We start from the raw sequence: 112,275 nt of genomic DNA on the forward strand, positions 1-112,275 counted from the left end.
GCGGCGGCGCGGTTGACGAGCGCCTTCCCCCACTCCGTCGCTGCTGCGCAGCGCCACCTCTCCCCCCTCCGGAGGGAGAGGAAGGGCGCCTGGTTTGGCGAACCCGAGCTGAAAAACGTTCACCCCGACGCCACATCATGCTACCCACCCACCATGGCGCAGAAGAAAGCATACGAGGTCGATTCCTGGCTCGCGAAGCCTGATCCGCGCATTTCTATCGTCCTGCTCTATGGCCCTGACCGCGGCCTCGTCGCCGAGCGCGCCAAGGCCTTTGCCGTCGCGACCGGCCTGCCGCTCGACGATCCCTTCTCGGTGGTCCGGCTGGACGGCTCGGAGGTCGACCGCGACGAGGGCCGGCTGCTCGACGAGGCCCGCACCGTGCCGATGTTTTCCGACCGGCGCCTTTTGTGGGTGCGCAATGCCAGTGGCCAGAAGGCGTTGGCCGACGATGTCAAGGCACTGACAGCGGAGCCCGCGCGGGATGCGATCATTCTCATCGAGGCCGGGGACCTGAAGAAGGGCGTCGGGCTGCGCGCCGTGGTCGAGGCGGCCGGAACTGCCATGGCGCTGCCTTGCTACGCCGATGAAGCCCGCGATATCGACACCGTCATCGACGACGAGCTGCGCAAGGCCGGCATGTCGATGACACTGGAGGCACGGCAGGCGCTGCGCCGCAATCTCGGCGGCGACCGGCTGGCCTCGCGCGGCGAGATCGAAAAGCTCGTCCTCTACGCGCACGGCCAGAAGGAGATCGGCCTGGAGGAGGTCAAGGCGATGTCGGGCGACGTGTCCGGCGCCTCTTTCGAAGACGCCGTCGACGCGCTTCTCGAAGGCAAGATCGGCGATTTCGACGCCGCCTTTACCCGCCACTGCCAGTCCGGCGGTCCGCCTTTCCTGGTGCTGTCTTCGGCGATGCGCCAATTGCAGCAGATCCAGATCATGCGCGGCCAGATGGAGTCGGGCGGCCGCAACGCCGCCTCCGCGGTTGCCGGCGCCCGTCCGCCGGTTTTTTTCTCGCGGCGTAAACTGGTGGAGAGGGCGCTGGAGCGCTGGAGCGTCGAGGCGCTGGGACGAGCGCTGACGCGCTTGCAGACTGCCGTGCTGCAGACGCGGCGGCGACCGGATCTTTCAGTCGCCCTGGCGCGACAAGCGCTGCTTGGGATCGCGGTCGAGAGCAGCCGGCTGGCGCAAAGGTGAAGCGCGTGATCTCCCCCCTCGTGGGGGAGATCGGCAGCTCCGACGCCGTCGCCAAACATCAGCGCCGCAGAAAGAAAGGGCCGGCAACCGCCAGCCCTTTTATCGTCCTCAATCTTAAACCGTAATTTAATTAGCCGGCTAAATACAAAATTGCCTCAACCGACTAGCGTTCCTGCCTCAGCCGCCGGCACAGTTCGTCGAGCTGCTCCAGCGACCGATAGGCGACGCGCAGCGTGCCGCCCTTGCCCTTGTGGTCGACCGACACGAGCATGCCCAGCGTATCGGTCATCATCTTTTCCAGCGCCAGCGTGTCGGCGTCTTTTTCTTCCGGGCTTGCGGCTGGCCGGGGTACCTTCGCACTGCCATTGGCCGGCATTTGCGCCAGCGCTTCGGCCTGGCGCACGGAAAGCCCTTCTTCGACGATGCGCTTGGCAAGGCCGGCCGGGTCCTCCGCCGTCACCAGCGAGCGGGCATGGCCGGCCGACAGCGCCCCGTCGACCAGCATGTCGCGGATCACGTCAGGCAGCTTCAACAGCCTCAAAGTGTTGGCTACATGACTGCGGCTCTTGCCGATCACCTGCCCGAGATCGGCCTGCGTGTAGCCGTGCTCGTCGATGAGCTGCTGGTAGCCAAGCGCTTCCTCCACGGCATTGAGGTCGGTACGCTGGACGTTTTCGATGATCGCCAGCTCGAGCGCGGTGCGATCGTTGACCTCGCGGACTATGACCGGAATCTCGGTCAACCCGGCGCGCTGCGCCGCGCGCCAGCGCCGCTCGCCGGCAATGATCTCGTAGCGGCCGGCCTGTCCCGGCGAAGGCCGCGCCACCACCGGCTGGACCACGCCGTGCTCGCGGATCGACTGCGCCAGATCGGTCAGCTCGGCGTCGCCGAAATGCCGGCGCGGATTTTTCGGATTGGGGCTGAGGAACTCGATCGGCACCTTGCCGTCGGCGCTCATGCCAGGCTTTTCCGGTGCCGCCGGACGGTCGATCTCACCGATCAGCGCTGCCAATCCGCGGCCCAGTCTCTTTCTTGAAAGGTCTTCGCTCATAACGATTCCAGTTAACTGACTTCAGGTCGTTTCGGTATCGAATCGGATTTCCGGTCTATGCAGCGCGGCCTAATCAAGCGGCGCGCAATTTTCGCTCGCGGCGGATCACTTCCGAAGCCAGCTGCAAATAGGCCTGGCTGCCCGAACATTTGAGGTCGTAGAGGATCGCCGGCTTGCCGTAGGACGGCGCTTCGGACACCCGAACATTGCGCGGGATGATGGTCTCGTAGACCTTGTCGCCCATATGCGCCCGCACGTCCTGCACCACCTGGTTGGCGAGGTTGTTGCGGCCGTCATACATGGTCAGCACGATGCCCTGGATGGTGAGATCCGGGTTGATCGAGCGGCGCACCTGCTCGACGGTTTCCAGCAACTGGCTGAGGCCTTCCAATGCGAAGAACTCGCATTGCAGCGGTACCAGCACCGAATCGGCGGCCGCCATCGAATTCAGCGTCAGGAGGTTGAGCGACGGCGGGCAGTCGATCAGCACATAGCCGAAACCAGCCGAACGCGCCGACGCGGCGCGCAAGGCGTTGCGCAGCCGCAGCACCCGGTCCGGCGCCGAGGCGATTTCCATCTCGATGCCAAGCAGGTCGAGGGTCGAGGGCACGATCGACAGGCCGGGCACAGCCGTCGGAATGGCCGCGGCTTCGAGTTCGAGCTCGCCGGTCAACACGTCATAGGAGGAGACAGTCCTGTCCTTGCGGTCGATGCCGAGACCCGTACTGGCATTGCCTTGCGGATCGAGATCGACGATCAGCACCTTCTCGCCGATGGCCGCCAGGGCTGTGGCCAGGTTGATGGCGGTGGTTGTCTTGCCGACGCCGCCCTTCTGGTTGGCTACGGTGATGATGCGGGGGCCATTCTTCATCATAGGTCTATGCCAGAAATTCATTTTGGGTCGCCAAACGCAAATCAGACGGGTCGCAGGTTAGACAGTTCGAGGATGACGCCGCTGGCGTCGGTCACACTTGGATGTTCTACCAGATCGAAAGACCATCGGTGAACGCTTTCTTGCACTTCGGCGCGGTAATCCCGGCCTTTATGGAACAGACCGCGCGCACCCGACGTCAGCCAGGGCGCCGCCAGATCCAGCAAGGTCGAAAGCGGCGCCAGTGCCCGTGCCGTGACGATTTGCGGTGTCGAAACAAGCGCATGGCTGTCTTCGATGCGACGCGCCACGACCCGCGCCGGCAAGCCGAATTGACCAATGACGGCCTGCAGAAACGACGCTTTCTTGCGGTTGCTTTCAACCAGATCGATGGCGGCGCCGGCGCGTTCGGCAAGCAGGAAGGCCATGACCAGGCCCGGAAATCCGCCACCCGAGCCGATATCGACCCAAATTGTAGCGGTCGGCTCGATGCGCGCGAGCTGCGCGCTGTCCAAGATATGCCGCTGCCAGACATCCCCCGCTGTCGATTGCGCAACGAGATTGATGCTGCGATTCCATTTCTGGAACATCTCTTCGAACGCCACCAAGCGATCGAATGTTTCACGTGAAACCGGGCCGGCCGCGTTCTGCAGGTTCTTCCAAGAGACAGAGCTCACGCAACGTCCCTCTGCTCACCGGCACTACGCGCACTTTCGGCATGGCGGACATGCGCGACGATGATCGCCAGCGCTGCCGGTGTCATGCCCTCCATGCGCTGCGCATCGGCGATGGAGCGCGGCCGCCGCGCCTGCATCTTCTGCTTCAATTCGTTGGACAGGCCGGGCACGCCTGAGAAATCGACCGTCTCCGGAACTAGGCGGCTCTCTTCATGCCGGATCTGCGCCACATCAGTCTTCTGGCGATCGAGATAGACCGAATATTTCGCTTCCGTTTCGAGTCGCTCTGCCGTCTTGGAGTCGATCCCGGCGAATTTCGGCTCGATGCCCGCCAGCCAGACCACGTCGACGTTTGGGTAGGCCAGCAGCTCATAGCCGGTCCGGCGCACGCCGTCCTTATTGATCTCCAGTCCGTGCCGCGCTGCTTCATTGGGGGTCATGGCGAGTGATTTCACCAACTCGCGTGCTTCGTCGAGGCGCTGCATCGCGCCATCGTAGCGCTGCATGCGCTGCACCGACGCAATCCCCAGCCTGGCCGCCACTGGCGTCAGCCGCTCATCCGCATTGTCGGCTCGCAGCGACAGCCGGAACTCGGCCCGCGAGGTGAACATCCGGTAAGGTTCGCTGATGCCGCGGCTGGTCAAATCGTCGACCATCACGCCGATATAGGCTTCGGTGCGGCTGAGCACGATCTGTTCGCTTCCCGCCGCCCGCCGCGCCGCATTGAGACCGGCAAGCAGGCCCTGCCCGGCCGCTTCTTCGTAGCCGGTCGTGCCGTTGATCTGTCCCGCAAGGAACAGCCCGCCGAGACGCTTCGCCTCCAGCGTCGGGTGCAGCTCGCGCGGATCGACATGATCATATTCGATGGCGTAGCCGGGCTGCAGCATGACAGCGCGCCCAAGCCCGGGAATGGTTTTCAGAATGTCGAGCTGAACCTCCTCAGGCAAGGAGGTCGAAATGCCGTTAGGATAGACGGTATCTTCGTCGAGCCCTTCCGGCTCGAGAAAGATCTGGTGCCCGTCCCTCTCGCCGAACTTGACGATCTTGTCCTCGATCGACGGACAATAGCGCGGTCCCACCCCTTCAATCGAACCCGAATACATTGCCGACCGGCCGAGATTGAGACGAATCAACTCATGCGTGGCCGCGGTCGTGCGCGTAATGCCGCAATCGATCTGTGGCGTCTCGATGCGGTCGGTCATCAGCGAGAACGGCACGGGATCCTTATCCGCCGCCTGTTTCTCCAGCGATGCCCAATCGATGGTTCGGCCATCGAGCCGCGGCGGCGTACCGGTTTTCAGTCGGCCGAGCTTGAAGCCGACGCGGCCCATCGTCGCCGATAGCCCATTGCTTGCCTGCTCGTTCATACGGCCGGCGACGATCTTCTTCTCGCCGATATGGATGAGCCCGCGCAAGAAAGTTCCGGTCGTCAGAACCACGGCACCGCAGGCGAGCCGGCGACCATCGGCCAGGAGAACAGCCGCGATCTGCCCGTCGTCGATCTCGAAGTCCAGGACCTCGCCCTCGATGACGTCGAGATCGTTCTGCTGCCGAATCGCTTGCTGCATGGCGAGGCGATAGAGCTTTCTGTCGGCCTGCGTGCGCGGGCCGCGCACCGCCGGGCCTTTGCGTCGGTTGAGCAGGCGGAACTGAATGCCGGCCGCGTCGGCCACACGGCCCATCAAGCCATCCAAGGCGTCGATCTCGCGAACCAGATGGCCTTTGCCGAGCCCGCCGATCGCGGGGTTGCACGACATCACGCCGATTGTGTCGAAGCGCAGCGTCACCAACGCGGTCCGGGCACCGGCGCGCGCGGCAGCGCTGGCCGCCTCACACCCCGCATGGCCGCCGCCCACCACAACCACATCATAGTGATCGGTCATTTTCGAAACTTCCTGGACTCAAAAGAATGAGCGACACATGTGCCCGCAAGGCGGCGCTGTCAAGAAAACTCCGCCGCTCGTTTCACGTGAAACAACGCCGGCACGCCCTGCCGCCATGTTTCACGTGAGTCAATGCGCCGAACCGCACAGAGGCAACCATCCTGGCTGGCGCCGCCCCTCACCTGCCTGCCGGCATCCTCTCCCCGTATAGTGACGGGGAGAGGGCGCTTTCATTGCCGACGTCGCCAATGACCGGCATCGTAAAGTGCGTAGAGGCTGCGACCGGCTTCTTTCTCCCCGTCACTATACGGGGAGAAATGCCCGGCAGGGCAATGAGGAGCGGCGCCACAGTCCGGGATTGTGTTTCACGTGAGTCACAGGATCCCTTCCCGGCGCACCGCGACTGTTTCACGTGAGTCATTTCCCAATACAGAACTGCGCGAAAATCACGTCCAGCAGATCCTCGACGTCGACGGCGCCAACGATCCGGCCGAGCCTGTCGGCGGCCAGCCGCAACTCCTCGGCGCGCAATTCCTGTCCAACAGCCTGATCGCCTGCAGCACGATGGAGATGGCGGTTCGTCTCGCCAAGCAGTTCGACATGCCGAAGTCGCGACGGCAGGACATCGCCGACGCTCCCTGCGGCACGCGCCGCCCGCTGCCCAATATCCGCCAGCAGCTGCTCCACACCGCTGCCGTCCCTGACGGAAATCACGAGGTCGTAGCGTTCTGCCGCGGCCTGCGCCGCTCGCCCGCCCAACAAATCGAGCTTGGTGCCGACACGCAAAGCCGGGGCTGCGACCGGCAGTGAACCAATGTCCCTGGGGTCCGCAGCGTCCTGGAGCAGCAGCAAGAGATCGGCGCCATGCGCCTTGGCCTTCGCCTTTTCGATGCCGATCGCCTCGACCTTGCCGGGCTCGTCACGCAGCCCGGCGGTATCCGTCAGCCGAACGCGCACGCCCTCGAGTTCAAGTACCACTTCAAGCAGATCACGGGTCGTTCCCGGTTCATCCGTTACTATAGCGGCATCGCGCCGAGCCAAGGCATTGAACAGACTCGACTTGCCTGCATTCGGAGCACCCAGAATGACGACCTCGAACCCGTCGCGGATGATTTCGGCTGCACGAAATCCAGCAATGTGCCGATCGATCTCGCCGATCATCGCCCTGACATCAAACCAGACCGCATCCGAAACGGAGCCGGGCACGTCGTCCTCGTCGGCAAAATCGATCTCGGCTTCGATCATGGCGCGGGCATGTATCAGCCGTCTTCGCCAGCCCAGGTAGAGTTCGCTCTGGGCGCCGTCGGCATTCTGAATGGCAAAGCGCCGCTGCGCTTCGGTCTCGGCATTGACGAGATCGGCCAGCGCCTCGGTTTCCACCAGGTCAAGCTTGCCGTTGAGAAAGGCGCGACGCGTGAATTCACCGGGTTCTGCATGCCTGACGCCGTCAAAACCCGCGACCGTCTCCAGCATCCTGGCCACCACGGCGCGCCCGCCATGGACGTGGAGTTCCCCCACATCCTCGCCGGTAAAACTGGCTGGGCCGGGGAAGAAAACAACCAAACCGTTGTCGAGCACGGTTCCATCCGGCGCGCGCAGCCTGCGCAGAACCGCGGTGCGGTCCTTAACCATCCCACCCGCAATCGTTTCGATAACGAATCGAGTCTGTGGGCCGGAGATGCGCAGGACGGCCACGCCCGCGGGAAGCCTGCCGCTCGAAAGCGCAACGATCGAATCGCCTGAAATCATTTGCCCGACCTACCGAACCGCCCTAGCTTTCCTCGTTCAACAGTGTGAAACCGAGTTTGCCTATTGTGACGCTGCCCGCGCAAAACCTGCTTGCCGAAGAAGCCAGCCCGTACCTGCAGCAGCACAGCGGCAATCCCGTCCACTGGCGGGCCTGGTCACCAGCCTCACTCGACGAGGCCAAGACCCTGGACCGGCCGATCCTGCTTTCCGTCGGATATGCCGCCTGCCACTGGTGCCATGTCATGGCGCACGAAAGCTTCGAGAACGACGACGTCGCCGCCGTCATGAACCGTCTGTTCGTCAATATCAAGGTCGACCGCGAGGAGCGTCCCGACATCGACCAGATCTATATGGCGGCACTGTCCTCCATGGGCGAGCAAGGGGGCTGGCCGTTGACCATGTTCCTGACGCCGGACGGCAAGCCATTCTGGGGCGGCACCTATTTCCCGCGCGAGCCACGCTACGGCCGCGCCGGCTTCATCCAGGTGATGGAAGCGGTGGACAAGGCCTGGCGGGAGAAGCGAGCGAGCCTCAACCAGAGCGCGGACGGCCTGGCCACCCATGTCGAGACCCGGCTTGCTGGTTCGCACGCAAGAGCGGTACTCGACCCCGGCACGCTGGCCGACCTTGCCAAGGGCATTGATGGCATGATCGATAGGGACCTCGGCGGCCTGCGCGGCGCGCCGAAATTCCCGAACGCGCCGTTCATGCAGACACTCTGGCTGTCCTGGCTGCGCGACGGCAACGCCACGCACCGCGATGCCGTGCTGCTTGGCCTCGAACGGATGCTGAGCGGCGGCATTTATGATCACGTTGGCGGTGGCCTCAGCCGCTACTCGACCGACGCCGAATGGCTGGTGCCGCATTTCGAGAAAATGCTCTACGACAACGCCCAGCTCATCCGCTTTTGCAACTGGGCCTATGCTGCAAGCGGCAATGATTTGTTCCGGAGGCGAATCGAAGACACTGTCGACTGGTTGCTACGCGAAATGCGTGTCGCCGGCGGCGTCTTTGCCGCCAGCCTCGATGCCGACAGCGACGGCGAGGAGGGGCTCTTCTACACCTGGAGCAGAGAAGAGGTCGACGCCGCTCTTGGCGACGAATCGTCTTTATTTTTCAAGTACTTCACGCTGTCCAGCCCGCATGGCTGGGAGGGCAAGCCGGTTCTCCATCAAACCCGCGCTCAGCAAGCCCAAAGTGTGGTCGATCACGAGCGGCTTGTCCCCCTGAAGGCAAGACTTCTGGCCGTCAGGGAGGAGCGGGCCAGGCCAGGCCTCGATGCAAAGGCCCTCACCGACTGGAACGGCCTGATGATCGCAGCCCTTGCCGAAGCTGGCCGGTCGCTTCGCCGGAAGGACTGGATCGACGCGGCTGCAAAGGCCTTTGCCCATATCAGCGCCGCCTGCCGCGATCACCGCTTGCCGCATTCGATGCTCGGCGCCAGGAAATTGTTTCCTGCCTTGTCGAGCGATTACGCCGCAATGACCAATGCGGCGATCTCGCTGTTCGAAGCGACCGGCGACTGGAATTATGTCGATCGGGCCGGCCAGTTCATCGGGCAACTCGACCGTTGGCACGCCGATCCCGAAAAGGCCGGCTATTATCTGACTGCCTCCGACGCCACCGACGTGCCTATCCGCATCAGGGGCGACGTCGACGAGGCCATTCCTTCGGCCAACGGCCAGATTGTCGAAGCACTCGTGCGGCTCGCGTCTGTCACCGGCGATCTTGAACTCCAGGAAAAGGCTTGGAAAGTCGCCGAACATGCCGCCGGTCGGGCGGCGCACCAGGCTTACGGCCAAGCCAGCATCGTCAATGCCTGCGCGATGGCGATCGAGCCGCTGAAGCTTGTGCTGGTGGACGATCCTGAAGATCCGCAGCTTGTTCCGATCGCGAATCGAAATCCGGATCCGCGAAGGGTGGATATTTCAGTGGCAATCGGTTCGGAAGCGAATCGATCCGTGTTGCCCGGCGGAATCCTGCCGCCGACCGACAGTCCGGGCGCCTGGCTCTGCACTGGGCAGGTGTGTTTGCCGGTGGTGACGGATTCTGAAGAGTTCGAGCAGCTCCTGCGCCGGTAATAGGCAAGCTCCAGATACTGGCAGACCGTCTCAGGTCTACGTCGCCAGACACTTCCAAGCGTTGGTGCTGCCCCTCACCTGCCTGCCGGCATCCTCTCCCGTATAGTGACGGGGAGAGGAGGGCGGACGCAGCCTCCCCGCCTTTTTCTGCAACGTTGGAATTGGCCAAATCATCGGTGCGGGCTTCTTTCTCCCCGTCACTATACGGGGAGAAATGCCCGGCAGGGCAATGAGGGGCAGCGCCAACGTCCGCGATCAGCCGACAGTCTTAACGAAGCCCCTTACGTATTCATCGAATCGAAGAAGTCCGCGTTGGTCTTGGTCTGCTTCAGCTTGTCGATGAGGAACTCGATCGCGTCGGTGGTTCCCATCGGCGCCAGGATGCGGCGCAGCACGAAGATCTTCTGCAGGTCCGCGCGCGGCACCAGCAGGTCCTCCTTGCGGGTGCCCGACTTCAGAATGTCCATGGCCGGATAGATGCGCTTGTCGGCGACCTTGCGGTCGAGCTGGATTTCGCAGTTGCCGGTGCCCTTGAACTCTTCGAAGATGACTTCGTCCATGCGGCTGCCGGTATCGATCAGCGCGGTGGCGATGATGGTCAGCGAACCGCCTTCCTCGATGTTGCGGGCGGCACCGAAGAAGCGCTTCGGCCGCTGCAGCGCATTGGCGTCGACGCCGCCGGTCAACACCTTGCCGGAGGACGGCACCACGGTGTTGTAGGCGCGACCGAGGCGGGTGATCGAATCGAGCAGGATGACGACGTCGCGGCCATGCTCGACCAGCCGCTTGGCCTTCTCGATGACCATCTCGGCGACCTGGACGTGGCGAACCGCCGGCTCGTCGAAGGTGGAGGAGATCACCTCGCCCTTCACCGAGCGCTGCATGTCGGTCACCTCCTCCGGCCGCTCGTCGATCAGAAGCACGATCAGATAGCATTCCGGATGGTTGGCGGTGATCGAGTGGGCGATGTTCTGCATCAGAACCGTCTTGCCGGTACGCGGCTGCGCGTTGATCAACGCGCGCTGTCCCTTGCCGATCGGCGCCACCAGGTCGATCACGCGCGGCGAGATATCCTTGGAGGTCGGATTGTCGATCTCCATCTTCAGCCGCTTGGTCGGATAGAGCGGCGTCAAATTGTCGAAGTGGATCTTGTGACGGATCTTTTCGGGATCGTCGAAATTGATTGTGTTGACCTTGAGCAGCGCGAAATAGCGCTCGCCCTCTTTCGGGCTGCGGATCGGCCCTTCGACCGTATCGCCGGTCTTCAGTGAAAAGCGCCTGATCTGCGACGGCGAGATGTAGATGTCGTCGGGACCTGGCAGATAGTTGGCATTGGCCGAGCGCAGAAAGCCGAAACCGTCCTGCAAGACTTCGACCACGCCGTCGCCGATGATCTCGATGTCCTGGGCGGCCAGTTTCTTCAGGATTGCGAACATCAACTCCTGCTTGCGCATGACGCTGGCATTCTCCACCTCGAGCGATTCGGCATAGGCGATCAGCTCTGGCGGTTTCTTGTTCTTGAACTCGGCGAGTTTCATTTCTTGCATAGACGGACCTTGAACAGATGGAGTCTGGGTAAGCTTTGGGAAAAATATCGGCGAATGCGACAAATGCCGGGCGCGGCCGATAGCAATGACGGGCGGCGCATGACGGGAAGGAAGACCCGTCTTTTATCGTCGGTCGGGTGAAAGAGCAAGCTGCGTTTTGTGAGACCACAAAAGCCTTAGAACGGCTTGACGACAACCAGGATGACGATGGCGATCATCAGCAATGTGGGGATCTCGTTGACGATTCGCCAGTGCTTCGCTGGCTTTTCGTTGCGGTCCTCGGCGAATTTGCGCACCGCACCGGCGAGATAGCCATGAACGGCGGACAACAAGAGCACAGCGCCGATCTTGGCGTGCAGCCAGCCGCCCTGGAACGCAAAGCCTTTCCAGGCGAGCCAGAGCCCGAACACCCAGGTCAAGATCATCGCCGGATTGATGATGCCGCGCAGCAAGCGCCGCTCCATCACCTTGAAGGTCTCCGACTGGACAGAGCCCTTCTCGGCGTCCGCGTGGTAGACCAGCAGCCGCGGCAGATAGAGCATGCCGGCCATCCACGAGATGACGGCAAGGATATGGATCGCCTTAGCCCAAGGATAGAAACTGTCGGGTGCTGCGAAATACAAAAGCGCCGCTAGAACGAGCAGCATGGCAATGCCCGATATCATGCGCACCATCGCCTGGCCGGCGCTGTTCGTAACGCTAGCGCGGCTTTTGTTTGACTGGGCCATCAGCGGGTCGCGCTCCTCACCAGTTTCACCATCGCCTCGACATGCTCGATCGGCGTCTCAGGCGTTATGCCGTGGCCGAGATTGAAGATCAGCGGTCCGTCGCCCAACGCCTTCAGTATCGCCTCGACACCATCGGACAGGGCCTTGCCGCCAGCCACCAGCCTCAACGGATCGAGATTGCCCTGAACCGCACCCGAGCGCTGCAAATCCTTCGCCGCCTCCAGGGGCACCGTCCAGTCGATCCCCAGCCCCGTCACTCCGGTCTTCTCACGATAGGTCCGGTAGCGGGCGCCGGCTCCCTTGGGAAACCCGATGATTGGAATATCAGGATGAACGACCCGAACCTGCCGCACGATTTCAGCCACCGGCTGGACGCAGAATAGGTCGAAAGACGCATCGTCGAGCACGCCGGACCAGGAATCGAATATCTGCACCACATCCGCACCCGCCTCGATCTGGCGGATCAGATAGGCGGCGGAATGATCGGCAAGCACCTTCAGCAACTGCCTGAACGCCACCGGCTCCCGGTAGGCAAACAGCCGTGCCGGGGCCTGGTCGGGCGTTCCATGACCGGCGATCATGTAGGTCGCCACCGTCCATGGCGCGCCGCAAAAGCCGATCAGTGTGGTCTCGTCGGGCAGTTTCGCCCGCAGCCGGCGAACCGTCTCGTAGACCGGTTCGAGATTCACGTGAAACGTTTTGCTTTCAAGAGCCGTGATCTCGGTGGGTGTGATCGGCGTCAGCAGCGGTCCTCGCCCCTCTTCGAAGCGCACGTCGCGGCCAAGCGCATGCGGCACGACAAGGATATCGGAGAACAGGATCGACGCATCGAAACCGAAGCGCTCGATCGGCTGCAGCGTCACTTCGACGGCGAGGTCGGGATCGTAGCAGAGGTCTAGGAACGAACCGGCGCGCCTTCGCGTCTCTCGATATTCCGGAAGGTAGCGCCCGGCCTGACGCATCATCCAGAGCGGAGGCGGAAAGACGGCTTCGCCCTTCAGGACGTCCAGCATGATCCGGTTTTTGTGCATCGAGCGCTCGCTTCTCCAAGCCTCTTTCTAATCAAATATTCTTATATCTAAGATTCTTCTGATTCTAAGAGTCTGTTGGTTATGGTGGTTGTCACCTGTCCCGCTTTGCCCCGAAAAAGACCAGCAAGCATATTGTCGCGCGCTTCTCAGGCCGGACTGTAGGGTTCTGGGGACAGTCTGGAATCCTCCACTGGAGTCAAAGCGTTAGGCTACGGCGGGGAAAACCGGCCCTGTGGACAGCCGAAGGCCAAGAGAACCGGTCCCCAGACTTGTCCCCAGTCGCCCGCCGAAGCCTACAGAGCATCGAATTGTGGACAAACAGCCATCTGATACAGTCGCCTCCGACGGCTCGGTCTTTCCGTCCGACCTTATCCACATCCGCCCACAGCCCCAGGTGATCCCTGTGAACAAACCCCAAAGCTTCTTCCATTTGCACCTGATTTCCGACGCGACCGGTGAAACGCTGCTTGCCGCCGGCCGGGCGGCCTCCGCGCAATACAAGGATGCACGCGCCATCGAGCATATCTATCCGCTCATCCGCACCGAGAAGCAGGTGGCGAAAGTGTTCGACGACATAGAGGAGGAGCCGGGCATCATCCTCTATACGGTGGTCGACCAGAAGCTCGCACGCGGCATCGACGAGCGCTGCGCCGCGATGGGTCTGCCCTGTGTCTCCGTGCTGGAGCCGGTGCTTACCGTTTTCCAGTCCTATCTCGGCACGCCGGCCGGCCGGCGCGTCGGCGCCCAGCATGTTCTCGACGCCGAATATTTCCGCCGCATCGATGCGCTGAACTTCACCATGGACCATGATGACGGCCAGCTGCCGGCCAATATGGACGATGCCGACGTTGTCCTGGTCGGCATTTCGCGCACTTCGAAGACACCGACCAGCATCTATCTCGCCAACAGAGGCATCAAGACCGCCAACATTCCGATCGTGCTCGGCGTGCCGGTACCGGAAAGCCTGCTCAGCGCCAGGACGCCGCTGATCGTCGGGCTGATCGCCACCGCCGAACGCATCTCGCATGTCCGCCAGAACCGCATCTTGGGCAACAGCAGCTCCTACGTGCCCACCGATTATGTCGACCGGGCCGCCATCAACGAGGAGCTCGCCTACGCCCGCCAGATCTGCACGCGGCATGGCTGGCCGATGATCGACGTCAGCCGCCGCTCGATCGAGGAAACGGCAGCGGCCATCGTTGCCCTGCGGGGGAAGACGCGGTAATTGGAACCGTGTGGCGCATCGCTATTACCCACCGCTGCAAAGGCCGAAAGGTCACGGCATGGATCCTAGGGTCTGCGTCGCGTCGCTTCGCTCCTTGCTCCGCCCTAGGATGACGAAGGGATGATTGTCTCGGCCAGTCTCAGAGGTCGGCGATCTGCCGCCGGACGTTACTCGACAGCGCAGATGCCGAACTCCGACATTCGCGATTGGCCGAGAAGCCACCACGCCTTCGTCATCCTAGGGCGAAGCAGCCGCGAAGCGGCGTCGCGGAGACCCTAGGATCCATGCCGTGACGATGGCTCTGGAGTGCTACGGTTCTCTGCCAGGTCAGGAACTTAATGACGATCAGGTGCGGGAAAGAATCATGACCGAAAAAATCATCCTTGCCTCCGGGAGTCCGTTCCGCAAGGCGATGCTCGTCGATGCCGGCGTCGACGTGGAAGCAGTGCCGGCCAATGTCGACGAGCGCGCGCTCGAGGCGCCTTTGCAAGACAGCGGCGCCTCCCCCGAGGACGTCGCGCTGGTGCTGGCCGAAGCCAAGGCAACCGAAGTGAGCGAACGCCGAGCCGGCGCGCTGGTGCTCGGTTGCGACCAGACGCTGTCGCTCGGCGACGAGGTGTTCCACAAGCCGGCCGATATGGAAGGCGCCCGCCGCCATCTGCTGGCGTTGTCGGGCAAGACCCATCAGTTGAACAGCGCCGCCGTGCTGGTCCGTGACGGCGAGGTGCTGTGGCGGCATGTCGGTATCGCCAGCATGACCATGCGCGAGCTCGACCCAGCCTTCATCGGCCGGCATCTGGCCCGTGTCGGCGTCAAGGCGCTGGCCAGCGTCGGCGCCTACCAGGTCGAGGGCGAAGGCATCCAGTTGTTCGACAAGATCGAAGGCGACCATTTCACCATTGTCGGCCTGCCGCTGCTGCCGCTGCTCGTGGAACTTCGCGCGCTGGGGGCGATCGATGGCTGAGGCGACGAAAAAGGCCTTCGTCACAGGCCATCCAATCAAGCATTCGCGCTCGCCCAGGATTCATGGCTACTGGCTGGCCAAGCACGGCATAGACGGCAGCTATCAGGCGATCGATGTCGCGCCCCGGGACTTTGCCGTATTCCTGAAGACATTGCAGGCGAATGGCTACCGCGGCGGCAACGTCACCATTCCGCACAAGGAAGCCGCTTTCGCGCTGGTCGAGCGCCGCGACCAGGCAGCGCAGGAGATCGGCGCCGTAAACACGCTGTGGCTCGAGGACGGCACGCTGTGGGGTGGCAATACCGACGGCCACGGCTTTGCCGCCAATCTCGACGATCACGCGCCGGGCTGGGAAAGCAAGGGTCCGGCGGTGGTGCTTGGCGCAGGCGGCGCGTCCCGCGCCGTCATCCATGCGCTGAAGCAACGCGGCGTCGCCGATATCCGCATCGCCAACCGCACGCTGGCCCGGGCCCAGGAGTTGCGCGACCGCTTCGGCGCCGGCGTGTCCGCGCATGACATGGCCGCGACCGACGAATTGCTGGCGGACGCCGCCCTGCTGGTCAACACCACCGCGCTCGGCATGGTCGGCAATGAAGGTCTGCCCGCCGACCCGGCTCGGCTGCCGGATCATGCCATCGTCACCGACATCGTCTATGTGCCGCTGGAAACGCCGCTGCTTGCGGCGGCGCGCGAGCGGGGGCTGAAGACCGTCGACGGGCTCGGCATGCTGCTCAACCAGGCCGTGCCCGGCTTCGAACACTGGTACGGCATCAGGCCACAGGTCACGGCAGAGCTGCGTGCGCTGATCGAAGCCGACCTGGTGCCGAAACCATGATCGTGCTCGGCCTCACCGGCTCGATCGGCATGGGCAAGTCGACGACGGCAAAAATGTTCGCCGAGGCGGGCGTGCCGGTTCACGATTCCGACGAAACGGTGCATCGGCTTTATTCCGGCAAGGCGGCGCCGCTGGTCGAGGCTGCGTTTCCGGGCACCACCACGGATGGTGTGGTCGACCGCGCGAAACTCGGCGCGCGCGTGCTCGGCGACGCGGCGGCCCTGAAAAAACTCGAGGCGATCATCCATCCGCTGGTCCGCGCCGATGCCGACGCCTTCCTGGCCAGGCATCGTAACGCTGGCGAATCGATCGTGGTCCTCGATATTCCGCTGCTGTTCGAAACCGGCGGCCGCGGTCGGGTCGACAAGGTCGTCGTCGTCACCGCGCCCGCCGAGATCCAGCGCCGGCGCGTGCTGGCGCGGCCTGGAATGACGGAGGAAAGACTGGCGTCGATCCTGGCCAAACAGGTGCCGGACGCGGAAAAGCGCCGTCAGGCCGATTTTGTCATCGACACCGGCCAGGGGCTGGACGCCGCCCGCGCGCAGGTCGAGGCGATCATTGGGCAGATGACAGGGGTGGGCAAGCTAGGCCACTGATATTGTCGGCAGGCCATTGCTTCAGGCACCGCTAACCGATGAGAGGCAGCGCAAACCTGTAGTCATTGCGCTGGCCAGCTTCGTTTTCCATTGCCATTTTGTTCTGGTGTATGATTCTGCTCCTCAGGAGCGGACTGATTCGATGCGTGAGATCATTTTCGATACGGAAACCACCGGCCTTGATTCGCGCGACGACCGCGTGATCGAGCTTGGCGGCGTCGAACTGGTCAACCGCTTCCCGACCGGCAAGACCTTCCATCACTACATCAATCCACAGGGCCGGGCGATCCACGCCGAGGCGCAAGCGGTACACGGCATCAGCGCGGCGGACCTGGCGGGCAAGCCGACCTTTGCCGATATTGCACAGGAATGGCTGGCCTTCATCGACGGCGCCAAGCTGGTAGCGCACAACGCCACCTTCGACATCGGCTTCCTCAATGTCGAGTTCGGCCGGCTGGGTCACCCCGTCGTCGATCCCGGCCTTGTCGTCGATACGCTGGCACTGGCGCGCCGCAAGCACCCGATGGGGCCGAATTCGCTCGACGCGCTCTGCCGGCGCTACGGCATCGACAACACAAGGCGCACCAAGCACGGCGCCTTGCTCGATTCCGAACTGCTGGCCGAGGTCTATATCGAGCTGATCGGCGGCAAGCAGGCGGCGCTCATCCTCGACAGCGCCACCGCGCCGGCCGGCGGTGGCGAGAACGTCCGCCAGATCGAAATTGTGGTCAGCCAGCGCCCGGCGCCCTTGCCGCTACGTCTGACCGAGGCCGAGCGCGCCGCGCATGCCGGCATGGTTGCCACGCTCGGTGAAAAGGCGCTCTGGCGAAACGTTGCTTCAACCGAAGCAAGTATCGTGACGCCGCAGTAAGGCGAGGTATCAGTAGGGCCAATCCCCCCGGCCGAGCGCCGCAATCGCGGCGATGATGCGCGCAAACGCTTGCGCCGCGGCCGGCACCGTGGCGCGGGCGCGCAGGAAACTGTGGACCAGGCGTTTCTCCTCGTGCCACCACGCCTTGCCGCCGGCAGCCAGGATGCGATCGCGGTAGGCCTCGCCATCCGAGGACAGCGGGTCGCACTCCGCCGTGATGATCACCGTCGGGGGCAGGCCGGAGAAGTCGTCATCACGCAATGGCGAGAAGCTCGGATCGGCGGGCGATTGCCGCTTGGCCGAGCGGACGTCGCGATAGAAGCCGATGTCGGCCACGGACAGCAGCGGTGCGCCGGCATGCTCGACATAGGAGCCCGAGTTCTCGTCGCCGCCGAGTTCGGGATAGATCAGCACCTGTCCGATCGCCTCGCGCCGGCGCGTCGCTCGCGCTACGGCCGCCGCCAGATTGCCGCCGGCGCTCTCGCCGCACAGCACAAGCGGCCCGCCCGTCGTGGCCACTGCCCATTCGAAGGCGGCCAGCGCGTCGTCGAAAGCCGCTGGATGCACATGTTCGGGCGCCAGCCGGTAGTCCACCGACAGCACGTCGAAGCCGGTGCCGGCGCAGATCTCGGCACAGATGTCGTCATGACTGTCGAGCCCGCCGAGGATGAAGCCGCCGCCGTGGTGATAGAGCACCGTGGCCGGTGCGCCCTGACCGGCGCTCTGGTAGCGCCGGACCGGGATGTCGCGGCCAGCGGCGGCGATCAGGCCGTCGCTGGCCTTGACGCCTGGCGGACGGCCTTGATGGAAGGCCCGGCACATTCTGTCATAGACCGCGCGCTGCTTGTCGATCGGCAGGCCGGTGATCTCGGGCGGATACCAGGCGTTGACCGCGGCGATATAGGCCCACAGGGCCGGGTCGAGCCGTGTCTCGTATTTGCCGCGGCTCCCGGCAGTCATAGATCAGCGTAAAGCCCGGCCGCGTTGTCGAAGGTGAAGCGTAGCGGTACCGAGCCTTCGACCTGCCAGGCGGTGGCGGTCTCGCCGGCCAGCAGCCGGCACGCGCCGTCGGTGTCGGTGACGGCGCCGCCATAAAGCCGGTTGGCGAGGTTGAGGATGGCGGTCTGGTGCATGGCAGCACTGCCGCTGCCACAGGCATCCTTGACCAGCAGCACGCGAAAGCCGCGCGCCAGGGCGTCCTTCACGGTGGCGTCGATGCAGGCCTCGGTCCACACGCCGGCAACGACCAGCCATTCGATGCCGGAGGCCTTGAGCTGATCGGGCGCCAGCCCGGTGCGGAAGGCGCTGGCCTCGGCCTTGATCAGAAAGGTCTCGCCATCCGCCGGCGCTACCTCATGGCAGATCTCGGTCAGCGGGTCGCTCTTGTCGGAAAAGGCCGACTTGCCGTCGGGGCCGAGCGGGTGAAACGGCCGCTCCTGGCGGTCGAGATCGACGATATAGGCCCAGTGGTAGAGCGGCACATGGTTCTGCCGCGCCGTCGCCTGCAGGCGCTGCACGTTGGCGAGGATTTTTTCAAACCCCTCGACCAAGTAGCGCGGGTCCTGCCGGTGCTCTTCCTGCAGGTCGATGAAAACAGCGGCCACCGTGCCGCGCTTGATGGCAATGGGGCTTTTCATGCGGATGGGCCTGGGGTGCGGGCCAACGCGGCTCCGTTCAGTGGGCTGGCGCAGGCCCTGGCGATTGGCCGGTGCCTCCCCACCTTCGTCATCCACGGGCGGAGCAGGAGCGAAGCTCCGTCGCGGAGACCCGAGGATCCATGCCGGGAGGTTAGCCGAAGGGTGCAGCGGAGCAGAACTTGCACCGTTGCGGCGCGTTGAAGTCGCGGCATGGATCCTAGGGTCTGCGCCGCGTCGCTACGCTCCTTGCTCCGCCCTAGGATGACGAAGCGATGGGAGGCCGCGACAGTCGCCAAGGAGCGCGGATCCAGCATCAAACCTGTTTCTCCAGAAATTCATCCTCATAGGGGAAGCGCGACAGAAGTTCGGTGCCGGTTTCGGTAATCAGGATCTCGTCCTCCAGCTTGACGCCCTCGCGGCCGCCCTTCTCGCCGATATAGCTTTCGACGCTCACCACCATGCCTGGCACGATATGGCCGTCGCGGCCATAGGTCTCGTAGTCAATGGCATGGGCGATGAACGGCGTCTCGCCATGCATGCCGACCCCGTGCATCACCGAGGTGTAGCGCTGGTCGACGAAGCGGTCCGGGATCTTCCAGGCTTTTTCGGCGATTTCGCGGAACGCCATGCCGGGTTTGACGATCGAGATGTTGTGCTGAACCTGGTCATGCGCCATGCGGTAGAGCGACTTCTGGTAAGGAGTCGGCTTGCCTGGCCCACAGCGGAAGGTGCGCGAGAAATCCGAATAATAGCCGTAGCAGCCGATCGTATCGGTATCGAGCGCCAGAAGTTCGCCGGGCCGGATCTTGCGGCCGCTGGCCTCGTTGAACCACGGATTGGTGCGCTGGCCGGACGTCAACAGCCGCGTCTCGATGAACTCGCCGCCCTGGCGGATGACCTCGCCATACATGATGGCGAACAGATCGTTTTCGGAGACGCCGGGCTTGATCGCCTCGCGCACCGCATAGACCGCCGCCTCGGCACCGGCCATCGACACCTGCAGGCATTTGACTTCCTCCGGTGTCTTGACCGCCCGCACCGCCAGGATTTCGCCCTGGCAATCCCGGACCTCGCAGCCGCGCTTTTCCAGCGCCAGCGCCTGCAGATGGCTGCAGCGGTCGAGCCCTAGCTTCGTCGAGCCGCCACCATGCTGCTTCAAGAGTTCGGCGATCTCGTCGGCGAAGGGACCAGCGGTTTCGTCGTCGCGGCCCGAGACCGACGACCACACGAGCTTGGACGGACGCGCCTCGTCGATCGTATCGAGCACCATCGAGACATGGTAGCTCTGCGGATATTCGAACAGCACGATCGGCCCTTCGGTGGGGATGAAGAAATAGCGGGTCGAGTTGCGCAGGAAATAGCCGAACATGTTGCGCGACCCGGTGGCGTAGCGCTGGTTGTAGGGGTCGAACAGCACGACGCCGCCATAACCGGCCTCGCGCATCCAGCCGCGCAGTTTTGCCAGCCGGCCTTTGCGCAAGGCATCCGCATCGATGAAGGACGGCTCGGTGTCCGACAGCCACATGCCGCCCGCCGGATCGGCGGCCGCGGGATGGCGCATGCGATCCTTGAAGTCCACGTCTTCTGTGCTGTCTGGGTCGAATACGACGATGCTCATGGGGGGTACGGCCTTTGTGGTGTGCGAGCCCAGACCATGGCGCAGGAGGGGAGCGGCGGTTGTGCGAAAAACCGCGTGGGTTGTGCGGGATGCCGCTGGCCAGTCGGTTGCGTCGCGATTCTTCGCGCCCCCCTCTGCCCTGCCAGGCATCTCCCCCACGAGGAGGGAGATTGGCTGCTTCGCCGGCCGCGCTTCACTTTTCAACCTCGGAAATTGGCGAAAGCAGCGATGACAGCGATCTCCCCCCGTGTGGGGGAGATGCCCGGCAGGGCAGAGGGGGGCGCTGTCCCGCCAACGTCTCATCGCGGCTGCGGGCCTAATGCCTTCTCGCCAGCTTCGGCGGATGGCCATGCTCTTCCCGAAAAGCTCGGGCAAAGCTCGACATCGAGGCAAAGCCGCAGGCCAGCGCCACGTCGCGCACCGCCAGCGTCGAATGCGCCAGCAGGTCGGCGGCGCGTTTCAGCCTGAGCCTCCGGTAATAGCCATTGGGCGAGATGGCGAGTTCGGAGCGAAAGGAGCGTTCGAGCTTGTCGGAGGAGACGCCGAGCCGCGCGGTGAGCTCCGCCATGCCGAGCCGCTCCTCGACCGCATCCTCCATGATGGCGATGGCCGACAGCACCAGCTCGTTCTGGACGCCGGTTCGCAGGCGCAGCGGCATCAGCTTGCGGTCGACGCTGGAGCGCAACTGACTGTGCACGAACCATTCGGCGACGCCGGCGGCGAGCTCGGCGCCGTAGTCGTTGGCGATGATCTCGAGCATCATGTCGAGGCTGCCGACGCCGCCGGCGGATGTAAAGCGCTTGCGGTCGATGACGTAGAGATCGCGCCGGAGCTCGATGTTGGGGAACGCTTCGGTGAACGCCGCCTGGCTGGTCCAATGCAAGGTGCAGGCATGGCCGTCGAGCAGGCCGGCGCGAGCGAGAAAGAATGCCGCATCCGCCACCGCGCCGATATGGGCACCATTGCGCAGGCTCCTGCGAATCCAGCTTGCCGCGTCCTCGGCGACGAGATGATCGGCATCGCCGCCCGAGCAGACGACGATGCGATCGACCTTCGGCGCATTCTCGGCATAAAAGCCCGGCTGGATGACGACGCCGTTCGAAGCCTCGACCGGGCCTTTTGTGCCACCGACGATGATCCAGCGATAGCACTGCCGTTTTGCCAAGATATTGGCGGCGCGCAGCGGCTCGATAACCGAGCTGAACGCCATCATCGGAAAGCCGGGAAACACCAGCACCGCGAAGGTCAGGGGAGTTTCGGGAGGTGTTTCGCGCGTGGCCATGGGGCGCCACATTTCGGACAGTTGGGGCTTTGGGTCAACTGAGTGCGATGGCAGGCCTTCCGATAGCGCTATCCCCTCAGCGCCTGCTCCAGGTCCGCGATCAGATCGTCGCCATCCTCGATCCCCGCCGACAGCCGCACCAGCGAATCCGAAATGCCGATCTCGGCGCGCTTCTCCGCCGGGATAGAGCCATGCGTCATCAGCGCGGGGTGCTCGATCAGGCTCTCCACACCGCCGAGGCTTTCGGCCAGCGTGAACAATTGCGTGCGCTCGAGGAAGCGTTTTGTGCCGGCGAGGTCGCGGTCGAGCACGGCCGATATCATGCCGCCGAAGGCGTGCATTTGTTGGACGGCGACGGCATGTTGCGGATGGCTGGCGAGGCCGGGATAGATCACCCTGCGCACATCCTTGCGGCTTTCCAGCCATTGCGCGATTTTCAGACCGTTCGACGAGTGCCGCTCCATCCTCAGCGCCAGTGTCTTGAGGCCGCGCAGCGCCAGAAAACTATCGAACGGACCCGATATGGCGCCGATGGCGTTTTGCAGGAATTTCAGCCGGTCGGCCAAATCCTTGTTGTCGCCGACGACAGCCACGCCGCCGACCATGTCGGAATGGCCGTTGAGGTACTTCGTCGTCGAGTGGACCACGATGTCGATGCCGAGTTCCAGCGGCCGCTGCAGATAGGGGCTGCAGAAGGTGTTGTCGGCGACCGAGAGGATGCCCTTGCGCCTGGCAAGGGCCGCGACGCCTTCGAGGTCGACGATGCGCAGCAGCGGGTTGGTTGGCGTTTCGACCCACAGCAGTTTCGTCTCCGGGCGGATCGCCGCCTCGACGGCGGCAAGGTCGGTGAAATCGACGAAGCTGACCTTGAGATCGGCCGAGCGCTTGCGCACCCGCTCCATCAGGCGGAAGGAGCCGCCATAGATGTCGTCGGTGGCGACGATATGGGCGCCGGAATCGAGCAGCTCCAGCACAGTGGCGATCGACGCCAGCCCGGAAGCGAAGGCGAAGGCCGCCGAGCCGCTTTCGAGATCGGCCACGGCGCGTTCGAAGGCGAAGCGCGTCGGGTTCTGGCTGCGGGCATATTCGAACCCCTTGTGCACCCCCGGCGACTGCTGGCCGTAGGTCGAGGTGGCGTAGATCGGCACCATCACCGCGCCGGTCAACGGATCATGGTTCTGGCCGCCATGAATGGTGCGCGTCGAAAAAGCCAGTCGGTTCTTGCCGGATGAAGTCATCGTGCGCGCCTCAGATGGTTGATTAGGTCGATGCGGGTTATCAGGCCGATGAACTCGTCGCCGTCGAAGATGATGGCGACCTCGTTGCGGTCGAACACCGGCAGCAGCGCGTCCAGCGTCTGGCTCGCCTGCAAAGTGTGCAGATTGGAGGTCATGGCCGTGCGCACAGGGCCGTTGAAGCGCTCCCAGCGTCCGTCATACGGGCCGTCCACCTTGGCCAGTATATCGCTCTCGTCGACGATGCCGACGAGCTTGCCATTGTCGAGCACCGGCAGCTGCGAGACGTCGGAGCGGCGCATGCGGCCATAGGCGTTGAGCAGGCTTTCGTCCGGACCGACATAGACCGTGTCGCCGGTGCGATGCGAGCGCATCACTAGGTCGCGCAGATCGCCATGCTGCTCGTGCTCGGCCAAGCCCTGTTCGGCCAGCCAGAAATCGTCGAACACCTTCGACAGGTACTTGTTGCCGCTGTCGCAGACGAAGGTGACGACGCGCTTGGGCAGCGTCTGTTCGCGGCAATAGCGCAAGGCGGCCGACAGCAGCGTGCCCGACGACGAACCGGCGAGAATGCCTTCCTTGGACAGCAGGTCGCGCACCGCCAGCATGCTCTGCTTGTCTGATATGGAATAGGCCTTCTTGACCAGCGACAGGTCGGCATTGGGCGGCACGAAATCCTCGCCTATACCTTCCACCGTCCAGCTGCCGGCCTCAATCATCTTGCCGGTCTTGATCAGCGGCGCCAGCACCGAGCCGACCGGATCGGCGAGCACCATTTCCGTCTTCGGCGATGCCTTGGCGAAATAACGGCCAAGCCCGGTCAGCGTCCCGCCGGAGCCGACGCCGACAACCACCGCGTCCACATCGCCGCCGAGCTGCGAAAAGATTTCCGGGCCGGTCGTCGTCTCATGTGCCTGCGGATTGGCCGGATTGGCGAACTGGTTGGCATAGAAGGCGCCGGGCACTTCGGCGGCGATCTTCTCGGCCATGTCCTGGTAATATTCGGGATGGCCCTTGCCGACATCGGAGCGAGTCATGCGCACTTCGGCGCCGAGCGCGCGCAGATGCTGGATCTTTTCGCGCGACATCTTGTCGGGAACGACCAGCACGATGCGATAGCCCTTTGGGATGCCGACCTGGGCAAGGCCGAGCCCGGTATTACCCGCGGTCGCCTCGACGATTGTGCCGCCTTGCCTGAGCTTGCCCTCTTTCTCGGCGGCGGCGATCATCGACAGCGCGATGCGGTCCTTGATAGAGCCGCCGGGATTCTGGCTCTCGAGCTTGATGAACAGCCGGCACTTGCCGGTGTCGAATGTGGTCAACTCCACCACCGGCGTCTGGCCGATCAGGTCGAGAACCGACTTGTAGGGCGGACGCAGACGGGACGTTGCGCTTTCCGCAGGGGCGCTGTCCGACGCGGCGACCTTGTGCTTGCTCATATCCGTGCTCCATGATCAAGCGGCCGCCTTGGGGGCGGGCGGCAGCGTATCCTCTTTTCCAGCCCTTTGCAGTTGGAAAGAAGATAGATCGTGCCAATCAACCGGCCAGATGGAGAATGTCATTCCGGGTTGGGCGTCCCCGCGCAAGGCTCTGCAGGGCGCCGTAGAGCGACGATCTACCCCAGCAGCCGCTTGCTCAGCCTGGCGCATTGCACCCGGATGTCGGGAATGGCGTCGATCTCGAAGAAGGTGCCGCGCGTCAGTGGGCCGACGGCCAGGATCTTGGTCGACACGGTGCCGTCGCTGGCGATGATCTCGCAATTGGCGGTGACATCGAGGCCGATGCGCAGCGGGTCCGGCCGTGCCAGCCCGCGGTCGACCAGCGAGCGCACGACGCTGTTCGAAGACGTCGAGATGTCCCTGACGATGCCCGAGCAATCGTAGATGCGGGCAACGTCGAACGTCTCGAGGCGCTGGGTGTGGCGCGACTGGACCGCGACAATGAACTCGTCATTGGCCGTCACGTCGACGACGCGGCCCGCGACAAGGCGAATGCGGCCGGATTGCACCGCGCCGGTCACCTTGGCGTAGACTTCCGGCGCCATGCGATGGCGATGGATATCCCACCAGGCCTTGGTGTGCTCGACGAAGCGGCGCTTGGCTGAAGATGGCCAGTTCTGCCAGATATTCTGATTGAACGGGCGCAGGCCGTCGACCACGTCGCGCCAGTCGACGCCGGCTTTCTGGTTCTCGCGAATCAGGTCGCGGAACCAGCCGACGAAATAGGAAAGCTGGGTACCGAGCGGGATGTCGGCAATGTCGAGCTTGATCGGATTGCCCTTGCGGTGCGGCGACGGCAGCAGCCCGCGCCGGGAAATGGCGACGATCTCGCCCTTGTGGCCGCGCTGTTCCAGCGCCAGGAAAGCGTCGACCATGCTCAAGCCCGTACCCAGCACCATGACACGACTGCCCGGGTCGAGCGCGGTGTCGGCCTCCGAGCCCATTCTGATCGCATGGCCGTGCGCCGGCTGCTCGTCATGGCCGGTGGCCAGCACGGCAAGATGCGAGACGACGCTGGTGCCGTTGGCGAGCACCACCTCGACTCCGGAAGCGGTGGGCGAGATCGACCGGCTTTCCTCGCGGATCAGGCGCAATCGGCCCGTCGCTCGCTCGCCCGCTTCCAGATCGTCGAGCAATTCCTTGAGATAGCGAGCATAGAGGCTGCGCGGCGCGTAGACCGGCGCCTGTTCCGGGGTTGCAAGGCCGCGTTCCAGCAGCCAGCGCCAGAAATTGCCGGGATCATCGGCATAGGCGCTCATGCCGGCGGCGCTGACGTTCAGCACATGTGCCGACAGCAGCGTCGAATAGGCGATGCCCTGGCCGAAATGAGGGCGCTTCTCGATCAGCGTGACCCGCAGATCGGGATTGGGCGATTTCAACAGATGCGCGGCCAGCACGACGCCGCTGGCGCCGCCGCCGACAATGATGATCGAATTGGCGCGCCCGGTCATGCGCGTTCCAGCCCCGTGCGAAGCGCTGGCGTCAGGCCTGGATTTTCACCGCCGCGACCGCAAGGTCGTCGATATCTCTCGCGACCGTAAGCTCGTCGCTGGCGATATCGCGCATTTCGGCGAGGCTGCGCTGGTCGAGCACCTCGGCGATCGCTTGCCGGACCTCGAGCATCAGATGTCGGACTTGGCATGTCGCCTCGTTGCAGTCTTCACAGCGCTGATACTGGGTGCGGCTGGCACAGGGAATAGGTGCCAGCGGCCCGTCGAGGACGCGCACGACATGGCCGACCTTGATCTCGTCGGCAGGCCGCGCCAATCGGTAGCCGCCATCCTTGCCCTTGCGGCTCTGGACGAAGCCGGCATTGCGCAGTTCGCCCAGGATTGCGTCGAGGAATTTCTTCGGGATGTTGTTGCCCGTCGCGATGTCATTGACGAAAGCGAGCTGTCCGGCCGGTATCCGCGCGAGGTGTATGAGCGCCTTGAGGCCGTACTTGCCCTTCTTTGTGAGCATGAGCCGAACGTTTCTCTGTCATGCGGTGGGCCGAAGCCACCTGTTGCGAAACGCCTGGCGTGCCTCCTCGCCGCGTCCAAGCATCCATGACACATAAATTCTAGTGACATGATGTACAAGCCGAGAGCTGTTGATTTTGCTTCATTTTCAAGCTGCTACGGCTATATTTGCCGGTGTTTGTGCCTTTGAGAGCACAGAAATGCGCTTCGCCGGCAGCAAGACGGCAAATGGTTCGAGGGCAGCAGCGGTGGTTTGCGTCGACCCGCACGACGTTGAAAGCCAGCCGAGAGCGATCATGGATTGGTCGCGCATCGTCGCCTCCATTCCTCAATGTCGATAAGAATACTATACTTACCCCTCGACACGCGGAATGTGTTTTCAAATCCTTGGCTGTTTGAGGCATGAATTCGCCCGGCGAGCGTCAGCGCGGGAAATCTCGTTCGTAACCCGCGATGCCGGCGGTATCGCGGCAGAGACACGGGTCCATTCCGTTTTCTTCGAGCGTTGGTGAGGTGCAGAACCTTGCAGGACGTTGACGGGACCACCCTATGTCCTGTCGGCATCGGAAGACCTTGGAGGCAGCCGAACTCCAACATCACGGCTCGAATCAGGCCGTGAGATCGCTCGCAACCGCCCTATCCGCTTCAGCAACGCGCTATCGGCAGCTTTTTTCTAACAAGCCGGCTTTGGTTGGAAGGATTTAACTCTACAGGAATGATAGAATTAGCTGACTATGATGAGGCATTCCGATTTTCTCTTTTCAGGAGCCCTTCATGTCCACCATTTCGCGACGCATTCTTCTCCTGTCGTCGGCAGCACTTGCCGGTGCCGCCTTCCTCGGCCCGGTTTTTGCCGACGACCTCAAGATCACCATCGGCTACCAGACGGTGGTCGAACCCTCGAAAGTGCCGCAGGCCGACGGCACCTACGAAAAGGCAACGAAGGCGGCGATAGACTGGCGCAAATTCGACTCCGGTGCCGACGTCATTGCCGCGGTCGCTTCCGGCTCGGTCGATATAGGCTATGTCGGATCGAGCCCGCTGGGGGCGGCGGCAAGCCGCGACCTTCCCGTCCAGACCATTTTCATTGTCGGCCTGATCGGGCAATCCGAAGCGCTGGTCGCGCGCAACGGTGCCGGCATCGACAAGATCGCCGATCTCGCCGGCAAGAAGGTGGCGGTGCCCTTCGTCTCGACCACGCATTACAGCCTGCTCGCCGCCTTGAAGCACGAGGGCGTCGATCCGAAATCGGTCGAGATCCTCAATCTCAGGCCACCGGAAATCGCAGCCGCCTTCGCGCGGGGCGACATCGATGCGGCTTACGTCTGGGATCCGGCGCTTGGCCAGATCAAGACGACGGGCAAGACCGTGCTAGATTCCTCGCAGGTCGCCGCCTGGGGCGCGCCGACCTTCGACGCCTGGATCGTGCGCACCGACTTCGCCGACAAGAACCCGGAAGCGGTGCGCAATTTCGTCAAGGTGACGGGTGCCGCCTATGCCGCCTTCCTGGCCAAGCCGGACGCCTGGTCGGTGTCTTCGCCGCAGGCGGAAAAGATCGCCAAGCTCACCGGCGCCAAGCTGGAAGAAGTGCCGCAACTGCTCAAGGGCTATGTCTTCCCGACGCTGGAGGAGCAGGCCTCCGACGAATTCCTCGGCGGCGGCACCGTCAGGGCGATCGAGGCGACGTCCGCTTTCCTCAAGGAGCAAGGCAAGATCGGCGCCGTGCTGCCTGATTATACGAAATACGTGACATCGAAATACGCCACCGAAGCGCTGGCTTCGAACTGACAAGGATTGTTTCACGCAATTCCGGACGCGAACCGCTGCACATTTCCTGGAATTGCTCCGAACGCGCGCGCGCTCTCCTTCCCGGGCGCCGCGTGCTGTCTGCCCCGGAACTGCTGACGAGGCGCGGTTTCGGGGCAGTTCAACGAACCTCCCGTGAGGACCCATGCCGCATCTCGTGCTCGACAAGATCTCGATTCACTATCACGGCCAGCCGGCGCCCGCGGTCGAGCGCGTGTCGATCGATGTCGCCAAGGGCGATTTCGTCGTGCTTGTCGGCCGTTCCGGCTGCGGCAAGACCTCGCTGCTCAACGTCGCCGCCGGCCTTGTCAGGCCGTTGCGCGGCAGCGCCGCGATCAACGGCCGGCCAATCACCGCGCCAGGCTCGGACCGCGCGGTGGTATTCCAGAACGATGCCTTGTTTCCGTGGCTGACGGCCCGCGAGAACGTTGCCTTCGCATTGCGGTTGCGCGGCGTCAGACCGGGCGAACGGGCCCGGCGCGCCGACGAGCTTCTGGCGCTGGTCAAGCTCGACGGCGTCGGCGACAAGCACATTTGGGAGCTTTCCGGCGGCATGCGCCAGCGCGTCGGCCTCGCCCGGGCGCTCGCCGCCGAACCGGAATTCCTGCTGCTCGACGAACCGCTTGGCGCGCTCGATGCGCTGACGCGCGAACGCATGCAGACGACGCTGCTCGACCTGTGGACGGCCAGCGATGTCGGCGTGCTGATGGTTACGCACGGCATCGAGGAAGCGCTGGTGCTCGCCACCCGCGTCGTCGTGCTGGCTCCGGGTCCAGGCCGCGTTGTGCGGACTTTCGAGCCCGCCTTCTCCAGGCGCTACGCGTCGGGCGAGGCCATTCGCGCCATCAAGGCCGACCCGGCCTTTGCAGCGGCGCGCGGCGAATTGACCGACGCCATCTTCGAGGGAGAGACGGCATGACTCTCACCTCCTACACGGAACGGCCAGGCCACAAGATCGACGAGGCTGAAGGCCTGTCGGTGCCGTGGTCCAGGCCGCGGCCGAAGCGGGCCGGTGTCTCGGCGCGCATGGTTAGCGCCGTGACGATACTGGTTGTGCTGGCGGCGTGGGCGCTGTCGGCGCGCCTGCAGCTCGTATCGCCGGTTTTCTTGCCCTCGCCCGTCGCCGTGTGGAATAAATTCGTTGTGGTCGCCCGCGACGGCTTCGTCGATGCGACGCTGCTAGAGCATGTCGTGGCAAGCCTCGGCCGCGTGTTCGCCGCGCTCGTCGCGGCCATCCTCATTGGCGTACCGGTTGGGCTCGCCATCGGCATCAGCACGGTGGGACGCGGCATCTTCGATCCGCTATTGGAATTCCTGCGGCCGATCCCGCCGCTCGCCTACCTGCCGCTGGTCATCATCTGGTTCGGCATCGGCGAGCCGTCGAAGATACTGGTGATTGCCATTGCCATGCTGGCGCCGGTGGCGCTGTCGACCGCGTCGGGCGTTCGCGGCGTCTCGCAGGAGCGTATCAATGCGGCGCGCGCTCTCGGTGCGACACGCGCGCAAGTGGTCCGCCACGTGATCCTGCCCAGCGCGCTGCCCGCGATTCTGACCGGCCTGCGTATAGCGCTCGGCGCCGGCTGGTCGACGCTGGTCGCGGCCGAACTGGTGGCGGCGACGCGCGGGCTTGGCTTCATGATCCAGTCGGCCGCCCAGTTCCTCGTCACCGACGTGGTGGTGATGGGCATATTGGTGATCGCGGCCATCGCCTTCGTGCTCGAATTCACCATCCGCCGGATCGAACGCGTGCTCGTCCCCTGGGCGGGCCGCGAATGAAATCGAAAGGAGAGACACGATGATGGACCACTCCACCGCGACATTGTTTGCCTTTCTCGGTGAGCGGCTTCGTCCGTTCCAGAAAACGGACGGCCGGCCGTTTGAAGACGAAGCCAGATCGCCCACGCCGGTACGGCTCGACGCCGAGCGCGACCGCCTGCCGCCGCGCGACGAAAGTTTCTACTGGGCCTGGCAATATTGGTCGCAGTGAAGGGCCGCGGGGGGGCCCCGACAATCACGGAATGAACGCGGGCGATCCGTCTCGCCTCCTCCGTGCTACCGGTGGGTAGGCCGAGGAAGCGCTATCCCGCCAATCATGGAAAACAATTCCGCTTTTTCGCGTCAACTCGCCAAATCATTTCTCCACTAAATTTATAGACCTACCTAGCCTTACCTCTCTTCCAACCGGCGAGGATATTTTCCCGGCGCCGATCCGCATCGAAGGAGAGGGATCATGTTGAATCTGACGAGACGCGTTTTCGGCATCGGCTTGCTGGCAGCAAGCGCTGCCATGTCGTTCGGCGCCGCTGCGCAGGAACTGAAGCAGTTCAGCGTTGGCTATCAGAAGACCGGCCTGCCGGTGATCGCCCGGCAGCAACAGGTGATCGAAAAGGCGCTCGGCGACAAGGGCGTCACCGTCAAGTGGGTGGAATTCACCGCCGGGCCGCCGCTGGTCGAGGCGCTCAATGTCGGAGCCATCGATGTCGGCTGGACTGGCGACGCACCGCCGATCTTCGGCCAATCGGCCGGCGCCAACATCGTCTACGCCGCGGCGCTGCCCTCCAATGGCGAGGGCGAGGCGATCTTCGTCAAGCCGGCGTCGCCGATCCAGTCGGTCGCCGATCTCAAGGGCAAACGCATCGGCGTCGGCAAGGGCACCAGCGCACACAATCTGCTCGTCGCCGCGCTGGAAAAGGCAGGCGTCTCCCTCGATCAGGTCACGCCGGTCTATCTCAGTCCGGCCGATGCCGCCGCCGCCTTCGCCAGCGACCAGATCGATGCCTGGGCCGTCTGGGATCCGTTCTTCGCCATCGCCGAAACGCGCTACCAGCCGCGCGTGCTGGCCCGCTCCAGCGAGGTTCTCAAGGTCAACACCTACTTCCTCGCCAACAAGGATTTCGCCAAGGCGCATCCCGAGATCGTCACCACGACGATCGCGGCCCTCGGCGCGGCGGCGAAATGGGCGGACCAGAACCGCGACAAGGTGGCCGAGGCGCTGCATGAGGTTACCGGCGTGCCGCTCGACGCGCAGACGATCGCCGCCAACCGGACCAAGTTCGGCATCTTTCCGGTCACGGACGAGATCGTCGCCGGCCAGCAGGCGACCGCCGACCGTTTCTACAAGCTTGGCCTGATCCCGAAGGCGGTCCGGATTTCCGACGCCGTGTGGAGCGCTCCGGGCAATTGATCTTTTGCCGCGCGGCGCCGGGTAAGAACGCCCGGCGCCATTTTCTGTTTCCATCTCCAAGAGGTCCGTCATGACCACGCCAGCCGACACCGCGCCGCTCGATTTCTTCTGGTTCATCCCGACGCATGGCGATGGTTCCTATCTCGGTTCCGAGGAACAGCAGCGGCCGCCCGAGTTCGGCTACTTCAAGGAGATCGCGCAGGCGGTCGACCGGCTCGGTTTCCCCGGCGTACTGTTGCCGACCGGGCAGAACTGCGAGGATTCCTGGATCACCGCGACAGGTCTTGCGACGCTCACCGAGAAGCTCAAATTTCTTGTCGCGCTCCGGCCTGGCGTGACGCTGCCGACTTTCGCCGCACGCCAGACAGCGGCACTCGACCGGCTGAGCAATGGTCGTCTGCTCCTCAATGTCGTGGTCGGTGGCAATCCGACCGAGCTTGCCGGCGACGGCGTCTTCCTGCCGCATGACGAGCGCTATGCCCAGGCGCACGAATTCCTCACCATCTGGCGCGGCCTGGTCACCGGCGAACGCGTCAATTTCGATGGCAAATATTATCGCGTCGAGAACGGCCGCCTCGACCTCCTGCCGGTGCAGAAGCGGCCGCCGCTCTATTTCGGCGGATCCTCCGATGCCGGGCAGGACCTCGCCGCCGAGCTCGTCGACATGTATCTCACCTGGGGCGAGCCACCGGCACAGGTGGCCGAGAAGCTCGCCTCGGCCCGCCGCAAGGCGGCACTTCGCGGCCGCAAACTGCGCTTCGGCATCAGGCTGCATTTCATCGTCCGCGAGACCGAGGACGAAGCCTGGCGCGCCGCCGACCGGCTGATCAGCCACGTCACCGATGCCCAGATCGAGAACGCACAAGCGCGGTTTCTGAACCAGATGGACTCGGTCGGCCAGCGCCGCATGGCCGAACTGCATGGCGGCCGTCGCGACAAGCTGGTGGTGTCGCCCAACCTTTGGGCCGGCGTCGGGTTGGTACGCGGCGGAGCAGGCACGGCGCTGGTCGGCACGCCGGAGCAGATAGCCGAGCGCATCCGCGAGTATCAGGCGATCGGCATCGACACCATTATCGGCTCGGGTTACCCGCATCTCGAGGAAGCCTATCGCGTCGCCGAGCTTCTGTTCCCGCGTCTCGGGCCCGGCACAAGGCGGCTCAAGGCGCGCGAAGATATCGCCAACGAGTTCTCCGTCGGCTTCCATGGCGCGGCCCGCCTGCAGGCTTCGTCATGAGCTTTTCCGCGCGCCTCCACAGGAACGGCATCGGATGGCTGCTGCCGGTTTTGGTTATTGCCGGCTGGGAGATCGCCAGCCGTGCGGGCTTGATGCCGCCCAATGTCCTGCCGGCGCCCAGCGCCGTGGCCGAGGCGTTCTGGCGGCTGACCCTGTCGGGCGAACTCATCCGCAACATCGGCGTCTCGACGGCGCGCGCGCTTGCCGGCTTTGCCATTGGCGGCTCGATCGGCTTTGCGCTTGGCCTCGCCAATGGGCTGTCGCGGCTCAGCCGCGGCCTGACCGACACCACGCTGCAGATGATCCGCAACATTCCGCATCTGGCGCTGATTCCGCTCGTCATCCTGTGGTTCGGCATCGACGAGGAAGCAAAACTTTTCCTGGTGGCGCTCGGCGTGTTCTTTCCGATCTATGTCAACACGCTGCTCGGCATCCAGAGCGTCGACCCGCAACTTGTCGAGATGGGCCGTGTCTACGGCATGGACCGGCGCGCGCTGTTCTTCCGCGTGATCCTGCCCGGCGCGCTGCCGGCGATTTTCGTTGGACTGCGCTATGCGCTGGGCATCATGTGGCTGACGCTGATCGTCGCCGAAACCATCTCCGCCAGTTCCGGCCTCGGCTACATGGCCATGCAGGCGCGCGAGTTCCTGCTCATCGACGTCGTCGTGCTGTCGATCCTGATCTACGCGCTGCTCGGCAAGCTCGCCGACAGCCTCGCCCGCCTGCTCGAGCGGTTGTCGCTCGGCTGGCATCCCGCTTTCCAGAACGCCTGAGGGTTTTCGATGCCCAGCCTCGCCGCCGTCCGTTCCTTCGTCGTCACGCCGCAACCGCAGCCGGGCGAGATCGCCGAACGACCGCGCGCCTTCGCCTTCAACGGTGCCGGCAAGCGCTTTGGCGACAAGGTCGTCCTCGACGGCATCGATCTGGATGTGCCGGTCGGCCAGTTCGTCGCCGTCATCGGCAAAAGCGGTTGCGGCAAGAGCACGTTGCTGCGGCTGCTGGCCGGGCTCGACCGGCCGACCGCCGGGTCGCTGATATTTGGCGTGCCGGAAGAAGGCCACAGCCGCACGCGCTTCATGTTCCAGGAGCCGCGGCTTCTGCCCTGGGCCAGCGTGGTGAAAAACGTCGAGGTCGGGCTGACCGGCATCGCCTCGGGTACGGAAGCAAGGCGACGCGCGCTCGACATCCTTGGCGAGGTCGGTCTCGCCGATCGCGCCGACGAATGGCCCTCGGTGTTGTCCGGCGGCCAGAAACAACGCGTCGCGCTTGCCCGCGCTCTGATCGGTCACCCGCAAATCCTGGCGCTCGACGAGCCGTTGGGCGCGCTCGACGCTCTGACCCGTATCGAGATGCAGCAATTGCTGGAACGCATCTGGCTCGCCCAGAAGTTCACCGCCGTGTTGGTCACGCATGACGTTGCCGAGGCCGTTGCGCTCGCCGACCGGGTCGTCGTGATCAGCGGCGGCAAGATCGCGCTCGACCTCGATGTACCGGTGGCCCGGCCGCGCCGGCGCGGCTCGGTCGAACTTGCGCATCTCGAAGGCAGGATTCTGGACCGGCTGTTCAGGTAGAGCCTGTCTTGCGGCGGCGGCGCGATTGAGGACCGCCTTCCCTCACGCCGCCGCTGCTTCGCAGCGCCACCGCTCCCCCTCCGGAGTCCTCCGGAGGGAGAGGAAAGGCGCCAAGGCCGGCGAACGCACGTCCTTCCTCTACCCGTCGATGGGACACGCCTTTCCTCTCCCCCGTCGAGCGGGGGAGAGGTGGCCCGAAGGGCCGGAGTGGGGGTCGACCCTCATCGAAGTCCGCCCTATCGGTTCGCCCACACCAGTCCCGCCAGCCCGACCAGCATGGTGACGATGCCGACGTAGAGCCATTGCGACTGGCCGGTCATGAAGCTGCCGCCGACCACGCCGATGCCTTGCAGTGTCCACAGCGCGCCGATGGCAACCACAATCAAGCCCAGCAGATTTTTGGCAAATCGCATTGACGGACCTCGCTTTCCAAGTCGATCGATTGCGACGCCGTGGCCGCGATGAAAGAGCCGAAGGAAGAGGCCTGATCGTACCGGATTCTACTTGGATGTTGAAGCCGGATCTTGTCAAACAGTTCGCCGATATCGACGAGAAGATCATCAGCAATTGGTGCCGAGCCGTCGGAAAACTCACTGACAGACTGTTACCCGGCGACTCCAAACGTGTGCCATCGCCATGGAACCGCCAGATGCTTGCCGCATTTCGCGCCTTATTTGCTCCTTAACGGCTGGGGACTGTCAAAAACGGAGCCATTCCCCAAATATGAAGATTATAAACCAGACCGCGCTTGTCGCGGTGACGATCGCTGCTGGCCTGATGGTCGGCGCATCCGCCACTTCGGCAACCGCCGCCGCCGGCCAGTGCGGCCGCGCTTCCTGGTACGCGCTGCATTCGAAAACCGCATCGGGCGAGCGCATGAACCCCTCGGCCTTGACCGCCGCCCACCGCACCTTGCCTTTCGGCACCAAGTTGCGCGTCACCAATCAGAACAATGGCCGCAGCGTCGTCGTGCGCATCAACGATCGTGGCCCGTTCATCAGGGGACGCGTTCTCGACCTGTCGAAGGGCGCCGCCGGCCAGCTCGGCTTTATCGGCTCCGGCCACACCGCGGTCTGCATGGCCCGTGTTTGAACGGATATGTGGTCCGGTTTTCCGCCGGGCCACATCGGTGACCCCAGGCGTCTTCGCACCGCACACTGAGCCGGCTCGCCTCATTCAGGGCCGATTCTCAACGGCTTGGACGAAGAATGAGCATAGATCATGTCACCTGACGTATTGCATCGCAGCAATTAGTTGCTAACTTCCCCGCGAGGCATAGGGCTCGGCGCTGCTCGTCGTCCCTTCGGTCCCAGGCAGCAGCGGGGTTCTCGATGTTCTACCAGCTCTATGAAATGAACCACGCCGCCTTGCAGCCCGCGCGTCTCTATGCCGATGCGGTGCGGCTGTTCTATTCCAATCCGCTCAACCCATTCTCGCACACGCCCTGGGGCCGCTCGATCGCCGCCACCGCCGAACTGTTCGAGCGCACCACGCGCCGCTACGGCAAGCCGGCCTTCGGCCTCGACAAGACAGTGGTCGACTGGAAGAATGTCGAGGTCACCGAGAAAACCGTCTGGTCGAAGCCGTTCTGCAATCTCGTGCGCTTCCAGCGCGCCGTCCCTGCCGGGCGTAAGCCCGACCCGAAGCTTCTGATCGTGGCGCCGATGTCGGGCCACTATGCGACGCTGCTGCGCGGCACGGTCGAGGCGATGCTGCCCCACGCCGATGTGCACATCACCGACTGGGTCGATGCCCGCATGGTGCCGATGTCGGACGGCAGCTTCGATCTCGACGACTATATCGACTATGTCATCGACATGCTGCACGTGCTCGGCCCCGACACGCATGTGATGGCGGTGTGCCAGCCTTCGGTGCCGGTGCTGGCGGCCGTGGCGCTGATGGAAACGCGCGGCGATCCCTTCGTCCCCTCGACCATGACCTTGATGGGTGGGCCTATCGACACCCGCCGCAACCCGACCGCGGTCAACCTTCTGGCCGAAGAAAAGGGCATCGACTGGTTCCGCGACAATGTCGTCATGCGCGCGCCCTGGCCGGAGCCGGGCTTCGGCCGCGAGGTCTACCCAGGCTTCTTGCAGCTGTCCGGCTTCATGAGCATGAACCTCGACCGCCACATCATCGCCCACAAGGACTTCTTCATGCACCTGGTGAAGCATGATGGCGACAATGCCGAGAGGCACCGCGACTTCTATGATGAATATCTGGCGGTGATGGACCTGACGGCCGAGTTCTACTTGCAGACCGTCGACACCGTCTTCGTGCGCCAAGCCTTGCCCAAGGGCGAGATGACGCATCGCGGCACCCGGATCGATCCTTCCGTTATCCGCAACGTCGCTTTGTTCACGGTCGAGGGCGAGAACGACGACATATCGGGCCTCGGCCAGACCAAGGCAGCGCATGATCTCTGCGTCAACATCCCCGCCGACAGGAAGGCTCACTACATGCAGCCGGCGGTCGGCCACTACGGCGTGTTCAACGGTTCGCGCTTCCGCTCGGAAATCGTACCGCGCATCGTCGACTTCATCACCAGCTACGGCCGCCAGAACCGCGTCGCGGCGAAGCCGAAGCTGGTCCGCACCGCCAAGCGGTAAGCGACCGCCGAATGCAATCCGCGCCACCTGGCCGAAATCGGCCGGTGGATTTTCTTGCGCGGTACAAGTGCCGCGGCGGCGCCCGGCGGGTAACCATGCTGCAAATCAGATCATCGTAATAATTGACACGGACCGTCAATCGCCCTTAACGTTTCGTTAACAATAAGGGTGAGCGGGGACAATGAACTCCTCAACAATGGCGAGAAGGCTGCGTTTGTGCGCGGCGGCAGCCGGACTGGCAATGACGGGAGGCTGGATGGCACCGGCTTTGGCGGCCGGAGCAATGACGACCGGGAGCTTCACCTCGCAGCCGATCGGCCACTATGATTTCTGCAAGCTCCGTCCTGCTGAATGCTCGATCCGTCCGGGGAATCTCGCGCCGGCCAGAATGACCGACGGGCTGATGCGCAAGCTCAGCAACGTCACCGCCAGGGTCAACGCCGCCGTCAAGCCGATGAGCGACATGGACATTTACGGCAGGGACGAAGTCTGGGCCTATCCCGACAGGGGCGTTGGCGACTGCGAGGACTATGTGCTGGAAAAGCGCCGCCGGCTGTCCCACATGGGCATGTCGCTCGCCGATCTTCTCATCACGGTGGTGCGCAAGCCCGATGGCGAAGGGCATTCCGTGCTGACGGTGCGCACCGACAAGGGCGACTACGTGCTCGACAATCTGACCAACAAGGTCAGGTCCTGGGACCAGACCGGCTACCGCTTCCTCAAGCGCCAGGCCGTCGACAACACCGGCCGCTGGGTCTCGATCCGCGGCGGACAGCAGGTCCTGGTGGGGTCTGTGGAGTAGCGGCTGGGGCGGGCGTCTAGGAGCGCGGCCGCTTTCGCGGTCACGCGACCCGCTGTCAGTATTCTCAGCAAACCAGCAGAGGTCGGCGCCGCCCCTCATTGCCCTGCCCGTCCTCCGCAGCAGCTGCGCTGCAGCTGCGGAGGGTGGACCGGGCATTTCTCCCCGTATAGCGACGGGGAGAAAGACGCTGTCGTCGATGATTTCGCTAATGTCCAACGGTGAAGAAAAAAGCGTGTGCGTTGGAGCCGCCCTTCTCCCCGTCCTATACGGGGAGAAGGTGCCGGCAGGCGGATGAGGGGCGGCGCCGACGTTGCCAGTACCGTCGGACCGTGCTGCGCATTCCTATTTTCCGATCTTCCGTGAACCATTTCCGTCCCGCCCGCGACACAGGGCTGTAGACGGAACCCAATCACGGAGAACTCAAATGACTGCTTTTATCCGAAACATCCTTCTCGCCGCCGTCGCGGTGTCCTCGCTTGCCGGGACCGCTTCGGCCGACCAGACCATCCCAAGCTGCGCCAAGACGTCGACCAACGACCTGTGGAGCGGCCGCTGTTGCAGCAATGGCGACTCGAACTGCCTGGGCGGCGGAAACAATGGCCGCGACCATGGCAACAAGGGCGGCCGGGGCGATAATGGCCGTGGAAATAATGGCGGCGCCGCCGGCAAGAAATGAGCGCATCACAGCACGCCCGCTGGCTGCTCGCCGGCGGGCGCGCAAAACCAATTAGACCCGCCGGCCCAGCGCCGCGCGGATCGAGGCTGTGATGCGGCGCAATTCGGCCTCATCGAGCTTCTCGATGTTCTCGGCCAAGAGATTGGCAAGCTCGGTGGCGGCGGGACTGAGGCCCGACGTGTCGAGCCTGACGCGGGGGTGCGAGGCCTCGGCCAGCCGCGCCAGTTCCTCGGCGTCGTCCCAGATGATGTTGAAATAGCCGATAATCTTCTGGATCAGCGTCCAGGTCGGGGCGCCGCGCCGGCCATGCTCGAGCGCCGATAGATAAGCGGCGCTGACGCCGACCGCCGCCGCCATGTCCTTTTGGCTGACGCCGCGCTCGCTCCTGAGCGCCCGCAGCTTCTCGCCGAACGGGGTCATGCCGCTACCCTCATGAGCGTACCCGCCGCAGCCTGATATAGAGCGCGCCCGAACCGCCATGGTTGCGGGCGGCATGGTCGTGGCTGGAGACGAGCGGACGGAACGCTGGCGTCGACAGCCATGCCGGCACCGCGCGCCGCAAGACGCCGTCGCCGCCCGAAGAAGAACCCTTGCCGGTGATGACCAGCACATAGCGGATGCCCCCTGCATGCGCCCGGTGCAGGAACGAGAACAGCAGCGAATAAGCCTCGTCCTGCGTCATGCCGTGCAGGTCGACGCGCCCTTCGATCGGCAGCCGGCCCTTCGACAGCTTGTCCAGCGTCGGCTCGTCGAGGCGGTGCGTGACATGCTGAGCCTTCGGCTTTGCGGCACCTGCAGGGCTGACGGCGACTTGCGCCGGCTGCGATGGCGCCGGCTTGGTTTCAGTGGGAATTTCGGGAATATCGACGGCAAGCCTGCCTTTGAGCGGCTTGGCGGTGCGGGCCACCAGGTTCCACAGCACCCGGTCATCCTCGCTCAGTCTGTCCTGACGCTTGCTCATGGCGCGGCCCGAACCAGCGCGCGCGGCACCAATGCGTAGAAATCCGCCGCATGGCGCACCACGCCGGCGATCTCGCCGGCGGCGTCGCCGGAGCCGGCGAAGAGATCTCCCCGCGCGGGCCCGTTGATGGCCGAGCCGGTGTCCTGTGCGATCATCAGCCGCTGGAACGGTCTTGCCTCGAATGCGGTGAGCGTCGGCGCGTCGATGTAGAAGGGCGTGCCGAATGTGTGCAGCAGCCGGTCGACGGCGATGGAGCGGCCCGGCGTCAGCGGCACCTTGGCGGCGGCGATTGGCCCGAGGGAAGCGTCATCCACCGCCGCCTCGCGGAAGAAGATATAGGAGCGGTTCTGCCACAGGATCTCGTCGATGCGATCCGGATGCGCCTTGAACCAGGCGCGGATCGACTGCATCGTCACCTCGGCCAGCGGGATTTCGCCGAGATCGCTCAAGACCTTGCCTGGCCCGGTAAAACGCTGGCCGGATTTGGCGGCATAGGTGATGCGGCAAAGCCGGCCGTCGGTCATGGCGAGCCTTGCGGCACCTTGCACATGGATGAAAAAGGCGTCGACCTTGTCGGCGAGCCAGGCGATTTCCAGACCCTGGCCGGCCGAACCCTCGCCGGCAAGCGCGCCGCGCTCGATCTCGCCGCGGTCGAAATACTCGACCGGCCCGTTCGAAGTTTGCCGCGCGAAGGCGAGATAAGGATCCATCCCCGCCGGCCGGTTGCTGTCGTCGATGTCGACAAGGTCGGCCGGGCGCGACAGCAGCGGCACGATGAAACGGTCGGTCCGCACCGGCGACGCCTCGGCTTGCGGTTCGTAGAACCCGGTAACGAGCCCGGGACTGCCCGTCTCGATCCGCATCGGCACGAAATGGCGTTCGAAGAAGGCACGCGCCTCTGGCTGGCTTTTGGGCAAAATAGCGCGGGCCTCGTCATAGGCGCCGGCGAAGGCATCGAAGCCGATACCGAGCGCGCCCGTGCGATAGGGCTTGGTCAGGACATGAAAGGCGGAGCGGCGAAAGGCTGCGAAGGCCGCCAGATGGTCGTCATCGCCCCAGCCGGGGAGATCGTCGAAGGATGTTCCGACCAGGAGCGGCGACAGCGACACCGGAGCCAGCCTTTGACCGGGCTCAGTCTTCTTCTTCGGTGGCGACGAGCTTCCAGTTCGGATCGCGCGAGCGCGTGTCGCGGGCGAAGGTCCAGACATCCTTGACCTCTGCCACGGTTTCGGGATCGCCGTCGATGACCGCGCCGGCCTTGTCGCGCGTCGCCGAAATCAGCTCGCTGATGATGCGCAGCGTGACATGCGCCTCGCCGCCCTTCATCTCGGCCGAGACGATGTCGGCCCTGTTGATGCCGACGAAGGAGGACTGGATCTTTTCCGACTTGGCCTCGCGTTCGCCGATCGCCGCGACAAAGCCGTCATAGACCTCGCGCGACAACAGGTTCTTCAGCGTTTTGCGGTCGCCGTCGGCATAGGCCATGACGATCATCTCGTAGGCGATCTTGGCGCCGTCGACGAACCCCTTCGGATCGAAGGAAGGGTCGTTGTCCTTGATCGTGCGCAGGCCCTTGTTCAGGTCGCTGTCGGGCTTGGCGAAGGCATCGATCGCCGCGTAGGTGTCGGCCGCCGGTTCGCCCGGCTGCCGCTTGCGCGGCAGCGAAACCACATTCTCGGGTTTCTGGGCGGCGTCCTTGTCGCCGGTGCGGGCTGCCGTATAGGGATCGAAGGGCGGCCGCTCGCTTCCGGTCCGACGGCCCAGCACGTTGCGCAGCTGGAAAAAGATCACCACCGCCGCGATCAGGAAGAAAATCGTGCCGAAGTCGAAGAATCCCATATCTTCCGCCAATCAAACCCTGTCCCTGGCCGGACCGCAGGGCCGACAAGGCCGCGGTCGCATAGCGTTCCACATCCAAAGCATATAGAACGCAAGGCGCAATCATTCAAATCAAAGGCAGGCATACCTATCTAACGGCTTCAGAGCCAGCGGCGATTGGTCGCCGAACGGCAAAACATCGAAACGATCGGTCAAGACTTGCGCATTTCGCTGCTTCCTCTTTTTGTTCTCGCACTGCCACTGCTGGAAATTGCCGGTTTCGTCGTCGTCGGCCGTGAGGTCGGCGCCCTGGCGACGGTCGGGCTTGTGCTGGCCTCGAGCCTCGCCGGCGCGCTGCTGCTGAGGCACCAGGGTTTTTCCGTCATGGCCCGCATCCGTGCCGAGATGGACGCCGGCCGCGATCCGAGCCGCCAGCTCGCGCATGGCGCCATGATCGTGGTCGCCGCGATCCTTCTGATCATCCCCGGCTTCATTACCGATATCATCGGCCTGCTGCTCTTCCTGCCGCCGGTGCGCGACCTCGCCTGGCGCGCGCTGAAGAGCCGCATCGTCGTGGCAACCAATTTCAGCACAGCCGGCTTCCGCGGCCGCCGGCGCGACAGGGTCATCGACCTCGAAGACGGCGACTATTCGCGCGAGGACGACTTGAAACGCGGGCCGGACCACGATTCGCCGTGGCGGCGCCTGAAGGATGATTGACTGGCGGTGGAATAGCACTCTTCGTCGCAGAGTCTCCGCGCCGCCGCCCCTCGCTTCGCCCGGGATGACGAGGTGAGAAGCAAGGCGGCAAACCTTGTCTTGTCCTGCCGGCCATGGTAGCGAACGCCCGATTTCAATGCGGTCAGCAATGCTGCCCAGGCAAAAGGATACAGGCTCATGGCCAGCAAAGATGACGCGCCGGCCGGCGCGGCCAACGGAAACGGCAACACGGCGCAGCCGTCGCTAAACGTTCTGGCGCAGTATGTGAAGGACCTGTCCTTCGAAAGCCCCGGCGCGCCGAATTCGCTGCGCGGCCGCGACAAGGCGCCAGGCATCGCGATCAACGTCAACGTCAACGCCAATCCGCTCTCCGACAAGCAGTTCGACGTCAACCTGACGCTGAACGCCAAGGCCTCCTTCGACCAGGAAGTGCTGTTCAACGTCGAGCTGGTCTATGGCGGCGTCTTCGCCATATCGGGCTTCCCGCAGGAGCACATGCTGCCGGTCCTGTTCATCGAATGCCCGCGCCTGCTGTTCCCCTTCGCCCGGCAGATCATCGCCGAGGCGACGCGCAATGGCGGCTTCCCGCCGCTGATGCTCGACCCGATCGATTTCGCGCAGATGTTCCAGCAGAAGCTGGCCGAGGACCAGGCCGCCTCCAAGGTCCAGGTTAGCTGACGCTCAGCCGACAGGATTTTCCGAAAAACCCGCCCTGGTGGCGGGTTTTTTGTTGCGCGTCACCGCGCCTCTTCGCTCCTGCTCCGCCCGTGGATGACGAAGCGATGGGTGTTTCCCGCCAATCGCCGATAATGGCACCGGGCATCGGGTGACTGCGGAAGGATGGCACCCACGGGAGGATGGCCTTTGTGAAGGATGGCTTGTGGAAAGGACAGCGCCAGAAACAAAGGCCGCCTGGACGCAAAATTCGCGGCGGGGATCACTGCTGCTCGGCGAACATCAGCCTTGTCCTGGCATCGGCAACCGCCGGCGACAGGCTGCGCTGGATCAGCGCCTCGACATGGTCGTTGCGCTGGCGGGCACTGTCGGCGCCCATCACCACGACGATCAGCCGATGGCCGTCGGCATTGTAGGAGGTGACGATGTTGAAGCCGGAGGCCCTGATGTAGCCGGTCTTGATGCCGTCGACGCCGCGCACCCGGCCGAGCATGTCGTTGTGGCCGCGCACCAGCCGGCCGCGGAACATGAAGTCGCTTGCCGAAAAATAGTGGAAATGCTGCGGGAAGCGCTGATGCAGCGCCATGCCGAGCACCGCCATGTCGCGCGCCGTCGTGTGCTGGTCGTCGTCGGGCAGGCCCGAGGCGTTGCGGAAAACGGTGCTGGTCATGCCGAGCTGGCGCGCCTTGGCGGTCATCATGGCGGCGAACTGGTCCTCCGAGCCGCCGAGATATTCGCCGACCGCCACCGCCACGTCATTGGCCGATTTGATGACGATGGCGCGGATCGCCGAATCGACGTCGATGCTCTCGCCGCGCCGGAAGCGCATCTTGGTCGGCGGCTGCGAGGCGGCGTTGTCCGACACCGGGATCAGCGTTTCCTTGGTGATGCGGCCGGAGTCCAGCGCCTCGAACAGCAGATAGAGCGTCATCATCTTGGTCAGCGAGGCCGGATAGCGTTGCGCCGTCGAGTTGACTTCGAACAGCTGCTTGCCGGTCCCGGCATCGACCACGATCGCGGCATATTTCTGCGGCGGCGCGGGCACGGCCAGCACGGCGTCGGGCGGCGTCGTCGCGCAGCCGGCAAGCAGCGCCAGCACGCCGAGCACGCCGACAATTCTCTGAATGAGCGGAACGGGACGCAGGTTGGACAAGGGCGGGACTGCTCTTGGTAAGGCTGTTGCCGAGATGAGGCGAAGCTAACGTAACGCGATCGATGCGTCCATTTGGTTAATGGCACTCTCGCGCAATTCCCCCGGTTTTGAAGTGCCTGCAATGGAGCTGGCGTTCCGAATGTCGGCGCTGCCCCTCACCCTACCCTCTCCCCGTGCAGGACGGGGAGAGGGGATCGCCAACGCTGCGGCCAGCCCCTTCTCCCCGTTCGTCACGGGGAGAAGATGCCGGCAGGCAGATGAGGGGCGGCGCCAACGTCGGACATTCCGCGTCCCGGGCAGTAGAATGCAGGCTTTTCACCCGCCCCGAAATCGCCTGTTTCCTGTCTTCCCTTGCCAAGGCCGCATTCCCCGTGGGAAGGGATGTGGCATCTGGCGGCTTGGGGGGCTTGGCATGGCGGGCATCGGGGCGGGCGGCGCGGCGCCTTCGCTTATCAGGGCATCACTCAGCCGCACCGGCAAATGGGCCGGCAGCATCGCCTTCATCGGCGGCGCGGTTTCGGACATCCTCAATCCGCTGGCGCCTTTCGCCGCCTATATCGCGCTGGTCGCTTCGGTCGCGGCGGTCATCATCGCCATCGCTATTGTGCTCAGGCTGGTGCTGGCCGCCAAGGCGCTGCCGGCGCTGGTGTTCGCCACCAGCGCGGCGGCCGTCGCCGGCGGTGTCTATGCGATGCAGAAACAAACCAATTCGCAGAACGGGCTGATCGCCGGCCTAGTGCCGGCGGTGGCGTCGCTGCAGCAATCGATGGGCATCGTTTCCGAAAAGGTGGCGAAGATCGAGCAGACGGTCACGCAGACGCAGAAGACGGTCGAAGAAGTCAAGAAATCGACCGACACGGTGGCGCAAAAGACCGACCAGATCGCGTCCGCCCAGCAGCAGCAGACGCAGCAAGGCGCCGAGACGCAAAAGACAGTCGAGGCGGTCAAGCAGACGACCGATACGCTTGCCGCCGGCCAGCAACAGCAGCAGGCCCAGGCGGAGAAGCTGCAGGCGGCCACCGAGCAGATCGCCGCCTCGATCGACACCATCGCCAAGGGTTTTGCCGCCCTGGCCGCGCAAGGCGGGACGATCGCCAAGCCGAAGCGGCCGGACGAGTTCTATCACAATGCCCGCGTCTACGAGCTTTCCGGCGACATGCTCAACGCCAGGCGCTCCTATCTCGCCTTTGCCGGTTTCGATGTCGACGCCATCGACCCCTATACGCGCTTCGCGACGCTGCTGCGGGTGCAGGACGGCAAGGCCGGCGCCCGCGAGGTGTTCGGGGCATTGGCCGACAAGGGCAAGGCGCTGTCGATCAGGCTGGTGCACATCCTGCAATTCGACGACGCCCAGCGCCTCGACAAGCTCAACGCCTTCATCGCGGCCAATCCGGATTTCGCGCCGGCCTATTTCCTTTTGGCGCAGGAGTTTTCTGAAGACCGCCTCGGCGCCCAGACCCTGGCCGACAAGCGCGACGAGGCCAAGGCGCTGACCAAATTCATGTCCTACGAAAAGGATGGCGGGTTGCTCGGATATTTCGTCGACCAGACGCAGCTCGCCGACTGGCTGGACCGCGGCCGCAGCCGGATGGCGGCTCTTGGCGACGTGCTCGATCCCGCCCGTTTTGCGCCGACGCTGACGCCGATGCGCTCCAACCAGGGCTGGTCGATGACCATTTCGCTGCCGGAGCCGGCGATCACCATCTCCTGGCGCCTTGGCGACACCGCCTTCACCGACACCCCCTTCACCGAGACCGGCCTGCTGGCGATCAACGACCAGCGCACCGGCAAACCGATGCCCAATCCGAGCTTCGAATTGCCCGACAGCACGGCGGCAACCACGATCGGGATAAAGTATCTCGACATCAGGGGCCGCGAGACCGGCCCGTTCGACATCCGCTTCGACCCGGACGCCGCCCTTGAGCAAGGCAACAAGCAGATCCTCGACCAGTTCTGGACGTCGTGGATCGCCTTCGACGCCGGCGGCAATCACGGGCTGGTCTATTTCTCGCAGATGCTGTCCTACCGCTGCGCCATCAAGGCGGTGCATTACAGCCTGAACGATGCCGCGCTCGACAAGGAGATCAAGATGCCGCCTTGCGACAAGAAGGACCCCTACGCCATTCCCTACGACTACCAGCCCTATTTCAAGGTCGCCGACAGCGTGAAGTCGATGGCGGTGCAGGTCACCTATACCGATGATACCAAGTCGCCGGTGCGGGAATACAAGCGGCAGTAGGCGCCATTCCCCTTATGGGGAGGGTCGATTCGCGCAGCGGGTGGGGGGTCTTCCGGGGCTGCTCCACCCCGTCGAACGATCTCCGCTTCGCTCCGACCGCTCGCCGACCCTCCTCACAAGGGGGAAGGGTGAAACCAGCTTTGATGCAAAATGCCGTCCGTCACGCTTGCGCAACCGGCGCCGAACGGGTTCTGTTTGCGCCTTCAGAATCGGTGAGAGCGCGATGGATATGATCACGATCAAGGCCCGAGGTATTTCGGTTTCGCTCGACCTCACAGTCGGCCACATCGCCGACATGACCGTCGACAGCGGCGGACGCCAGTTGAGGCCGCTGCATCGCGCGCCCTGGGTCGATGCGGGCGAGACGCTGCCGAACGACCTTCCGCAAGGCACTGTCCGCCTGTCCGGCGATTTTCTCTGCGCGCCGTTTTCGCGCAGCGATGTCGAGGAGGCGCCACTGCACGGCTGGCCGGCAAACAGCGCCTGGGATGTCACCGAGAGCAGCGCGACGGACGATGGCTGGCGCGCGATTTTCCGGCTGCGGCACAAGGTTATGGGCGCCAGCGTCGAAAAGATTTTTACCCTGCGCGACGACCATCCCTTCCTCTATCAGGAGCATGTGTTTTCCGGCGGCCACGGCGCGATTTCGGTTGCCCACCACCCGATGACGGTGATGAAGGGCGGCGGCAAGCTGGCCTTTTCGCCAAAACGGTTTGCCGCGACGCCCGCCGATCCGCTGGAGCCGGACCCCGCCCGCGGCCGCTTCATGCTGGCCTATCCGGCGCGGTCGGCCGATCTCGGGCATTTCCCGGCCGCCGGCGGCGGCACGCTCGACCTGACCGAATACCGTATGGAGGACAGCCGGGAGGATTTCGTCACGCTGGTCGAGGCCGATCATGGCGGGCCGGGCTGGACGGCACTGGCGCGTCAGGCCGAGGACGACCTGTTGCTGGTGCTGAAGAACCCGGCCGAATTGCCGATCACCATGCTGTGGCTCAGCAATGGCGGGCGCGACTACGCCCCCTGGAGCAGCCGTCACCGCGGCGTGCTCGGCATAGAGGACGGCCGCACGGCCGTCGGCCATGCCGCCTCGATCGGCGACAACTGGCTGAAGCGCGAGGGCGTGGCGACGGCGTTTGCGCTCGGCGAAGGCCGCGGCGTGTCGTTCCGCCATGTCATCGGCGCACTGCCTCTGTCCGGCGGCGAGCCGCCGCATGAGGTCACCACGGTGAACGGCCGCATGCGGCTGGCAGTGGCGAGTTCGGCCCGGGAGGTTCCGTTCGACAGCGATTTCCTGCGGATTGGCGGGCCGGCGGCTGTCTGAACGCGATTGTTTCTGACGAACCTTGGCGGCGCCCACATCGGCAATCAGCCGCTCCCGATTGCGCAAATCGCGATTTGAAATTTCCACAATCTGCCGACAAGATGCGGCGGATACTACTCGCCATCCAGGCAAGCGAGGCTCTCATGTCCGAAATCGCCCATCTCGCCGCCACAATTTTCAAGCGCGCCGGCAAGGCGAACCGCTTCATCGTCGCCATTGCCGGTCCGCCGGGCTCCGGCAAGTCGACGCTGTCGGCGAGCCTGCATGACCTGCTGCCGGAAGGTGCCGCGGAAGTCGTGCCGATGGACGGCTTCCATTACGACGACATCGTGCTCGATGCGCGCGGCCTGCGGGCGCGAAAGGGCGCGCCGGAAACGTTCGATTTCGCCGGCTTCGAAGCTCTGTTGAAGCGCATCCGGGCCGGCGAACCCGACATCGCCATCCCGGTCTTCGACCGCAGCCTGGAACTGTCGCGCGCCGCCGCCGCGATCGTCGGCGCCGACACCAAGTTCATCCTGGTCGAGGGCAATTACCTGCTGCTCGACGAGGAGCCGTGGTCGCGGCTGGCGCCGCTATTCGACTTCTCGATTTTCGTCGACGTGCCGCGCAACGAACTCGAGCGTCGGCTGCTCGAACGCTGGCACGATCATGGCCGCTCCGACGAGGACGCGAAGGCCTGGATCGTGTCCAACGACATGCCCAATATCGAACGGGTGCTGGCGCGGCGCCGGACCGCCGACCTGGTCATTGGTTAACCTGTTTGATTTTCGATATTTCTTGACGGGAACCTTAAGACTTTCGCGCCGTTATGGCCGTGAACATGATGTCTGGCGTAAGGGGATTTCCCGATGGCAACCAAGGCACGAAAACCCGCAGCCGCCAAGACCCGGACGGCGAAAGCAACGCAAGCGAGAACCGGGGCCGGCCCGGCGGTCGCCCAGCGATCGAAAGACGGCAAGCCCGCTTTCGGCAAGGCCGCGCCGAAGAAAGTGGTGCCGACGGCCGCGAAGGCGGCCAGCCCGCGCAAGGCGGCCGCCACCAAATCCGGCGCAGTACGGACAGCGGCGAGCGTCGCTGCCGGAGCGGTCGTCGCAACCGCGCGCAGCGCGGCCTCGCTCGCGGCTTCGGTGATCGGCAAGGGCGGCTCGAAGGCCAAGGCGAAGTAGCAGGCTTGCATCGCTTGCGGACAACCGCGACCAGGCCCGCCGCAGGGGATGGCAAGGTCCGCTTCACCCCTTCGCCGGAATGGTGAGACCCTTCTGTACGGCCGGTCGCGCCAGGCCGCGCTCCAGCCATGCCACAACGTTCGCGAAGTCATCGAAGCCTACGAGTTCGCGCGCTTCGTAGAAGCCGATCAGGTTGCGCACCCAGCCGAGCAGCGAAATGTCGGCGATGGTGTAATCATTGCCCATGATCCACTTGCGGCCCTTCAGCCTGCCGTCGAGCACGCCGACCAGCCGCCGCGATTCATCGCGATAGCGCTCCAGCGGGCGCTTGTCGGCGATCTCGCGGCCGGCGAATTTGTGGAAGAAGCCGAGCTGGCCGAACATGGGCCCTATCGAAGCCATCTGGAAGAACACCCACTGGATCGTCTCGTAGCGCCGCGTCGCGTCCGCCGGGATCAGCAGGCCGGTCTTTTCGGCGAGGTAGAGCAGGATGGCGCCGGATTCGAACAAGCCGATCGGTTTGCCGTCGGGGCCGTTCGGATCGATGATCGCCGGGATCTTGCCGTTGGGATTGAGCGACAGGAATTCCGGTGTCCAGCTCTCGTCCTTGCCGATGTTGACCAGATGCGGCTCGTAGCGAAGGCCGAGCTCTTCCAGGGCGATGGAAACCTTCACCCCATTCGGCGTTGTTGCCGAATAGAGCTGGATCTGGTCAGGGTGTTTCGCCGGCCAGCGCGTTGCGATCGGAAAGGCGGACAGGTCGGCCATGAAAACTCCTGGATTGGGCGGCGCCGAATGGCGCGATTTGGCGGGGCAGCCCACAACTAGGTGCGCGATGCCGCATGATCAATATGGCGGCGACGGTTTCGCATGCACGGACGGTCACTGAACAGACGTGTGATCCGGCCGGGCGATTACGCCCCGCCGAGACGGTAGCCGCCGCTGAAATCAGATCGCCTTGAACGCCAGCACGGCATTGGTGCCGCCAAACGCGAAACTGTTGCTTATCGCGGCGCGCACCTTGCGCTCGCGCGCGACATTGGGCGTCACGTCGAGATCGCAATCGGGGTCGGGCTCGCGGAAATTGGCGGTCGGTGGCACGACGCCGTCGCGGATCGCCATGACGCAGGCGATCATCTCCAGCCCGCCCGACGCGCCGAGGCAATGAGCGTGCATCGATTTGGTCGACGAGATGGAAAGCGCGCGCGCATGCTCGCCGAAGACGCGCTTGATCGCGGCGGTCTCGATCTGGTCGTTGGCCCTGGTACCGGTGCCATGAGCGTTGACGTAATCGACATCCTCGAGGTTGAGACCGGCATCGACGAGGCAGAAGCGCATCGCCGCTTCCGGCCCCTCGATGGTCGGCGCGACGATGTCGGAGGCATCGGCCGACAGGCCGGCTCCGGCGATTTCGGCCAGAATGGTGGCGCCGCGCGCCATCGCATGCTCGTAGCTTTCCAGCACCGCCATGCCGGCGCCTTCGCCCAGCACCAGCCCCTGGCGATCGGCCGAGAATGGCCGGCAGGTTTCGGGCGACAGCACGCGCAGCGCTTCCCAACCCTTGAGCACGCCCCACACCAACGGCGCTTCGGCGCCGCCGGCGACCATGACGTCGGCGCGGCCGAGCCTGATCTGGTCGACCGCCGAGGCGATGGCGTGGTTGGCCGATGAGCAGGCCGAAGTGACGCCGAACACCGGGCCGCGCAGGCCGAGACTCATGCTGATCTGGCCGGCAGCGGCACCCGGCATGACCTTGGGCACGGTGAAAATGCCGGCGCGATTCTTGCCTTCGATCAGGATGGCGCGGTAATTCTCCTCGACCGTCTCGAAGCCGCAAACGCCGATGCCGATGACGGCGCCCATCCGATAGGTGTTGTCGGCATGCGCGGCCAGGCCAGACTGCTGCATGGCTTCCCGCGCGGCGATCACCGCCAGCAGGCTGAAACGGTCCATCGACACGAACTGCTTGCGATCGATCCCATGATCGGGCAACGCCTTGATTTCGCAGCCGATCTTTACCTTCAGGTCGTGCAGGGACGGATTGTCTATAGGCCCGATCGCCGAGCGGCCGGCCCGCATCTCGGCCCAGATCGCCTGCGCATTGGTGCCGAGACCGCACAGCCCGCCGATGCCGGTGATGACGACACGCTTGTGCATCCCGGTCAGGCTTTTTTCGCAATCAGCTCGCGAACGGCCTCGACCATGTCGCCAACATTCTTCAGATTGCTCCAGGCATCGACCGTGTTCATCTCGATCTCAATGCCATACTGCTCCTCGAGGTCGAAGATGATCTCGGTCAGTTCCAGCGAATGGATGCCCAGCGCGGTCAATTCGGTGCTGGTGGTGATTTCCTCACCGCCCGGCTCGGCATGGGCTTTGATCTTCTCGATGATGTCCGTTGCCAGTTGGTCAGCCATTCGGTTTCTTCCCCACTTTGTCGTTTCCCGACGCCAACTGAACAGCGCCTTTTTGTCCTCGATTGGGCCGCGATCGTCGCCTTATACCCCCGCCAAGCATCGCATGAGCGCACCAAGGTGGCTCCCTCTATAGAAACGGAAACGTCATCAAGCAACAAGCTATATATCGACAAAACCGCAGCAGTGCTTAACCTGTGGGCGTGGACATGATCGAACATGCAACGTTTTTGGCCCCGCTGGCCCAGCGTGCGGCGGGCCTGGCACAGTTGGGCTGCGCCAGCGCCGGCGGCCGCACACGGCTGCGGCGCCTCTATCAGGATGGCTCCGCCAAGATAAGGCTGCCGGCCGTCGCGGCCGATCCGCTGGAGGCAGTCCTGATCAACACCGCCGGCGGGCTGACCGGCGGTGACCGCCTCGGCTGGGAGGTGAATGTCGGTGCTGGTGCCTGCGCCACGATAACCAGTCAGGCCTGCGAGAAAATCTATCGCGCCGCATCCGGCCGCGCCGAAGTGCGGGTGAAACTGACGGTCGGCGAAAACGGCCGGGTCGCCTGGCTGCCGCAGGAAACGATCGTCTTCGACCGCGCGGCCTTTGCCCGCAGGCTCGACGTCGAGCTTGCCACCGGGGCCGAGGCGCTGGTGCTGGAGGCGGCCGTGTTTGGCCGCCTGGCCATGGGCGAACGGGCCGCGCACGGCAATTTCCATGATCGCTGGCGCGTCCGGCAGGATGGTTTGCTCATCCACGCCGAGGACTTCCGCATCGGACCCGAAATCGCCGCTGCCCTCGCCCGTCCGGCGATATCAGGCGGCGCGATCGCGATGGCGACGGTGCTGCTGGTTTCGCCCCGGGCCGAGGCTTTGCTCGATCAGGTCCTGGAGATCGTCGGTGGCCAGGGCGGCGCCAGCGTCTGGAGCGTGAAGAGAACTGGCAAGCTTCTTGCGAGGCTATGCGCTGGGGACGGCTACCAACTGCGCCAGCGGCTGGTTCCGCTCGTCGGATTGCTCAACGGACAAGCGGGGCTGCCCAAATTATGGTCACTGTGATTCTGTCCGCATCATTTCTGGAAACCGCATGAACCTGACGCCGAGGGAAAAGGACAAGCTGCTGATCGCCATGGCGGCGATCGTGGCGCGCAAGCGGCTGGAGCGCGGCGTCAAGCTCAATCATCCGGAAGCGATCGCGCTGATCACCGATTTCGTCGTCGAGGGCGCCCGCGACGGCCGCCCCGTCGCCGAATTGATGGAAGCCGGTGCCCATGTCGTGTCTCGCGCGCAAGTGATGGAAGGCATCGCCGAGATGATCCATGACGTGCAGGTGGAAGCGACCTTCCCCGACGGCACCAAGCTGGTGACCGTGCACGAACCCATACGGTGAGGCGAGGAGACCGGGATGCTTGAATTGCGACCAAACTGCGAATGCTGCGACAGGGACCTGCCGCCGGAGGCGACGAATGCGCTGATCTGCACCTTCGAGTGCACCTTCTGCGCCGATTGCGCCGAGAACGTCCTGGATGGCGTCTGCCCCAATTGCGGCGGCAATTTTTCGGCCCGGCCGATTCGGCCGGCGGCGATGCTGAAGAAATATCCCGCTTCGACCAAGCGCGTTCTCAAGGCCGAAGGTTGCGGTCCCCGCAAGGCCGCCTGAGAATCCCGACACTGCAAACGGAAGGCAATCCGATAATGTCAGCCAAACGTCTATCCCTCTCGGCGATCCTGCTGCTGGCCGCCTCCGTGCCGGCCTATGCCCATGTCGGCATCGGCACGGCCTCCTCCTCCTTCACCGCCGGCTTCATGCACCCGCTTTCCGGGCTCGACCACATGACCGTGATGATCGCGGTCGGGCTGTGGGCGGCACTCAAGGGCGGCAAGGCGATTTTTGCATGGCCAGCGGCCTTTGTCGGCGTCATGCTGGTCGGCGGCGCGCTTGGCATGCTGCACATGCCGCTGCCGTTCGTCGAACCGGGCATACTGGCGTCCGTGGTGGCGCTCGGGCTGCTGGTGGCGCTGGCGGTCGACCTGCCCGTCTCGGCCGGCGTCGCCATCATCGGCCTGTTCGCGCTCTTCCACGGCCACGCCCATGGCACCGAAGTGCCGGAAAATGCCGGCGGGCTCGAATACATGGCCGGCTTTGCGCTTGCCACGGTGCTGCTGCATGCGACCGGCATCGCCGCAGGCCTTAGCCTCGGCACAAGGTTGCGCGGTCTTGCCCGCCTTGCCGGCGCTGCCTGCGCCGCGCTCGGCGTCGGCCTCGCCTTCGGCGTCGTGTGACTTCAATGATTCCCGGTGAAATCATCACGGCAAGCGGCGACATCGAGCTCAACAAGGGCCTGCCGACGGTCACTCTGAAAGTTGCCAATAGCGGCGACCGGCCGATCCAGGTCGGAAGCCACTATCATTTCTTCGAGACCAATGAGGGGTTGAGGTTCGACCGCGAACAGGCGCGCGGCATGCGCCTCGACATCGCCGCCGGCACGGCCATGCGCTTCGAGCCTGGGCAGGAACGCGACGTGACGCTGGTGCCGCTCGGCGGCAAGCGCGAGGTCTACGGATTTCAACAGAAGGTGATGGGCAAGCTGTGAATTCGTCCGGCGCGCTCAACTCATTTGGGAGGCTTGGCCGCCGCGTAGATGACGATCTTTCCGGGATCGTCGAACTCGACGGCGAGAACGTCCTCGGCAAGCACGCGCCGCGACTCGATGGCATTGAACAGCAGCGCGTTGGCCTCGATCTCCTTGCGGAGCTCGGTGACGTCGTCCTGATGCTGCCGAACCTTGTTTTCGATGACCGCCGGCGGGCCGCCTTCGCTGCGCGCGGCGTCGGTCAGGAAAACGATGTCGACCTTGTCGAGCTTGGACGTCTTGCGCACCATGCCGATGTTTTCACGCGTGCGATCGATCGCCGAGCTGACTTTTCCGACTTCAGCGGTCGCCTTGGCCTCTTCCTGGTTGACCTGCGAACCAACGATCCGGTCGACGGTCTCCGGGCTCTCAAGACCCTGCGCGTTCAGCGCGGCGTGGGGCAGGCTCGCGGCGAGAAACGCAGCCGCCGCGGTCGCATGCAGCCATCGGGCGTCGGGCAAGGTGGTGATGGCCATCGTTCCCTTTCGAGATTTGTTTCAGCACTCAGGAAACGAAACGACTCCAGCCTTGCCACGGTTCCCTTGCCAGCGCGGCCGGCGGGCGGGATGCCGGCCAGCCGCACTGCATCGTCAGCTCGCCTTCTTGGTGATCAGGGTCAGGGCGCCATTGGGTTCCATGCTGGCCGCGACAACCTGTGCCGACGTCATTCCCTTGGCCTCCAGCGCGGACTTCACCTTGGGCGTGGCGTCGATCGAGCTGCGCAATTTCTGCAAGCCGGCGTCGCCACGCTGGGCGATCACCTGGTTGACCTGGGTCTGGGTGTCCTTGGGCAGCTCCGTGATGTCGACGATATTGACGCTCTGGATCGCCGGCGCGGCCGGCTGAGCCTGTGGCGCGGCCGGAGCAGGCGTGGCCGGCGCCGGAGCGGGCTGTTGCTGGGCACCGGCGGCGCCCGCCAGCATCAGGGTGGCGGCGGCTGCGAGAAATATCGTTTTGCGCATGGATTTTCCTTTCCATCGATTGGCGAACGGTCGTTTTGGGATTGCCCTTCCACCTCAAACGTCAAATGGGATCAGAAGGTGTCGCCGAGCGGGTCATTGCGTGACCATTGGATGGCGACAATGTGCAGCCGGGCTTCGGCCAACCGCATTTCGGGAGCAATCGCTGATGGCTAGAATCACCCGCGCCGCCTATGCGCAGATGTACGGTCCGACCACCGGCGACAGAGTGCGGCTCGCCGATACCGAACTGTTCATCGAGGTCGAGAAAGACCTCACCATTCACGGCGAAGAAGTGAAATTCGGTGGCGGCAAGGTCATCCGCGACGGCATGGGCCAGAGCCAGGTGTCGCGAGCGCAAGGCGCGGTCGACACCGTCATCACCAACGCGCTGGTGGTCGATGCCGGCGCCGGCATCTTCAAGGCCGATATCGGCCTGCGGGACGGGCGTATCGCGGCGATCGGCAAAGCCGGAAATCCGGACATGCAGGACGGCGTCACCATCATCATCGGCCCCGGCACCGAGATCATCGCCGGCGAAGGCAAGATCCTGACCGCCGGAGGCTTCGACGCGCATATCCACTTCATCTGCCCCCAGCAGATCGAGGAAGCGCTGATGAGCGGCATCACCACCATGCTTGGCGGCGGCACCGGCCCGGCGCATGGCACGCTGGCGACGACCTGCACGCCGGGGCCATGGCACATGGCGCGCATGATCCAGTCCTTCGACGCCTTTCCGATGAACATCGGCCTGTCGGGCAAGGGCAATGCATCGCTGTCCGCCGCGCTCGAGGAAATGGTGCTGGGCGGCGCCTGTTCGCTGAAGCTGCATGAGGACTGGGGCACGACGCCGGCGGCGATCGACTGCTGCCTGTCGGTCGCCGACGACTACGACGTGCAGGTGATGATCCACACCGATACGCTGAACGAATCCGGCTTCGTCGAGAACACGGTGGCGGCGATCAAGGGCCGCACCATTCACGCCTTCCACACCGAGGGCGCCGGGGGCGGCCACGCGCCCGACATCATCAAGGTCTGCGGGCTGCCCAACGTCATCCCGTCCTCGACCAATCCGACGCGGCCTTACACGGTCAACACGCTGGCCGAACACCTCGATATGCTGATGGTCTGCCACCATCTGTCGCCATCGATTCCCGAAGACATCGCCTTCGCCGAAAGCCGCATCCGCAAGGAGACCATCGCGGCGGAGGATATCCTGCACGATATCGGCGCCTTCTCGATCATTTCGTCGGACAGCCAAGCCATGGGCCGCGTCGGCGAGGTGGCGATCCGCACCTGGCAGACCGCCGACAAGATGAAGCGCCAGCGCGGCTCGCTGCCGCAGGAGACCGGCAACAACGACAATTTCCGCGTCCGCCGCTACATCGCCAAATACACGATCAACCCGGCGATCGCGCATGGGCTTTCGAAGGAGATCGGCTCGATCGCGGTCGGCAAACGCGCCGACCTGGTACTGTGGAACCCGGCCTTCTTCGGCGTCAAGCCGGACATGGTGCTGATCGGCGGCATGATCGCCGCCGCCCCGATGGGGGATCCCAACGCGTCGATCCCGACGCCGCAGCCGATGCACTACCGGCCGATGTTCGGCGCCTATGGCAAGGCGCGGACCAATTCCTCGGTGACCTTCGTTTCGAAGGCGGCGCTCGAGTCCGGCCTGCATGGCAGGCTTGGCGTCGACAAGCAGTTCGTCGCCGTCGAGAACACGCGCGGCGGCATCGGCAAGCATTCGATGGTGCTCAACGATGCCACGCCGCATGTCGAGGTCGATCCAGAGACCTACGAGGTTCGCGCCGACGGCGAACTCTTGACCTGCGAGCCGGCGACGGTGCTGCCGATGGCGCAACGGTATTTTCTGTTTTGAGTTGCCTTATACCGCGCCCGTCCCAAGAAGCCGTTTAAACGTGACGCGCTTTAGGGCATTATGCGCCCATGAACAGGATTGATCGCTTGAGGGCCCTCACGCCCTACGAAACGGATTTCGTGCAATGGAGCGCCGAACAGAGCGCGCTATTGCGCGAGGGGCGTCTTGCCGAGCTTGATCGGGAGAACGTGGCCGAGGAGATCGAGAGCTTGGGGAGGAGCGATAGGCGAGAGATCCGCAGCCGGATGGAAGTGCTGATCGCACATCTCCTGAAATGGGAGTTCCAGCCGGGCCACAGATGCCATAGCTGGCAGGCTTCAATTTCCGAACAGCGCGTTTGGATCGGAAATATCATCAAGGACAGCCCGAGCCTCCGCCGCTATCCCGCGCAGATTTTCGACGAGGCGTACAAAGACGCTTTACCTGTCGCGGTAAGGGAGACAGGTCTAAGGAAATCCCATTTCCCAAGCGAACCTCCCTTTACATCCAAGCAGGCGCTCGATGGACGATTTTGGCCTGGCGGCCCGCTTTCGATGAACGATTTTCTGCGAGACTAGCCCAGAACCCCAAGAGCGCCGTCACTCCTTAGCTTGTCGAGGCCATGGCCAACGAAATAGCCTCTCCCCACGACATCTTCCCGCATATCCGCATCGTCATGGGCATGGTGATCGGGCTTGGCGTCGCCCGCTTGCTGTCGGGGGTGGCCCGCATCGTCCAGCATCCCGGCCAGTACCGGCTCTATCCCGTGCATCTGGCCTGGGTCGCCTCGGTGCTGTTGATGCTGGTGCATTTCTGGTGGTGGGAGTTCGGCCTCTACGCCATCGAGACCTGGACCTTCGGCAAATACCTTTTCATCATCTTCTACGCCATCACGCTGTTCCTGCTCTGCGCCCTGCTGTTCCCGGATTCGATGCTGGACTACACCAGCTACGAGGATTTCTTCTATTCGCGCCGGGCCTGGTTTTTCGGCCTGCTGGCCGCCACTTATTTGCTCGACGTGATCGACACATTGCTGAAAGGACCGGAGCATTTCGCCCGCTTCGGCAGTGAATATCTGTTCCGCACGCCGGTCTTCGTCGCGTTCTGCATCGCCGCGATCCTGGTGCGCGACCGCCGCTTCCACGTCGCCTTTGTCGCCGCCGCGCTCATCTACCAGATATCGTTCATCCTGCGGCTCTTCGACACGATCGTTTGAGCGGCATTGGGATGATGCGGGGGATGGTCTAGGTTTGCCGGAAAATGGATAGTCATAGCGCATCAACGGCCGTTCGACCGGTCCCGGCACGACGCGTCCGTCCGCAAGCCAACAGGGGTCCTTTCGATGAAGCTCGACATCAAGACCGATTTCACCAAATTCCCGCGCGCCGTCTCGGTTCTGACCGCCGGCAATGCGGGAGCCGCCGCGCCGTCGGGCCGTGCAGTGCTCGCCCATGACGAGCGGCATCTGCGTCGCCGGGCTATCGAACTTGCCGACGGCAGCAGAGTGCTGGTCGACCTGCCCGAACCCGTCACCCTGAACGATGGCGACCGGCTGGTGCTCGAAGACGGCGGCCAGGTCGAGATCGTCGCGGCACCGGAAGAGGTCTACGACATCCGCGCCCGCGATGCCGTGCACCTGGCCGAACTCGCCTGGCATATCGGTAACCGGCATCTCGCCGCGAGCATCGAGGCGCACCGCATTCTCATCCTGCGCGACCATGTCATCAAGGCGATGCTGGAGGGGCTCGGCGCCACGGTGACGGACGTCTCCGAGCCGTTCAAGCCGGTGCGCGGCGCCTATTCCGGCCATGCGGATCACGGCCATGATCACGGCCACGCGCATAGCCACGCCGAAGCGCATTCCCACGCGCATGGCGAAGCGCATTCCCATTCGCATTCCCATGCAGGCCATCATCACGACCATGACTGACCAGCCGTCCACCGTCGCCCTGCTGCGGCTGATGGCGTGGCTGTCGCCGGCCTTTCCGGTCGGCGGCTTTTCCTACAGCCATGGTCTTGAGCGGGCGGTGCATGACAGGCTGGTCGACGATGCCGGCAGCCTTGCCGGCTGGCTGGAGACATTGGTCGAAATGGGCTCGGGCTGGAACGACTCGGTGCTGTTCGCCGAGAGCTGGCACCGCGCCCGGCATGCCGGCGATCTCAACGAAGTAGCGGCACTGGCCGAGGGGCTCGCCGGCTCACGCGAGCGCCACGCCGAGACAATGCTGCAAGGCGCCGCTTTCCTGAAAGCGGCAGCGGCCTGGCCCAACCCAGTGCTGGAGCGCTTGCCGGCCGAATGCGCCTATTGCGTCGCTGTCGGTGCCCTTGCCGGCGGCAACGGCATTGCGCTTCAAGACGCGCTGTCCGCCTTCCTGCAAACCTTCTTCTCAAACCTCGTGCAGGCGGCCATCAGGCTCGGCATTGTCGGCCAGAGCGGGGCCACGGCACTGCTTGCCGGCTTCGAGCCGCTGGCATTGTCGACCGCTGCCCGCGCCACTCGCTCGACATTGGACGATCTCGGCGGCTGCGCCTTCGTTTCCGATGTCATGGCAATGAAACACGAAACCCAATACTCGCGATTGTTCCGCTCATGATCCTCCTCGCCTTCATGCTCTCGTCCGTCCTGCTGCTGATCACCGCATTGCATGTCTATTGGGGTATCGGCGGCATCTGGCCGGGCAAGGATGCCGCCTCTTGCGCCCGCGCCGTCGTCGGCTTTCGTGGCGTCGATGAAATGCCGACGCCCTTGGCCAGTTTCGCCGTTGCGACGTGCCTTTGCCTAGCCACGCTGTGGCCGCTGGCGCTTGAAGGCGTGTTTGCTTCGCCCTTCCCCAGGGAAGGGCTCGCCGCCACCTCGCTGCTCATCGGCTTGGTGTTCCTGGGGCGAGGCATTGTCGGTTTCACGCCCTGGTGGCGGCGGCTGGCGCCGGAGCAGCCTTTCGCGCGACTCGACCTGCGCTACTATTCGCCGCTGTGCCTGCTGATCGGGCTCGGCTTTGCCGTCCTTGCCATCACGGAGTTTCCCGCATGACACAGAAAAATGGTCCGCTGCGCGTCGGCATTGGCGGCCCGGTCGGCTCGGGCAAGACGACATTGACCGAAAAGCTGTGCAAGGCGCTGCGCGACGAATTCTCGATCGCCGTCGTCACCAACGACATCTACACCAAGGAAGACGCCATGATGTTGGCCCGGCTGCAGGCGCTGCCGGAAGATCGCATCATGGGGGTAGAGACCGGCGGCTGCCCGCATACGGCCATCCGTGAGGACGCCTCGATCAATCTGCAGGCGATCGCCGAGATGAACCGGAAATTTCCGGATCTCGACATCGTTTTCATCGAATCCGGCGGCGACAATCTCGCCGCCACTTTCTCGCCGGATCTCGCCGACCTGACGCTCTATGTCATCTCGGTCTGCCAGGGCGAGGAGATCCCAAGGAAGGGCGGGCCGGCGATCACCCGCTCCGATTTCCTGGTCATCAACAAGAGCGATCTGGCGCCTTATGTGAACGTCAACCTGGATGTCATGGAGAGCGACGCCGGCCGCATGCGCGGCAAGCGTCCGTTCGGCTTCACCGACCTGTCGCGCGGCAAGGGGCTCCAGGCGGTCATCGATTTCATCGTCGAGCATGGCGGACTGCATTCCGCCCGTTCGGCCGCCTGACAACTGCGCCACCAGTTTGCCGTTGCTGGCCGGCGGCCGGCACGGCATTCTCTCCAAAACCGGAGGATTTTCGATGAGCATCGCCCGCCTGCAAAAGGAAACGCTGAGCAACCTGCCGTTCTACGCGGAGCGTGTCGATCTCGCTTGCGCCTTCCGCTGGACGGCAAGGCTCAACATGCACGAGGCCGTGGCCAACCATTTCTCGTTGGCCGTCAACGACGACGGAACGAAGTTCCTGATGAACCCCAACCAGGTGCATTTCTCGCGCATCAAGGCGAGCGACCTGATCGAGATCGATGCCAACGACCCCGACACGCTGTCCGGCCCCGACGCGCCCGACCCGACGGCCTGGGGCCTGCACGGCGCCATCCATCGCAACGTTACCCACGCGCGCTGCGTCATGCATGTGCACTCGATCCACGCCACGGTTCTGGCTTCGCTCGCCGATTCTCGCCTGCCGCCGATCGACCAGAATTCGGCGATGTTCTTCAACCGCCATGTCGTCGACGCGCATTATGGCGGGCTGGCCTTCGAGGAGGAAGGCGAGCGCTGCTCGCAACTCCTTGCCGACCCCAAGGTCAAGGTGATGGTGATGGGCAATCACGGCGTGCTGGTCATCGGCGACACGGTCGCCGACGCCTTCAACCGCATGTTCTATTTCGAACGCGCCGCCGAGACATACATCAAGGCGCTGTGGACCGGCCGCCCGCTGCGCACGCTTTCCGACGAAATTGCGGAAAAGGCGGCGAGCGAGATGGACGACTATCCCGGCCAGGCCGAACGCCATCTCAGCGAGTTGAAAGCGATCCTCGACGAGCAGGAGCCGGTTTATCGGAATTAAAGCCGGACTCTTCCTTCTCGCCGTTTACGCTACGCTATCCATCTTTTGTGACCGGCGTGAACGACCGGCCCGAGGCTTGATTGCCAGGTGGTTCCCCCAATCCGTCGCTGCTTCGCAGCGCCACCTTTCCCCCCTCCGGAGGGAAAGGAAGGGAGCGTTGCTAGACGAGCGTTGATGAAAAAAAAGCTTGGCGCCCTTCCTCTCCCCCGTCGATCGGGGGAGAGGTGGCTCGGCGAAGCCGAGACGGAGTGGGGGTCGACCAGCGCTTAGCTCAGAGCCCCAGTTCTCTGCGCAATTCCCCGGCGCTGCTGATGACGATGGCACCCGGCGGCCCTTCCATCGGCTTTTCAGGCCAGAAGATCGTCTTCATGCCCGCCGCCAGCCCCGCCATGGCGCCCGGCCAGCTGTCGTCGATCGCCACCGCCTGCGCGGGATCGACATCGGCGAGATAGGCGGCGCGCAGGAACGGCTCGGGGTGTGGCTTGCCTTCGCGCACGTCGTTGCGGCTGATCGTCTTCATGCCGGGATAGATCATTCCGACCATGCGCAGATTGGCGTCGACGATCATCCGGTCCGAATTCGAAACCACGGCTTGCTGCACGCCAAGCCCGCGCAATTCGTTGAAGATCTCGATCGCGCCGGGGCGCGGCTTCAAGGTCGCGACAAGCGGCAGATAGTGCTCGTATTTGTGAACGATCCACTCGTCGAAGGGCAGATCCAGGCCGAACTCGTCGCGCATCATCAGGTAGACCGGCCAGGCAGCGACGCCGAGAACGCGTTCGTGCAGGTCGGGTGGGGGCGTGAGGCCGACATAGCGCATCGCCGCCACCAGGGCTGCTTCGTGCAGCGGTTCGCTGTCCACCAGCGTGCCGTCCATGTCCCAGAAAACCGCTTTCGGTGTCATGCAACGCTCCTTTTTGCGTTCCCTTAAAGGGTTTGCCTCGGGAGATAAACCATCCGGGCGGCAGAACGTGCCGCCTGCCCGGATGGAAAAACGTCCTTTTCCCTGCCGCGGGATGCGCAGGCCGAAGACGTTCCGGCCGAGCCGTGCACCGGCCGAGGCAAGCAATTGCCCTGGAGATTGACAATTGCGCAGCAGCCTGTTCCCTGCGAAAGTAGGACGGGCCGCCCTGATGACTGGCGGTTTCGGGAGGCAGGACGTGAATACCCGGCAGGATAGCGGCAGCAACAGGCTGGACGAGGCGGCGCGCGCCGGCTGGCTTTATTATGTTGCCGGCAACACGCAGGACCAGATCGCCGCCACGCTCGGCATCTCGCGGCAGACGGCACAGCGGCTGGTGTCGCTGGCGGTGTCGGAAGGCCTGATCAAGGTCCGCGTCGACCATCCGATCGCCAACTGCCTCGATCTGGCGAGCCGGCTGAAATCCCGCTTCGCGCTCGACCTGGTCGAGGTGGTGCCGAGCGATCCCACCTCCTCGTCGACGACGATCGGCATCGCGGAGGCAGCCGCCGCCGAGATCGAAAAACGGCTGAGATCACCAACTCCGATCGTGCTTGCGATCGGGACCGGCCGCACGCTGAAAGCGGCGATCGAACAATTGCCGCCGATGGAATGCCCGCAGCACAAGGTGGTATCGTTGACCGGCAACATCTCGCCGGACGGTTCGGCCGCCTTTTACAACGTCATCTTCACCATGGCCGACAGGGTCAAGGCGCGGTCCTTCCCGATGCCGCTGCCGGTCATCGCCTCCTCGCCGCAGGAGCGCGAGATGCTGCTTAACCAGCCGATGATCCAGCCGACGCTGGCGCTTGCCGCCGAGGCCGACGTCACCTTCGTCGGCATCGGCGATCTCGGTCCGAAGGCGCCGCTCTACGAGGACGGCTTCATTTCCGAAGCGGAGCTGAAGGCGCTGCAAAAGGCTGGAGGCATTGCCGAGATCGTCGGCTGGGTGTTCGATCGCGACGGACGGATGATCGAAGGCATCACCAACGACCGCGTGTCGTCGGCGTCGCTGCCGTCACGCGAGAAGTCGCTGGTCATCGCGCTCGCGATGGGCGAACGCAAGCTGCCGGGCATCCTGGCGGCCGTTAACCGCCGGCTGGTCAACGGGCTCATCACCGACGAACGGACGGCCGCGGCCCTGCTGGCCGGCGCATGATGCCGGACTGCCATCGCATGGGGCGCCGTGGCGGCGCGGCGCGCGATTTGCGATAAGGCCAGCCGGGCTATCCATGCCGCCCGAAAGGATCGTTGCCATCGAGGAAACCGAGGTCCCGTAGCAGATGCGGCGACAGATCCCGTATGTCGAGATGCGCGCGTTTTCTGATCGCGAACCAGCCGAATCCGTCCGAAAGCCACGAAATCCAGCGATGATCGGGAGTGGGACTGCACTTTTGCTGCGCCATGGTCATGATCGTCAACCTTCGCTATCCTGAACCCTGATGACGGGTAACGATGAATGTCGGTCTTGCCGGCCGCCTTTGCCAATCGAACGTCGATAATGACCCATAAGGAGGCTTTATGCCTGACCTGAGCTCGCGACAGGTTTCGCAGCTACCGCCGCTGCAAGCGATCCGGGTGTTCGAAGCGGTGGCGCGGCAGCTTTCCTTCACCAAGGCCGCCGAGGAACTCGGCATGACACAGGCAGCGGTCAGCTATCAGATCAAGGTGCTGGAGGAGCGGGTGGGCGGGCCGCTGTTCCTGCGGCGGCCGCGCCAGGTGGCGCTGACCGAAGCCGGACAGCGCCTTGCGCCTGCGGTCAGCGAGGCCTTCGCCATTCTCGGTCAGGCCTATGCCGCGGCGCGCGCGGGAGCCGATGGATTGCTGTGCGTGAGCACGGTGCTGACCTTTGCCTCGAACTGGCTGGCGCACCATCTGGGCTCGTTCCAGATCGCTCATCCGTCACTTGCCGTGCGGCTCGACACGTCGAGCCGGCTGACGGATTTTGCCCGCGAGGATATCGACCTCGCCATCCGTTCGGGCGGCGGTAAATGGCCGGGGCTGGAAGCGCACAAGCTTTTCGATGCCGATTTCACGCCGATGCTGAGCCCCAAGCTCGCGGCGAGCATCGGCGGCATCAAGGAACCGGCGGACCTGTTGCGGCTGCCGATCCTCGATCCCGGCGACATCTGGTGGACGCAGTGGTTCGAAGCTGCCGGCGTGCACTCGCACGACCTTGCCAGGCGGCCGGGCAGCAGCATGGGCGCACAGGCCTACGAGGCCAATGCGGCAATCGCCGGCCATGGCGTGGCAATCCTGACCAGGGCACTGTTCAAGGCGGAGCTGGCCGACGGCCGCCTAATCCAGCCTTTCGATCTGGTTGGCGACGACGGCCACGCCTTTTGGCTGGTCTATCCGGAGGCGCGCCGCAACCTGCCGAAGATCCGCGCCTTCCGCGACTGGCTGCTGGCCGAGATCGCCTGCTGAGGGGCAGCCTAATACAAATCCCGAAGCATTGCTGTCGTTGCCCGATATCCGTGCGGCGGCTGAGACCAGCCCTGCAATTTCCACGCGCTCCTTGCCCGCCGGCGTCAGCCAGTGCTGCGCTGCAGCATCGAATCCGGCTTGACATAATTAACACCAAGTGAGTAATTGCCCACAGCCAAGGCAAATGCTCATCTTGGTTCATGGGAGGAATTTGATGAAACTTCGTACGCTCATCCTGGGCTTGTGCTCGACCAGCGCGCTTGCGTTCGCCGCCCACGCCGAATCCATCACCATCGCCACCGTCAACAATGGCGATATGGTCCGCATGCAGAAGCTGACCGACGACTTCACCAGGGCCAACCCCGACATCCAGCTCAACTGGGTCACGCTCGAGGAAAACGTGCTGCGCGAGCGCGTCACCACCGACATCGCCACCAAGGGTGGCCAGTACGACGTGATGACCATCGGCACTTACGAAGTTCCGATCTGGGCCAAGCAGAGCTGGCTGTTGCCGCTCGACAAGCTCGGCGACGACTACGACACCAAGGACATCATTCCGGCCATCGCCGGCGGCCTCTCGGTCGACGGCAAGCTCTATGCCGCGCCATTCTACGGCGAGAGCTCCTTCGTCATGTACCGCAAGGACCTGATCGAGAAGGCGGGCTTGAAGATGCCCGACGCGCCGACCTGGGATTTCATCAAACAGGCGGCAGACAAGATGACCGATCGCGCCAATGGCGTGAACGGCGTCTGCCTGCGCGGCAAGGCCGGCTGGGGCGAGAACATGGCCTTCCTGACGGCGATGTCGAATTCCTTCGGCGCCCGCTGGTTCGATGAGAACTGGAAGCCGCAGTTCGACCAGCCGGAATGGAAGAACACATTGCAGTTCTATGTCGACCTGATGAAGGCCGACGGACCGGAGGGCGCGTCCTCCAACGGCTTCAACGAAAACCTGGCACTCTTCCAGCAGGGCAAATGCGGCATGTGGATCGACGCAACCGTCGCCGCCTCCTTCGTGTCCGACCCGAAGGCATCGCAGGTCGCCGACAAGGTCGGCTATGCGCTGGCTCCAGACAATGGCCTGGGCAAGCGCGGCAACTGGCTGTGGGCTTGGTCGCTGGCTATCCCCGCCGGCACCCAGAAGGCCGATGCCGCCGAAAAATTCGTGTCATGGGCAACCAGCAAGCACTATGCTGAACTGGTCGCTTCGAAGGAAGGCTGGGCCAACGTTCCTCCGGGCACGCGCTCCTCGCTCTACGCCAACCCCGACTACCAGAAGGCGGCTCCGTTCGCCAAGATGACGCTGGACTCCATCAACGCCGCCGACCCGACGCATCCGACCGTCAAGCCGGTGCCCTATGTCGGCGTCCAGTTCGTCGCCATCCCCGAGTTCCAGGGACTTGGCACCACCGTCGGCCAGCTCTTCTCCGCGGCTCTTGCCGGACAGTCGAGCGTCGACGATGCCTTGAAGCAGGCCCAGGACGCCGCCACCGCGACAATGACCGAAGGCGGCTATATCAAGTAAGGCCCCTCCCGGTGCCTAAGGCCGGTCGCCGACCATGGCCGGCAACGGCCGCCCGAAACCCAGTTCGGGCGGCCACTTTCGACAGTTCGAGAAAATTCCGTCCGATCCTTGAAGGGTGACCGTCATGGCTACTCAGCAGACCCGTTCGCTTGCCCGTTTCATGATGGCGCCAGCAGTGGTGTTGTTGTTCGTCTGGATGATTGTTCCGCTGCTCTTCACCCTGTGGTTTTCCTTTCTGCAGTACAATCCGCTCAACCCGATCCGCGACGGGTTCGTCGGCTTCTCCAATTATTCGCTGTTCTATTCCAATCCGGCTTTCCTTCAGTCGATCCTCAACACCCTCACGCTGGTGGTCAGCGTGCTGTTGATCACGGTGATCGGCGGCATCCTGCTGGCGCTGCTGATCGATCAGCCGATGTGGGGACAAGGGATCGTCCGCATCCTCGTCATATCGCCGTTCTTCGTCATGCCGCCGGTGGCCGCATTGGTCTGGAAGAACATGATCATGCACCCGCAATACGGGGTGTTCGCCGATATCGCCCGCTTCTTCGGCGTGCAGCCGATCGACTGGTTCGGGCAACACCCGATGCTGGCGATCATCATCATCGTCGCCTGGCAGTGGCTGCCTTTCGCGACATTGATCCTGCTCACCGCGCTGCAATCGCTCGACGGCGAGCAGAAGGAAGCCGCCGAGATGGACGGCGCCGGCTTCGTCAGCCGCTTCATCTATCTGACACTGCCGCACATGTCGCGCGCCATCACCGTCGTCATCCTGATCCAGACGATTTTCCTGCTTTCCGTCTATGCCGAGATCCTCGTCACCACCAATGGCGGTCCGGGATACGCTTCCACCAACCTGCCCTTCCTCGTCTACCAGAAGGCGTTGCTGGAGTTCAAAATCGGCCAGGCATCCGCGGGCGGTGTGATCGCCGTCATTCTCGCCAACATCGTCGCCTTCTTCGCCATGCGCGCCGTCGGCAAGAACCTGGACAGATAAGGGAGGACAACATGGCACGTGCAGTCACCACCCGGCACAAGACGATCGCGACCGCGGCCGCCTGGATCGTCGCCCTGCTGATCTTCTTCCCGATCCTCTATACGATCGTCACGTCGTTCAAATCGGAGCAGGAGGCGATCCAGGGCTTCAACCTGATCCCGTCCGGGACGTTCGAGAGCTATTCCGAGGTCCAGGCGCAGAACGGCTATTTCAAGTTCTTCTTCAACTCGGTGCTGCTCTCGGTCGGCTCGACCATCATTGCCTTGCTGGTCGCCATCCCGGCGGCATGGTCGATGGCCTTCTCGCCGACCAAGCGGACCAAGGACATACTAATGTGGATGCTGTCCACCAAGATGATGCCGGCGGTCGCCGTGCTGTTCCCGATCTATCTTATCTTCCGCGACACCGGCCTGCTCGACAGCCGCATCGGCCTGATGATCATGCTGATGCTGATCAACCTGCCGATCGTGGTGTGGATGCTCTACACTTATTTTCGCGAAATCCCGGGCGAGATCCTGGAAGCGGCACGCATGGACGGCGCCTCGCTGTGGAACGAGATCGTCTATGTGCTGACGCCCATGGCCGTGCCGGGTATCGCCTCGACCATGCTCCTGAACATCATCCTGGCCTGGAACGAGGCGTTCTGGACAATCCGGCTGACCACCACGGAAGCAGCGCCGCTGACGGCCTTCATCAGCTCCTTCTCCAGCCCGCAAGGCCTGTTCTGGGCCAAGCTTTCGGCCGCCTCGACGTTGGCCATCGCGCCGATCCTGATCATGGGGTGGTTTAGCCAGAAGCAGCTGGTGCGCGGCCTGACATTTGGTGCCGTGAAGTAATACCGCCACAAGCGACAGACGCCGGACAATAGCCCTCGGGGAGGAAATCATGGGAAACATCACGCTCAAGAACGTCTCCAAATCCTTCGGATCGACGTCCATCATCCCCGGCCTCGACCTGGTGATCGAGAATGGCGAGTTCGTCGTCTTCGTCGGCCCGTCGGGTTGCGGCAAGTCAACGCTGTTGCGGCTGATCGCCGGGCTGGAGGACACAAGCGGCGGCACCATCAACATCGACGGCCGTGACGTGACCGGCGAGGCGCCGGCCAAGCGGAAGCTGGCCATGGTGTTCCAGTCCTACGCGCTCTATCCGCACATGACGGTGGCCAAGAACATCGCCTTCCCGCTGAAGATGGCCGGCGAGGATCCGGCGACCATAGACAGGAAGGTGAAGGACGCGGCACGCGTGCTTAACCTGACCAACTATCTCGAGCGCCGGCCCGGCCAACTCTCCGGCGGCCAGCGCCAGCGCGTGGCCATCGGCCGCGCCATCGTGCGCCAGCCATCGGCCTTCCTGTTCGACGAGCCGTTGTCCAACCTCGACGCCGCGCTGCGCGGCACCATGCGGCTGGAGATCAGCGAACTGCATCATCAGCTCAAGACGACGATGATCTACGTCACCCACGACCAGGTCGAAGCCATGACCATGGCCGACAAGATCGTCGTGCTGAACGCCGGCAATATCGAGCAGGTCGGCTCGCCGATGGAGCTCTACAAGACGCCGCGCAACCTGTTCGTCGCCGGCTTTATCGGGTCGCCGAAGATGAACCTGATCGAAGGCGCGCCGGCCGCCAAAAATGGTGCCAAGACGATCGGCATCCGTCCCGAGCATATGCAGATTTCGACGACGGCAGGCGATTGGAAGGCAACGGTCGGCGTTGCCGAGCATCTCGGCTCCGACACGTTCCTGCACGTCCAGGCCGATGGCGTCGGTCCGCTGACGGTGCGCGCCGACGGCGAACTCGCGGTGCGCCATGGCGACACCATCTACCTGACCCCAGACAAGACCAAGCTGCATCGCTTCGGCGCCGACGGGAAGGCGATGTGAGCATGCGACTGGCCGGCAAATCTGCGCTGATCACGGGTTCGGCGCGCGGCATCGGCAAGGCTTTCGCCGAAGCCTATGCGCGCGAAGGCGCTACGGTGGCGATTGCCGACATCAACCTTGAAGCTGCCGAGAAGGCGGCTGGCGAGATCGGCGGCAAGACCTATGCCGTAAAGCTCGACGTCACCGACCAGGCCTCCATCGACGCAGCGGTAGGAGCGGTGGAGACCAGGACCGGCGGCCTCGACATCCTGATCAACAATGCCGCTTTGTTCGATCTCGCGCCGATCGTCGAGATATCGAGGGCGAGCTATGAAAAGCTGTTCTCCGTCAACGTCGCCGGAACGCTGTTTATGCTCCAGGCGGCCGCGCGCTCGATGATCGCGCGGGGCAAGGGCGGCAGGATCATCAACATGGCGAGCCAGGCCGGACGACGTGGTGAAGCGCTGGTCGGCGTCTACTGCGCGACCAAGGCCGCCGTCATCTCGCTGACCCAGTCGGCGGGGCTCGACCTGATCAAGCATCGCATCAACGTCAATGCCATCGCGCCGGGTGTCGTCGACGGCGAGCATTGGGATCATGTCGATGCGCTGTTCGCCAAATATGAAAACCGGCCGAAAGGCGAGAAGAAGAAGCTGGTTGGCGAGGCGGTTCCCTATGGCCGTATGGGCACGGCCCAGGACCTTGCCGGCATGGCGGTGTTCCTCGCCAGCGCCGACGCCGAATACATCGTCGCCCAGACCTACAATGTCGACGGCGGCCAGTGGATGAGTTGAGGGCGGGGCGGCCTCTTCTTCCCGTACCTCCACGGGAGAAGAGGCCAGCACGCAGATGGTGGGCGGCATCGACCTCGGAAGGGAAGCGCCGCCCCTCATCTTATCCTCTTCCCGCGAAGGACGGGGAGAGCGGGAATGACGAAGGCCGTAGCCTGGCCAAAAAGGGTCGAAAAACATGACTGTGAAACTCTCTTCTTCCAATCTCGCGAACCTGCCCGCCAACGTCGCCGGTCCGAAATACGACCGCTCCAAATTGAGGGCCGGCATCGTTCATTTCGGCGTCGGCAATTTCCATCGCTCGCACCAGGCGGTCTATCTCGACGACCTGTTCAATTCGGGCATCGGCCATGATTGGGCGCTGGTCGGCGCCGGCGTGTTCGAGGGCGAGAAGGCCGGCCGCGCCAGACTGGAGGAGCAGGACTGGCTGACTACCGTGGTCGAGCAGGATAGCGGCCATATGAGCGCCCGCGTCACCGGCTCCATGATCGACTTCCTGACGCCGGGGGATGCCGCCGGCATCGTCGAGCGGCTTGCCGACCCGGCGATCAAGATCGTGTCGCTGACCATCACCGAAGGCGGCTATTTCATCGACCCGGCCTCCGGCGTCTTCAACCCTACCCACCCCGACATCGTCGCCGACGCGCAAGCAGGCGCGACACCGAAGACGGTGTTCGGCATCATCCTCGCCGGACTGGTGCGCCGCCGCGACGAGGGCACAGTGCCGTTCACCGTGATGTCCTGCGACAACATCCCCCACAACGGCCATGTCACCTCCGACGGCGTCATCGGCCTTGCCCGTCTGATCGACGAGGATCTGGCAAGCTGGGTCGGGGATCATGTCGCCTTTCCGAACGGCATGGTCGATCGCATTACGCCCGCCACGTCAGATCGCGAGCGCGGCATCCTGGCCAAAGACTTTGGCGTCGAAGACAACTGGCCGGTGTTCTGCGAGCCGTTCCGGCAATGGGTGCTGGAGGACCATTTCACCGACGGTCGCCCGCCGCTGGAAAAGGTCGGCGTGCAGTTCGTCAAAGACGTTGCGCCGTACGAGTTGATGAAGATCCGCATCCTCAATGGCGGCCACGCCACCATCGCCTATCCAGCCGGGTTGATGGATATCCATTTCGTCCATGAGGCGATGCAGGAGCCATTGGTCGCCGGCTTTCTGGCAAAACTCGAACGGGAAGAAATCATCCCGACCGTGCCGCCGGTTCCGGACACCGTTCTGGAGGAGTATTATCAGCTCATCGAAAGCCGCTTTTCCAATCCCAAGATCGGCGACACGGTGCGCCGGCTCTGCCTCGACGGCTCCAACCGCCAGCCGAAATTCATCATCCCGACCATCGCCGACCGGCTGAAAGCGGGAAAAGGTGTCGCCGGACTGGCGCTGGAATCGGCCCTTTGGTGCCGATACTGCTACGGCACGACGGACAGCGGCGCCGCCATTGAGCCCAACGACCCGAGCTGGGACCGGCTGCAGGCGACGGCGAAGGCGGCAAAAGACGCGCCCGCCGCCTGGCTTGCCATGGAGGATACCTATGGCGACGTCGGCCGTGCCACGGCGTTTGTCGAGGCCTTCGCTCACGCGCTCAATGTGCTATGGGCAAATGGCACGCGCGCCACGCTGACGCGCTATCTCGCCGGCCAGCTCTGAGCGCATTCGATATTATGGCGCCTGACCTGGTCATCTTCGACTGTGACGGCGTGCTGGTCGACAGCGAGGCGCTGTCGGTCTCGGCGCTGCTGGGCATGATCGAACTCGCTGGCGGCAGCGTCGGCGAGGATGCCGCCTACGAACATTTCCTCGGCAAGAGCATGAAAAGCGTGCGCGAGATCCTCGCCCGCGACTTCGGCCTTGAGATCAGCGATCAGCATCTCACCGCGATGCGGGTCGATCTCATGCGAAAGTTCCGTGAGGAGCTGAAGCCGATACCCGGCGTCAAGCAGATGTTGCCGAAGCTCGGCCTGCCGTTCTGCGTTGCCTCCTCGGGCACGCTGGAACGCATCCGCTATGCGCTCGACGTCACCGGGCTGCTTGGGCTGATGGAGCCGCATCTGTTCAGCGCCGCCATGGTGCCGCGCGGCAAACCGGCGCCCGACCTTTTCCTCCATGCCGCCGCCGCCATGCGGGCGCATCCGCGCAAATGTCTCGTCATCGAGGACAGCCCCGCCGGCGTCGCCGCGGCGCGTGCGGCGGATATGCGCGTCTTTGCCTTCACCGGCGGCACGCATGCCGGCAATCCGGCATTGAAAGCGCGGCTTGCGTCGAGTGAACCGGACTTTATATTCGCTGACATGCTGCAATTGCCCGATCTGATTGCAGGCCTGGGAGCGAGAGCAAGAACATCTTGACGAAACAGCAGTTCGTTTGCGCGGTCGATGTCGGCACCGGGAGCGCCCGCGCGGGCATTCTCGACACCAAAGGCAGCTTGCTCGGCCGCGCCGAGCATCCGATCGCGATGCATCAGCCGAAGGCCGATCATGCCGAGCATGATTCGCGCGACATCTGGTCCGCCGTCTGCATTGCCGTGCGCGCCGCGCGCGAAAAGGCCGGTGTCGCCGCCGAAGATGTCGTCGGCATCTCCTTCGATGCCACCTGCTCGCTGGTGGTGCGTGACCGGCAAGGCGGCCAGCTCAGCGTTTCGGTGACCGGCGAAAAGCGCTGGGACACCATCGTCTGGCTCGACCATCGCGCCATCGCCGAGGCCGACGAATGCACGGCGAGCGGCCACGCCGTGCTCGATTATATCGGCGGCGTGATGTCGCCGGAGATGGCGACGCCGAAGCTGATGTGGCTGAAGCGCAACCTCCCGGAGACGTGGGCTCAGGCCGGCACTCTATTCGACCTCACCGATTTCCTTACCTGGCAAGCGACCGGCTCGCTGGCCCGTTCGCAATGCACGCTGACCGCCAAATGGACCTATCTGGCGCATGAGAAGGCCGCATGGCGACTTGATTTCTTCGACATCGTCGGCCTCGGCGATCTCTTCGAACATGGCAATCTGCCTGAAAGGGCCAGTCCGGTCGGCAGCGATATCGGTCAGTTGACGGCCCAAGCAGCAGTCGAGCTTGGCCTGACGGAGAAATGCCGGGTCGGCGCCGGCGTCATCGACGCCTATGCCGGGGCCCTCGGCGTGCTGGGCGGCTTTGCCGGCGACGAGCAGAATATCGGCCGCCATCTGGCGCTGATCGCCGGCACGTCGAGCTGCGTCATGGCGATGTCGCCCGACCCGCAGCCTTTTGCCGGCGTCTGGGGGCCATATTACGGCGCGGCACTGCCGAAGCTGTGGCTGTCGGAAGGCGGCCAGTCGGCCACCGGCGCCTTGCTCGACCACATTATCCGCTGGCACGGCGCCGGCGGCGAGCCGGATGCCGCCATGCATGCCAAGATCGCCAGGCGCGTCGCCGAACTGCGCGCCACAGAGGGCGAGAACCTTGCCGCAAGGCTCCACGTGCTGCCGGATTTTCACGGCAACCGCTCGCCGCTCGCCGATCCGCATGCCGTCGGCGTGGTCAGCGGACTGACGCTGGATTCCTCCTTCGACAGCCTGTGCAAGCTCTACTGGCGCACCGCCGTCGGCATCGCGCTCGGCGTGCGCCACGTGCTGGAGGCGCTGAACGAGAACGGCTACCTCATCGACACGCTGCATGTCACCGGCGGCCACACCAAGAACCCGCTGCTGATGGAGCTCTATGCCGATGCCACCGGCTGCACGGTGATCGAGCCGCTGGCCGACGAAGCGGTGCTGCTCGGCACCGGCATGGTCGCCGCCACGGCGGCCGGGCTCTTCCCCGATCTCAACGCCGCCTGTCTCGCCATGCAGCAAGGCGGCAGGACGCGCGCGTCGAACCCGGCATCAGCCGGACGCTTCGACCGCGATTATCGCGTGTTTCTGGAGATGCACAGGCAGCGCCAGGCGCTCGACGCGATCCGGTAGGGATAGTTTTGCGACTGGGGCGGAGGCCGCCAATTGTCAGCGCCGCCGCCGCCCCTCATTGCCCTGCCGGGCATTTCTCCCCGTATAATGACGGGGAGAAAGTAGCAGGCCGCAACGTCGCTGCTCTCTTTGCGACGTTGGTGATTGGCGAAATCATTCATGACAGCACCCCTCGCCCCGTCACTGTACGGGGAGAGGATGCCGGTCCACCCTCCGCAGCTGCAGCGCAGCTGCTGCGGAGGACGGGCAGGCAGGTGAGGGGCAGCGCAAACATCTGAGGAGGAGTGACGAGGCGAATTCCTACTGTCTCAGCAAGGACACTCCGGACTTGGCGTCGAACAGATGCAGGCTCTCTTCCTCGAATGTATAACGAACATCGCTGCGAACGACGGGGCACGCGCGACTGGGGACCAGCGCGCTGATTTCCTTGCCGCCCAGCCCGAAAGTCACCAGCGCATCGTTGCCATGGAACTCGATGAGATCGGCCGTGCCTTCGAGAACGTTCGGGCCGGCATCGCGGCTCGCGGTCTTCAGGTCCGGAGGTCTGATACCAAGCACAGCGCCCTCGCCATGCTGAAGCTTGAAGCGTGAGCCGTCGATGGTGAAGATGGTTCCGCCACTGGTCAGCATCCAGCCGTCTCCTTTTCGGGCTACCGTGACGTCGATGAAATTCATGTTCGGCGTCCCAATGAACCCGGCGACGAACAGATTGCCTGGCCGCTCGTAGATTTCCGCCGGCGAGCCGATCTGCTCGATCCTGCCGTCCCGCAGCAGCACGATGCGGTCGGCGAGCGTCATTGCCTCCAGCTGGTCGTGGGTGACGTAGACGGTGGTCGTGTTCAGCGACTGGTGCAGCCTCGCGATCTCGACGCGCATGTGGTTGCGCAGCTTGGCGTCGAGATTGGACAAGGGTTCGTCGAACAGGAAGACCTTCGGCGTCTTGATCATGGCCCGCGCGATCGCCACGCGCTGCTGCTGGCCGCCGGACAGTTCGGCCGGCTTGCGGCCGAGATAGGGATCGAGGCCCAGCGTCTTCGACACCGCCTCGACGCGCTGCTGTATCTCGGCCTTCGCCACTTTCTGGCGCTTCAGGCCGAAGGCGATGTTGTCGAAGATCGTCATATGCGGGTAGAGCGCATAGTTCTGGAACACCATGGCAATGCCGCGGTCGCCCGGGTCGAGATCGTTGACCACCTTGCCGCCGATCGACACCTTGCCGCCGCTGATGTCCTCCAACCCGGCCAGCATCCGCAGTAAGGTGGACTTGCCGCAGCCCGACGGGCCGAGAAAAACGACGAACTCGTGATCCTCGATGGCAAGGTTCAAGTCGCGGATGACGGTCGTGGCGCCATAGGATTTATCGACATGGGAACAGACGATCGCGGACATGGTCGTCAGGCCTTCTCGCTCGAAATCAATATCTGCAATTTGACGTCCTCCGGGTTGCCGGCGGCCGCCCGCTCGAACGCCTCGATGCTGTCGTCGAAGGCATAGGTGCCGGTGATCAGCGGATTGAGGTCGACCTTGCCGGAGGCGATGAGCTGCAAGGCGCGGTCGAAGATATTGGCATAGCGGAACACCGTCTCGATGCGCACTTCCTTCGATATTGCCGCCGGCACGTTGAGCGCCACCGGCTCTACCGGCAACCCGACGAGGACCACCGCGCCGCCGGGGCGCACGACATCGAACAGATTAGCGAACGCCTTCGGGCTGCCGCTGGCCTCGAACACGATGTCCGCCCCCCAATTGTCGGTCGCCGCTGCTACCGCCTCGGTCAGCGACCGCTCGCCGATGTTGACCGGGACGATGCCCGGATACCGGCCAGCAATCTTGAGCTTGGGGGCGGAGAAGTCGGAAATCAGCACTTTCGAGCAACCGCCGGCAAGGGCGGCCAGCGCGATCATGATGCCGATCGGGCCGCAGCCGACGACTACCGCCACGTCGCCCGGAACGATGCGCGCGCGTGCAGCCGCCTGCATGCCGATCGCGAACGGTTCGACCATCGCGCCTTCGGCGAAGGAGACATTGTCGGGCAGCTTGTAGGTGAACGCGGCCGGATGCACGGCTTGCGGCGCGAGAATCCCATGCACCGGCGGCGTCGCCCAGAAGGTAACGTCCGGGTCGACATTGTAGATGCCGAGCTTGGTTGCCCGCGACGACAGGTTCGGCACGCCCGGCTCCATGCAGACGCGATCGCCGACCTTCAGCGTCCTGACATTGGCGCCGATTTCGATGATCGTTCCGGACGCTTCGTGGCCGAGCACCATCGGCGCGCGCACGACGTAACTGCCGATGGCGCCATGGGTGTAATAATGCACGTCGCTGCCGCAGACGCCGACCGTATGGATGGCGATCCTGACGTCGTCCGGCCCGACATCGAGCGGCAACGCGATCTCGCGCAAGGCCAGCTCGCCCTTTTTCTCAAGCACCAATGCCCGCATCGTGTCGTCCTCGCTTCAAGTCTTTTTTTGCCGGAAAACGGAATTCAGGAAGCCGCTGAGCACGCCGAGAAACAAAAGCGGCGGCAGCGACAAAAGCACGACCGAGGCGTTCAGGATGCCCCACGGCACGTTCATGCCTTGCTGGGACAGTTCCGAGGCGACAATCGGCAAGGTCTTGGCGTTGGAACTCGACAGCATCAGCGCGATCAGGAACTCGTTCCAGACCAGCACGAAGCTGAAAGCGACCGCGCCGATCAGCGAACGCGCCGCGACCGGCAGCGCGATCCGCCAGAACACCGAATAGGCGCCGTAGCCGTCGACGAAGGCGGCCTCCTCGACTTCCTTCGGCACGGCCTGGAAGGCGGGAATGGCGAGCCACATGATCACCGAGATGGTGAGCAACGAATAGGTGACGATCAGCGCGGCGAGCGTGTCGTAGAGCCCGAGTTGCAGCCAGATCACCATCAGCGGGATGGCGACCGCCACCGGCGGCAGGAAGCGAAGCGACAAAACGAAGAACTGGATGTCGCCGGCCCAGCGGTTCGGGTAGCGCGCCACCGCATAGGCGGCCGGCAGGCCGAGCACCACACCGATCAGCACCGCGACGCCACAGGCTACGACCGAATTGTAGAGGCCGGTCATGACGCTGTCGCGGCCGATGATATAGTTGATGTTGGCAAGTGTCGGCGTGAACACCAGGCGCGGAACGCGGGTGATGATGTCGACGTTGTTCTTCAGCGAATTCAGCGCCGTCCACAGCAGCGGAAACACCGCCACGAAACCGGCGAATGCCAGCACTGTCTTGCCGATCAGGCGGCCCGGTCTCATACGATATGGTCTCATGCCTGCACCCGCTTCCACAGCATGGTGAAGGTGATGACGGTGGCGATCATCATCAGCACGGCCATGGCCGAGGCGTAGGACACCTTGCCAGACTCGATGAAGCCTTGCGAAAACGCGTACATATCGAGCGTCTCGGTCGCCACGCCAGGCCCGCCGCGGGTCATCACGTAGATCAGGTCGAAGGAGCGCAGCGATTCGATCATCTTGACGAACATCAGGCTGATCAGCGGCGCCTTCAGCATCGGCAAGGTCACATAGGCGTGGATCTGCCAGCGCCTGGCATGATCGAGCCGAGCCGCCTCGATCGGCTGCGGCGGCAGCGTTTCCAGCAGCTTCAACACGATGACGGCGAAGAACAGGCCCCATTGCCAGACATCGACCGACGCGACCGCGAACAACGCCGTCGACGGCTTGGACAGCGGGTCGAAGATCAGGCCGCCGGTCAACAGCCGGTAGGGGTAGGTGGCGATGCCATAGAGCGGATGGTAGGCGAACTTCCAGACGAAGGCCGCCGAGACACGCGGCAGCAGCACCGGGATGATGAACAGCAGGCAGTAGAAATTGCGCAGGCGCGGCGACGCGACCTCGAACATCAGCACGCCCAGCCCGATCGCCACGGCCATGGTCGCGACGACGGTGACGATCTCCCATTTCACCGACACCCAGACGGCATTCAGAAAGCGCCGGTCGAAGAACAGGTCGTAGAAATTCGAGAACCAGACATAGGAATAGTTTGCCGAGCTGAGCTCCCGGTTCTGGAGGGCGATGACGATCGCGTAGAGCGTCGGCACCATCGACAGGACAAGCAGGATGGCGAGCGTCGGCACGACAAAGGTGATTGGCAAGGAGGAACGTCGAGGCATCTGTCTATCCTGGCTTGCGTCTCGAGCAATTGAACATGGCTGGACTTTTTTCGCGCGAAGTCTTGCTCGAGCGGCCATGTTGGAAGGGCCTGCGACGCACAGGTCCCGGCATTCCACCGAATGCCGTGGACCGTGCGCCGCAGGGGGAGGATGGCTTATTTCTTCACCAGATCGTTGGCATAGGCTTCAAGCTCGTTGAGGCCGCCCTTGACGTCGGTGCGGGTACCGGTGACCAGTTCTTCGAGGATGATGCCCCAGCGGTCGCCGAGATCCGGCCAGCGCGGGTCTTGCCAGAAGTTGACCGCCGTGACCTTGCCTGTCTCGGCCAGCGCCTGGCCGAGATCGGCGCCGTAGATATCGGCGAATTCCTTGCTGGACAGGATGCTGGTGCGGTTCAGCTCACCGAACTGATGGGCGTCGAGCCGCCGCTTCTCGTTTTCCTTCGATGTCGCCCAGGCGACGAACAGGCCGGCGCATTTCTTCGACGCATCGTCGGCATTGGCTTTTGCCGCGATGGCGAGACCATGGCCGTAACCGCCGCCGGTGAGCGGCGCCGGCGGTGGCAGGAAGCCGATCTTGCCGACCACTTGCGAGGTCTTCGGATCGACCGACATACCCGACAGCGGCGTCGATTCGACGAGGATCGCCACCTGGCCCGACAGGAACGCGCCGGTCGATTCATCCCAGCTGCCGGTCTGCGTGCCAGGTGCCGAATCCTTGAACAGCTTCAGATAGGTTTCGGTCGCCTTGACGGCGGCGTCCGAATTGAAGGCGGGCTTGTCGCCGTCGAACCATTGCCCGCCATAGGCCTTGAAGAAGGGCATCCAGCGCCAGACATTGGCGCCTGAGCCACGGGCGCCGCGCAGCGCAATGCCGTACATGCCCTTGTCCGGATCGGTCAGCTTCGGCACGTCGGCGATCAGCTCGTCCAGCGTCTTCGGCGGCTGGATGCCCGCGGCCTCCAGGACATCCTTGCGGTAGACCATCAAATCGCCGCCGCCGGTCAGCGGCGCGAACCAGACCTTGCCGTCATAGGTGGCGACCTTTTGGCGGCCCGGATCGAAGTCGGCATAGTCGTAGTCCGCCGGATAGTAGTCGGTCAGCGGCACGATCCATTTCGACGACGCGAACAACGCGACGTTGGCTTCGTCGACATAGTAGACATTGTAGTTGCCGACGGTGGATGCATCGGCGCGCGATTTCGCCCGGCGGTCGTTCTCGTTCAGATAGTCGATCTGGAAGCTCGCCCCGGCGAGCTTCTGGAACTCGTCCTTGGAGTCCTCCAGAAGCGTCAGGCCGTCACGCGGCTGCGCCAGCACCTTGACCGGCGCGGAACAGACCGGCGCCTGCGCCGACGCAATGGTGGAAACGGCAATGGAAAGCATAAAAGCTGCGCCAAGGCTGGCAGCGAGCCGAATTGGTTTCATGGTCTTTTCTCCTCCAGGAACACTTCGCAGGAAGCAGACGTCCTCGGGCTACGCGATCCTCACCATCGCCCGATTGACATGCCACCCATCGTCAAGATGCGGAGTTGCGGCGGGCCAAGCTAGGGGCCTCGTTGCAGCAGACCTGTACTTTTATGCATTGTGCGGCGCAAAAACCGGCATCCACTTGCGGAGCTTGTCACACGAGTATCGATCGAATTCCAGGACGTGATTTTTAGGATGCGCTTATGCTCGCAATGTCAGCCGTTGCCGAGACAGCCGGCGATAGGACGACGGGGTCATCCGATGCTTGCGCATGAAGGCGCGATTGAAGTTCGAGATGTTCATATAGCCGACCTGAAAACAGATGTCGGTGATCGGAATATCAGTATCCGCCAAGAGCTTGCATGCCTGCCAGAGCCTGAGCTTGGCGAGGTGGTCGCTGAAGCTGTTGCCGGTATTCTTCTGGAAGAAACGCGAGAATGTGCTCTCGGTCATTCCCGCCAGTTCCGCCACTTCCGGAAGCTTCAGATCCTCGGCGAAATGCTGGAACAGGTAGGTCAGCGTGCGTTGGACGATGTCCAGGGAGGCTGCGTCGAGGACCGGCGAGAAATCCGGCGAAGACAACAATTCGTATTCGTCGGTCCTGGCGAGAATATCCACGAGGCGCAGGAAAAGACAGAACCTGGTTAGCCCGCTAACCTCGCCCATCCGCTCCATCAGCTCGGCGCCTTCCAGCGCGGTGTGGCCATGAAAGACCATGCCACGCAGAGAACGTTCCAGGAACGGTTCCAGCTCGCGCAATTCGGGCAGCAGGCCTGCCGACCCACGCAACCTCTCGGCGTCGAATTGCAGAACGATGTCACGGCCTTCGATCAGCTCGCCCGGCTGCACCGCCGTCACCCAGTCATGCGGCAGCCCGCCACCGACGATCGTCAGATAGCCCGGGCCGAACTCGCCGATGTGATCGCCGACCAAAACCACGCCCGAGGATTTTCGCAGCAGGTGGATTTCGTACTCCGGATGGAAATTCCAGACGTTGCGCTCCCACGGATAATCGTCGAGCCGCCACAGAAAACTGTCGCTCGCCTCGGTGACGATATGTTCGAAGGCCGGCGCCGTCCGAAGTGTGGCGACCGGGTTCCTTCTGCGCTTGAACTGCATCCTGCCTCCTGCAAACCGGAATCTATGGTGGCACGTCTCCATGCAATCCGTAGCAGTCCACCGTCTGCAAGTGAAATGACCTCCTGTTGCGAGCCCTCCGTACCCTGAGCGGCCCCTCTGGCTCAATCTGTTCCCGTCCTCCTCCCTTGCCTTCATGTCGCGTTTCGTCCAAAAGCTGACGCAAACGCTGCGGAACCGAAGGTTCTGCCGTTTGCAATGCGGCTTCCGGCTCTGTGCCGACGTGCCGCAAATCGGAAAGAGCGGAATAATGTCTGCGATCGAAGCCGGCGCTCGCGCGCCGGAAAATCTTTGGCGTCAGGAAATCCGGGCGACGCTGGCGCTCGCCTGGCCCATGGTGCTGACCAATCTCGGCCAGACCGCGATGACAGCGACCGACGTCATGATGATGGGTCGGCTGGGGCCGGATACGCTGGCCAGCGGCGCGCTTGGCGCCAATCTCTATTTCATGCCGCTGATCTTCGGCCTCGGCCTGATGCTGGCGACGTCGCCGATGATGGCGACCGAGCTTGGCCGCCGCCGCTATTCGGTGCGCGACCTGCGTCGCACCGTGCGCCAGGGCCTGTGGCTGGCGATCCTGATCTCAATCCCGATCTGGATGTTCCTCTGGCATGGCGAGAGCCTGCTGCTGGCCATGGGCCAGGAACCCGTGCTGGCGCACCAGGCCGGCATCTATCTGCGCTGGCTGGAATGGGCGGTGCTGCCGTTCTACGGCTACATCGTACTGCGTTCGTTCATCTCGGCGCTGGAGCGGCCGGGCTGGGCGCTGGTCATCGTCTTCGTCGCCGTCGCCTGCAATGCCTTCTTCAACTGGCTGTTCATGTTCGGCAATCTCGGCGTGCCTTCGATGGGCATCGCCGGCTCGGGCCTTGCCACGTCACTGTCGAGCACGCTGATGTTCGCCGGCATGGCCGTTGTGGTGATGCTGGAGAAGAAATTCCGGCGCTATCGTCTGTTCGGGCGCTTCTGGCGGTCCGACTGGCCGCGCTTCAAGGGGCTGTTGCGGCTCGGCCTGCCGATCGCCGGCATCCTTGCCTTCGAGGTGACGATCTTCAACGCGGCGGCGCTGCTGATGGGCCTGATCGACGCGGATTCGCTGGCCGCGCATGCGATCGCCATCCAGATCGCCTCGATCAGCTTCATGGTGCCGCTCGGCCTCAACCAGGCGGTAACGGTACGCGTCGGCCTTGCGCATGGCGCCGGCAATCCGGAAGGTGTTTCCCGCGCCGGCTGGACGGCCTTTGTCATCGGCGTCTCGTTCATGGCACTGATGGGGCTGGTGATGATCCTGTGGCCGCACCCATTGATCAGCGCCTTCATCGATCTCGCCAACCCGGCCAATGCAAGGGTGATCGCGCTTGCCGTTTCGTTCCTGGCCTTCGCCGCGCTGTTCCAGGTTTTCGACGGCGCGCAAGCGGTTGCCGCCGGCATGCTGCGCGGCCTGCACGACACCAAGGTGCCGATGATCTACGCCGCGATCGGCTATTGGGGCGTCGGCCTGCCGCTCGGTGTGCTGCTCGCCTTCCATTTCGGCTTCAATGGCGTCGGCATCTGGATCGGCCTGTCGACCGGGCTCGCCGTGGTGGCGGCCTTGTTGCTGGCGCGCTGGCTACGCCGGGATCGCTTGGCGCCGCCGCTCGCCTTCGGGCATTGAATGAACGGCACCGGTTGTCCGCCGGCCCGTCAACTCCTGGCATCCTGGCTGGCGGCGCTGGCAGGGTGCGCCTCACAGGGCGCCAATTCAGTTCGGTTGGGACTGGATTTTACGGCGCCTGGCCCAATCGCCAGGACTGAGGAAGAGGATGGCCATTACGGGGAGACCCTTTATAACGGCCGATGAGATTGCGATACTCAAGGGGAGACGATGCGCTACATACGTCCGCTTTCAATCGAAGATGCCGCTGGCCTGCTGGCCGGCTCAACCGGCACGGCCGCCATACTCGCCGGAGGCAGCGACCTGCTGGTGAGGATGAAAGGCGGCTTTATCGAACCCGACCTGATCGTTGACATCAAGGGCATCGACGGGCTCGGCGAGATCAAGGAAACCGCGGAAGGCTTCAGCATAGGTGCTGCCGTTCCCTGCGCCGTGCTGGGAGAAAGCGATGCCCTGAAGAAGGCGTGGCCAGGCGTTGTCGAAGCGGCCAAGCTGATCGGCTCGAAGCAGGTGCAGGGGCGCTGCACCATATCAGGCAATCTCTGCAACGCCTCGCCGGCGGCCGACAGCGTGCCGGCGCTGGTGGCTGCCGGTGCCAGGGCATTGGTTGTCGGGCCGGGAGGCAGGCGCACCATTGCGGTGGAGAGCGTGCCGACCGGGCCGGGCAAGACGTCGCTGGCCAAAGGCGAGATCATCGAGGCGATCCTGCTCGACAGGCGCCCGCCGCGTTCGGGCGATGCCTATTTGCGTTTCATTCCACGCACGGAGATGGATATCGCGGTGGTCAGCGCCGGGGTGAATTTGACGCTCGATGAGCAAGGCGTCGTCAAAGCGGCCCGCGTGGCGCTGGGCGCCGTGGCGGCGACGGTGCTTCTGGTCGAAGAGGCCGCCGAGGTCCTCATCGGCTCCAAGCTGGACGAAGCCACGCTTGAGCGGCTCGCCAAGGTCTGCTCGGGAGCTTGCCGTCCGATCGACGACAAGCGGGGCACCGTCGAATTCAGAAGGAAGGTTGCGGGCGTGCTGGCCAAGCGGGCCGCCACGACCGCCTATGCACGTGCAGGAGGCAAATGATGGCTGGTATAGCAGTCTCAACGACAATCAACGGCGACAGCGTCGAATATCTTTGCCAGCCGGACGAGACGCTGCTCGACGTCCTGCGCGATCGCCTGGGGCTGACGGGCGCCAAGGAAGGCTGCGGCACCGGCGATTGCGGCGCCTGCAGCATCATTCTCGACAACCGGCTGGTGTGCTCGTGCCTGGTGCTCGGCGCGGAGGCTGAGGGCCGGCGCGTCGAGACCATCGAGGGCATGGCGCATGGCGACAGCCTGCATCCGCTGCAGCAGAAATTCCTCGAGCACGCGGCACTTCAATGCGGCATCTGCACGCCCGGCTTCCTGATCGCGGCGAAGGACCTGCTGGCCAAGAACCCCGATCCGACCGAGGAGGAAATCCGCTTCGGCCTGGCCGGCAATCTCTGCCGCTGCACCGGCTATGACAAGATCGTGCGTGCCGTCCAGGATGCCGCCAGCGTGATGAAGGGAGCATGACGATGAATTTCGATCCGCGTTACTCCACTCGCAATTTCACATCGGTCGGCACCCGGCCCATCCGCCCTGACGGCGTCGACAAGGTGACGGGCCGCGCGCGCTACGGCGCGGACTTCAACATGGCCGGCCAGCTGGTCGGACGCATCCTGCGCAGCCCCCACGCACACGCAAAGATCCAGAAGATCGACACCTCGAAGGCTGAGAAGCTTCCGGGCGTGAAGGCGGTGATCACCGCGGCCGACCTGCCCGACCTCACCGATGGCGATTCCGCCATGTACGACATCCTCGACAACTGCATGGCGCGCAAGAAGGCGCTCTACGACGGCCACGCGGTGGCCGCGGTCGCCGCCGTCGACGCCCGCACGGCCAGGCAGGCGCTGAAACTCATCGAGGTCGAATACGAGGTCCTGCCGCATGTCACCGATGTCGACGAGGCGGCGAAGCACTCGGCACCCCTGATCAACGACACGATCTTCACCGAAGGCCTCGAGGAAAAGCCGGTAAAGCCGTCCAACGTCACCAAGCGTAGCCAGTTTGGCCACGGCGATACCCATCAGGGTTTCGGGCACGCCGATTTTATCGTCGAGCGCTCGTTCAAGACCGAGCAGACGCACCAGGGCTATATCGAGCCGCACGCCTGCGTGGCGAGCGTCTCGTCCGACGGCACCGCCGACCTCTGGGTCTGCACGCAGGGCCATTTCGTCTATCGCCAGCATTGCGCCCAGCTGCTCGGCATGGAAGCCTCGAAGCTGCGCGTCACCTCGTCGGAGATCGGCGGCGGTTTTGGCGGCAAGACCCATGTCTGGGCCGAGCCGGTGGCGCTGGCGCTGTCGCGCAAGGCGGGGCGCCCGGTCAAGCTGGTGATGACCCGCGACGAGGTGTTCCGCGCCTCGGGCCCGACCAGCGCCACCTCGATCGACGTGAAGATCGGCGCTCGCAAGGACGGCACCATCACCGCCGCCGAAGCGACGCTGCGCTACAGTTGCGGACCGTATGCCGGCTCCTGGGCCGAGATCGGCGCCATGACGGCGTTTGCCTGCTACAAGCTCGATAACGTCAAGACGGTGGGCTACGAAGTGCTGGTCAACCGGCCGAAGACGGCGGCCTATCGCGCGCCCTCGGCGCCGATGGCGGCGTTCGCGGTGGAAAGCGCCGTCGACGAGCTGGCCAAGGAGATCGGCATCGATCCGGTCGAGTTCCGCATCAGGAACGCCGCCCAGGAAGGCACCAAGTCTTCCTACGGACCGGTCTACGGCCCGATCGGCATCGGGCCGACGCTCGAGGCTGCGAAGGACCATCCGCACATGAAGGCTCCGCTCGGCAAGAACCAGGGCCGCGGCATGGCTTGCGGCTTCTGGTTCAACTTCGGCGGCCAGACCTGCACCGACCTCAATATCGGCATGGACGGCTCGGTCTCGCTTGCCGTCGGCACGGTGGACGTCGGTGGTTCGCGCGCGTCGCTGTCGCTGGTGGCGGCGGAGGAGCTCGGCATCGACTACGCCCAGGTCAAGGCTGTAGTCGCCGACACGTCCAGCCTCGGCTACAACGACATGACGGATGGAAGCCGGGGCACCTTCTCCTCCTCGATGGCGACGATCTCGGCCGCCCGCAATGCCATCAAGATCCTGCGCGAACGCGCAGCGCAGATGTGGGACATTGCCGTCGACGACGTGGTCTGGGAGAAGGGCCATGCGATTGCCAAAGGCGAGAAGCACGGCAATCTCGGAAAACTGTCGCTGAAGGAGATCGCGGCCGATTCGGGCAAGACCGGCGGACCGATCGCAGGCCACAGCGAGCTCGTCGCCGATGGGGCAGGCGTCTCCTTCGCCACTCATATCTGCGATATCGAGGTCGATCCCGAGACCGGCGCCACGCGGGTCATCCGCTACACGGTGGTGCAGGATGCTGGCAAGGCGGTGCACCCGACCTATGTCGAGGGCCAGTACCAGGGCGGTGCCGCCCAAGGCATTGGCTGGGCACTCAACGAGGAGTATATTTACGGCAAGGACGGGCGGCTCCAGAACCCCGGTTTCCTAGACTATCGCATCCCCGTCTGTTCGGACCTGCCGATGATTGATACGCAGATCCTCGAGATCCCCAACCCCAACCATCCCTATGGTGTGCGCGGCGTCGGCGAGACATCGATCGTGCCGCCGCTGGCGGCGATCGCCAATGCGGTGTCGAATGCCGCCGGCGTGCGCATGACGCACATTCCGATGTCGCCGCCACGGATTCTCGCGGCGATCGAGGCGGAACGGGGAGGCTAGAGCTCGCGGATGGTCGAAGTCACGCTCTGGGGCGCGCTCGGCCAACTCGCCGGCGGCAAGAGCAAGGTCGAGGTCGAAGCCAAGGACATAAGGGAGCTGTTCAGAAAACTGGCTGAACAGTATCCCGGCCTTGAGCCGCTGATCGACCGCGGCATCGCCGTCGCCATCGACGGGACGATCTATCGCGATACGTGGTCGAAGGAACTGCCGCAGGGGGCGGAGATCTTCCTGCTGCCGCGTCTTGCCGGGGGATGACCTGGACGACCGCCTGATGACCATCGACGACCACGGCCGGCGGTTCACCGCTTCACGGATGCGCTCGTGGCTCAGCGCGCCGGCGCCCGCTTTTCGAGCCGGCGAGCATATTGCGTCAGCGGAAAGCACATGACGAAGAAGATCAGCGCCACCAGCCCATAGACTTTGAACGGCTCGAATGTCGCATTGTTGATGGCGTTGGAGGTCCGTACCAGCTCCTCGAAGCCGATGATCGAGGTCAGCGCCGTCGACTTGATGAGCTGCACCAGGAACCCGACAATCGGGGCGCGGGTGATAGAGAATGCCTGCGGCAGGATGATCAGCCTGAGCTCCTGCAGGCGGTGCAGGCCAAGGCTGGCACCGGCGTCCCATTGGCCTGATGGCAGCGCGTCGACGCCGGAGCGCCAGATTTCAGCGAGATAGGCGCTGGCAAAGAAGGTGAGGCCGAGCACAGCGGCCGTCCACGGCTCGATGCGCAGGCCGAGCATCGGCAGCCCGAAGAACATCAGGAAAAGCTGCATCAAGAGAGGCGTTCCCTGGAACAGGGCGATGTAGCCGGAGGCAAGGCGCCGGCTCCATCTGTTTTTGGCGATCCTGAAGAACAGGACGATCATGCCCACGACCGCACCACCGGCGAATGCGGCCAGCGACAAAAGCACGGTCCAGCGGGCGGCAAGCAGCAGGTTGCGAACGATGTCCCAGAAGGTGAATTCGATCATGACACGCCAGCCCCCAAGGCGCGGCGTCCGCCTGTAACCAGCAGACGGCGCAAGGCCATCGACAGGACGAGATAGACCAGCGTCACGACAAGATAAGTCTCGAAGGAGCGGAAGGTGCGCGCCTGCAGCATGTCGGCCTCATAGGTCAGTTCGCGCACGGCGATCTGCGAGACGACGGCGGACTCCAGCATCATGATGACGATCTGGCTGGTGAGCGCCGGATAGATCACCTTGAGCGCCTGCGGCAACACTATCTTGACGAACACCTGGCGTGGCCGCAGCCCGAGCGCCAAGGCGGCTTCCGTCTGCCCGCCAGGCACGGCGTCAAGTCCGGCCCCCACGATCTCGATCGTGTAGGCCGCCATGTTGAGCGTCATCGCCAGCATGGCGGCCAGCATCGGGTCGAGCCGTATGCCGAGGCTCGGCAGCCCGAAGAAGATGAAGAACAGCTGCACCAGGAATGGTGTGTTGCGGACGATCTCGACATACCAGGCGATGGCCCGGCGCAGCAGCACCGGGCCGTTTCGCCGTCCCGCGGCACCCAGGATGCTGAGGAAGGTTCCGGCAAGCGTGGTCACGGCGATCAGCAGGATCGTCGTGGCCGCCCCGCGCGCGATATCTCCCGCAGCACCGGGAAGCCAGGCAAAGGCCACGGAAACTCAGTCCTTGAGGTTGTCGGGATTGAGCGGCGTCTTCAGCCAGGCTTTCGAGCTTTCGTCCAGCTTGCCGTCGGCCAGCATCTTGGCGATGGCGTCGTTGACCGCCTTCTTTAGAGTATCCTCGTTCTTGTTGAGACCGATATGCGAGGGCGAGGTCAGAAGCTGGAACTTCTGCTCCGGCTTCAGCGCTTCCTGGCGTGCCAGCACCTGCGCGCCGACATCGTTGCCGACCACCATCAGCTGGGTCTGGCCGGAAATGAAAGCCTGGATCACCGAATTGTAGTTGTCGAAACGCTTGATGTCGGCCGACGCGGGCGCAGCCTCGGTGAGCGAGGTGTCCTCGAGCGTGCCGCGATTGACGGCGATCGACTTGTCGGCGAGGTCTTCCTTGCCTTTGACCGCCATCGCCGCAGGGCCGATCACCGCGATGTAATAGGGCGCGTACGCGGCGGCGAAGTCGATGACCTGCTCACGTTCCTTCGAATAGCCGACGCTCATCAGCAGGTCGACGCGATGGTCGTTGAGATAGGGAATGCGATTCTGGCCGGTGACGGCAATGGGGTTGAGCTTCACCTTGAGCGTGTCGGCAATGTATTGCGCGACGTCCATGTCGTAGCCCTTGAGGCTCATGTCGGCGCTGGCCGAGGAGAAGGGCGGAAAGTCGGCGAAGACGCCGACATTGATGGTGCCGGCCTTGGTGATGTCCGCCAGCGCGTCGGCATTGGCGGCCTGTGTCGCGAGGCCGAGACCAACGGTGCCGAGCATCAGAGCAGCGGCGATGGATGATCTGAGTGTCGTATGGATTGTCATTGCTATTCCCCTGTCTGGAAGCTTTTGATTGTTTGAGGCGGCCGCCGGCTCCAGCGCGGCGGCCGCCTTGGTTTTCCGGATTTCAGGCTCGCTTGGCGATGGCCGGGCTGAACACCATGAGGCTGAGTATCTCGAACAGCACCTGGGCACCGGCATGCGCCGTGTTGGTGGTGGCGTCATATTGCGGCGCCACCTCGACGACGTCGCCGCCGACGATGTTGAGGCCTTTGAGACCGCGCAGCAGCTCGAGCACTTCGCGCGTCGTCAGTCCGCCGACTTCCGGCGTGCCGGTGCCGGGCGCGAAGGCCGGATCGACGCTGTCTATATCGAAGGAGACATAGGTCGGCCCGTCGCCAACGATCTTGCGCGCCTTCTCGATGATGGCGGGGATGCCGAGACCGGTTACCTCCTCGGCGTGGATCACGGTCATGCCGGATTCATAGGTGAACTCCCACAGATACTCGGCCGAGCCGCGGATGCCGATCTGGATGGTGCGCGTCGGATCGAGCACGCCGTCGAGCACCGCATTGCGGAACGGGCCACCATGGTGGAACTTGGTCATGTCGAACAGGCCGCTGGTGTCGCAATGGGCGTCGATGTGGATCAGGCCGACAGGAGCCTTCTTGCCAACGGCCTTCAGGATTGGATGGCTGATCGAATGATCGCCGCCAACCGACAGTGGAATGACGCCGGCATCGACGATCTGGTTGGTGCGCAGCTCGATATCTTCATGGCTGATCTCCAGCCGGTAACGGCTGCGGAACGGTGTGTCGCCGATATCGGCGACCCGGAGTTCATGCGTGGGGGCGCATTCCAGCACGTGATTGTAAGGGCCGATCCGCTCGATGGCGCGCAGTGCCCTCGGCCCGAAACGCGAGCCCGGCCGGTTGGTGACGCCGAGATCCATCGGCACGCCGATCATCGCCACCTGCAGGTCGCCGAAATCCGGGTTCTCGGCTGTGATTTCACGATAGGGCGCGGCAAGGAAGGTCGGGATGCCGGAATAGGGCGCCAGCCGCGTGCCGCTCTTGGAAAAGATCTTGTCCGCGACCTTGCGGAATTTCGGGTCGAACATCTCGCCGCCATGGCTCTCGCCATATTTGCGACGCAACGCATCGAGCTTGCCGCGATCGTAACCCATCCCATTTCTCCCGGGCTGATGCAGTGCAATTCCAGCGACATCTGCCGAACCGGCCTTCATCCGGCCGGTTCGCTGCCCCGCTGGCTACCTGCTGATTTCACGTCTTGATGCTGGTCCGGGCCAAAGTGTCCGGCAGCCGCATTGAAAAATCAAATGATATTGTTAGGGTATTCGCTGTGAGAAAACCTCACAATTAACCCGGATGCCGATGGCCAACCGCCTGCCGCCCCTGAACCCGTTGCGCGCCTTCGAGGCAACGGCACGCCATGGCTCGTTGACCAAGGCCGCGAGTGAGCTGAATGTCACCCATGGCGCCATCAGCCACCAGATCAAGGCGCTCGAGCAATCGCTAGGCGTCAAGCTGTTCGAGCGTGTCGGCCAGCGGATCAAGCTGACGCCGCATGGCGCCGAACTTGTGCCGGCGGTATCGGCCGCATTCGAAGGCATCGCCGCCGCCACCCAGCGGCTGACACGGCCGGCGAGCAGCGGCGCGCTGTCGGTCTCCTGCGTGCCGGCATTGCTGTTGTTGTGGATGACGCCTCGGCTGGGCAGCTTCACCGCGCAATATCCCGATATCCAGCTGACACTTGTCCCGTCCAACGATGCCAGGGATATCCGCGCGGCGCACATCGATGTCTGCGTGCACTATGGCGACGGCAGCTGGACCGATTGCTGGATGCGCAAATGGTCGGGCCTCGAACTGTTTCCCGTGGTCAGCCCGACCCTGATCAACAACCGGCCGATCCGCGGCGTCAGGGATCTGGCCGACCATGTCTTCCTGCACGGCGACGACGGCCGAGAGTGGCACACCTGGCTGGCCGCCGCGGACGCCCTGGATCTCGAGCGCGGCCGCCGCCATCATCTCGGCGACGCCCGAATGGCGGCCGAGGCCGCGGTTCATGGCCATGGCGTGGCGCTCGGCGATTCGGTGACGGCAAGCGCGCTGCTGGCCCGGGGCATGCTGGTCGCGCCGTTCAGCCTGTCGGTGCCGGCGGTCGACGATTTCTACATCGTCTGCCGCAATGAAATGCGTGCGACGCCTATCGTGCAAGTGTTCATCGACTGGCTGTTTGCCGAGAAGGCGCAGGATGACGGCCGCGCCGATGCTCCAGTGGCGGGCCGCCTCGTCAGCCGCCGTAAGCGCCCGGCACTCAGGGTCATCGGCGGCAAACCTGGGCGTTGATAGCGGCGTGTCGCCGTTGATTGCCGGCAGGGATGCGCAGGGTTTTCTTTTTGTCGGGCCAGCCTGAAACCGGGCAGCGTTTTGGTCAATTCGATGTTATGAGGCCTGTCGCGGTTGTGGATAGCAAGCAGCGAAGGCAGTGTTGAAACATGGCTAAGACCGATATTGCGCGGCGCGTCTACAACCACACCTGGAAGCTCGACCCGATCGTGCGCAGCCTGCTCGATACGGATTTCTACAAACTGCTGATGCTGCAGATGATCTGGGGCATGTACCCCAAGGTCGAGACCACGTTCTCGCTGATCAACCGCACCACATCCGTGCGGCTGGCCGACGATATCGACGAAGGCGAACTCCGCGAGCAGCTCGATCATGCCCGCACCTTGCGCTTCTCCAAGAAGGAGATGATCTGGCTCGGCGGCAACAATTTCTATGGCCGCAAGCAGATCTTCGAGCCGGAATTCCTCGCCTGGCTGGAAGGCTTCCGCTTGCCCGATTATGAACTCTCCAAGCGCGATGGCCAATACGAGCTCTCCTTCAGCGGCCCGTGGATGTACGCCACGCTCTGGGAAATCCCGGCGCTCGCCATCATCAACGAACTCCGGTCACGCGCGGCCATGCGGGCCTTCGGGCCCTTCGCACTCGATGTGCTCTATGCCCGCGCCAAGTCCAAGATGTGGGCCAAGACCGAACGGCTGAAGGCATTGCCCGGCATCCGCATTTCGGACTTCGGCACCCGCAGGCGCCATTCCTTCCTATGGCAGCGCTGGTGCGTCGAGGCGCTCAAGGAAGGCATCGGCGAGGCTTTCACCGGCACCTCCAACGTGCTTCTGGCCATGGACAACGATCTCGAAGCGCTGGGTACCAACGCGCATGAACTGCCGATGGTGTTTGGGGCGCTGGCCAATTCGGAAAAGGAATTGAAGCAGACCCCCTACAAGGTGCTGCAAGACTGGCAGCGCTACTATGGCGGCAATTTGCTGATCGTGCTGCCCGACGCTTTCGGCACCGCCTCGTTCCTGCGCGACGCGCCGGACTGGGTGGCCGACTGGACCGGCTTCCGCCCCGACAGCGCGCCGCCGATCGAGGGCGGCGAGAAGATCCTGTCCTGGTGGCGCGAGAAGGGCAAGGACCCCAAGCAGAAGCTGCTGATCTTCTCCGACGGGCTCGAGGTCGAGACCATCGAGGAAACCTACCGCCACTTCAAGGGCAAGGTGCGCATGTCCTTCGGCTGGGGCACGAACCTGACCAATGATTTCGAGGGCTGCGCGCCTACGGCAACCGACAGCCTCGACGCCATTTCGCTGGTCTGCAAGGTCACCGAGGCCAACGGAAGGCCGGCGGTCAAGCTCTCCGACAATCCGGCCAAGGCGACCGGCGACCTCAAGGAGATCGAGCGGTATCTGCGCATTTTTGGGGAAAAGGATCGCGTGGAGCAACTGGTCAAGGTGTGAGGGGGACGACCGGTGCTTCCGGCATCGCCATACGAGACGGCAAAATCGGATAGGCTGAGTCCCCTGGCGCCCCCCTCTGTCCTACCGGACATCTCCCCCTCAAGGGGGGAGATCAAGCTGTCATCTTCTCCTTCGCCAACCTCCGGCGTTGCAAGGGAAGCGCCGACAGAGAGACCGCCAATCTCCCCCCTTGAGGGGGAGATGTCCGGCAGGACAGAGGGGGGCGCCGTAGAGTGCCGTCGTCGGTCATTGGCATTTTTGCCTGTCGCTCTGTTGCTTATCTCACCCACTCCCTCCTTCGCCCACGCCTCCGACCGTGGCCATGTCCTGCTTCTGCCGACCGGCTATTATCTGATCGGAGGCGCTTTTGCCGTGGCGATCAGTTTTCTCGTGCTGGCGCTGTTGCCGGCGGATAGGCTTGAGCGTTTCTGGTGCCGGCGCCTCCCGCTCTTCACACTCGGCGACAGCGCCCGTCCCGTCATCAGCTTGATCTCCTTTGCCGGCTTTGCAATTCTACTTGCCGCCGGCGTTTTCGGCAGCCGCGACCCGCTCTCCAACCCGCTGCCGCTGATGATCTGGACCTTGCTGTGGGCCGGTCTCACGCTGCTGCAAGGCGTCTTCGGCGATCTCTGGTCATGGCTCAACCCGTGGTATGGGCCGTGGCGGCTCATCTCGCCCCTGTTTAGCAGAGGCGACGAGGGGCCATGGCGCCTTCCCCGCTGGCTTGGCTGCTGGCCCGCCGCCCTGTTGTTTTTCGCCTTTGCCTGGTTCGAACTCATCGATCCGGCGCCCGACGATCCGGCACGGCTGGCCTGGGCTGCCGGTCTCTACTGGCTGTTCTCTTTCCTCGCCATGCTGGTGTTTGGATATCGGCAATGGAGCCGCGGTGGCGAGTTCCTGACGATCTTCTTCTCGATGGTGGCGCGTTTCGCCATCGTCGAGCGTAACGAAGCCGGCCGGCTTGGCCTGTGCTGGCCGGGCGCCAAGCTTTCAGCCGCCGAGCCGCTACCGGTCAGCGGCATCGCGTTCCTGCTGCTGGCCCTGTCGTCAGTATCCTTCGACGGCCTGTCGAAAACCTTCTTCTGGCTCGGCCTGTTCGGCATCAATCCGCTCGAATTCCCCGGCCGCACAGCGGTGATCGGCAGCGGCAGCTTCGGACTGGTCCTGGCTTTCGTACTGCTGGCAGCGGTGTTCCTTTTCGCCGTCTGGCTCGGCCAGCGGCTTGCCGGCAGCGATCGATCATTCGGCCAAGCCGCGGGGCTGCTGGTCTGGTCGATCGTGCCGATCGCGCTTGCCTATCATGTGGCGCACTATCTGACGGCATTGCTGGTCGACGGCCAATATGCGCTTGCCGCTCTGTCCGACCCGTTCGCGCTCGGCTGGAACCTGTTCGGCACCGCCGACATGCAGATCGAGGCCGGTATCGTTGCCGGCGCGGACTCAGCCTGGTGGCTGTGGAATGTCCAGGCCGGAGCCATCGTTCTCGGACACGTGCTGGCCGTCCTCGTCGCCCACGGCTTTGCCTGGCGGATGCACCCGCAGCCCGCCCGCGCCGCGCTCAACCAGTTCCCGCTTACCTTGCTTATGATCGCCTACACCGTCTTCGGTCTCTGGCTGCTTGCAACCCCGACGGTCGGCTGAGCCGGTTGCGCTGGAAAATAAATCGGGATTCCCCTAGGGAACCGGCATTGCCGTGTCCGGACTTTGGTGATTTAGTTTGTACACATGCAATTTTGCCCATCTGCAAAGATGGGCATGCTACGTTCCAGCCATTGGTCAAAACTCAAAAAACAGGGGAACTGCCGTGACTGACAAGAATGGGTTTTTCGATCTCTCCAAGACTGGGTTCACCCGCCGCACCGCGCTGAAAGGACTGGCCGCCGGCGCTGGCCTTGCCGTGGCGCCAGGCTTCGTCCGCTATTCCCAGGCGCAGAGCTCGGCGCCGATCAAGATCGGCTTCCAGTCGCACCGCACCGGCATCGGCGCCGCCTATGGCCGCTGGTACGAGAAGACCACCGCCGCGGCGGTCAAGGCGATCAACGCCGCCGGCGGCATCAATGGCCGTCAGGTCGAGGTCATCATCGAGGATGACGGCACCGATCCCGGCCGCGGCGCCGAGGTTGTCGGCAAGTTCGCCACTCAGCACAAGACCGACATCGTCTTCGGCACGCTGTTTTCGCACGTCGTTATCGGCTCGGCACCCGCCGCCGGCGAAGCCAAGATGCCCTACTTCGTCGTCAGCGAGGGCCATCACGTCGCCTCGACCAAGCTCAACCGCTACGTCTTCCAGCCCGGCATTACCGATGTGAAGAGCCAGATCCAATCGATGGCGCCTTGGATCGCGGCCAATGCCGGCAAGAAGGTGACGCAGATCTTCCCCGATTTCGCCTTCGGCTACGACCACCGCGATTACCTGCCGCCGGCACTGAAGGCGCAGGGCGCCGACGTCATCGCCCAGATCGCCATCCCGCCGACGGAATCGTCCTTCACCAAATATTTTCCGCAGATCCCGGCCGAGACCGAGGTGATCTACCACGTCATGGTCGGTCCGGCCGTGCTCACCTTCGTCAAGGAGCTCGGCGAGTTCTACGGCTCCAACCGGCCGCAGCTGTTCGGCTTCATCGATTCGCTGGAGGCCGTCGACATCAACAGCCCCGGGCTGGAATTCCTCGACGGCAGCCATTTCTGGGAAGGCTCTCCGCGCTATGCGCAGCCCGATGATTCCGAGGCGCAGAAAGCCTATCGCGCCGCCGTCGGCATCGACGACAATGGTGCGGCCGTCGGCGATCCCAAGGACGTCTCCACCGCCGCCCACATGTTCGGGTGCTGGGAGACGCTCTATGTCGTCAAGAAAGCGATGGAGGATGCCGGCTACAAGGGCCCGGAAGACCGCGCCAAGCTGGTCGAGGCGACCGAGGCGCTGACCGCCTTCGCCGAAGGCCCCGAGCACCCGCAGGGCGCAAAAACCTTCAACGGCAAGATCCACCAGTGTTTCGGCATCCAGAACATCTCCAAGGTCGAAGGCGGCAAGCTCAAGGTCGTGCACAAGACCAAGATCGAGGACGGGCTTTACGAGGCCGAGGGGGATTATACGAAGCAGGCGCTCTAGGCCTAGCTCCTCCAGCAAACGTGAGCGCCAAGCCACCCCCCTCTGTCCTGCCGGACATCTCCCCCTCAAGGGGGGAGATCGGCTGTCCCCGCCGCTTTCGCCAAATGCCAAGGCCGGTAAATGGCCGCCATCGCAGAAACTGCCAATCTCCCCCCTTGAGGGGGAGATGGCCGGCAGGCCAGAGGGGGGTGCTTCGCGCATCCGCCGGTGCATAGCCGATGCACTTCGGTCCCCACCTCCTCCTCGCCGCCCTCGAAGGCCTGGTCACCTCGGCCGTGCTGGCGCTGACGGCGCTTGGCCTGTCGCTGGTGTTCGGTGTCATGCGCGTCGTCAATGTCGCCCATGGCGAGTTCTTCATGCTCGGCGCCGTGCTCGCCTGGGCGATCACCACCGCAATCGGCGGCCATCCGGCGCTCGGCTTCCTGGCGGCATTGGTGATTGCGCCGCTGATCGTCGGCGCCATTGCGCTGATTGCCGAGCGGCTGGTGCTGCGCCGGCTCAACTACAATCCGGAAGCCACCATCGTGGCCACCATCGGCATGCTCTACATCATCCAGCAGCTGGCTCTGACCTTCTATGGTCCGGAGGCGCGGCCCGTGGAGCCGCCCTTCAGCTACCGCATCCTTCTGCCGTGGTTCGGCTATTCCGGCTACAAGCTCTCGATCATCGCCGCATCGGCGCTCCTGCTGATCGCGACATGGCTGGTGCTGACGCGCACCAAGATCGGCCTCGTGATGCGCGCCACACAGTATGACAGCGAGACGGCGCAGGCCTTCGGCATTCCTGTCGGCCGCGTCTATGGCGGCGTCTTCGCGCTTGGCGCCATGCTGGCGGCCATCGCCGCGGTGCTGATCGTGCCGATAAGCCAGGCCCATTACTTGATGGGACAGGACCCGCTGCTGCTCTCCTTCATCGTCGTCATCATCGGCGGCCTCGGCTCGCTGCGCGGCACCGTCGTCGCCGCCGTCCTGATCGGCCTTTCCGACGGCATCATCTCGATGTTCTTCTCGCCGACCCTGGCCAAGATCATAGCCACATTGCTGGTCGCCATGGTGCTGGTGTTCCGGCCGCAAGGCCTGTTCGGAACGGCCGCGCGATGAGCGAAGCTTCGCCGGCAAAAGCCTATGGCCTGCATATCGGCGTCATCGCGCTGCTCTTCGCGCTGAACTTCCTGCTGCCGGATTATTATCACGGCCTGCTTGCCCGCATCATGGTGCTGGCGGTCTTCGCCATGGGCTACAACATGCTGTTCGGCTATGTCGGCCTGCTCAGCCTCGGCCACGCCATGTTCTTTGCCGCCGGGCTCTACGGCGCCGGCCTTACGGTCATCCAGCTCGGCTGGAGCATGCCGGCGGCATTCGCCGCAGGTCTCGGCTGTGGTGTCGTTCTTTCGCTGGTGATCGGTTTGTTGGCGCTGCGCACCACGGGCGTCGCCTTCATGATCGTCACCATGATGTTCGCCCAAGTGTTTTACCTGGTCATCCTCTATTTCGCGGCATGGACCGGCGGCGATCAGGGCATGGTCGTGCCGCAGCCGGCGCGTTTTCTGTCCCTTGGCGCGACATCATTCGACCTCACCAACCCAACCGTCCGCTATATGGTTGCACTGGTATTGTTCTCACTCGCGCTGTTCGTTACGTTGGCGACCGTCCGCTCCAGATATGGCCGCGTGCTGGTCGCCATCCGCGAGAACGAGGAGCGGACGAAGATGCTCGGCTATGACACGTTCTCCAACAAGCTGGTCGCCGTGCTTGTCTCCGGCACGATCTGCGCTGCTTCGGGCGCTGCCTACGCTCTGCTGTTCGGCTATGTCGGCTCGAGTTTCGCTTCGGTGCAGTACTCGATCCTGCCGCTGCTCTGGGTGCTGCTCGGCGGCGCGGCCACCACGCTCGGGCCGCTGCTCGGGACGCTGTTCATGTATTATGTCATCGACATCACCAGCGGCTACACCTCGGCCTATCTGCTGATCGTCGGCATCGCGCTCATTCTGCTGGTGCTGTTTTTTCCGAAAGGCATTTTGGGCACCATCCGCCAGCGCTGGCTCGGGTGGCTGCCATGACACCTCTTCTGACGACGAAAGGCCTGTCACGCAATTTCGGCGGCCTGCGCGCCGTCGACAGCGTCGATTTCACCTTGGTGCCGGGCGAGATCCGCGCCGTCATCGGGCCCAATGGGGCTGGGAAGACCACCTTCGTCAGCCTGATCAGCGGCCGCATCCAGCCGTCTTCGGGGGCGATCACCTTCGACGGCGCCGACATTACCGGCCTGCCGGCCTACGCCAGGGTGCGGCGGGGCATCGCCTACACCTTCCAGATCACCAGTGTCTTCGCCAACCTCAGGGTCTACGACAATGTCGCGCTGCCGGTGCAGCTCACGTTGAGCGATGGCCTTTCGAAGGGCGCGATCAAGGCAGGCGTCATGTCGGCGCTCGAACGCACCGGCCTGGCCGACCGCGCCCATATGCCGGCCGGGCAGTTGTCCTATGGCCACCAGCGGCTGCTGGAGGTGGCGATGGGCCTGGCGCTGAAACCGCGCCTGCTGATCCTCGACGAGCCGACGCAGGGGCTGGCCGACAGCGAGATCGACAATTTCATCGCACTTGTGCGCGACATCGCCAACAGCGCCACGGTGCTCCTGATCGAGCACAACATGCCCGTCGTCATGCAGCTGGCCGACCGCATCACCGTCTTCAACGCCGGCAAGATCCTGGCCGAAGGCACACCCGAGGCGATCCGCGAAAACGCGGCGGTGCAGGAAGCCTATCTGGGGACGGCCCCATGAGTGAAACAGGCAAGACGCAAGTGACGGCCCTCACCATCTCAGGCCTGGACTGCTTCTACGGCGAGGTCCAGGTGCTCTACGGCCTCGATCTCGTGCTGAACAGGGGCGAGGTGCTTTGCCTGTTCGGCCGCAACGGCGCCGGCAAGACGACGACGCTCAAGGCTATCATGGGTCTTGTCCCGCCCAGCGCCGGTTCGATCAGGCTCGGCGGCCAGGAATTGACCGGCCTGCCGGCGCACGAGGTGCCGAAGGCCGGTGTCGCCTATGTGCCGCAAGGCAGGCGGCTGTTCGCCGAGATGACGGTGGCGGAAAACATCGAGATCGGGCTGATGGCCCGAGGCAAGGGGAAGGCCGTGCGGGAAAACGTGCTCGACCTTTTCCCGCTGCTGCGCCAGCGGCTCAGGCAGCGTTCGGGCACCTTGTCCGGCGGCGAGCAGCAGATGCTGGCCATGGCGCGCGCGCTCTGCCTGGAACCGCGGGTGCTTTTGCTCGACGAACCGACCGAGGGGCTGATGCCGTCGATGATCGCAAAAATTCGCGAGACGGTGTCGAAGCTGCGCGGCATGGGCGTCTCGACCATCCTGGTCGAACAGCGGGTCGATGCGGTGCTGTCCGTCGCCGACCGGGTTTGCTTCATCGAGAACGGCCGCAACCGCGAGACGGCCGATGTCGAGGACCTGCGCGCCGATCCGTCGGCGGTCAGGCGCTATGTCGGCGTGGGCTGATCAGCCGAAAAACAGAAAACCCGCGATCAAGAATGTCGGGATCAGCACCAGCCCCGACCACAGCATGTAGCCGAAGAAACTGGGCATGCGGACGCCGCGCTGCCTGGCGATGGCATAGACCATGAAGTTGGGGGCATTGCCGATATAGGTGTTGGCGCCCATGAACACGGCACCCGCCGAGATCGCCGCCAATGTCGAGGCAAGATCGCCCATCAGGTGCCGCGGATCACCGCCGGCGAGTTCGAAGAACACCAGATAGGTGGGGGCATTGTCGAGGAAGGACGACAGCGCCCCAGTCAGCCAGAAATAGGCGAGGTCGATGGGCTCGCCCGAGGATGACGTGACCAGCGCGACCAGCGGCGCCAGCGCGCCGTCGTGACCGGCCCTGAGGATGGCGACGACCGGCACGATGCAGATGAAGATGCCGGCAAACAGTTTCGCCACTTCCGATATCGGCTCCCAATTGAAGCCATTCGCCTCGCGGTATTGCTTGCGTGAAACCGCCAGCGAAACGAAGGCCAGCGCCAGAATGAGGGCATCGCGCACCAGGTTCTGAAGTTCGAGGCTGACGCCCTGGATGGAAAAGCTCACGCCGGGGTTCCAGGTGGCGGAAAGCAGGATGGCGCCGATGACGCCGGCCAGCAGCGGGATGTTGGCCAGACCGCGGATGCGTATCTTCGTATCCGGTGTCGGATCCTTGATCTTCGGGGCGCCGGCCTCGCGCCGGTGCACGATGATGTCGGTCGCCAGGAACACCAACAGCACCACGCCGCCAACGAAAAAGGTCTCGCGCCAGAGGTTGGCGGTGGTCCAGAAGAAATCGACGCCGCGCAGGAAGCCGACGAACAGCGGTGGGTCGCCGAGCGGCGTCAGCGATCCGCCGATGTTGGAAACCAGGAAGATGAAGAAGACGATGACATGGGCGTTGAACGGCCTGGCGTCGTTGGCGCGGATGATCGGCCGGATCAGGATCATCGAGGCTCCGGTCGTGCCGATGACCGAGGCCAGCAGCGCCCCGATCAGAAGCAGCCCGGCATTGACCAGCGGCGTGCCGTGAATGTTGCCGGCTACCAGAATGCCGCCCGAAATGGTGAACAACGCGAAAAGCAGGATGATGAAGGACATGTATTCGGTGAGCAGGGCATGCAGCACCGCCTCGCTCGCGGCGGGAGCACCGAAAGCCGATGCCAGAGGCACGACCACCAGCGCCGCCCAAAGAGCCGCGATCTTGCCGCAGTGGTGCTCCCAGACATGATGGAAGAGCAGCGGACCGGTGGCGATCGACAGCAGCAGGCCGGCGAAAGGCAACGCCCACCACAGCGACATCGAGGCGCCGGGCAGGCCATGTTCTTCCGCCGCCAGTGCCTGTGCAGGCAACAGCATGGCGAAGACGATGACAACGCCCGCGCCTGTCCCAGCCGGCAAAAACCCCCTCGACCCCCCCATGACCCGTTCAGTCCGCCGCGTGATCTTCAAGCGTCACGCCGGCGTCGCGCATTTTCGCCAGCATCGTCTCGACCGAACCGTTGAGATCGATGCCGCGACAGGCATCGAGCCGCACGGTGGTCTTGAAACCCTGGCCGACGGCGTCCAGCGCCGAGAAGGCGACGCAGAAATCCGTCGCCAGGCCGACCAGCGTCAGCGTGTCGATGCCGCGTTCCCTGAGATAGCCGGCGAGGCCGGTCGGTGTCGTGCGGTCGTTCTCGAAAAAGGCAGAATAGCTGTCGATCGCAGGCCGAAATCCCTTGCGGATGACGAGTTCGGCCTTGGTCCAGGCGAGGCCGGAGTGGAAATCCGAACCGAGGCTGCCCTGGATGCAGTGATCCGGCCACAATGTCTGCTGGCCATAGGGCATGTCGATCATGGTGAAAGGCTGCGCGCCCGGATGGCTGGAGGCAAAGCTCGAATGGCCGGCGGGGTGCCAGTCCTGCGTCAGCACGACATGGTCGGTTCGCCGGATCAAATCATTGACCAGCGGCACGATTTCGTCGCCGCCGGCCACCGCCAGCGCGCCGCCGGGGCAGAAGTCGTTCTGCAGGTCGATGACAACAAGCGCTTCGTCGGCCATTGGCTTCCTCTTGGTTGTCGCGGGAGTGCGCTCTCAGTGAAAAAATGCCGCTGACGCGACCGGACGCAGAAACTTGACCAGATGGCCGGCTGCGTCAACCTCTGGCAGCGTGACAAATGCGTGCCGGCCAAGTTTCGGCAAACTCCGGCTTTGACAATTTCCACTGGCTTGATATCATTTGCATACGAATGAATTTTGCCCGGTACTGACGCCGGAGAATTTCGAAGTACCGGTTCTGACAGGCCTCTTTCTGGAAGGCAAAGCGTGATCCGTTACGCGAAACCCACCACGGTCGACGAGGCGCTCGCTCTGCTTGGCGAGGGCGCCTGGCGTATCCTTGCCGGCGGCACCGATTTCTATCCGGCGCAGGGCGCCAGGCCCTTTCGCGACGACGTTCTCGACATCAACGGCCTCGCGGCATTGCGCGGCATTAGCGAAACCGCCAGCCACTGGGTCATCGGCGCGCGGACGACCTGGACCGATGTCATCCGTCATCCCTTGCCGCCGGCTTTCGATGCGCTGAAGCAGGCGGCGCGCGAGGTCGGCTCGGCGCAGATCCAGAACGTCGCCTCGGTCGCCGGCAATCTCTGCAACGCCTCTCCAGCGGCAGATGGCGTGCCGGGCCTGCTGGTCCTGGATGCCGAGGTCGAATTGCGTTCAGCGGCCACGACGCGCCATCTGCCCTTGCCGGACTTCATTCTCGGCAACCGCCGCACCGCGTTGCAGCCGGGCGAGATGGTCACAGCCATCCGGGTGCCTAGGCCTGCCGGCACGTCGGCTTTCGTCAAGCTCGGCGCACGCCGCTATCTCGTTATTTCCATCGCCATGGTGGCTGCACGGCTCGTCGTGGAAAATGGAATGCTTGCGGACGCGGCCGTCGCCGTCGGCTCCTGTTCGGCGGTGGCCAAGCGGCTTGCCGGCGTCGAAGCCGCGTTGCTGGGATTGCCGGCGGATCGTGGGCTCGCCGCTGCGATCCAGTCCGCGCCGATGGCTGAGCTGTCACCGATCGCCGATGTGCGCGGCAGCGCCGAATATCGGCTCGACGCGGTGCGCGAGATTGTCGCCCGCGCCGTGCTGATGGCCTGCGGACAGACGAACGAGATGGTGGCGGCATGAGCCAGATTCTGCCTGAAGTAGATAAAACTCTGCCCGATCTCGGCGGAGTTCGCGCTGGCATCGGCCCTGAGCGCGCCGACATCGCCTTCGCGGTCAACGGCGCCGCCGTCTCGGTCAGTGTGCCGCCGCTACGCCGATTGTCCTCGGTGCTGCGCGACGAATTGTTGTTGACCGGCACCAAGGTGGGCTGCGACGCCGGCGATTGCGGCGCCTGCACGGTGCTGGTCGACGGCGATCCCGTCTGCGCTTGCCTGATGTCGGCAGCATCCGCCGCTGGTACATCGGTGACGACGATCGAGGGGCTCGCCAATGGCCGGCTGTCGGCATTGCAGGCCTCCTTCCTCTCCCATGGCGCGGCGCAATGCGGCATCTGCACGCCGGCGTTGCTGGTCGCGGCAACCGCGCTGCTGGACAAGAGACCCAGCCCGACCGAGACGGAAGTGCAGGATGCTCTGGGCGGTATTTTGTGCCGCTGCACGGGCTATCGGAAGATCATCGAGGCGGTGATGGATGCCTCCCGCCAGGCTGACGACCTCGACTTCCGTCTGCCTCAATCGGGTCATGCCGTGGGCTCCTCGCCCATCAGGCTGGATGGCGTGCCAAAGGTCACCGGGGCTGAGAAATTCGGCGGCGATTCCTTCCCCGCCGATGCGCTTTGCGTGCTCGTGGTCCGCTCGCCGCATTATCACGCCAGTTTCGTCTTCGGTGACCTCGACGGCTGGGCGAAAGTGCATCCTGGCATAGCCGGCGTCTTCACCGCCGCCGACATTCCCGGAAAGAACTGTTTCGGCGTTATCGGCCCGTTTGCCGACCAGCCGGCACTGGCCGAAGGGTTTGCTCGCCTGCGCGGCGAGGCGGTGGCGTTGGTCGCCGGCGAGCGCGAGGCCATCCTCGATCTCGACCTGTCGGATTTCCCAATCCGCTGGACCGAGCTGCCGCATCTCCTGCTGCCCGGCGAAGCGCAGGCCGATGGTGCGCCACTGATTCATGACAGCCGTCCGGCCAATCTGCTTACCTCCGGTTTTGTCGAACGCGGCGATCCCGAAGCGGCTCTCGCCGGAGCAGCGATCACGGTCTCGGGCGCGATCGACACCTCCTATGTCGAGCACGCCTATATCGAGCCGGAAGCCGGCTATGCCTATGTGGATGGTGACACGCTGGTCGTGGTCGCCTGCACCCAGGCGCCCTATATGGATCGCGACGACACAGCGAAGGTGCTTGGCCTGCCCGTCGACAAGGTGCGCATCGTGCCGACCGCTACCGGCGGCGGCTTCGGCTCGAAGCTCGATGTGTCGCTGCAGCCGCTGATCGGCCTTGTGGCTTTGAAGACCGGCCGGCCGGCGGCGCTCACCTACACCCGCAACGAATCGATGATATCGACGACCAAGCGTCATCCGGCCGAGATGAAGGCGACCATCGGGGCCGATGCCGACGGCCATGTCACCGGCATGATTTTCGAAGGCGATTTCGACACCGGCGCCTATGCCAGTTGGGGGCCGACCGTCGCCAATCGCGTGCCGGTGCATGCCTCAGGACCTTATACGACACCGAACTACCGGGCAGAAGGCCGGGCCATCCACACCAATGGTCCGATCTCCGGAGCCTTCCGCGGCTTCGGCGTGCCGCAAGCGACGATCATGCAGGAGACGCTCTATGACGAGCTGGCCGGCAGGCTCGGCATGGACAGGCTCGAGTTTCGGCTGAAGAACTGCCTTCGGAACGGCTCCGAAACGGTTACCGGGCAGAGGCTGGACTCCGGCGTCGGCATTGCCGAGTGCCTGGAAGCCCTGCGGCCGCATTGGACACGGGCGAAGGTCGATGCGGATGCATTCAATAACGCCACGGTGGATAGAAAGCGCGGCGTTGGCGTCGCGTCATGCTGGTATGGCTGCGGCAACACTTCACTGCCCAATCCGTCGACCATCCGGGTCGGCATCGCCGCTTCGGGCGACGTCATCCTGCATCAGGGTGCCGTCGATATCGGCCAGGGCTCGAACACCGTCATCACCCAGATCTGCGCCGATGCGCTCGGCCTGCCGCTGGAGAAATTCAGGCTGAAGAGCGCCGATACGGCAATCAGCCCCGATGCCGGCAAGACGTCCGCGTCGCGCCAGACCTTCGTCACCGGCAAGGCGGCGGAGAAAGCCGGCCGTGCCTTGCGTGAGAATATCCTGCGCTTTGCCAATGTTTCCGAAAAGGCATCCCTCCGGCTGGACGGGTCTGCGATCGTCATCCGCGAAGGCGAGGCCGCGCGCCGCATCGATCTTGCCACTCTTGACGCGGATGCCGACGGCTTCGTCTTCCGCGCCGAGGAGACCTACGACCCGCCGACGCTGCCGCTCGACGCCAAGGGCCAGGGCAAACCCTATGCAGTCTATGGCTATGGCGCACAGATCGCCGAGCTCGAGGTCGATCTCAAGCTCGGAACGGTGAAGCTGATCAAGATCACCGCAGCGCACGATGTCGGCAAGGCGATCAATCCGCTGCTGGTCGAGGGCCAGATCGAAGGCGGCATCGCGCAAGGCATCGGCATGGCGCTGATGGAGGAGTATATCCCCGGCCGCACCGAGAATCTGCACGACTATCTCATTCCGACCATCGGCGACGTGCCGCCGATCGAGACCATCCTGATCGAAGTTCCGGATCCGGAAGGGCCGTTCGGAGCCAAGGGTCTGGGCGAGCATGTGCTGATCCCGACGGCGCCGGCGATCCTCAACGCCATCCGCCACGCCACAGGTGTCCTGGTCACCAAGATTCCGGCGACGCCGGCACGTATCCGTGCCGCCATCCGCGAGAAGGAGGCGCGCCAATGAGCGAGCTTGCCGAGCGTTTTGAGACGCATGATCCCGGCGAGAAGCTGGTGGCGGAAAAGATCCGCTGCGATGCCTGCCCGGTGATGTGCTACATATCGGATGGCCGCACCGGCGCTTGCGACCGCTACGGCAATGTCGGCGGCAGGATCGTGCGGATGGACCCGCTGACCGTCCTCGACCATGCCTCCGAGACCGGCGCCGCCGTGGTGCCTTTCGTGGCCGAAGGCGAAGCGTGGGACGGCGAACTGGTCAATACCGGCCGCCGCTTCGTCACCGCCATCGGCGCGGGCACCACCTATCCCGACTACAAGCCGGCTCCGTTCATTGTCAGCCAGGAAGTCGATGGCGTCGATCTCGTCACCGTCGTCACCGAAGGCATCTTCTCCTACTGCGGCGTCAAGGTGAAGATAGACACCGACCGTCATATCGGACCCGAAACGGCTGTCGTGCGATCGCAAGGCGAGGCGATCGGCCATGTCACCACGGGCGAATATGGCTCGCAGATGCTGTCGCTGGGCGGGGTGCATCATCTGACCGGCGGCTCCAAGGCCGAAGGGCGCGCCACCTGCGATGCGCTGCTCGATTTGTGCAATCGCAAGCCGGTGGAACTCGCCATCGACGGCGGCGCCACCATCATCGTCGAAGCCGGCAAACCGCCTGTCATCGACGGCAAGCAGGAACACCGAATGCGCGTCGGTTGCGGGTCGGCCACGATCGGCATGTTCGCCACGCAATGGCGCGGGCTGGTCGACGAAGTGGTGGTGGTCGACGACCACATTACCGGCGTCGTTTCCGAACACCAGGCCGGCAAGGTGCTGGGCTGGCAAGACACCGGCATAAAAATCATCGGTCGCCGTTCGACGCCGGGCCGCTATTTCAAGGTGTCCGAGCCCGGCCTCGGCTGGGGCGGCACCAGTATTTCCGACCCGCTGTCGATCCTTGGCGAATGGAATGCCAAGAAGGGCGCGCGGCCCGGCCTGTCGCTGCTGATGGTTTCGACCACCGGCGAACAGTTCGCCTATTACGAGCTCGACGACGACTTGAAGCCGGTCCAAAAACCGTTTCCCGAACGGCTGCTGAAGTCCGTCGAGCTGATCGAGGACAATTGCGAGCCGGCATTGTGCACGGTGCTGTTCATTGGCGGCGCCGGCGGCTCGCTGCGCGCCGGCGTCACCGAAAATCCGGTCAATCTCACCCGTTCCGTGCAAGGGCTCACCACCTATGTCACTGTGGGTGGCGCGCCGGTCTATGTCTGGCCGGGCGGCGGCATCACGCTGATGGTCGACGTCACACGGGTGCCGGAAAATGCCTTCGGCTATGTGCCGACGCCGGCACTGGTGGCGCCGATCGAATTCACCTTGCGCCGCGACGATTATGTCAGGCTCGGCGGCTACGAAGCCGAGATCCGCAGCCTCGACGATATCGTCGCCAAGGGCGGCGAGTACCTCAATCCGCGCCATGGCACGGGTGCCGCGGCCGGCAACCCATGGCCGCCTCTGGTGCAGTTGCGGCGCGCGCCCGCGAACGAGGCTGGATGACGATGAACGGCCCGCAAGCGCATTGGCTGCAGGACGGCAAGCGGCTGCATCTCAACCACGGGCCGATCGACCTGATCGTCGAGGCTTTTGGGGAAGCGCGCGAATGCCGGCAGGCCTATGAGCAGGCCGTGGCGCGATTCCAGACCATCCTGCCCGAACTGGTGGAGGAATTGGCCGAACTTCGGCGGCCAGCGAGCCTCAATTCGCGCAGCTTCGCCGGTCCGACGGCGCGGCGCATGGCGGCGGCGGTCGCGCCGCTGGCGCAAAGCTTCATCACGCCGATGGCGGCCGTCGCCGGTTCGGTAGCCGACGAAATACTTGCCGCTCTCGTTGCCGGGCGGGAACTCGATCGCGCCTATGTCAACAACGGCGGCGACAGCGCGCTTCATCTCGGTGCCGGCCAGTCGATCACCCTTGCCATTGCCGGGACTGGCCACGGCCTTGCCGACCGCGTCGTCATCCGCGCCGGGGACGGCGTACGCGGCGTCGCCACCAGCGGCTGGCGCGGACGCTCGTTTTCCCTGGGCATAGCCGACGCCGTCACGGTGCTGGCGCGGACCGGGGCCGAAGCCGATGCAGCCGCGACGTTGATCGCCAATGCCGTCGACCTGCCCGGCCATGAGGCCATTCGGCGCGTGCCCGCGCGCGATCTGGCGCCGGACAATGACCTTGGAGACAGGTTGGTGACGCAAGGGGTCGGCCCGCTTTCTCCAACCGAGATCGCCGCGGCGCTGGACAACGGACTTGCCGTCGCCGAAGATTTCCGCCGCAGGGGATTGGTCGCCGCGTCGGCGCTGTTCCTTGCCGGCCAGACCCGCATCGATGGTTCCATGGCGCTTGCCGCGCCCAACAAAAGTCCAGGGAAGGAAGTTGCCCATGCCTGAGTTTCCGATCCGCAAGATCGTGGTTCTGACCGAAGAGATCTTTCACGAGGGCGGGCCGGCGGCCAAGGTGCCGCGCCGCCGCGCCGCCGCCATGGCGCTGGTGAAGAACCCCTTCGCCGGGCGCTATGTCGAGGATTTGCAGAGCGCCATGGACGATCTGAAGCCGCTCGGCTTGCTGCTCGCAGACCGGCTGATCGCGGCCCTCGGCGGCGACGTCAAGCAGATCGACGGCTATGGCAAGGGCGCCATCGTCGGCACATCGGGTGAACTCGAGCACGGCGCGCTCTGGCATGTGCCGGGGGGCTACGCCATGCGCGAGCGGCTCGGCGACGCCAAGGCGATCGTGCCGTCGGCCAAGAAGGTCGGCGCCTTCGGCTCGCGGCTGGATGTGCCGCTCGGCCACATCAATGCCGCCTATGTGCGCAGCCATTTCGACGCCATGGAAGTCGGCGTCAGCGACGGCCCGCGCCCGGATGAGATCCTGTTCTGCCTGGCCATGACCTGCGGCCCGCGCGTGCACGACCGCATGGGCGGTCTGGCCGCCGCGGACATCGAGGCTTGGGACGGGCTGCGATGAGCGCCGAGGACAATTTGCTCAAGCTCGTCGAGGCCGAAGAGCCTGACGAAAACGACTATCGCTTGCAGGAGCAGGTCGGCTTCATTCTGCGCAAGGCACACCAGCGCCACGTCTCGATTTTTGCCGCGCATATCGGCGATCTGACGCCGCCGCAATTCGCGGCACTGGCCAAACTGCGCGACGTCGGCGAAACCTCGCAGAACCAGCTCGGAACGCTGATCGCCATGGACGCGGCAACGGTCAAGGGGGTCATCGACAGGCTGAAGGCGCGCGGCCTGGTCGAGCTTTCCAAGCATGAGATCGACAAAAGGCGGCTGCTGGTCAACCTCACCGCGCAAGGCCGCGACGCGATCGAGCGCCTGATCCCGCTGGCCCGCGAGATTACGGAGGAAACCTTGGCACCGCTCACGGCCAAGGAGATCGCCATCTTCATGAAATTGTTGGCGAAGCTGGCGTAGGTGCGGCAGCAAAGTCCTTTCCTCTTCCTCCGGAGGGGGGAGGTGGCGCTGCGAAGCAGCGACGGAGTGGGGAACCACCTGGCAACCGCCGCCAACGAATATTGAAAGGCGACCAGGGCAAGAATCTTCCTGCACCCCCCCAAGGATCGACCCCCACTCCGTCGAGCTGCGCTCGACACCTCTCCCCCGATCGACGGGGGAGAGGAAAGGTGCCAAGCTGTCCCTGGTACGAAGAACCTGGACCTTGGGCCGGCGCTTATCTGCCGTGAAGACTTACAGTCCGTTGTCCTTCAGCACCTTGGCGGCATTCTCCTTGGTGATCTTCTCGGTCGGCAAAGTGATGGTCTTTTCGACCTTCTCGCCGTTGAGGAACTTGATCGCCTGGCGCAGGCCTTCCGCGCCCGGGGTGACATAGGTGAAGGTCGCCGTGAGCTCGCCCTTGTTCACCATTTGCACGCCCTCGTTGGGCAGGCCGTCGATGCCGATGAACTTGATGTCCTTCTCGCGGCCGACGTCCTTGGCGGCGAGATAGGCGCCGTAGGCCATCGGGTCGTTATGGCCATAGACGAGATCGATCTTCTCGTTGCTCTTCAGCGCGTTGGCCATCAAATTGTAGGCCTGGTCCTGCTTCCAGTCGCCCGACTGCTGGTCGAGCAGGTACTTGATGCCCGGCTCCTTGTCGGTGAATTCGTGGAAGCCGTCATGGCGGTCATGCGCCGGCTGGGTGCCCATGCCGCCCCAGATCTCGACGACATTGCCCGATGCCTTGCCCTTGCCGCCGAGCAGTTCGACGGCATATTCGCCGGCCGCGCGGCCGATCAGCTTGTTGTCGCCGCCGACGAACTGGGTGTAGTCCTTGGTTTCGACATTGCGGTCGAGCACGAAGACCGGGATCTTGGCATCGATCGCCTGCTGCACGACGCCCGTCAGGCCGGCGGATTCCTTCGGCGACACCAGCAGCGCATCGACTTCCTGGCGGATCAGGTTCTCGACGTCGGCGACCTGCTTTTCGGTCTTATCCTCGCCGTCGGTGACGATCAGCTCGACTTCGGGATGCTTGGCCGCCTCGGCCAGAATGTCCTTGTTGAACTGGGCGCGCCAGGGCTCGATCGTGGTCACCTGCGAAAAGCCGATCTTCCACTTCTTGTCCTGGGCGTAGGCATCGTTGCTGGTCAAAACCGCGGTAGTGGTCAGCAGGGCCGCGGTAATGGCGGCAAGCTTCAACATGTCACGTCGTTTCATTTCTTGTTTCCTCCAAGATTTAGAGACGGTGTCTCTTGCGACGGTCGCTTTGCCGCGGCCGTTTCCTTGTGCGCCGCTTGCCCGCCGGGCAGACGCAGATAGCTGAGAAGATCAGCGGCATTGCGCTCTTGAACGAGCACGGTGCCGATGATGATCATCCCCTTCAGCACCAGCTGAAGGTTCGAATTGATGTTGTGGAGCTGCAATATGTTGGACAGCAGCCCGAAAATCAGTACGCCGCAAAACGTTCCGATAAGGCTGCCGCGGCCGCCCATCAGGCTGGTGCCGCCGATGACCACCGCGGCGATGGCGTCGAGCTCCAGCCCGGCGCCGGCATCCGGCTTGCCTTGCCGGTACTGCGCGACATAGAGCACCGCGGCGATGCCTGCGAGCAGGCCCGATATGGCATAGGTGGCAATCTTGACGCGGCCGGCGGCGATGCCGGAGAGCCGGGCCGCCTCCTCATTGCCGCCAATGGCATAGACATAGCGCCCGAAAGGCGTGAAGCGCAGCACCGCGCCATAGATGACGATCGCGCCGAGGAAGAACAGGCCGGGCATCGGGATGACGCCGAACACCAGCGAGCGCAGCATCTCGAAATTGGCGGTGGCGTTCGAGCCGGTATAGACCGGCAGCACAGCATTGTTCTGGCCGGCGGTCAGACGGGCGATGCCGAGCGCCGTCACCATCATCGCCAAGGTGACGATGAAGGGCTGCAGCCGCCCGGCAACGATGATGAAGCCGTTGATCGCGCCGAACAGAAGGCCGACACAAGGCGCCACGAGCAGCACGCCGAGCACGCCGAACTTGGGTTCGATCTGCGGCAGCATGTACCACAGCGACAGGCCGCAGAGCACTACGCCGACGACGGCCGGCGTGATCAGGCCCCGAACGCCGTCCAGCCTGACGTCGCGCGCGGCGGCATCCGTACCGGCGCGGGACTTTTCCAGGTTGAGGAAGATGAAGCGGGTGACGACGAAGCCCAGGCAAAGAGCCACCAGCGCGACCGTCGGCACGCCCAGCACGACGCCCGGCGTTACGCCCGGAACCGTCAGCAGCATGGCGCAGACCACCGAGCAGATGGCCATCAACGAGCCGACCGACAGGTCGATGCCGCCGGTGATGATCACCGCCGTCATGCCGGTGGCGATCAGGCCGGTGGTCGACACCTGGCGCAGCACGTCGAGCAGATTGCCATAGGACAGGAAGATGTTGTTGCCCTTCGAACTCACCGGCGAGGCCAGTACGCCGATCAGGAATATGGCGATCAGACCCCAATAGAGCTTGGTCCGGGAAAGAAGTTTCAGGGCAGTCATGCGGCGGGTCTCGAAATGGTTCGACGGGGTGCGGCGAGGCGCATGATGGCTTCCTCGCTGGCGGAGTCGCGGGAAAGGATACCCGTCTGGCGGCCATCGGCCATCACCAGGATGCGATCGGAGAGATGCAGCAACTCCGGCAATTCGGAGCTGATGACGGCGATGGCGAGGCCTTCCCGCGCCAGCTTGAAGATGAGGTCGTAAATCTCGCGCTTGGCGCCGACATCGATGCCGCGCGTCGGCTCGTCCAGCAAAAGCACTCTTGGCTTGGTCGCCAGCCACTTGCCGATGACGACCTTCTGCTGGTTGCCGCCCGATAGCGTGCCGGCATGCTGGTCGATGTCCCGGCAGCGGATGCCGAGTGCCTTGACCGCTTGCCGCGCCAGCCCCTGTTCGCTGGCAAGCGAGCGGATGCCGAAGCGCGCCAACGATCCGACCAGCGGCAGCGCCACATTGTCTGATATCGATGCCTGGAGATGCAGGCCTTGGGTCTTGCGGTCCTCGGTCACCAATGCGATGCCCAGCCGCCTTGCGTCGCGCGGCGAACGGATATCGACGAGCCGGCCATCGACACGGATCTCACCGCCGGCGCGGCCATCGCTCGAGCCGAAGATCGCTTCCAGGATCTCGGTGCGCCCCGAGCCCAGCAGGCCGCCAATACCGAGTATTTCGCCTTCGGCAAGATCGAAGCTGACGCCGCCGATCACTGGCCGCCAGCCATGGGCATCGGGCTTCGACAGCGCCAGGTTGCTGACCGAAAGCACGGTCTCACCGCCGGGGTGCCGCTCTTCCTGGGAGGAAGCCAGCAGGTTGCGTCCGACCATCGCCGAGATGATGGCGTCCTCGTCGAGCTTCGCCATCGCCTCGGTCAGCACATGGCGCCCGTCGCGAAACACGGTGACGCGACTGGCCAGATGCATGACCTCGTCGATACGGTGGGAGATGTAGACAATGGCGACGCCGCTCTCGGCAAGCTGGCCGATGATCCGGAACAGCCGCTGGCATTCGGCCGGCGACAGCGCCGAGGTCGGCTCGTCCATGATCAGGATGCGTGCCGACATCGACAGCGCCTTGGCAATCTCGACCAATTGCTGTTCGCCGACGCGCAGGGCGCCGACACGCGCTTCCGGATCGAGTTCGATGCCAAGCCGCTGCAGAAGGGCCGCCGCCGCGCCGCTGCTCGCCTTGCGATCGACGATCAGCCCGGCGATCAGCTTCTCGCGGCCAAGGAAGATGTTGTCGGCGACGCTGAGTTCGGGGACCAGGTTGAGCTCCTGGTGGATAATAGCGATGCCGGCATCTTCGGCATCGCGCACGCCGGCGAAGCTGACCGGACGGCCATCGACGCTGACCGCGCCTTCATAGCCGGTATAAACGCCGGAGAGTATCTTCATCAGCGTCGACTTGCCGGCGCCGTTCTCGCCCATCAAGGCGTGAACTTCGCCGCGCCGCAGCTCGAAGCCGACATCGACCAGGGCAGCGATGCCGCCGAAACTCTTGGAAATGCGCTCCGCGCTCAGGACGACATTTGAACCGTCCGTCGCCGCGGCATGGGCGGTGGAACTTCTCTGCTCCATGACAGTGGCGGCCTCCCTTCCGTCGTCGTCAGATTTCCACAAACGCTAATCTAAACGTTTCGATCGTGTCAAGCCGATATCTGATAACGTGGGATTGATCCATTTCAAATCTTGCGAAAAATTGCGGTATTACGTAGGTATGGCGAAGAGATGGGCGGCGAAACGTTTCGAAATGACAACATTCAGGCGAACGAAACAGCGGAAATCCACGGCGCCGACCATGCTTCATGTTGCGGAGGCGGCGCGGGTCTCGGTCGCCACCGTATCGGCGCTGATCAACGGCACGGCAACCG

General features: G+C 64.0%; 112 protein-coding genes (1 of these 112 only partly in view). 68 read left to right on the top strand and 44 right to left on the bottom strand.

Annotated features, from left to right (window positions below; all coding sequences use genetic code 11):
- The first annotated feature begins 153 nt into the window (after positions 1-153).
- A complete protein-coding gene (gene holA / locus NKI49_RS09510) occupies positions 154-1,197 on the top strand; it encodes a DNA polymerase III subunit delta (protein ID WP_352602632.1) in 1,044 nt (347 codons plus the stop codon).
- A gap of 163 nt (positions 1,198-1,360) precedes the next feature.
- Here holA and NKI49_RS09515 read toward each other — a convergent pair whose 3' ends face one another.
- The 5 genes from NKI49_RS09515 to mnmE all read right to left on the bottom strand — a co-directional run bounded on the left by NKI49_RS09515 (position 1,361) and on the right by mnmE (position 7,428).
- Positions 1,361-2,248: a ParB/RepB/Spo0J family partition protein gene (locus NKI49_RS09515; protein ID WP_352602634.1), complete on the bottom strand. Its 888-nt coding sequence runs from the start codon at positions 2,246-2,248 to the stop codon at positions 1,361-1,363.
- A 73-nt stretch (positions 2,249-2,321) separates the two neighbouring features.
- Positions 2,322-3,122: a ParA family protein gene (locus tag NKI49_RS09520; RefSeq protein WP_091575900.1), complete on the bottom strand. Its 801-nt coding sequence runs from the start codon at positions 3,120-3,122 to the stop codon at positions 2,322-2,324.
- A gap of 41 nt (positions 3,123-3,163) precedes the next feature.
- A complete protein-coding gene (gene rsmG, locus NKI49_RS09525) occupies positions 3,164-3,796 on the bottom strand; it encodes a 16S rRNA (guanine(527)-N(7))-methyltransferase RsmG (protein WP_352602637.1) in 633 nt (210 codons plus the stop codon).
- Positions 3,793-5,679 (bottom strand): tRNA uridine-5-carboxymethylaminomethyl(34) synthesis enzyme MnmG, encoded by a 1,887-nt coding sequence (mnmG, locus tag NKI49_RS09530; RefSeq protein ID WP_352602639.1) that lies wholly within the window; start codon positions 5,677-5,679, stop codon positions 3,793-3,795. The genes rsmG and mnmG overlap by 4 nt, the downstream gene beginning before the upstream one ends.
- Positions 5,680-6,096: 417 nt before the next feature.
- The gene (gene mnmE / locus NKI49_RS09535; protein ID WP_352602641.1) at positions 6,097-7,428 is read right to left on the bottom strand and encodes a tRNA uridine-5-carboxymethylaminomethyl(34) synthesis GTPase MnmE; all 1,332 of its coding nucleotides are present in this window, start codon (positions 7,426-7,428) and stop codon (positions 6,097-6,099) included.
- Positions 7,429-7,493: 65 nt separating this feature from the next.
- Here mnmE and NKI49_RS09540 point away from each other — a divergent pair, with 65 nt between their 5' ends.
- Positions 7,494-9,509, top strand: a complete 2,016-nt coding sequence (locus tag NKI49_RS09540; protein WP_352602813.1) for a thioredoxin domain-containing protein — start codon at positions 7,494-7,496, stop codon at positions 9,507-9,509.
- Between the two features lie 281 nt (positions 9,510-9,790).
- On the opposite strand, the gene rho is transcribed toward NKI49_RS09540, so the two are convergent.
- The 3 genes from rho to hemE all read right to left on the bottom strand — a co-directional run bounded on the left by rho (position 9,791) and on the right by hemE (position 12,815).
- Positions 9,791-11,056: a transcription termination factor Rho gene (gene rho / locus NKI49_RS09545; protein WP_027027181.1), complete on the bottom strand. Its 1,266-nt coding sequence runs from the start codon at positions 11,054-11,056 to the stop codon at positions 9,791-9,793.
- A 176-nt stretch (positions 11,057-11,232) separates the two neighbouring features.
- The gene (gene hemJ, locus NKI49_RS09550) at positions 11,233-11,784 is read right to left on the bottom strand and encodes a protoporphyrinogen oxidase HemJ (protein ID WP_352602644.1); all 552 of its coding nucleotides are present in this window, start codon (positions 11,782-11,784) and stop codon (positions 11,233-11,235) included.
- Entirely contained in the window at positions 11,784-12,815 is a 1,032-nt protein-coding gene (hemE, locus tag NKI49_RS09555; RefSeq protein WP_352602646.1) for a uroporphyrinogen decarboxylase, read from the bottom strand. Before hemE ends, hemJ begins: the two co-directional genes overlap by 1 nt.
- A gap of 403 nt (positions 12,816-13,218) precedes the next feature.
- Here hemE and NKI49_RS09560 point away from each other — a divergent pair, with 403 nt between their 5' ends.
- The 5 genes from NKI49_RS09560 to dnaQ all read left to right on the top strand — a co-directional run bounded on the left by NKI49_RS09560 (position 13,219) and on the right by dnaQ (position 17,306).
- A complete protein-coding gene (locus tag NKI49_RS09560) occupies positions 13,219-14,040 on the top strand; it encodes a pyruvate, water dikinase regulatory protein (RefSeq protein ID WP_352602648.1) in 822 nt (273 codons plus the stop codon).
- Positions 14,041-14,404: 364 nt separating this feature from the next.
- The gene (locus NKI49_RS09565; protein ID WP_352602650.1) at positions 14,405-15,004 is read left to right on the top strand and encodes a Maf-like protein; all 600 of its coding nucleotides are present in this window, start codon (positions 14,405-14,407) and stop codon (positions 15,002-15,004) included.
- Positions 14,997-15,839: a shikimate dehydrogenase gene (locus NKI49_RS09570; RefSeq protein ID WP_352602652.1), complete on the top strand. Its 843-nt coding sequence runs from the start codon at positions 14,997-14,999 to the stop codon at positions 15,837-15,839. Before NKI49_RS09565 ends, NKI49_RS09570 begins: the two co-directional genes overlap by 8 nt.
- The gene (gene coaE, locus NKI49_RS09575) at positions 15,836-16,435 is read left to right on the top strand and encodes a dephospho-CoA kinase (protein WP_352602654.1); all 600 of its coding nucleotides are present in this window, start codon (positions 15,836-15,838) and stop codon (positions 16,433-16,435) included. The genes NKI49_RS09570 and coaE overlap by 4 nt, the downstream gene beginning before the upstream one ends.
- Positions 16,436-16,577: 142 nt before the next feature.
- Positions 16,578-17,306, top strand: a complete 729-nt coding sequence (dnaQ, locus tag NKI49_RS09580; protein ID WP_352602656.1) for a DNA polymerase III subunit epsilon — start codon at positions 16,578-16,580, stop codon at positions 17,304-17,306.
- Between the two features lie 9 nt (positions 17,307-17,315).
- Here dnaQ and NKI49_RS09585 read toward each other — a convergent pair whose 3' ends face one another.
- From NKI49_RS09585 to NKI49_RS09620, 8 genes are all read right to left on the bottom strand, one after another.
- Positions 17,316-18,266, bottom strand: coding sequence for an alpha/beta hydrolase (locus NKI49_RS09585; RefSeq protein WP_352602658.1), 951 nt, complete (start codon positions 18,264-18,266; stop codon positions 17,316-17,318).
- The gene (locus NKI49_RS09590) at positions 18,263-18,943 is read right to left on the bottom strand and encodes an isochorismatase family protein (protein WP_352602660.1); all 681 of its coding nucleotides are present in this window, start codon (positions 18,941-18,943) and stop codon (positions 18,263-18,265) included. The genes NKI49_RS09585 and NKI49_RS09590 overlap by 4 nt, the downstream gene beginning before the upstream one ends.
- Before the next feature lie 313 nt (positions 18,944-19,256).
- Positions 19,257-20,561, bottom strand: a complete 1,305-nt coding sequence (locus NKI49_RS09595; RefSeq protein WP_352602662.1) for a M24 family metallopeptidase — start codon at positions 20,559-20,561, stop codon at positions 19,257-19,259.
- A gap of 316 nt (positions 20,562-20,877) precedes the next feature.
- Positions 20,878-21,843 carry a GlxA family transcriptional regulator gene (locus NKI49_RS09600; protein WP_352602664.1) on the bottom strand — a complete coding sequence of 322 codons (966 nt, stop codon included), beginning with the start codon at positions 21,841-21,843 and terminating at the stop codon, positions 20,878-20,880.
- A gap of 68 nt (positions 21,844-21,911) precedes the next feature.
- Positions 21,912-23,081 carry a trans-sulfuration enzyme family protein gene (locus tag NKI49_RS09605; RefSeq protein WP_352602666.1) on the bottom strand — a complete coding sequence of 390 codons (1,170 nt, stop codon included), beginning with the start codon at positions 23,079-23,081 and terminating at the stop codon, positions 21,912-21,914.
- Entirely contained in the window at positions 23,078-24,517 is a 1,440-nt protein-coding gene (locus NKI49_RS09610; protein ID WP_352602667.1) for a pyridoxal-phosphate dependent enzyme, read from the bottom strand. The genes NKI49_RS09605 and NKI49_RS09610 overlap by 4 nt, the downstream gene beginning before the upstream one ends.
- Before the next feature lie 176 nt (positions 24,518-24,693).
- Positions 24,694-26,028 carry an FAD/NAD(P)-binding protein gene (locus NKI49_RS09615; protein WP_352602668.1) on the bottom strand — a complete coding sequence of 445 codons (1,335 nt, stop codon included), beginning with the start codon at positions 26,026-26,028 and terminating at the stop codon, positions 24,694-24,696.
- Positions 26,029-26,059: 31 nt separating this feature from the next.
- Positions 26,060-26,539, bottom strand: coding sequence for an RrF2 family transcriptional regulator (locus tag NKI49_RS09620; RefSeq protein ID WP_352602670.1), 480 nt, complete (start codon positions 26,537-26,539; stop codon positions 26,060-26,062).
- 773 nt (positions 26,540-27,312) lie between these two features.
- Between NKI49_RS09620 and tauA the strand changes: the two genes are divergently transcribed.
- The 8 genes from tauA (at position 27,313) to NKI49_RS09660 (ending at position 34,333) form a co-directional block, all read left to right on the top strand.
- The gene (gene tauA / locus NKI49_RS09625) at positions 27,313-28,326 is read left to right on the top strand and encodes a taurine ABC transporter substrate-binding protein (RefSeq protein ID WP_352602672.1); all 1,014 of its coding nucleotides are present in this window, start codon (positions 27,313-27,315) and stop codon (positions 28,324-28,326) included.
- A gap of 163 nt (positions 28,327-28,489) precedes the next feature.
- Positions 28,490-29,263, top strand: coding sequence for a taurine ABC transporter ATP-binding protein (locus NKI49_RS09630; protein WP_352602674.1), 774 nt, complete (start codon positions 28,490-28,492; stop codon positions 29,261-29,263).
- Positions 29,260-30,120 carry an ABC transporter permease subunit gene (locus NKI49_RS09635; RefSeq protein ID WP_352602676.1) on the top strand — a complete coding sequence of 287 codons (861 nt, stop codon included), beginning with the start codon at positions 29,260-29,262 and terminating at the stop codon, positions 30,118-30,120. Before NKI49_RS09630 ends, NKI49_RS09635 begins: the two co-directional genes overlap by 4 nt.
- A gap of 19 nt (positions 30,121-30,139) precedes the next feature.
- The gene (locus NKI49_RS09640) at positions 30,140-30,331 is read left to right on the top strand and encodes a hypothetical protein (RefSeq protein ID WP_352602678.1); all 192 of its coding nucleotides are present in this window, start codon (positions 30,140-30,142) and stop codon (positions 30,329-30,331) included.
- Positions 30,332-30,631: 300 nt separating this feature from the next.
- Complete coding sequence (locus NKI49_RS09645) at positions 30,632-31,528, top strand: sulfonate ABC transporter substrate-binding protein (RefSeq protein ID WP_352602815.1); 897 nt, start codon at positions 30,632-30,634, stop codon at positions 31,526-31,528.
- 70 nt (positions 31,529-31,598) lie between these two features.
- Positions 31,599-32,762, top strand: a complete 1,164-nt coding sequence (ssuD, locus tag NKI49_RS09650) for an FMNH2-dependent alkanesulfonate monooxygenase (RefSeq protein ID WP_352602680.1) — start codon at positions 31,599-31,601, stop codon at positions 32,760-32,762.
- The gene (locus tag NKI49_RS09655; protein ID WP_352602682.1) at positions 32,759-33,535 is read left to right on the top strand and encodes an ABC transporter permease subunit; all 777 of its coding nucleotides are present in this window, start codon (positions 32,759-32,761) and stop codon (positions 33,533-33,535) included. Before ssuD ends, NKI49_RS09655 begins: the two co-directional genes overlap by 4 nt.
- A 9-nt stretch (positions 33,536-33,544) precedes the next feature.
- Positions 33,545-34,333: an ATP-binding cassette domain-containing protein gene (locus NKI49_RS09660; protein WP_352602684.1), complete on the top strand. Its 789-nt coding sequence runs from the start codon at positions 33,545-33,547 to the stop codon at positions 34,331-34,333.
- Between the two features lie 236 nt (positions 34,334-34,569).
- Here the strand turns inward: NKI49_RS09660 and NKI49_RS09665 are convergent, their stop codons facing one another.
- The gene (locus NKI49_RS09665; RefSeq protein WP_352602686.1) at positions 34,570-34,746 is read right to left on the bottom strand and encodes a hypothetical protein; all 177 of its coding nucleotides are present in this window, start codon (positions 34,744-34,746) and stop codon (positions 34,570-34,572) included.
- A gap of 310 nt (positions 34,747-35,056) precedes the next feature.
- Here NKI49_RS09665 and NKI49_RS09670 point away from each other — a divergent pair, with 310 nt between their 5' ends.
- From NKI49_RS09670 to NKI49_RS09685, 4 genes are all read left to right on the top strand, one after another.
- Complete coding sequence (locus tag NKI49_RS09670) at positions 35,057-35,425, top strand: septal ring lytic transglycosylase RlpA family protein (RefSeq protein WP_352602688.1); 369 nt, start codon at positions 35,057-35,059, stop codon at positions 35,423-35,425.
- Between the two features lie 239 nt (positions 35,426-35,664).
- Complete coding sequence (locus tag NKI49_RS09675) at positions 35,665-36,942, top strand: polyhydroxyalkanoate depolymerase (RefSeq protein WP_352602690.1); 1,278 nt, start codon at positions 35,665-35,667, stop codon at positions 36,940-36,942.
- Positions 36,943-37,123: 181 nt separating this feature from the next.
- Positions 37,124-37,744 (top strand): transglutaminase-like cysteine peptidase, encoded by a 621-nt coding sequence (locus tag NKI49_RS09680; protein ID WP_352602692.1) that lies wholly within the window; start codon positions 37,124-37,126, stop codon positions 37,742-37,744.
- A 424-nt stretch (positions 37,745-38,168) separates the two neighbouring features.
- On the top strand, positions 38,169-38,420 hold the full coding sequence (locus NKI49_RS09685) for a hypothetical protein (protein WP_352602694.1): 252 nt from the start codon (positions 38,169-38,171) through the stop codon (positions 38,418-38,420).
- 51 nt (positions 38,421-38,471) lie between these two features.
- Here NKI49_RS09685 and NKI49_RS09690 read toward each other — a convergent pair whose 3' ends face one another.
- The 4 genes from NKI49_RS09690 to NKI49_RS09705 are packed head-to-tail and all read right to left on the bottom strand — an operon-like array spanning position 38,472 to position 41,220.
- Positions 38,472-38,840, bottom strand: coding sequence for a helix-turn-helix domain-containing protein (locus NKI49_RS09690; RefSeq protein ID WP_027027149.1), 369 nt, complete (start codon positions 38,838-38,840; stop codon positions 38,472-38,474).
- A gap of 10 nt (positions 38,841-38,850) precedes the next feature.
- Complete coding sequence (locus NKI49_RS09695) at positions 38,851-39,381, bottom strand: Smr/MutS family protein (protein WP_352602696.1); 531 nt, start codon at positions 39,379-39,381, stop codon at positions 38,851-38,853.
- Positions 39,378-40,490 (bottom strand): murein transglycosylase A, encoded by a 1,113-nt coding sequence (mltA, locus tag NKI49_RS09700; RefSeq protein ID WP_352602698.1) that lies wholly within the window; start codon positions 40,488-40,490, stop codon positions 39,378-39,380. The genes NKI49_RS09695 and mltA overlap by 4 nt, the downstream gene beginning before the upstream one ends.
- Before the next feature lie 22 nt (positions 40,491-40,512).
- Entirely contained in the window at positions 40,513-41,220 is a 708-nt protein-coding gene (locus NKI49_RS09705; RefSeq protein ID WP_352695616.1) for a Tim44/TimA family putative adaptor protein, read from the bottom strand.
- A gap of 198 nt (positions 41,221-41,418) precedes the next feature.
- Here NKI49_RS09705 and NKI49_RS09710 point away from each other — a divergent pair, with 198 nt between their 5' ends.
- Positions 41,419-41,919 carry an FxsA family protein gene (locus NKI49_RS09710; RefSeq protein WP_352602702.1) on the top strand — a complete coding sequence of 167 codons (501 nt, stop codon included), beginning with the start codon at positions 41,419-41,421 and terminating at the stop codon, positions 41,917-41,919.
- 177 nt (positions 41,920-42,096) lie between these two features.
- On the top strand, positions 42,097-42,597 hold the full coding sequence (gene secB / locus NKI49_RS09715; RefSeq protein ID WP_027027144.1) for a protein-export chaperone SecB: 501 nt from the start codon (positions 42,097-42,099) through the stop codon (positions 42,595-42,597).
- 259 nt (positions 42,598-42,856) lie between these two features.
- Here secB and NKI49_RS09720 read toward each other — a convergent pair whose 3' ends face one another.
- A complete protein-coding gene (locus NKI49_RS09720; RefSeq protein WP_352602704.1) occupies positions 42,857-43,747 on the bottom strand; it encodes a D-alanyl-D-alanine carboxypeptidase family protein in 891 nt (296 codons plus the stop codon).
- Between the two features lie 412 nt (positions 43,748-44,159).
- Between NKI49_RS09720 and NKI49_RS09725 the strand changes: the two genes are divergently transcribed.
- The 4 genes from NKI49_RS09725 to NKI49_RS09740 all read left to right on the top strand — a co-directional run bounded on the left by NKI49_RS09725 (position 44,160) and on the right by NKI49_RS09740 (position 48,476).
- Positions 44,160-45,986 (top strand): methyl-accepting chemotaxis protein, encoded by a 1,827-nt coding sequence (locus NKI49_RS09725; RefSeq protein ID WP_352602706.1) that lies wholly within the window; start codon positions 44,160-44,162, stop codon positions 45,984-45,986.
- Between the two features lie 223 nt (positions 45,987-46,209).
- Positions 46,210-47,310 carry a hypothetical protein gene (locus tag NKI49_RS09730; RefSeq protein ID WP_352602708.1) on the top strand — a complete coding sequence of 367 codons (1,101 nt, stop codon included), beginning with the start codon at positions 46,210-46,212 and terminating at the stop codon, positions 47,308-47,310.
- 143 nt (positions 47,311-47,453) lie between these two features.
- On the top strand, positions 47,454-48,065 hold the full coding sequence (locus NKI49_RS09735; protein ID WP_352602710.1) for a nucleoside triphosphate hydrolase: 612 nt from the start codon (positions 47,454-47,456) through the stop codon (positions 48,063-48,065).
- Positions 48,066-48,158: 93 nt separating this feature from the next.
- The gene (locus NKI49_RS09740; RefSeq protein ID WP_352602712.1) at positions 48,159-48,476 is read left to right on the top strand and encodes a hypothetical protein; all 318 of its coding nucleotides are present in this window, start codon (positions 48,159-48,161) and stop codon (positions 48,474-48,476) included.
- Positions 48,477-48,539: 63 nt separating this feature from the next.
- On the opposite strand, the gene NKI49_RS09745 is transcribed toward NKI49_RS09740, so the two are convergent.
- The 3 genes from NKI49_RS09745 to NKI49_RS09755 form a co-directional block, all read right to left on the bottom strand.
- Entirely contained in the window at positions 48,540-49,244 is a 705-nt protein-coding gene (locus NKI49_RS09745; protein ID WP_352602714.1) for a glutathione S-transferase N-terminal domain-containing protein, read from the bottom strand.
- A gap of 180 nt (positions 49,245-49,424) precedes the next feature.
- A complete protein-coding gene (locus NKI49_RS09750) occupies positions 49,425-50,633 on the bottom strand; it encodes a beta-ketoacyl-[acyl-carrier-protein] synthase family protein (RefSeq protein ID WP_352602715.1) in 1,209 nt (402 codons plus the stop codon).
- 5 nt (positions 50,634-50,638) lie between these two features.
- On the bottom strand, positions 50,639-50,893 hold the full coding sequence (locus NKI49_RS09755; protein WP_352602717.1) for an acyl carrier protein: 255 nt from the start codon (positions 50,891-50,893) through the stop codon (positions 50,639-50,641).
- A gap of 206 nt (positions 50,894-51,099) precedes the next feature.
- Between NKI49_RS09755 and NKI49_RS09760 the strand changes: the two genes are divergently transcribed.
- From NKI49_RS09760 to NKI49_RS09780, 5 genes are read left to right on the top strand one after another with little or no spacing between them, the layout of a single operon-like run.
- Positions 51,100-51,936, top strand: coding sequence for an urease accessory protein UreD (locus NKI49_RS09760; RefSeq protein WP_352602719.1), 837 nt, complete (start codon positions 51,100-51,102; stop codon positions 51,934-51,936).
- Positions 51,937-51,964: 28 nt separating this feature from the next.
- On the top strand, positions 51,965-52,267 hold the full coding sequence (locus NKI49_RS09765) for an urease subunit gamma (RefSeq protein WP_015314510.1): 303 nt from the start codon (positions 51,965-51,967) through the stop codon (positions 52,265-52,267).
- Between the two features lie 15 nt (positions 52,268-52,282).
- Positions 52,283-52,537, top strand: a complete 255-nt coding sequence (locus tag NKI49_RS09770) for a DUF1272 domain-containing protein (RefSeq protein WP_352602721.1) — start codon at positions 52,283-52,285, stop codon at positions 52,535-52,537.
- A gap of 32 nt (positions 52,538-52,569) precedes the next feature.
- A complete protein-coding gene (locus NKI49_RS09775) occupies positions 52,570-53,160 on the top strand; it encodes a HupE/UreJ family protein (protein WP_352602817.1) in 591 nt (196 codons plus the stop codon).
- Between the two features lie 5 nt (positions 53,161-53,165).
- Positions 53,166-53,471 (top strand): urease subunit beta, encoded by a 306-nt coding sequence (locus tag NKI49_RS09780; protein ID WP_352602723.1) that lies wholly within the window; start codon positions 53,166-53,168, stop codon positions 53,469-53,471.
- Positions 53,472-53,491: 20 nt separating this feature from the next.
- On the opposite strand, the gene NKI49_RS09785 is transcribed toward NKI49_RS09780, so the two are convergent.
- Positions 53,492-53,986, bottom strand: a complete 495-nt coding sequence (locus tag NKI49_RS09785) for a hypothetical protein (RefSeq protein ID WP_352602725.1) — start codon at positions 53,984-53,986, stop codon at positions 53,492-53,494.
- Positions 53,987-54,100: 114 nt separating this feature from the next.
- Positions 54,101-54,472, bottom strand: coding sequence for a hypothetical protein (locus NKI49_RS09790; RefSeq protein ID WP_027024018.1), 372 nt, complete (start codon positions 54,470-54,472; stop codon positions 54,101-54,103).
- A 166-nt stretch (positions 54,473-54,638) separates the two neighbouring features.
- Between NKI49_RS09790 and ureC the strand changes: the two genes are divergently transcribed.
- The 8 genes from ureC to NKI49_RS09830 all read left to right on the top strand — a co-directional run bounded on the left by ureC (position 54,639) and on the right by NKI49_RS09830 (position 60,831).
- The gene (gene ureC, locus NKI49_RS09795; RefSeq protein ID WP_502899521.1) at positions 54,639-56,351 is read left to right on the top strand and encodes an urease subunit alpha; all 1,713 of its coding nucleotides are present in this window, start codon (positions 54,639-54,641) and stop codon (positions 56,349-56,351) included.
- A gap of 68 nt (positions 56,352-56,419) precedes the next feature.
- Positions 56,420-56,908, top strand: a complete 489-nt coding sequence (locus NKI49_RS09800; protein WP_352602727.1) for a DUF29 domain-containing protein — start codon at positions 56,420-56,422, stop codon at positions 56,906-56,908.
- Positions 56,909-56,952: 44 nt separating this feature from the next.
- Positions 56,953-57,546: a hypothetical protein gene (locus NKI49_RS09805; RefSeq protein WP_352602729.1), complete on the top strand. Its 594-nt coding sequence runs from the start codon at positions 56,953-56,955 to the stop codon at positions 57,544-57,546.
- Positions 57,547-57,672: 126 nt separating this feature from the next.
- Positions 57,673-58,260: an urease accessory protein UreE gene (gene ureE / locus NKI49_RS09810; RefSeq protein ID WP_352602731.1), complete on the top strand. Its 588-nt coding sequence runs from the start codon at positions 57,673-57,675 to the stop codon at positions 58,258-58,260.
- The gene (locus NKI49_RS09815) at positions 58,253-58,924 is read left to right on the top strand and encodes an urease accessory protein UreF (protein WP_352602821.1); all 672 of its coding nucleotides are present in this window, start codon (positions 58,253-58,255) and stop codon (positions 58,922-58,924) included. The genes ureE and NKI49_RS09815 overlap by 8 nt, the downstream gene beginning before the upstream one ends.
- Positions 58,921-59,361: a DUF3995 domain-containing protein gene (locus NKI49_RS09820; RefSeq protein WP_352602733.1), complete on the top strand. Its 441-nt coding sequence runs from the start codon at positions 58,921-58,923 to the stop codon at positions 59,359-59,361. Before NKI49_RS09815 ends, NKI49_RS09820 begins: the two co-directional genes overlap by 4 nt.
- The gene (gene ureG / locus NKI49_RS09825; protein WP_352602735.1) at positions 59,358-59,990 is read left to right on the top strand and encodes an urease accessory protein UreG; all 633 of its coding nucleotides are present in this window, start codon (positions 59,358-59,360) and stop codon (positions 59,988-59,990) included. Before NKI49_RS09820 ends, ureG begins: the two co-directional genes overlap by 4 nt.
- Before the next feature lie 73 nt (positions 59,991-60,063).
- Positions 60,064-60,831 (top strand): class II aldolase and adducin N-terminal domain-containing protein, encoded by a 768-nt coding sequence (locus NKI49_RS09830; protein WP_352602737.1) that lies wholly within the window; start codon positions 60,064-60,066, stop codon positions 60,829-60,831.
- Between the two features lie 271 nt (positions 60,832-61,102).
- Here the strand turns inward: NKI49_RS09830 and NKI49_RS09835 are convergent, their stop codons facing one another.
- Complete coding sequence (locus NKI49_RS09835; RefSeq protein ID WP_352602739.1) at positions 61,103-61,735, bottom strand: HAD family hydrolase; 633 nt, start codon at positions 61,733-61,735, stop codon at positions 61,103-61,105.
- A gap of 256 nt (positions 61,736-61,991) precedes the next feature.
- Between NKI49_RS09835 and NKI49_RS09840 the strand changes: the two genes are divergently transcribed.
- Positions 61,992-62,951 carry a sugar-binding transcriptional regulator gene (locus NKI49_RS09840; RefSeq protein WP_352602741.1) on the top strand — a complete coding sequence of 320 codons (960 nt, stop codon included), beginning with the start codon at positions 61,992-61,994 and terminating at the stop codon, positions 62,949-62,951.
- A 67-nt stretch (positions 62,952-63,018) separates the two neighbouring features.
- On the opposite strand, the gene NKI49_RS09845 is transcribed toward NKI49_RS09840, so the two are convergent.
- Entirely contained in the window at positions 63,019-63,204 is a 186-nt protein-coding gene (locus tag NKI49_RS09845) for a hypothetical protein (protein ID WP_027028260.1), read from the bottom strand.
- A 109-nt stretch (positions 63,205-63,313) separates the two neighbouring features.
- On the opposite strand from NKI49_RS09845, the gene gcvA (NKI49_RS09850) reads away from it, so the two are divergent.
- From gcvA (NKI49_RS09850) to NKI49_RS09890, 9 genes are all read left to right on the top strand, one after another.
- Positions 63,314-64,219 carry a transcriptional regulator GcvA gene (gcvA, locus tag NKI49_RS09850; protein ID WP_352602744.1) on the top strand — a complete coding sequence of 302 codons (906 nt, stop codon included), beginning with the start codon at positions 63,314-63,316 and terminating at the stop codon, positions 64,217-64,219.
- Between the two features lie 214 nt (positions 64,220-64,433).
- Positions 64,434-65,744 carry an ABC transporter substrate-binding protein gene (locus NKI49_RS09855; RefSeq protein WP_352602746.1) on the top strand — a complete coding sequence of 437 codons (1,311 nt, stop codon included), beginning with the start codon at positions 64,434-64,436 and terminating at the stop codon, positions 65,742-65,744.
- 124 nt (positions 65,745-65,868) lie between these two features.
- Positions 65,869-66,741 (top strand): carbohydrate ABC transporter permease, encoded by an 873-nt coding sequence (locus tag NKI49_RS09860; protein WP_352602748.1) that lies wholly within the window; start codon positions 65,869-65,871, stop codon positions 66,739-66,741.
- Positions 66,742-66,752: 11 nt separating this feature from the next.
- Entirely contained in the window at positions 66,753-67,577 is an 825-nt protein-coding gene (locus NKI49_RS09865; protein WP_352602750.1) for a carbohydrate ABC transporter permease, read from the top strand.
- Between the two features lie 49 nt (positions 67,578-67,626).
- A complete protein-coding gene (locus tag NKI49_RS09870; RefSeq protein WP_352602752.1) occupies positions 67,627-68,625 on the top strand; it encodes an ABC transporter ATP-binding protein in 999 nt (332 codons plus the stop codon).
- 2 nt (positions 68,626-68,627) lie between these two features.
- Positions 68,628-69,398, top strand: a complete 771-nt coding sequence (locus NKI49_RS09875) for an L-iditol 2-dehydrogenase (RefSeq protein ID WP_352602823.1) — start codon at positions 68,628-68,630, stop codon at positions 69,396-69,398.
- A 175-nt stretch (positions 69,399-69,573) separates the two neighbouring features.
- Positions 69,574-71,052 carry a mannitol dehydrogenase family protein gene (locus NKI49_RS09880; protein WP_352602754.1) on the top strand — a complete coding sequence of 493 codons (1,479 nt, stop codon included), beginning with the start codon at positions 69,574-69,576 and terminating at the stop codon, positions 71,050-71,052.
- Positions 71,053-71,066: 14 nt separating this feature from the next.
- Positions 71,067-71,750, top strand: coding sequence for an HAD family hydrolase (locus NKI49_RS09885; RefSeq protein ID WP_352602756.1), 684 nt, complete (start codon positions 71,067-71,069; stop codon positions 71,748-71,750).
- The gene (locus tag NKI49_RS09890) at positions 71,747-73,336 is read left to right on the top strand and encodes an FGGY-family carbohydrate kinase (protein ID WP_352602759.1); all 1,590 of its coding nucleotides are present in this window, start codon (positions 71,747-71,749) and stop codon (positions 73,334-73,336) included. The genes NKI49_RS09885 and NKI49_RS09890 overlap by 4 nt, the downstream gene beginning before the upstream one ends.
- A gap of 300 nt (positions 73,337-73,636) precedes the next feature.
- Here the strand turns inward: NKI49_RS09890 and NKI49_RS09895 are convergent, their stop codons facing one another.
- The 6 genes from NKI49_RS09895 to NKI49_RS09920 all read right to left on the bottom strand — a co-directional run bounded on the left by NKI49_RS09895 (position 73,637) and on the right by NKI49_RS09920 (position 80,071).
- Complete coding sequence (locus NKI49_RS09895) at positions 73,637-74,725, bottom strand: ABC transporter ATP-binding protein (RefSeq protein WP_352602762.1); 1,089 nt, start codon at positions 74,723-74,725, stop codon at positions 73,637-73,639.
- Between the two features lie 5 nt (positions 74,726-74,730).
- Entirely contained in the window at positions 74,731-75,777 is a 1,047-nt protein-coding gene (locus NKI49_RS09900) for an NAD(P)-dependent alcohol dehydrogenase (RefSeq protein ID WP_352602764.1), read from the bottom strand.
- Positions 75,778-75,792: 15 nt separating this feature from the next.
- The gene (locus NKI49_RS09905) at positions 75,793-76,605 is read right to left on the bottom strand and encodes a carbohydrate ABC transporter permease (RefSeq protein WP_352602766.1); all 813 of its coding nucleotides are present in this window, start codon (positions 76,603-76,605) and stop codon (positions 75,793-75,795) included.
- 11 nt (positions 76,606-76,616) lie between these two features.
- On the bottom strand, positions 76,617-77,483 hold the full coding sequence (locus tag NKI49_RS09910; RefSeq protein WP_352602768.1) for a carbohydrate ABC transporter permease: 867 nt from the start codon (positions 77,481-77,483) through the stop codon (positions 76,617-76,619).
- Between the two features lie 155 nt (positions 77,484-77,638).
- Positions 77,639-78,910: an ABC transporter substrate-binding protein gene (locus NKI49_RS09915; RefSeq protein WP_502899522.1), complete on the bottom strand. Its 1,272-nt coding sequence runs from the start codon at positions 78,908-78,910 to the stop codon at positions 77,639-77,641.
- Between the two features lie 243 nt (positions 78,911-79,153).
- Positions 79,154-80,071, bottom strand: a complete 918-nt coding sequence (locus NKI49_RS09920; RefSeq protein ID WP_352602770.1) for an AraC family transcriptional regulator — start codon at positions 80,069-80,071, stop codon at positions 79,154-79,156.
- A 268-nt stretch (positions 80,072-80,339) separates the two neighbouring features.
- Here NKI49_RS09920 and NKI49_RS09925 point away from each other — a divergent pair, with 268 nt between their 5' ends.
- The 5 genes from NKI49_RS09925 (at position 80,340) to NKI49_RS09945 (ending at position 85,812) form a co-directional block, all read left to right on the top strand.
- Positions 80,340-81,743 carry an MATE family efflux transporter gene (locus NKI49_RS09925; protein WP_027028276.1) on the top strand — a complete coding sequence of 468 codons (1,404 nt, stop codon included), beginning with the start codon at positions 80,340-80,342 and terminating at the stop codon, positions 81,741-81,743.
- A 210-nt stretch (positions 81,744-81,953) separates the two neighbouring features.
- A complete protein-coding gene (locus NKI49_RS09930; RefSeq protein ID WP_352602773.1) occupies positions 81,954-82,814 on the top strand; it encodes an FAD binding domain-containing protein in 861 nt (286 codons plus the stop codon).
- Positions 82,814-83,290 carry a (2Fe-2S)-binding protein gene (locus tag NKI49_RS09935; protein WP_352602775.1) on the top strand — a complete coding sequence of 159 codons (477 nt, stop codon included), beginning with the start codon at positions 82,814-82,816 and terminating at the stop codon, positions 83,288-83,290. Before NKI49_RS09930 ends, NKI49_RS09935 begins: the two co-directional genes overlap by 1 nt.
- 2 nt (positions 83,291-83,292) lie before the next feature.
- Positions 83,293-85,557 carry a xanthine dehydrogenase family protein molybdopterin-binding subunit gene (locus NKI49_RS09940; RefSeq protein WP_352602827.1) on the top strand — a complete coding sequence of 755 codons (2,265 nt, stop codon included), beginning with the start codon at positions 83,293-83,295 and terminating at the stop codon, positions 85,555-85,557.
- 9 nt (positions 85,558-85,566) lie between these two features.
- Positions 85,567-85,812 carry a MoaD/ThiS family protein gene (locus NKI49_RS09945; RefSeq protein WP_352602777.1) on the top strand — a complete coding sequence of 82 codons (246 nt, stop codon included), beginning with the start codon at positions 85,567-85,569 and terminating at the stop codon, positions 85,810-85,812.
- A gap of 71 nt (positions 85,813-85,883) precedes the next feature.
- Here NKI49_RS09945 and NKI49_RS09950 read toward each other — a convergent pair whose 3' ends face one another.
- From NKI49_RS09950 to speB, 4 genes are all read right to left on the bottom strand, one after another.
- Entirely contained in the window at positions 85,884-86,531 is a 648-nt protein-coding gene (locus tag NKI49_RS09950) for an amino acid ABC transporter permease (protein ID WP_352602778.1), read from the bottom strand.
- Positions 86,528-87,184 carry an amino acid ABC transporter permease gene (locus NKI49_RS09955; protein WP_352602779.1) on the bottom strand — a complete coding sequence of 219 codons (657 nt, stop codon included), beginning with the start codon at positions 87,182-87,184 and terminating at the stop codon, positions 86,528-86,530. The genes NKI49_RS09950 and NKI49_RS09955 overlap by 4 nt, the downstream gene beginning before the upstream one ends.
- Positions 87,185-87,190: 6 nt before the next feature.
- Complete coding sequence (locus NKI49_RS09960) at positions 87,191-88,000, bottom strand: transporter substrate-binding domain-containing protein (RefSeq protein ID WP_352602781.1); 810 nt, start codon at positions 87,998-88,000, stop codon at positions 87,191-87,193.
- Positions 88,001-88,082: 82 nt separating this feature from the next.
- On the bottom strand, positions 88,083-89,141 hold the full coding sequence (speB, locus tag NKI49_RS09965; RefSeq protein WP_352602783.1) for an agmatinase: 1,059 nt from the start codon (positions 89,139-89,141) through the stop codon (positions 88,083-88,085).
- 208 nt (positions 89,142-89,349) lie between these two features.
- Between speB and gcvA (NKI49_RS09970) the strand changes: the two genes are divergently transcribed.
- The 8 genes from gcvA (NKI49_RS09970) to NKI49_RS10005 all read left to right on the top strand — a co-directional run bounded on the left by gcvA (NKI49_RS09970) (position 89,350) and on the right by NKI49_RS10005 (position 98,393).
- Positions 89,350-90,324, top strand: coding sequence for a transcriptional regulator GcvA (gene gcvA / locus NKI49_RS09970; RefSeq protein WP_352602785.1), 975 nt, complete (start codon positions 89,350-89,352; stop codon positions 90,322-90,324).
- Between the two features lie 149 nt (positions 90,325-90,473).
- A complete protein-coding gene (gene pncB / locus NKI49_RS09975; protein ID WP_352602787.1) occupies positions 90,474-91,778 on the top strand; it encodes a nicotinate phosphoribosyltransferase in 1,305 nt (434 codons plus the stop codon).
- Between the two features lie 201 nt (positions 91,779-91,979).
- A complete protein-coding gene (locus NKI49_RS09980; RefSeq protein WP_352602789.1) occupies positions 91,980-93,419 on the top strand; it encodes a hypothetical protein in 1,440 nt (479 codons plus the stop codon).
- A 163-nt stretch (positions 93,420-93,582) separates the two neighbouring features.
- A complete protein-coding gene (locus tag NKI49_RS09985) occupies positions 93,583-94,887 on the top strand; it encodes an ABC transporter substrate-binding protein (protein ID WP_352602791.1) in 1,305 nt (434 codons plus the stop codon).
- 218 nt (positions 94,888-95,105) lie between these two features.
- Positions 95,106-95,987 carry a branched-chain amino acid ABC transporter permease gene (locus tag NKI49_RS09990; protein WP_352602793.1) on the top strand — a complete coding sequence of 294 codons (882 nt, stop codon included), beginning with the start codon at positions 95,106-95,108 and terminating at the stop codon, positions 95,985-95,987.
- Positions 95,984-96,946, top strand: coding sequence for a branched-chain amino acid ABC transporter permease (locus tag NKI49_RS09995; protein WP_352602795.1), 963 nt, complete (start codon positions 95,984-95,986; stop codon positions 96,944-96,946). The genes NKI49_RS09990 and NKI49_RS09995 overlap by 4 nt, the downstream gene beginning before the upstream one ends.
- Positions 96,943-97,668 carry an ABC transporter ATP-binding protein gene (locus NKI49_RS10000; protein ID WP_352602797.1) on the top strand — a complete coding sequence of 242 codons (726 nt, stop codon included), beginning with the start codon at positions 96,943-96,945 and terminating at the stop codon, positions 97,666-97,668. Before NKI49_RS09995 ends, NKI49_RS10000 begins: the two co-directional genes overlap by 4 nt.
- Positions 97,665-98,393: an ABC transporter ATP-binding protein gene (locus tag NKI49_RS10005; RefSeq protein ID WP_352602799.1), complete on the top strand. Its 729-nt coding sequence runs from the start codon at positions 97,665-97,667 to the stop codon at positions 98,391-98,393. Before NKI49_RS10000 ends, NKI49_RS10005 begins: the two co-directional genes overlap by 4 nt.
- Here the strand turns inward: NKI49_RS10005 and NKI49_RS10010 are convergent, their stop codons facing one another.
- Together NKI49_RS10010 and pncA are read right to left on the bottom strand one after the other, a co-directional pair.
- A complete protein-coding gene (locus NKI49_RS10010; RefSeq protein ID WP_352602829.1) occupies positions 98,394-99,776 on the bottom strand; it encodes a sodium:proton antiporter in 1,383 nt (460 codons plus the stop codon).
- 70 nt (positions 99,777-99,846) lie between these two features.
- The gene (gene pncA / locus NKI49_RS10015; protein WP_352602801.1) at positions 99,847-100,461 is read right to left on the bottom strand and encodes a bifunctional nicotinamidase/pyrazinamidase; all 615 of its coding nucleotides are present in this window, start codon (positions 100,459-100,461) and stop codon (positions 99,847-99,849) included.
- 264 nt (positions 100,462-100,725) lie between these two features.
- Here pncA and NKI49_RS10020 point away from each other — a divergent pair, with 264 nt between their 5' ends.
- The 6 genes from NKI49_RS10020 to NKI49_RS10045 are packed head-to-tail and all read left to right on the top strand — an operon-like array spanning position 100,726 to position 107,847.
- Complete coding sequence (locus NKI49_RS10020) at positions 100,726-101,577, top strand: FAD binding domain-containing protein (protein ID WP_352602803.1); 852 nt, start codon at positions 100,726-100,728, stop codon at positions 101,575-101,577.
- Positions 101,574-104,390, top strand: a complete 2,817-nt coding sequence (locus tag NKI49_RS10025) for a molybdopterin-dependent oxidoreductase (RefSeq protein WP_352602805.1) — start codon at positions 101,574-101,576, stop codon at positions 104,388-104,390. Before NKI49_RS10020 ends, NKI49_RS10025 begins: the two co-directional genes overlap by 4 nt.
- Complete coding sequence (locus NKI49_RS10030) at positions 104,387-105,928, top strand: 6-hydroxynicotinate reductase (RefSeq protein ID WP_352602807.1); 1,542 nt, start codon at positions 104,387-104,389, stop codon at positions 105,926-105,928. Before NKI49_RS10025 ends, NKI49_RS10030 begins: the two co-directional genes overlap by 4 nt.
- 2 nt (positions 105,929-105,930) lie before the next feature.
- The gene (locus NKI49_RS10035) at positions 105,931-106,812 is read left to right on the top strand and encodes a UPF0280 family protein (protein ID WP_352602831.1); all 882 of its coding nucleotides are present in this window, start codon (positions 105,931-105,933) and stop codon (positions 106,810-106,812) included.
- Positions 106,805-107,389: an amino acid synthesis family protein gene (locus tag NKI49_RS10040; protein ID WP_352602809.1), complete on the top strand. Its 585-nt coding sequence runs from the start codon at positions 106,805-106,807 to the stop codon at positions 107,387-107,389. The genes NKI49_RS10035 and NKI49_RS10040 overlap by 8 nt, the downstream gene beginning before the upstream one ends.
- A complete protein-coding gene (locus NKI49_RS10045) occupies positions 107,386-107,847 on the top strand; it encodes a MarR family winged helix-turn-helix transcriptional regulator (RefSeq protein ID WP_352602811.1) in 462 nt (153 codons plus the stop codon). The genes NKI49_RS10040 and NKI49_RS10045 overlap by 4 nt, the downstream gene beginning before the upstream one ends.
- Before the next feature lie 273 nt (positions 107,848-108,120).
- On the opposite strand, the gene NKI49_RS10050 is transcribed toward NKI49_RS10045, so the two are convergent.
- The 3 genes from NKI49_RS10050 to NKI49_RS10060 are packed head-to-tail and all read right to left on the bottom strand — an operon-like array spanning position 108,121 to position 111,982.
- The gene (locus tag NKI49_RS10050; protein WP_352603495.1) at positions 108,121-109,089 is read right to left on the bottom strand and encodes a substrate-binding domain-containing protein; all 969 of its coding nucleotides are present in this window, start codon (positions 109,087-109,089) and stop codon (positions 108,121-108,123) included.
- On the bottom strand, positions 109,086-110,405 hold the full coding sequence (locus NKI49_RS10055) for an ABC transporter permease (protein WP_352603493.1): 1,320 nt from the start codon (positions 110,403-110,405) through the stop codon (positions 109,086-109,088). Before NKI49_RS10055 ends, NKI49_RS10050 begins: the two co-directional genes overlap by 4 nt.
- On the bottom strand, positions 110,402-111,982 hold the full coding sequence (locus NKI49_RS10060; protein ID WP_352603491.1) for a sugar ABC transporter ATP-binding protein: 1,581 nt from the start codon (positions 111,980-111,982) through the stop codon (positions 110,402-110,404). Before NKI49_RS10060 ends, NKI49_RS10055 begins: the two co-directional genes overlap by 4 nt.
- A 220-nt stretch (positions 111,983-112,202) precedes the next feature.
- On the opposite strand from NKI49_RS10060, the gene NKI49_RS10065 reads away from it, so the two are divergent.
- Positions 112,203-112,275, top strand: partial view of a LacI family DNA-binding transcriptional regulator gene (locus tag NKI49_RS10065; RefSeq protein WP_352603489.1) — the 5' portion only. 947 nt of this gene lie beyond the right edge of the window; the window shows 73 of its 1,020 coding nt (coding positions 1-73); the start codon lies at positions 112,203-112,205; its stop codon lies beyond the right edge, outside the window.

Origin of the sequence: Mesorhizobium sp. M0587 (assembly GCF_040320945.1) — a bacterium.
GTDB lineage: Bacteria > Pseudomonadota > Alphaproteobacteria > Rhizobiales > Rhizobiaceae > Mesorhizobium.

Coding starts and splice junctions, on each gene's coding strand:
- mnmE (WP_352602641.1), bottom strand. CDS start 7,428: ATGATTTCAGGCGATTCGATCGTTGCGCTTTCGAGCGGCAGGCTTCCC.
- NKI49_RS09990 (WP_352602793.1), top strand. CDS start 95,106: ATGCACTTCGGTCCCCACCTCCTCCTCGCCGCCCTCGAAGGCCTGGTC.
- pncA (WP_352602801.1), bottom strand. CDS start 100,461: ATGGCCGACGAAGCGCTTGTTGTCATCGACCTGCAGAACGACTTCTGC.
- holA (WP_352602632.1), top strand. CDS start 154: ATGGCGCAGAAGAAAGCATACGAGGTCGATTCCTGGCTCGCGAAGCCT.
- NKI49_RS09770 (WP_352602721.1), top strand. CDS start 52,283: ATGCTTGAATTGCGACCAAACTGCGAATGCTGCGACAGGGACCTGCCG.
- NKI49_RS09805 (WP_352602729.1), top strand. CDS start 56,953: ATGGCCAACGAAATAGCCTCTCCCCACGACATCTTCCCGCATATCCGC.
- NKI49_RS10055 (WP_352603493.1), bottom strand. CDS start 110,405: ATGACTGCCCTGAAACTTCTTTCCCGGACCAAGCTCTATTGGGGTCTG.
- NKI49_RS09830 (WP_352602737.1), top strand. CDS start 60,064: ATGAGCATCGCCCGCCTGCAAAAGGAAACGCTGAGCAACCTGCCGTTC.
- NKI49_RS09910 (WP_352602768.1), bottom strand. CDS start 77,483: ATGCCTCGACGTTCCTCCTTGCCAATCACCTTTGTCGTGCCGACGCTC.
- NKI49_RS09635 (WP_352602676.1), top strand. CDS start 29,260: ATGACTCTCACCTCCTACACGGAACGGCCAGGCCACAAGATCGACGAG.
- NKI49_RS09800 (WP_352602727.1), top strand. CDS start 56,420: ATGAACAGGATTGATCGCTTGAGGGCCCTCACGCCCTACGAAACGGAT.
- coaE (WP_352602654.1), top strand. CDS start 15,836: ATGATCGTGCTCGGCCTCACCGGCTCGATCGGCATGGGCAAGTCGACG.
- NKI49_RS09905 (WP_352602766.1), bottom strand. CDS start 76,605: ATGAGACCGGGCCGCCTGATCGGCAAGACAGTGCTGGCATTCGCCGGT.
- NKI49_RS09680 (WP_352602692.1), top strand. CDS start 37,124: ATGAACTCCTCAACAATGGCGAGAAGGCTGCGTTTGTGCGCGGCGGCA.
- NKI49_RS09765 (WP_015314510.1), top strand. CDS start 51,965: ATGAACCTGACGCCGAGGGAAAAGGACAAGCTGCTGATCGCCATGGCG.
- NKI49_RS09605 (WP_352602666.1), bottom strand. CDS start 23,081: ATGACTTCATCCGGCAAGAACCGACTGGCTTTTTCGACGCGCACCATT.
- pncB (WP_352602787.1), top strand. CDS start 90,474: ATGGCTAAGACCGATATTGCGCGGCGCGTCTACAACCACACCTGGAAG.
- NKI49_RS09695 (WP_352602696.1), bottom strand. CDS start 39,381: ATGAGCAAGCGTCAGGACAGACTGAGCGAGGATGACCGGGTGCTGTGG.
- rho (WP_027027181.1), bottom strand. CDS start 11,056: ATGCAAGAAATGAAACTCGCCGAGTTCAAGAACAAGAAACCGCCAGAG.
- NKI49_RS09685 (WP_352602694.1), top strand. CDS start 38,169: ATGACTGCTTTTATCCGAAACATCCTTCTCGCCGCCGTCGCGGTGTCC.
- NKI49_RS09895 (WP_352602762.1), bottom strand. CDS start 74,725: ATGTCCGCGATCGTCTGTTCCCATGTCGATAAATCCTATGGCGCCACG.
- ssuD (WP_352602680.1), top strand. CDS start 31,599: ATGACCACGCCAGCCGACACCGCGCCGCTCGATTTCTTCTGGTTCATC.
- ureE (WP_352602731.1), top strand. CDS start 57,673: ATGAAGCTCGACATCAAGACCGATTTCACCAAATTCCCGCGCGCCGTC.
- NKI49_RS10005 (WP_352602799.1), top strand. CDS start 97,665: ATGAGTGAAACAGGCAAGACGCAAGTGACGGCCCTCACCATCTCAGGC.
- NKI49_RS09690 (WP_027027149.1), bottom strand. CDS start 38,840: ATGACCCCGTTCGGCGAGAAGCTGCGGGCGCTCAGGAGCGAGCGCGGC.
- tauA (WP_352602672.1), top strand. CDS start 27,313: ATGTCCACCATTTCGCGACGCATTCTTCTCCTGTCGTCGGCAGCACTT.
- hemJ (WP_352602644.1), bottom strand. CDS start 11,784: ATGGCCCAGTCAAACAAAAGCCGCGCTAGCGTTACGAACAGCGCCGGC.
- NKI49_RS10010 (WP_352602829.1), bottom strand. CDS start 99,776: ATGCTGTTGCCTGCACAGGCACTGGCGGCGGAAGAACATGGCCTGCCC.
- NKI49_RS09980 (WP_352602789.1), top strand. CDS start 91,980: ATGTCCGGCAGGACAGAGGGGGGCGCCGTAGAGTGCCGTCGTCGGTCA.
- NKI49_RS09940 (WP_352602827.1), top strand. CDS start 83,293: ATGAATTTCGATCCGCGTTACTCCACTCGCAATTTCACATCGGTCGGC.
- hemE (WP_352602646.1), bottom strand. CDS start 12,815: ATGCACAAAAACCGGATCATGCTGGACGTCCTGAAGGGCGAAGCCGTC.
- NKI49_RS10030 (WP_352602807.1), top strand. CDS start 104,387: ATGAGCGAGCTTGCCGAGCGTTTTGAGACGCATGATCCCGGCGAGAAG.
- gcvA (WP_352602744.1), top strand. CDS start 63,314: ATGCCTGACCTGAGCTCGCGACAGGTTTCGCAGCTACCGCCGCTGCAA.
- NKI49_RS09790 (WP_027024018.1), bottom strand. CDS start 54,472: ATGCGCAAAACGATATTTCTCGCAGCCGCCGCCACCCTGATGCTGGCG.
- NKI49_RS09595 (WP_352602662.1), bottom strand. CDS start 20,561: ATGAGCATCGTCGTATTCGACCCAGACAGCACAGAAGACGTGGACTTC.
- NKI49_RS09570 (WP_352602652.1), top strand. CDS start 14,997: ATGGCTGAGGCGACGAAAAAGGCCTTCGTCACAGGCCATCCAATCAAG.
- NKI49_RS09590 (WP_352602660.1), bottom strand. CDS start 18,943: ATGAAAAGCCCCATTGCCATCAAGCGCGGCACGGTGGCCGCTGTTTTC.
- NKI49_RS10035 (WP_352602831.1), top strand. CDS start 105,931: ATGAACGGCCCGCAAGCGCATTGGCTGCAGGACGGCAAGCGGCTGCAT.
- NKI49_RS10040 (WP_352602809.1), top strand. CDS start 106,805: ATGCCTGAGTTTCCGATCCGCAAGATCGTGGTTCTGACCGAAGAGATC.
- NKI49_RS09675 (WP_352602690.1), top strand. CDS start 35,665: ATGTTCTACCAGCTCTATGAAATGAACCACGCCGCCTTGCAGCCCGCG.
- NKI49_RS09815 (WP_352602821.1), top strand. CDS start 58,253: ATGACTGACCAGCCGTCCACCGTCGCCCTGCTGCGGCTGATGGCGTGG.
- NKI49_RS09760 (WP_352602719.1), top strand. CDS start 51,100: ATGATCGAACATGCAACGTTTTTGGCCCCGCTGGCCCAGCGTGCGGCG.
- NKI49_RS10050 (WP_352603495.1), bottom strand. CDS start 109,089: ATGAAACGACGTGACATGTTGAAGCTTGCCGCCATTACCGCGGCCCTG.
- NKI49_RS09645 (WP_352602815.1), top strand. CDS start 30,632: ATGTCGTTCGGCGCCGCTGCGCAGGAACTGAAGCAGTTCAGCGTTGGC.
- NKI49_RS09925 (WP_027028276.1), top strand. CDS start 80,340: ATGTCTGCGATCGAAGCCGGCGCTCGCGCGCCGGAAAATCTTTGGCGT.
- NKI49_RS09855 (WP_352602746.1), top strand. CDS start 64,434: ATGAAACTTCGTACGCTCATCCTGGGCTTGTGCTCGACCAGCGCGCTT.
- NKI49_RS09875 (WP_352602823.1), top strand. CDS start 68,628: ATGCGACTGGCCGGCAAATCTGCGCTGATCACGGGTTCGGCGCGCGGC.
- NKI49_RS09660 (WP_352602684.1), top strand. CDS start 33,545: ATGCCCAGCCTCGCCGCCGTCCGTTCCTTCGTCGTCACGCCGCAACCG.
- speB (WP_352602783.1), bottom strand. CDS start 89,141: ATGGGTTACGATCGCGGCAAGCTCGATGCGTTGCGTCGCAAATATGGC.
- NKI49_RS09885 (WP_352602756.1), top strand. CDS start 71,067: ATGGCGCCTGACCTGGTCATCTTCGACTGTGACGGCGTGCTGGTCGAC.
- NKI49_RS09785 (WP_352602725.1), bottom strand. CDS start 53,986: ATGGCCATCACCACCTTGCCCGACGCCCGATGGCTGCATGCGACCGCG.
- NKI49_RS09755 (WP_352602717.1), bottom strand. CDS start 50,893: ATGGCTGACCAACTGGCAACGGACATCATCGAGAAGATCAAAGCCCAT.
- NKI49_RS09585 (WP_352602658.1), bottom strand. CDS start 18,266: ATGACTGCCGGGAGCCGCGGCAAATACGAGACACGGCTCGACCCGGCC.
- NKI49_RS09735 (WP_352602710.1), top strand. CDS start 47,454: ATGTCCGAAATCGCCCATCTCGCCGCCACAATTTTCAAGCGCGCCGGC.
- NKI49_RS10060 (WP_352603491.1), bottom strand. CDS start 111,982: ATGGAGCAGAGAAGTTCCACCGCCCATGCCGCGGCGACGGACGGTTCA.
- NKI49_RS09665 (WP_352602686.1), bottom strand. CDS start 34,746: ATGCGATTTGCCAAAAATCTGCTGGGCTTGATTGTGGTTGCCATCGGC.
- NKI49_RS09740 (WP_352602712.1), top strand. CDS start 48,159: ATGGCAACCAAGGCACGAAAACCCGCAGCCGCCAAGACCCGGACGGCG.
- NKI49_RS09930 (WP_352602773.1), top strand. CDS start 81,954: ATGCGCTACATACGTCCGCTTTCAATCGAAGATGCCGCTGGCCTGCTG.
- NKI49_RS10025 (WP_352602805.1), top strand. CDS start 101,574: ATGAGCCAGATTCTGCCTGAAGTAGATAAAACTCTGCCCGATCTCGGC.
- mnmG (WP_352602639.1), bottom strand. CDS start 5,679: ATGACCGATCACTATGATGTGGTTGTGGTGGGCGGCGGCCATGCGGGG.
- NKI49_RS09915 (WP_502899522.1), bottom strand. CDS start 78,910: ATGAAACCAATTCGGCTCGCTGCCAGCCTTGGCGCAGCTTTTATGCTT.
- ureG (WP_352602735.1), top strand. CDS start 59,358: ATGACACAGAAAAATGGTCCGCTGCGCGTCGGCATTGGCGGCCCGGTC.
- NKI49_RS09620 (WP_352602670.1), bottom strand. CDS start 26,539: ATGCTCACAAAGAAGGGCAAGTACGGCCTCAAGGCGCTCATACACCTC.
- NKI49_RS09995 (WP_352602795.1), top strand. CDS start 95,984: ATGAGCGAAGCTTCGCCGGCAAAAGCCTATGGCCTGCATATCGGCGTC.
- NKI49_RS09920 (WP_352602770.1), bottom strand. CDS start 80,071: ATGCAGTTCAAGCGCAGAAGGAACCCGGTCGCCACACTTCGGACGGCG.
- NKI49_RS09870 (WP_352602752.1), top strand. CDS start 67,627: ATGGGAAACATCACGCTCAAGAACGTCTCCAAATCCTTCGGATCGACG.
- ureC (WP_502899521.1), top strand. CDS start 54,639: ATGGCTAGAATCACCCGCGCCGCCTATGCGCAGATGTACGGTCCGACC.
- NKI49_RS09615 (WP_352602668.1), bottom strand. CDS start 26,028: ATGACCGGGCGCGCCAATTCGATCATCATTGTCGGCGGCGGCGCCAGC.
- NKI49_RS09945 (WP_352602777.1), top strand. CDS start 85,567: ATGGTCGAAGTCACGCTCTGGGGCGCGCTCGGCCAACTCGCCGGCGGC.
- NKI49_RS09845 (WP_027028260.1), bottom strand. CDS start 63,204: ATGACCATGGCGCAGCAAAAGTGCAGTCCCACTCCCGATCATCGCTGG.
- NKI49_RS09780 (WP_352602723.1), top strand. CDS start 53,166: ATGATTCCCGGTGAAATCATCACGGCAAGCGGCGACATCGAGCTCAAC.
- NKI49_RS09935 (WP_352602775.1), top strand. CDS start 82,814: ATGGCTGGTATAGCAGTCTCAACGACAATCAACGGCGACAGCGTCGAA.
- NKI49_RS09725 (WP_352602706.1), top strand. CDS start 44,160: ATGGCGGGCATCGGGGCGGGCGGCGCGGCGCCTTCGCTTATCAGGGCA.
- NKI49_RS09860 (WP_352602748.1), top strand. CDS start 65,869: ATGGCTACTCAGCAGACCCGTTCGCTTGCCCGTTTCATGATGGCGCCA.
- gcvA (WP_352602785.1), top strand. CDS start 89,350: ATGGCCAACCGCCTGCCGCCCCTGAACCCGTTGCGCGCCTTCGAGGCA.
- NKI49_RS09655 (WP_352602682.1), top strand. CDS start 32,759: ATGAGCTTTTCCGCGCGCCTCCACAGGAACGGCATCGGATGGCTGCTG.
- NKI49_RS09900 (WP_352602764.1), bottom strand. CDS start 75,777: ATGCGGGCATTGGTGCTTGAGAAAAAGGGCGAGCTGGCCTTGCGCGAG.
- NKI49_RS09745 (WP_352602714.1), bottom strand. CDS start 49,244: ATGGCCGACCTGTCCGCCTTTCCGATCGCAACGCGCTGGCCGGCGAAA.
- NKI49_RS09820 (WP_352602733.1), top strand. CDS start 58,921: ATGATCCTCCTCGCCTTCATGCTCTCGTCCGTCCTGCTGCTGATCACC.
- NKI49_RS09515 (WP_352602634.1), bottom strand. CDS start 2,248: ATGAGCGAAGACCTTTCAAGAAAGAGACTGGGCCGCGGATTGGCAGCG.
- NKI49_RS09520 (WP_091575900.1), bottom strand. CDS start 3,122: ATGATGAAGAATGGCCCCCGCATCATCACCGTAGCCAACCAGAAGGGC.
- NKI49_RS09865 (WP_352602750.1), top strand. CDS start 66,753: ATGGCACGTGCAGTCACCACCCGGCACAAGACGATCGCGACCGCGGCC.
- NKI49_RS09960 (WP_352602781.1), bottom strand. CDS start 88,000: ATGACAATCCATACGACACTCAGATCATCCATCGCCGCTGCTCTGATG.
- NKI49_RS09630 (WP_352602674.1), top strand. CDS start 28,490: ATGCCGCATCTCGTGCTCGACAAGATCTCGATTCACTATCACGGCCAG.
- NKI49_RS09640 (WP_352602678.1), top strand. CDS start 30,140: ATGATGGACCACTCCACCGCGACATTGTTTGCCTTTCTCGGTGAGCGG.
- NKI49_RS09670 (WP_352602688.1), top strand. CDS start 35,057: ATGAAGATTATAAACCAGACCGCGCTTGTCGCGGTGACGATCGCTGCT.
- NKI49_RS10045 (WP_352602811.1), top strand. CDS start 107,386: ATGAGCGCCGAGGACAATTTGCTCAAGCTCGTCGAGGCCGAAGAGCCT.
- NKI49_RS10000 (WP_352602797.1), top strand. CDS start 96,943: ATGACACCTCTTCTGACGACGAAAGGCCTGTCACGCAATTTCGGCGGC.
- NKI49_RS09750 (WP_352602715.1), bottom strand. CDS start 50,633: ATGCACAAGCGTGTCGTCATCACCGGCATCGGCGGGCTGTGCGGTCTC.
- NKI49_RS09880 (WP_352602754.1), top strand. CDS start 69,574: ATGACTGTGAAACTCTCTTCTTCCAATCTCGCGAACCTGCCCGCCAAC.
- NKI49_RS09835 (WP_352602739.1), bottom strand. CDS start 61,735: ATGACACCGAAAGCGGTTTTCTGGGACATGGACGGCACGCTGGTGGAC.
- secB (WP_027027144.1), top strand. CDS start 42,097: ATGGCCAGCAAAGATGACGCGCCGGCCGGCGCGGCCAACGGAAACGGC.
- NKI49_RS09600 (WP_352602664.1), bottom strand. CDS start 21,843: ATGGCCACGCGCGAAACACCTCCCGAAACTCCCCTGACCTTCGCGGTG.
- NKI49_RS09705 (WP_352695616.1), bottom strand. CDS start 41,220: ATGGGATTCTTCGACTTCGGCACGATTTTCTTCCTGATCGCGGCGGTG.
- NKI49_RS09730 (WP_352602708.1), top strand. CDS start 46,210: ATGGATATGATCACGATCAAGGCCCGAGGTATTTCGGTTTCGCTCGAC.
- NKI49_RS09610 (WP_352602667.1), bottom strand. CDS start 24,517: ATGAGCAAGCACAAGGTCGCCGCGTCGGACAGCGCCCCTGCGGAAAGC.
- dnaQ (WP_352602656.1), top strand. CDS start 16,578: ATGCGTGAGATCATTTTCGATACGGAAACCACCGGCCTTGATTCGCGC.
- NKI49_RS09565 (WP_352602650.1), top strand. CDS start 14,405: ATGACCGAAAAAATCATCCTTGCCTCCGGGAGTCCGTTCCGCAAGGCG.
- NKI49_RS09950 (WP_352602778.1), bottom strand. CDS start 86,531: ATGATCGAATTCACCTTCTGGGACATCGTTCGCAACCTGCTGCTTGCC.